General features: G+C 67.8%; 99 protein-coding genes and 2 pseudogenes (1 of these 101 only partly in view). 53 read left to right on the top strand and 48 right to left on the bottom strand.

All coding sequences use genetic code 11. The features are described from left to right. From moeB to merA, 8 genes and pseudogenes are all read left to right on the top strand, one after another. Nucleotides 1-301 carry the end of a molybdopterin-synthase adenylyltransferase MoeB gene (moeB, locus tag GBG68_RS14640; RefSeq protein ID WP_152146306.1) on the top strand. It extends 863 nt beyond the left edge of the window, so only the last 301 of its 1,164 coding nucleotides appear in the window; its start codon lies off the left edge, out of view; it ends in the stop codon at nt 299-301. A 302-nt stretch (nt 302-603) separates the two neighbouring features. After that, nucleotides 604-1,965, top strand: coding sequence for a bifunctional UDP-N-acetylglucosamine diphosphorylase/glucosamine-1-phosphate N-acetyltransferase GlmU (glmU, locus tag GBG68_RS07420; protein ID WP_152146305.1), 1,362 nt, complete (start codon nt 604-606; stop codon nt 1,963-1,965). 4 nt (nt 1,966-1,969) lie between these two features. Continuing rightward, complete coding sequence (gene glmS, locus GBG68_RS07415; RefSeq protein ID WP_152146304.1) at nt 1,970-3,805, top strand: glutamine--fructose-6-phosphate transaminase (isomerizing); 1,836 nt, start codon at nt 1,970-1,972, stop codon at nt 3,803-3,805. Between the two features lie 232 nt (nt 3,806-4,037). Continuing rightward, nucleotides 4,038-4,343 carry a DUF2282 domain-containing protein gene (locus GBG68_RS07410; RefSeq protein WP_152146303.1) on the top strand — a complete coding sequence of 102 codons (306 nt, stop codon included), beginning with the start codon at nt 4,038-4,040 and terminating at the stop codon, nt 4,341-4,343. A gap of 18 nt (nt 4,344-4,361) precedes the next feature. Continuing rightward, nucleotides 4,362-5,249, top strand: a complete 888-nt coding sequence (locus GBG68_RS07405; RefSeq protein WP_152146302.1) for a DUF692 domain-containing protein — start codon at nt 4,362-4,364, stop codon at nt 5,247-5,249. Further along, nucleotides 5,236-6,006 (top strand): DUF2063 domain-containing protein, encoded by a 771-nt coding sequence (locus tag GBG68_RS07400; RefSeq protein WP_152146301.1) that lies wholly within the window; start codon nt 5,236-5,238, stop codon nt 6,004-6,006. The genes GBG68_RS07405 and GBG68_RS07400 overlap by 14 nt, the downstream gene beginning before the upstream one ends. A gap of 62 nt (nt 6,007-6,068) precedes the next feature. After that, nucleotides 6,069-6,530 carry a DoxX family protein gene (locus GBG68_RS07395; RefSeq protein ID WP_152146300.1) on the top strand — a complete coding sequence of 154 codons (462 nt, stop codon included), beginning with the start codon at nt 6,069-6,071 and terminating at the stop codon, nt 6,528-6,530. Nucleotides 6,531-6,659: 129 nt separating this feature from the next. Next, nucleotides 6,660-8,303: pseudogene (gene merA / locus GBG68_RS07385) on the top strand (mercury(II) reductase). A 98-nt stretch (nt 8,304-8,401) separates the two neighbouring features. Here merA and GBG68_RS07380 read toward each other — a convergent pair. After that, nucleotides 8,402-9,523 (bottom strand): PepSY-associated TM helix domain-containing protein, encoded by a 1,122-nt coding sequence (locus GBG68_RS07380; protein WP_152146298.1) that lies wholly within the window; start codon nt 9,521-9,523, stop codon nt 8,402-8,404. Nucleotides 9,524-9,689: 166 nt separating this feature from the next. On the opposite strand from GBG68_RS07380, the gene GBG68_RS07375 reads away from it, so the two are divergent. Next, nucleotides 9,690-11,801 carry a TonB-dependent receptor gene (locus GBG68_RS07375; protein WP_152146297.1) on the top strand — a complete coding sequence of 704 codons (2,112 nt, stop codon included), beginning with the start codon at nt 9,690-9,692 and terminating at the stop codon, nt 11,799-11,801. A 75-nt stretch (nt 11,802-11,876) separates the two neighbouring features. Here GBG68_RS07375 and GBG68_RS07370 read toward each other — a convergent pair whose 3' ends face one another. From GBG68_RS07370 to GBG68_RS07350, 5 genes are all read right to left on the bottom strand, one after another. Further along, nucleotides 11,877-12,413 (bottom strand): plastocyanin/azurin family copper-binding protein, encoded by a 537-nt coding sequence (locus GBG68_RS07370; protein WP_152146296.1) that lies wholly within the window; start codon nt 12,411-12,413, stop codon nt 11,877-11,879. 5 nt (nt 12,414-12,418) lie between these two features. Beyond that, complete coding sequence (locus GBG68_RS07365) at nt 12,419-12,853, bottom strand: hypothetical protein (RefSeq protein WP_152146295.1); 435 nt, start codon at nt 12,851-12,853, stop codon at nt 12,419-12,421. Between the two features lie 34 nt (nt 12,854-12,887). After that, nucleotides 12,888-13,589, bottom strand: coding sequence for an RNA polymerase sigma factor (locus GBG68_RS07360; RefSeq protein ID WP_152146294.1), 702 nt, complete (start codon nt 13,587-13,589; stop codon nt 12,888-12,890). Between the two features lie 188 nt (nt 13,590-13,777). Beyond that, entirely contained in the window at nt 13,778-14,323 is a 546-nt protein-coding gene (locus GBG68_RS07355) for a hypothetical protein (RefSeq protein WP_152146293.1), read from the bottom strand. A gap of 204 nt (nt 14,324-14,527) precedes the next feature. Beyond that, nucleotides 14,528-15,526 (bottom strand): response regulator, encoded by a 999-nt coding sequence (locus GBG68_RS07350; protein ID WP_152146292.1) that lies wholly within the window; start codon nt 15,524-15,526, stop codon nt 14,528-14,530. 360 nt (nt 15,527-15,886) lie between these two features. Here GBG68_RS07350 and GBG68_RS07345 point away from each other — a divergent pair, with 360 nt between their 5' ends. Together GBG68_RS07345 and uvrD are read left to right on the top strand one after the other, a co-directional pair. Beyond that, a complete protein-coding gene (locus tag GBG68_RS07345; protein WP_152146291.1) occupies nt 15,887-16,792 on the top strand; it encodes a LysR substrate-binding domain-containing protein in 906 nt (301 codons plus the stop codon). A gap of 40 nt (nt 16,793-16,832) precedes the next feature. Beyond that, entirely contained in the window at nt 16,833-18,995 is a 2,163-nt protein-coding gene (gene uvrD, locus GBG68_RS07340; RefSeq protein WP_152146290.1) for a DNA helicase II, read from the top strand. Nucleotides 18,996-19,138: 143 nt separating this feature from the next. Here the strand turns inward: uvrD and GBG68_RS07335 are convergent, their stop codons facing one another. The 4 genes from GBG68_RS07335 to GBG68_RS07320 form a co-directional block, all read right to left on the bottom strand. Further along, nucleotides 19,139-20,251, bottom strand: a complete 1,113-nt coding sequence (locus GBG68_RS07335; protein ID WP_152146289.1) for a TRAP transporter substrate-binding protein — start codon at nt 20,249-20,251, stop codon at nt 19,139-19,141. A gap of 66 nt (nt 20,252-20,317) precedes the next feature. Then, nucleotides 20,318-21,649 carry a TRAP transporter large permease gene (locus tag GBG68_RS07330; RefSeq protein WP_152146288.1) on the bottom strand — a complete coding sequence of 444 codons (1,332 nt, stop codon included), beginning with the start codon at nt 21,647-21,649 and terminating at the stop codon, nt 20,318-20,320. Beyond that, nucleotides 21,646-22,215: a TRAP transporter small permease subunit gene (locus GBG68_RS07325; RefSeq protein ID WP_152146287.1), complete on the bottom strand. Its 570-nt coding sequence runs from the start codon at nt 22,213-22,215 to the stop codon at nt 21,646-21,648. Before GBG68_RS07325 ends, GBG68_RS07330 begins: the two co-directional genes overlap by 4 nt. Before the next feature lie 179 nt (nt 22,216-22,394). Beyond that, nucleotides 22,395-23,114 carry a TIGR00730 family Rossman fold protein gene (locus tag GBG68_RS07320; RefSeq protein ID WP_152146286.1) on the bottom strand — a complete coding sequence of 240 codons (720 nt, stop codon included), beginning with the start codon at nt 23,112-23,114 and terminating at the stop codon, nt 22,395-22,397. A 139-nt stretch (nt 23,115-23,253) separates the two neighbouring features. Here GBG68_RS07320 and GBG68_RS07315 point away from each other — a divergent pair, with 139 nt between their 5' ends. Next, a complete protein-coding gene (locus tag GBG68_RS07315) occupies nt 23,254-23,604 on the top strand; it encodes a hypothetical protein (RefSeq protein WP_152146285.1) in 351 nt (116 codons plus the stop codon). Here the strand turns inward: GBG68_RS07315 and GBG68_RS07310 are convergent. From GBG68_RS07310 to GBG68_RS07245, 14 genes are all read right to left on the bottom strand, one after another. Further along, complete coding sequence (locus GBG68_RS07310) at nt 23,577-24,407, bottom strand: alpha/beta fold hydrolase (protein ID WP_152146284.1); 831 nt, start codon at nt 24,405-24,407, stop codon at nt 23,577-23,579. The two genes, GBG68_RS07315 and GBG68_RS07310, sit on opposite strands and share 28 nt — an antisense overlap. Nucleotides 24,408-24,551: 144 nt before the next feature. Then, nucleotides 24,552-25,223, bottom strand: coding sequence for a YdcF family protein (locus tag GBG68_RS07305; protein WP_152146283.1), 672 nt, complete (start codon nt 25,221-25,223; stop codon nt 24,552-24,554). After that, complete coding sequence (locus GBG68_RS07300; protein WP_152146282.1) at nt 25,207-25,974, bottom strand: glycosyltransferase family 2 protein; 768 nt, start codon at nt 25,972-25,974, stop codon at nt 25,207-25,209. Before GBG68_RS07300 ends, GBG68_RS07305 begins: the two co-directional genes overlap by 17 nt. An 11-nt stretch (nt 25,975-25,985) precedes the next feature. Beyond that, nucleotides 25,986-26,705 carry a 3-oxoacyl-ACP reductase FabG gene (gene fabG / locus GBG68_RS07295; protein WP_152146281.1) on the bottom strand — a complete coding sequence of 240 codons (720 nt, stop codon included), beginning with the start codon at nt 26,703-26,705 and terminating at the stop codon, nt 25,986-25,988. After that, nucleotides 26,702-27,148 (bottom strand): hypothetical protein, encoded by a 447-nt coding sequence (locus tag GBG68_RS07290; protein ID WP_226801696.1) that lies wholly within the window; start codon nt 27,146-27,148, stop codon nt 26,702-26,704. The genes fabG and GBG68_RS07290 overlap by 4 nt, the downstream gene beginning before the upstream one ends. Then, a complete protein-coding gene (locus GBG68_RS07285) occupies nt 27,138-27,914 on the bottom strand; it encodes a beta-ketoacyl synthase chain length factor (protein WP_152146280.1) in 777 nt (258 codons plus the stop codon). Before GBG68_RS07285 ends, GBG68_RS07290 begins: the two co-directional genes overlap by 11 nt. Beyond that, nucleotides 27,914-29,092 (bottom strand): beta-ketoacyl-[acyl-carrier-protein] synthase family protein, encoded by a 1,179-nt coding sequence (locus GBG68_RS07280; protein ID WP_152146279.1) that lies wholly within the window; start codon nt 29,090-29,092, stop codon nt 27,914-27,916. Before GBG68_RS07280 ends, GBG68_RS07285 begins: the two co-directional genes overlap by 1 nt. Nucleotides 29,093-29,254: 162 nt before the next feature. Further along, nucleotides 29,255-31,519, bottom strand: a complete 2,265-nt coding sequence (locus GBG68_RS07275; protein WP_152146278.1) for an MMPL family transporter — start codon at nt 31,517-31,519, stop codon at nt 29,255-29,257. 5 nt (nt 31,520-31,524) lie between these two features. Next, complete coding sequence (locus tag GBG68_RS07270; RefSeq protein ID WP_152146277.1) at nt 31,525-32,121, bottom strand: LolA-related protein; 597 nt, start codon at nt 32,119-32,121, stop codon at nt 31,525-31,527. Continuing rightward, a complete protein-coding gene (locus GBG68_RS07265; RefSeq protein ID WP_152146276.1) occupies nt 32,102-33,016 on the bottom strand; it encodes a lipid A biosynthesis acyltransferase in 915 nt (304 codons plus the stop codon). The genes GBG68_RS07270 and GBG68_RS07265 overlap by 20 nt, the downstream gene beginning before the upstream one ends. 19 nt (nt 33,017-33,035) lie before the next feature. Further along, nucleotides 33,036-33,332, bottom strand: coding sequence for a hydroxymyristoyl-ACP dehydratase (locus GBG68_RS07260; RefSeq protein WP_152146275.1), 297 nt, complete (start codon nt 33,330-33,332; stop codon nt 33,036-33,038). Further along, on the bottom strand, nt 33,329-34,624 hold the full coding sequence (locus GBG68_RS07255; RefSeq protein WP_152146274.1) for a class I adenylate-forming enzyme family protein: 1,296 nt from the start codon (nt 34,622-34,624) through the stop codon (nt 33,329-33,331). Before GBG68_RS07255 ends, GBG68_RS07260 begins: the two co-directional genes overlap by 4 nt. Before the next feature lie 3 nt (nt 34,625-34,627). After that, a complete protein-coding gene (locus GBG68_RS07250; protein ID WP_152146273.1) occupies nt 34,628-35,227 on the bottom strand; it encodes a ketosynthase in 600 nt (199 codons plus the stop codon). 13 nt (nt 35,228-35,240) lie between these two features. After that, nucleotides 35,241-35,510: a phosphopantetheine-binding protein gene (locus GBG68_RS07245; protein ID WP_152146272.1), complete on the bottom strand. Its 270-nt coding sequence runs from the start codon at nt 35,508-35,510 to the stop codon at nt 35,241-35,243. A 234-nt stretch (nt 35,511-35,744) separates the two neighbouring features. Here GBG68_RS07245 and GBG68_RS07240 point away from each other — a divergent pair, with 234 nt between their 5' ends. Genes GBG68_RS07240 through GBG68_RS07215 form a run of 6 tightly spaced genes read left to right on the top strand, consistent with a single transcriptional unit; the run spans nt 35,745 to nt 41,524 of the window. Continuing rightward, nucleotides 35,745-37,028 (top strand): NAD(P)/FAD-dependent oxidoreductase, encoded by a 1,284-nt coding sequence (locus GBG68_RS07240; RefSeq protein WP_152146336.1) that lies wholly within the window; start codon nt 35,745-35,747, stop codon nt 37,026-37,028. A gap of 22 nt (nt 37,029-37,050) precedes the next feature. Continuing rightward, a complete protein-coding gene (locus GBG68_RS07235; protein WP_152146271.1) occupies nt 37,051-38,004 on the top strand; it encodes an ABC transporter ATP-binding protein in 954 nt (317 codons plus the stop codon). Between the two features lie 2 nt (nt 38,005-38,006). Further along, the gene (locus tag GBG68_RS07230) at nt 38,007-39,251 is read left to right on the top strand and encodes an ABC transporter permease (protein ID WP_152146270.1); all 1,245 of its coding nucleotides are present in this window, start codon (nt 38,007-38,009) and stop codon (nt 39,249-39,251) included. Nucleotides 39,252-39,260: 9 nt separating this feature from the next. Further along, nucleotides 39,261-39,527: a phosphopantetheine-binding protein gene (locus GBG68_RS07225; protein WP_152146269.1), complete on the top strand. Its 267-nt coding sequence runs from the start codon at nt 39,261-39,263 to the stop codon at nt 39,525-39,527. Nucleotides 39,528-39,530: 3 nt separating this feature from the next. Beyond that, nucleotides 39,531-40,673 (top strand): beta-ketoacyl synthase N-terminal-like domain-containing protein, encoded by a 1,143-nt coding sequence (locus GBG68_RS07220; protein ID WP_152146268.1) that lies wholly within the window; start codon nt 39,531-39,533, stop codon nt 40,671-40,673. Next, a complete protein-coding gene (locus GBG68_RS07215; RefSeq protein ID WP_152146267.1) occupies nt 40,670-41,524 on the top strand; it encodes a hypothetical protein in 855 nt (284 codons plus the stop codon). Before GBG68_RS07220 ends, GBG68_RS07215 begins: the two co-directional genes overlap by 4 nt. A gap of 52 nt (nt 41,525-41,576) precedes the next feature. Here GBG68_RS07215 and GBG68_RS07210 read toward each other — a convergent pair whose 3' ends face one another. The 8 genes from GBG68_RS07210 to GBG68_RS07175 form a co-directional block, all read right to left on the bottom strand. Next, entirely contained in the window at nt 41,577-50,018 is an 8,442-nt protein-coding gene (locus GBG68_RS07210; RefSeq protein WP_152146266.1) for a hemagglutinin repeat-containing protein, read from the bottom strand. 10 nt (nt 50,019-50,028) lie between these two features. Continuing rightward, a complete protein-coding gene (locus GBG68_RS07205; RefSeq protein ID WP_152146265.1) occupies nt 50,029-51,801 on the bottom strand; it encodes a ShlB/FhaC/HecB family hemolysin secretion/activation protein in 1,773 nt (590 codons plus the stop codon). Between the two features lie 82 nt (nt 51,802-51,883). Continuing rightward, nucleotides 51,884-52,570: a response regulator transcription factor gene (locus GBG68_RS07200; protein ID WP_152146264.1), complete on the bottom strand. Its 687-nt coding sequence runs from the start codon at nt 52,568-52,570 to the stop codon at nt 51,884-51,886. Continuing rightward, on the bottom strand, nt 52,546-54,414 hold the full coding sequence (locus GBG68_RS07195; RefSeq protein WP_152146263.1) for a sensor histidine kinase: 1,869 nt from the start codon (nt 54,412-54,414) through the stop codon (nt 52,546-52,548). Before GBG68_RS07195 ends, GBG68_RS07200 begins: the two co-directional genes overlap by 25 nt. Before the next feature lie 37 nt (nt 54,415-54,451). Further along, nucleotides 54,452-55,444 (bottom strand): BtrH N-terminal domain-containing protein, encoded by a 993-nt coding sequence (locus GBG68_RS07190; protein WP_152146262.1) that lies wholly within the window; start codon nt 55,442-55,444, stop codon nt 54,452-54,454. Next, nucleotides 55,444-55,854 carry a hypothetical protein gene (locus GBG68_RS07185; RefSeq protein WP_152146261.1) on the bottom strand — a complete coding sequence of 137 codons (411 nt, stop codon included), beginning with the start codon at nt 55,852-55,854 and terminating at the stop codon, nt 55,444-55,446. Before GBG68_RS07185 ends, GBG68_RS07190 begins: the two co-directional genes overlap by 1 nt. Beyond that, the gene (locus tag GBG68_RS07180; RefSeq protein ID WP_152146260.1) at nt 55,851-56,996 is read right to left on the bottom strand and encodes a beta-ketoacyl-ACP synthase III; all 1,146 of its coding nucleotides are present in this window, start codon (nt 56,994-56,996) and stop codon (nt 55,851-55,853) included. The genes GBG68_RS07185 and GBG68_RS07180 overlap by 4 nt, the downstream gene beginning before the upstream one ends. Then, nucleotides 56,993-57,940 (bottom strand): dialkylrecorsinol condensing enzyme, encoded by a 948-nt coding sequence (locus tag GBG68_RS07175; RefSeq protein WP_152146259.1) that lies wholly within the window; start codon nt 57,938-57,940, stop codon nt 56,993-56,995. The genes GBG68_RS07180 and GBG68_RS07175 overlap by 4 nt, the downstream gene beginning before the upstream one ends. Nucleotides 57,941-58,164: 224 nt before the next feature. On the opposite strand from GBG68_RS07175, the gene GBG68_RS07170 reads away from it, so the two are divergent. The 3 genes from GBG68_RS07170 (at nt 58,165) to polA (ending at nt 62,319) form a co-directional block, all read left to right on the top strand. Further along, nucleotides 58,165-59,085, top strand: coding sequence for an NAD synthetase (locus GBG68_RS07170; RefSeq protein WP_152146258.1), 921 nt, complete (start codon nt 58,165-58,167; stop codon nt 59,083-59,085). Then, nucleotides 59,082-59,513, top strand: coding sequence for a hypothetical protein (locus GBG68_RS07165; RefSeq protein ID WP_152146257.1), 432 nt, complete (start codon nt 59,082-59,084; stop codon nt 59,511-59,513). The genes GBG68_RS07170 and GBG68_RS07165 overlap by 4 nt, the downstream gene beginning before the upstream one ends. A gap of 100 nt (nt 59,514-59,613) precedes the next feature. Next, nucleotides 59,614-62,319 carry a DNA polymerase I gene (gene polA / locus GBG68_RS07160; protein WP_152146256.1) on the top strand — a complete coding sequence of 902 codons (2,706 nt, stop codon included), beginning with the start codon at nt 59,614-59,616 and terminating at the stop codon, nt 62,317-62,319. A gap of 60 nt (nt 62,320-62,379) precedes the next feature. Here polA and GBG68_RS07155 read toward each other — a convergent pair whose 3' ends face one another. The 4 genes from GBG68_RS07155 to GBG68_RS07140 form a co-directional block, all read right to left on the bottom strand. After that, nucleotides 62,380-62,937 carry an ankyrin repeat domain-containing protein gene (locus tag GBG68_RS07155; protein WP_152146255.1) on the bottom strand — a complete coding sequence of 186 codons (558 nt, stop codon included), beginning with the start codon at nt 62,935-62,937 and terminating at the stop codon, nt 62,380-62,382. After that, nucleotides 62,934-63,326: a hypothetical protein gene (locus tag GBG68_RS07150; protein WP_152146254.1), complete on the bottom strand. Its 393-nt coding sequence runs from the start codon at nt 63,324-63,326 to the stop codon at nt 62,934-62,936. Before GBG68_RS07150 ends, GBG68_RS07155 begins: the two co-directional genes overlap by 4 nt. Before the next feature lie 108 nt (nt 63,327-63,434). Continuing rightward, on the bottom strand, nt 63,435-66,521 hold the full coding sequence (locus GBG68_RS07145) for a DUF3427 domain-containing protein (protein ID WP_152765584.1): 3,087 nt from the start codon (nt 66,519-66,521) through the stop codon (nt 63,435-63,437). An 18-nt stretch (nt 66,522-66,539) separates the two neighbouring features. Next, the gene (locus tag GBG68_RS07140; RefSeq protein WP_193222255.1) at nt 66,540-67,892 is read right to left on the bottom strand and encodes a hypothetical protein; all 1,353 of its coding nucleotides are present in this window, start codon (nt 67,890-67,892) and stop codon (nt 66,540-66,542) included. 163 nt (nt 67,893-68,055) lie between these two features. Between GBG68_RS07140 and GBG68_RS07135 the strand changes: the two genes are divergently transcribed. The 6 genes and pseudogenes from GBG68_RS07135 to GBG68_RS07105 all read left to right on the top strand — a co-directional run bounded on the left by GBG68_RS07135 (nt 68,056) and on the right by GBG68_RS07105 (nt 75,129). Then, nucleotides 68,056-69,210: a nuclease-related domain-containing protein gene (locus tag GBG68_RS07135; RefSeq protein ID WP_193222254.1), complete on the top strand. Its 1,155-nt coding sequence runs from the start codon at nt 68,056-68,058 to the stop codon at nt 69,208-69,210. 137 nt (nt 69,211-69,347) lie between these two features. Then, a pseudogene (gene tnpC / locus GBG68_RS14365) lies at nt 69,348-70,026 on the top strand (IS66 family transposase); the annotation flags it as partial. A 171-nt stretch (nt 70,027-70,197) separates the two neighbouring features. Further along, a complete protein-coding gene (locus GBG68_RS07120; RefSeq protein ID WP_152146248.1) occupies nt 70,198-72,876 on the top strand; it encodes a DUF2339 domain-containing protein in 2,679 nt (892 codons plus the stop codon). Further along, complete coding sequence (locus tag GBG68_RS07115) at nt 72,873-74,225, top strand: DUF3999 domain-containing protein (protein WP_152146247.1); 1,353 nt, start codon at nt 72,873-72,875, stop codon at nt 74,223-74,225. The genes GBG68_RS07120 and GBG68_RS07115 overlap by 4 nt, the downstream gene beginning before the upstream one ends. 22 nt (nt 74,226-74,247) lie before the next feature. Further along, on the top strand, nt 74,248-74,469 hold the full coding sequence (locus tag GBG68_RS07110; RefSeq protein WP_152146246.1) for a hypothetical protein: 222 nt from the start codon (nt 74,248-74,250) through the stop codon (nt 74,467-74,469). A gap of 372 nt (nt 74,470-74,841) precedes the next feature. After that, the gene (locus GBG68_RS07105; RefSeq protein ID WP_152146245.1) at nt 74,842-75,129 is read left to right on the top strand and encodes an HNH endonuclease signature motif containing protein; all 288 of its coding nucleotides are present in this window, start codon (nt 74,842-74,844) and stop codon (nt 75,127-75,129) included. Nucleotides 75,130-75,632: 503 nt separating this feature from the next. Here GBG68_RS07105 and GBG68_RS07100 read toward each other — a convergent pair. Next, complete coding sequence (locus tag GBG68_RS07100; RefSeq protein WP_152146243.1) at nt 75,633-75,842, bottom strand: hypothetical protein; 210 nt, start codon at nt 75,840-75,842, stop codon at nt 75,633-75,635. Continuing rightward, a complete protein-coding gene (locus GBG68_RS14550) occupies nt 75,839-75,964 on the bottom strand; it encodes a hypothetical protein (RefSeq protein WP_264297982.1) in 126 nt (41 codons plus the stop codon). Before GBG68_RS14550 ends, GBG68_RS07100 begins: the two co-directional genes overlap by 4 nt. A gap of 183 nt (nt 75,965-76,147) precedes the next feature. Here GBG68_RS14550 and GBG68_RS07090 point away from each other — a divergent pair, with 183 nt between their 5' ends. From GBG68_RS07090 to GBG68_RS07070, 5 genes are all read left to right on the top strand, one after another. Continuing rightward, nucleotides 76,148-76,405, top strand: a complete 258-nt coding sequence (locus GBG68_RS07090; RefSeq protein WP_152146242.1) for a HigA family addiction module antitoxin — start codon at nt 76,148-76,150, stop codon at nt 76,403-76,405. A 58-nt stretch (nt 76,406-76,463) separates the two neighbouring features. After that, nucleotides 76,464-77,144: an SOS response-associated peptidase gene (locus tag GBG68_RS07085; protein ID WP_152146241.1), complete on the top strand. Its 681-nt coding sequence runs from the start codon at nt 76,464-76,466 to the stop codon at nt 77,142-77,144. Nucleotides 77,145-77,384: 240 nt separating this feature from the next. Then, nucleotides 77,385-77,609, top strand: a complete 225-nt coding sequence (locus GBG68_RS14715) for a type VI secretion system tube protein Hcp (RefSeq protein ID WP_152146240.1) — start codon at nt 77,385-77,387, stop codon at nt 77,607-77,609. Between the two features lie 159 nt (nt 77,610-77,768). Continuing rightward, nucleotides 77,769-78,203, top strand: a complete 435-nt coding sequence (locus GBG68_RS07075; protein WP_152146239.1) for a hypothetical protein — start codon at nt 77,769-77,771, stop codon at nt 78,201-78,203. 42 nt (nt 78,204-78,245) lie between these two features. After that, nucleotides 78,246-78,581 carry a hypothetical protein gene (locus GBG68_RS07070; protein WP_152146238.1) on the top strand — a complete coding sequence of 112 codons (336 nt, stop codon included), beginning with the start codon at nt 78,246-78,248 and terminating at the stop codon, nt 78,579-78,581. A gap of 67 nt (nt 78,582-78,648) precedes the next feature. Here the strand turns inward: GBG68_RS07070 and GBG68_RS07065 are convergent, their stop codons facing one another. After that, nucleotides 78,649-79,104 (bottom strand): YchJ family protein, encoded by a 456-nt coding sequence (locus GBG68_RS07065; RefSeq protein WP_152146237.1) that lies wholly within the window; start codon nt 79,102-79,104, stop codon nt 78,649-78,651. Nucleotides 79,105-79,277: 173 nt separating this feature from the next. Between GBG68_RS07065 and GBG68_RS07060 the strand changes: the two genes are divergently transcribed. Genes GBG68_RS07060 through GBG68_RS14635 form a run of 4 tightly spaced genes read left to right on the top strand, consistent with a single transcriptional unit; the run spans nt 79,278 to nt 85,027 of the window. Then, complete coding sequence (locus tag GBG68_RS07060) at nt 79,278-80,663, top strand: cytochrome ubiquinol oxidase subunit I (RefSeq protein ID WP_152146236.1); 1,386 nt, start codon at nt 79,278-79,280, stop codon at nt 80,661-80,663. Between the two features lie 13 nt (nt 80,664-80,676). Next, nucleotides 80,677-81,681, top strand: coding sequence for a cytochrome d ubiquinol oxidase subunit II (gene cydB / locus GBG68_RS07055; RefSeq protein ID WP_152146235.1), 1,005 nt, complete (start codon nt 80,677-80,679; stop codon nt 81,679-81,681). Between the two features lie 9 nt (nt 81,682-81,690). Continuing rightward, nucleotides 81,691-83,406, top strand: coding sequence for a thiol reductant ABC exporter subunit CydD (gene cydD / locus GBG68_RS07050; protein WP_152146234.1), 1,716 nt, complete (start codon nt 81,691-81,693; stop codon nt 83,404-83,406). Continuing rightward, a complete protein-coding gene (locus GBG68_RS14635) occupies nt 83,396-85,027 on the top strand; it encodes an ATP-binding cassette domain-containing protein (protein WP_152146233.1) in 1,632 nt (543 codons plus the stop codon). The genes cydD and GBG68_RS14635 overlap by 11 nt, the downstream gene beginning before the upstream one ends. 39 nt (nt 85,028-85,066) lie before the next feature. On the opposite strand, the gene GBG68_RS07040 is transcribed toward GBG68_RS14635, so the two are convergent. Next, nucleotides 85,067-87,586, bottom strand: coding sequence for a PAS domain S-box protein (locus GBG68_RS07040; protein WP_152146232.1), 2,520 nt, complete (start codon nt 87,584-87,586; stop codon nt 85,067-85,069). A gap of 92 nt (nt 87,587-87,678) precedes the next feature. Between GBG68_RS07040 and GBG68_RS07035 the strand changes: the two genes are divergently transcribed. Continuing rightward, nucleotides 87,679-88,116: a response regulator gene (locus GBG68_RS07035; RefSeq protein WP_152146231.1), complete on the top strand. Its 438-nt coding sequence runs from the start codon at nt 87,679-87,681 to the stop codon at nt 88,114-88,116. Continuing rightward, nucleotides 88,113-89,435 carry a diguanylate cyclase domain-containing protein gene (locus GBG68_RS07030; RefSeq protein WP_152146230.1) on the top strand — a complete coding sequence of 441 codons (1,323 nt, stop codon included), beginning with the start codon at nt 88,113-88,115 and terminating at the stop codon, nt 89,433-89,435. The genes GBG68_RS07035 and GBG68_RS07030 overlap by 4 nt, the downstream gene beginning before the upstream one ends. 38 nt (nt 89,436-89,473) lie before the next feature. On the opposite strand, the gene GBG68_RS07025 is transcribed toward GBG68_RS07030, so the two are convergent. The 3 genes from GBG68_RS07025 to GBG68_RS07015 form a co-directional block, all read right to left on the bottom strand. Then, nucleotides 89,474-90,604 (bottom strand): hypothetical protein, encoded by a 1,131-nt coding sequence (locus GBG68_RS07025; protein WP_152146229.1) that lies wholly within the window; start codon nt 90,602-90,604, stop codon nt 89,474-89,476. 34 nt (nt 90,605-90,638) lie between these two features. Next, nucleotides 90,639-91,247: a hypothetical protein gene (locus GBG68_RS07020; protein WP_152146228.1), complete on the bottom strand. Its 609-nt coding sequence runs from the start codon at nt 91,245-91,247 to the stop codon at nt 90,639-90,641. Nucleotides 91,248-91,380: 133 nt separating this feature from the next. Beyond that, entirely contained in the window at nt 91,381-91,851 is a 471-nt protein-coding gene (locus GBG68_RS07015; protein WP_152146227.1) for a hypothetical protein, read from the bottom strand. Between the two features lie 211 nt (nt 91,852-92,062). Here GBG68_RS07015 and GBG68_RS07010 point away from each other — a divergent pair, with 211 nt between their 5' ends. From GBG68_RS07010 to GBG68_RS06985, 7 genes are all read left to right on the top strand, one after another. Further along, on the top strand, nt 92,063-93,187 hold the full coding sequence (locus GBG68_RS07010; RefSeq protein WP_152146226.1) for a hypothetical protein: 1,125 nt from the start codon (nt 92,063-92,065) through the stop codon (nt 93,185-93,187). A gap of 10 nt (nt 93,188-93,197) precedes the next feature. Further along, entirely contained in the window at nt 93,198-93,551 is a 354-nt protein-coding gene (locus tag GBG68_RS07005; RefSeq protein WP_152146225.1) for an STAS-like domain-containing protein, read from the top strand. After that, nucleotides 93,551-94,075, top strand: a complete 525-nt coding sequence (locus tag GBG68_RS07000; protein WP_152146224.1) for a hypothetical protein — start codon at nt 93,551-93,553, stop codon at nt 94,073-94,075. The genes GBG68_RS07005 and GBG68_RS07000 overlap by 1 nt, the downstream gene beginning before the upstream one ends. Before the next feature lie 2 nt (nt 94,076-94,077). Beyond that, nucleotides 94,078-95,895 carry an ABC transporter ATP-binding protein gene (locus GBG68_RS06995; RefSeq protein WP_226801694.1) on the top strand — a complete coding sequence of 606 codons (1,818 nt, stop codon included), beginning with the start codon at nt 94,078-94,080 and terminating at the stop codon, nt 95,893-95,895. Nucleotides 95,896-96,292: 397 nt separating this feature from the next. Then, complete coding sequence (locus GBG68_RS06990; RefSeq protein ID WP_193222253.1) at nt 96,293-97,945, top strand: sodium:solute symporter family protein; 1,653 nt, start codon at nt 96,293-96,295, stop codon at nt 97,943-97,945. 24 nt (nt 97,946-97,969) lie between these two features. Beyond that, nucleotides 97,970-98,098, top strand: a complete 129-nt coding sequence (locus GBG68_RS14355) for a putative transporter small subunit (RefSeq protein WP_226801692.1) — start codon at nt 97,970-97,972, stop codon at nt 98,096-98,098. A gap of 311 nt (nt 98,099-98,409) precedes the next feature. Further along, nucleotides 98,410-100,059, top strand: a complete 1,650-nt coding sequence (locus GBG68_RS06985; RefSeq protein WP_152146222.1) for a S8 family peptidase — start codon at nt 98,410-98,412, stop codon at nt 100,057-100,059. A 95-nt stretch (nt 100,060-100,154) separates the two neighbouring features. Here GBG68_RS06985 and GBG68_RS06980 read toward each other — a convergent pair whose 3' ends face one another. Together GBG68_RS06980 and GBG68_RS06975 are read right to left on the bottom strand one after the other, a co-directional pair. Beyond that, complete coding sequence (locus GBG68_RS06980; protein ID WP_152146221.1) at nt 100,155-100,664, bottom strand: DUF421 domain-containing protein; 510 nt, start codon at nt 100,662-100,664, stop codon at nt 100,155-100,157. A 24-nt stretch (nt 100,665-100,688) separates the two neighbouring features. Beyond that, nucleotides 100,689-101,966: a DUF2254 domain-containing protein gene (locus tag GBG68_RS06975; protein WP_152146220.1), complete on the bottom strand. Its 1,278-nt coding sequence runs from the start codon at nt 101,964-101,966 to the stop codon at nt 100,689-100,691. A gap of 271 nt (nt 101,967-102,237) precedes the next feature. Between GBG68_RS06975 and GBG68_RS06970 the strand changes: the two genes are divergently transcribed. Further along, nucleotides 102,238-103,104, top strand: a complete 867-nt coding sequence (locus tag GBG68_RS06970; RefSeq protein ID WP_152146219.1) for a YihY/virulence factor BrkB family protein — start codon at nt 102,238-102,240, stop codon at nt 103,102-103,104. An 85-nt stretch (nt 103,105-103,189) separates the two neighbouring features. Here the strand turns inward: GBG68_RS06970 and GBG68_RS06965 are convergent, their stop codons facing one another. Continuing rightward, nucleotides 103,190-103,483, bottom strand: coding sequence for a winged helix-turn-helix domain-containing protein (locus GBG68_RS06965; RefSeq protein ID WP_152146218.1), 294 nt, complete (start codon nt 103,481-103,483; stop codon nt 103,190-103,192). An 89-nt stretch (nt 103,484-103,572) separates the two neighbouring features. On the opposite strand from GBG68_RS06965, the gene GBG68_RS06960 reads away from it, so the two are divergent. Both GBG68_RS06960 and GBG68_RS06955 read left to right on the top strand, forming a co-directional pair. Next, complete coding sequence (locus GBG68_RS06960) at nt 103,573-104,856, top strand: DEAD/DEAH box helicase (RefSeq protein WP_152146217.1); 1,284 nt, start codon at nt 103,573-103,575, stop codon at nt 104,854-104,856. A 155-nt stretch (nt 104,857-105,011) separates the two neighbouring features. Beyond that, nucleotides 105,012-105,911: a lipid kinase gene (locus GBG68_RS06955; protein ID WP_193222252.1), complete on the top strand. Its 900-nt coding sequence runs from the start codon at nt 105,012-105,014 to the stop codon at nt 105,909-105,911. A 29-nt stretch (nt 105,912-105,940) separates the two neighbouring features. Here the strand turns inward: GBG68_RS06955 and GBG68_RS06950 are convergent, their stop codons facing one another. After that, nucleotides 105,941-106,924 (bottom strand): ribose-phosphate diphosphokinase, encoded by a 984-nt coding sequence (locus tag GBG68_RS06950; protein ID WP_152146215.1) that lies wholly within the window; start codon nt 106,922-106,924, stop codon nt 105,941-105,943. 112 nt (nt 106,925-107,036) lie between these two features. Between GBG68_RS06950 and GBG68_RS06945 the strand changes: the two genes are divergently transcribed. The 5 genes from GBG68_RS06945 (at nt 107,037) to GBG68_RS06925 (ending at nt 112,840) form a co-directional block, all read left to right on the top strand. Continuing rightward, on the top strand, nt 107,037-107,786 hold the full coding sequence (locus tag GBG68_RS06945; RefSeq protein WP_152146214.1) for an RNA methyltransferase: 750 nt from the start codon (nt 107,037-107,039) through the stop codon (nt 107,784-107,786). Nucleotides 107,787-107,971: 185 nt separating this feature from the next. Then, nucleotides 107,972-109,516, top strand: coding sequence for a COG3014 family protein (locus GBG68_RS06940; protein WP_152146213.1), 1,545 nt, complete (start codon nt 107,972-107,974; stop codon nt 109,514-109,516). Nucleotides 109,517-109,530: 14 nt separating this feature from the next. Continuing rightward, nucleotides 109,531-110,142 carry a penicillin-binding protein activator LpoB gene (gene lpoB, locus GBG68_RS06935; RefSeq protein WP_152146212.1) on the top strand — a complete coding sequence of 204 codons (612 nt, stop codon included), beginning with the start codon at nt 109,531-109,533 and terminating at the stop codon, nt 110,140-110,142. Nucleotides 110,143-110,170: 28 nt separating this feature from the next. Then, on the top strand, nt 110,171-111,562 hold the full coding sequence (locus GBG68_RS06930; RefSeq protein ID WP_152146211.1) for a DUF6844 domain-containing protein: 1,392 nt from the start codon (nt 110,171-110,173) through the stop codon (nt 111,560-111,562). A gap of 9 nt (nt 111,563-111,571) precedes the next feature. Then, nucleotides 111,572-112,840: a CsgG/HfaB family protein gene (locus GBG68_RS06925; protein WP_152146210.1), complete on the top strand. Its 1,269-nt coding sequence runs from the start codon at nt 111,572-111,574 to the stop codon at nt 112,838-112,840. 69 nt (nt 112,841-112,909) lie between these two features. Here the strand turns inward: GBG68_RS06925 and GBG68_RS06920 are convergent, their stop codons facing one another. Further along, nucleotides 112,910-113,272 carry a DUF5362 family protein gene (locus GBG68_RS06920; RefSeq protein WP_152146209.1) on the bottom strand — a complete coding sequence of 121 codons (363 nt, stop codon included), beginning with the start codon at nt 113,270-113,272 and terminating at the stop codon, nt 112,910-112,912. Nucleotides 113,273-113,331: the final 59 nt, after the last annotated feature.

Below are 113,331 nucleotides of genomic sequence, written 5' to 3'. Positions count from 1 at the left end.
CGCGGAGCGGGTGCGGGCCGAGCAAGACGCCGGTGCGCCCCTGCTGCTGGATGTGCGCGAGCCCCATGAGCGGGCCATTTGCCATATCGCCGGCAGTCTGCACATCCCCATGGGCGAGGTGGCCGGGCGGCTGGAGGACTTGCCGGCGGATCGCACGGTGGTGGTGTACTGCCACCAGGGCGGGCGCAGCCAACGCATTGCCCTGCTGTTGCGCGAGCAGGGCCGCGAGCGGGTGGTCAACCTCGCCGGCGGCATCGACGCCTGGGCGGCCCGCATCGAGCCGGACATGCCGCGTTATTGAGCCGCTCCTCCTGGCTTGGTTTGTATACCGTGGGCAGCTTGCCTCAGCCTCCCGCCACCCGCGGCAGCGACTGCGGCCGGTCCCCGTTGGCCAGTGCCGGCTTGCGTGTCGCGGAGATGGCTGGTCGGAAGCGCGTGGGCGGGTGGTCGGATGTCATGGTTGATTTCCGCCGCAACCCCGCCATGCGGTAACATCATCCCATTTTTCCGGACCTTGTCGTTCGCCCGCGCGGACGCATATCGGACAGCAAACTCCAAGCGCCCGCTGGCCCGGCCAGCGGGCAGTGGTTTTCAGGGGACTCCATGAAGCTCAGCGTCGTCATCCTAGCCGCCGGCCGCGGCACCCGCATGCGCTCTGATCTGCCCAAGGTGGCGCATCGCCTGGCCGGCCGGCCGATGCTCGCGCATGTGGTGGAAACCGCCGAACGCCTCAAGCCCGCCGCCATCCATGTGGTCTACGGTCACGGCGGCGAGCGGGTGCGTGCCGCTCTGCGAGGCGCGCCGGTAAGCTGGGTGGAGCAGGCCAGGCAGCTAGGCACCGGTCATGCGGTGAATCAGGCCCTGCCCGCCATTCCCGACGATCACCGGGTGCTGGTGCTCTATGGCGATGTGCCCCTGGTGAGCGCCGAGACCCTCGCCCGGCTGGTGGAGCCCAACCCCCAAGGGGTGAACCTGCTCACCGTCACGCTGGACGACCCCCACGGCTATGGCCGCATCGTCCGCGACGACCGGGGCGTGCAGCGCATCGTCGAGCAGAAGGACGCCAGCCCCCGGGAGTTGGCGATCAAGGAGTGCAACACCGGGCTGTTGGTGGCCCCCGCCGAGCCCCTGCGCCGCTGGCTGGGCAGTCTTTCCAACGACAATGCCCAGGGTGAGTACTACCTGACCGACATCATAGAGCGCGCGGTGGGTGAGGGGCTCTGCGTGGAGGCGGTGAGCGCGGCGGATGCGGACGAGGTTCAGGGCTGCAACGACCGGGTGCAGCTCGCCCGCCTCGAGCGCGCCTACCAGCGCCGCGCCGCCCAGCGGCTGATGCGCGAGGGCGTGGCCCTGGCGGACCCCGCCCGTTTCGACCTGCGCGGCACGCTCAGCACCGGCCGCGACTGCTACCTGGACGTGGGCTGTGTCTTCGAAGGCACGGTGCGCCTGGGCCACAATGTGGAGATCGGTCCCCATTGCGTGATCCGTAACGCGGACATCGGCGATGGCTGCCGGATAGAGTCCCATAGTGTCATCGACGGCGCGCGGCTCGCCGCCGAGTGTCGCATCGGCCCCTACGCGCGCCTGCGCCCGGGCAGCGAGCTGGCGCGCGGCGCCAAGGTGGGCAACTTCGTCGAGACCAAACAGACGCGCCTTGGCGAGGGCGCCAAGGTCAATCACCTGAGCTACATTGGCGACGCCGAGGTGGGTGCGGGCACCAACATCGGCGCCGGCACCATTACCTGCAATTATGACGGCGCCAACAAGCACCGCACCGAGATCGGCGCCGGCGCCTTCATCGGCTCCGGCACCCAGCTGGTCGCGCCGGTGCGCATTGGCGAGGGGGCGACCATCGGCGCCGGCTCCACCATCGGCAAGAACGCCCCGGCCGATGCCCTGACCCTGACACGCGCCCCGCAAAAGAGCCTGCGCGGCTGGCGCCGTCCGCGAAAGAACGAGGATTGAAACCATGTGTGGCATCGTAGGTGCGCTGAGCGAGCGCGAAGTCAGCCGGATACTGCTGGAAGGGTTGCGGCGGCTGGAGTACCGCGGCTACGACTCCGCCGGCGTGGCGCTGATCGACGATCAGCGCAGACTGCAGCGGGTGCGTACCACCGGCAAGGTGGAGCAGCTCGCGCGTCGGCTGGAAGAGGAACCGGTGGCGGGGCATCTGGGCATTGCCCACACCCGCTGGGCCACCCACGGCGCGCCCAGCGATGCCAACGCCCATCCCCACACCTACAACGACCAGCTCGCGGTGGTGCACAACGGCATCATCGAGAACTACGAAAGCCTGCGCCGCGAGCAGCGCGCGGCCGGCTTCGATTTCCGCTCCGAGACCGACACCGAGGTGGTGGTGCACCAGATCCAGCGTCACCTGGATGCCGGCGAGGACCTGTTGGGTGCGGTGCGCGCCGCCATTCCCGAGCTGGAAGGCGCCTACGCCCTGGGCGTAATCCACACCGCCGAGCCCCAGCGCCTGGTGGCCGCTCGCCTGGGCAGCCCGCTGGTGATCGGCGTGGGCTTCGAAGAGCACTTCATCGCCTCGGACGTGTTCGCCCTGCTGCCGGTCACCCAGCGTTTCATCTTCCTCGAAGAGGGCGATGTGGCCGACATCCGCCGCGATTCGGTGACCATCTACGACCAAAACGGCAATGAAGTCGAGCGCCTCGTGCGCCAGTCCGAGGTCAGCGCCGAGGCTGCCGACCGGGGTCGCTACCGGCACTTCATGTTGAAGGAAATCCACGAGCAGCCCCGCGCCGTGGCCGAGACCCTGGAGGGGCGGGTATCGGATCACAAGGTGCTCACCGGCGCCTTCGGCCCGGAGGCCGCGGCCATCTTCGCTGGCGTGCGCAATGTGCAGATCGTTGCCTGCGGTACCAGCTGGCATGCCGGCCAGGTGGCCCGCTACTGGTTCGAGGGGGTCGCGGGCCTGCCCTGCCAGGTGGAGGTGGCCAGCGAGTTCCGCTACCGCCGCCACGTGGTGCCGCCGGACAGCCTCTTCGTCACCATCTCCCAGTCCGGCGAGACCGCCGATACCCTCGCCGCCCTGCGCGAGGCCCGCAAGCTGGGCTACACCGCGAGCCTGGCCATCTGCAACGTGCCGGAAAGCTCCCTGGTGCGGGAATCGGATCTGACCCTCATGACCCGGGCCGGCCCCGAGATCGGTGTCGCCTCCACCAAGGCCTTCACCACACAGCTGGTGGCCCTGCTGCTGCTGGTGGGCGCGCTGGGGCGCGAGGCCGGCACCCTGGACGAGGCCGGAGAGCGGCGCCTGGTGCAGGCCTTGCGCGAGCTGCCCGGCGCCCTGGAACAGGCCCTGGGGTTGGAGAGCGAGGTGGAGGCGCTGGCCGAGCGCTTCGTCGACAAGCACCACGCCCTGTTCCTCGGTCGCGGCGCCCAGTATCCGGTGGCCATGGAGGGGGCGCTCAAGCTCAAGGAAATCTCCTACATCCATGCCGAGGCCTATCCGGCGGGCGAGCTCAAGCACGGGCCGCTGGCGCTGGTGGACAGCGAAATGCCGGTGGTGGCCGTGGCCCCCAATGACGAGCTGGTGGACAAGCTCAAGTCCAACCTGCAGGAAGTGCGCGCGCGGGGCGGCATGCTCTACGTATTCGCCGACCCGCGGGTGGCCATCGAGCCGGGCGAGGGTTACACCATCGTGCCCGTGGCCAGCGCGGACGAGTTGATCGCGCCCATCGTCTACACCGTGCCGCTGCAGCTGCTCAGCTACCACGTCGCGGTACTGATCGGCACCGATGTGGATCAGCCGCGGAACCTGGCCAAGTCGGTGACGGTGGAGTAGAGAGTGGCTCGGGCCGTGCGGCACCGCGCCGCGCGGCCGAGTCGGCCCAAGGGCCTCCTGTCCTGCCTTACGCCCCAGCCATAGGGGCTTTTACTTACGAATTACTACGAATACTCAAGCTGGTGCCGGCGGCGCACACTGCCCCTCAGCACGCCGGTTGTGGCGCGCACGCCTTCGGGGGCGGCGCAGGCCCCCGCCCAAGGATCCAACTCTTGATCGGAGGAATCCAGCTATGAGCACCAGCACCCGAATCGCCGCCACCACGCTCGCCGGCGCCTTCGCGCTGGCACTGGCCGGTGCGTCCGGCACCGTCATGGCGCAAGACAAGGAAATGGAGAAGTGCTACGGCGTCGCCAAGGCCGGCCAGAACGACTGCCAGGCGGGACCTGGCACTAGCTGCGCCGGCACCTCCACGGTGGACTATCAGGGTAATGCCTGGAAGCTGGTGCCGGCCGGCACTTGCGCGTCCATCGAACTGCCCGGTGAGCGCATAGGCAGCCTGGACGCGCTGGAGCGCGATGTGCCGAACCAGGGCTGAGCGCAGGAGCTTGCCGCCATGCCAGCCGGCGTACCAGGGAACGCTGCCGCGGTGACGTCGATGCCGGCCAAGGCCGGCGTCGGCCTCAAGCCGCCGCACTATCGGCAGATCCTCGAACAGCGGCCGCCCGTCGGCTGGTTCGAGGTGCACGCCGAGAATTACCTGGGCGCCGGCGGCCCACCACATGCGGCCCTGACCGCCATACGCGAACATTACCCGCTGTCGATCCACGGCGTGGGCTTGTCGATAGGGGGCGCGCAGCCTCCGGACCGCACCCATTTGCGCCGCTTGCGCGCCTTGCTCGATCGGTATCAGCCGGCGCTGTTCTCCGAGCACCTGGCCTGGTCCAGCCACGGTGGCCGGTTCCTCAACGATTTGCTGCCCTTGCCCTACACCGAAAAGACCCTCGCCCATGTGGCCGCCCAGGTCTCGGGGGTGCAGGAGGCGCTGGGCCGGCCCATCCTCATCGAGAACCCCTCGACCTATGTGCGCTTCCATGACGAGACCCTGAGCGAGCCCGTCTTTCTCGCTGAGCTGGCCGCTCGCAGCGGGTGTGGCCTGCTGCTGGATCTCAACAACGTCTATGTGTCGGCGGCCAACCATGACTTCGACCCGGTGGCCTATCTGGCGGCCTTCCCGCTGGAGGCGGCGGAAGAGGTGCATCTGGCCGGCCATGCGACAAGCGCGGACGACCTGGGGCGGCCGCTGCTCATCGACGCGCATGACCGCGAAGTCGCCGCACCGGTCTGGGCTCTCTTCCGAGCGCTGCTCGCCCGTGCCGGACCCTTGCCCACACTCATCGAATGGGACTCCCGGGTGCCGACATGGGAATGCCTGCAAGCCGAGGCGGCGCGTGCCCAGGCCCTCCTGGACGTGGCCGGAGACCGTCGTCATGGCGGGCACTGAGCTGCAGCGCCAGTTCGTCGCCGCGCTGCGTGATCCGGCGCGCCCGCCGCCGGCGCCGCTTCGCGGCCGCGGTGCGGAATGCCCGGCGAAACGCTTCGCCGTCTATCGCAATAACGTTCACGTAAGCCTGGTGGAGGCTATCCGCGCCACCTATGGCGTGGTCGAGCGGTTGGTGGGGGAGGCATTCTTTCATGCCCTGGCGCGGGCCTACGTGGCCGATGAGCTGCCACGCTCGCCGGTGCTGCTGGAGTACGGCGGCGGCTTTCCCGCCTTCATCGCCTCCTTCGAGCCGGCCGCCTCAGTGCCGTATCTGGCCGATGTGGCCCGGCTCGAGTGGGCCTGGCAGGAGGCCTATCACGCCGCCGACGCGGAGCCGCTGGGGATGGAGGCACTGGCCGGGCTGGATCCGGAGAGACTGGGCGAGCTGGTCGTGCAGCTACATCCGACGCTGCGGTTACTGCGCTCGCGGTGGCCGGTGTTCAGCATCTGGCGGAGCAACCGCTTTGATTCGGAGCTTGATCCCCAGTGTGCGGATGCTGGCCCAGAGGACGTCGCGGTGCTACGGCCACGGCTGGAGGTGAACGCCGCACCGCTGGCGCCCGGCTTCCACCCCATGCTTGCGGAGCTGGCGCGAGGGGAAACACTCGGCCAGGCGGTCGCGGTGGCCCAGCGGCAATGCACGGGGTTCGACCTGGTCGCCGCGCTGCGATGGTTGTGTACCAGTGGCGCCATTGTCGGCGTCAGCCCCTTTAAGTGAATCCGGAGGAACCAACGATGAAACACGCGGCGATTAAATCCTCCCCCCAGGCACGCGGTGGGATGAGGCCGGTGGAACGGGTACAGCGCCTGGTCGGCTGGGCGGCGGCCATTCCCATGAGCCTCCCGCAACTGCTGTTGCGCGTCACCGTCGCCATTCCGTTCTGGAAGTCGAGCCTGACCAAATTCGACGGCTTTCTGGAGCTCTCGCCGGGGGCGGTTTATCTGTTCGCCAACGAATTCAAGCTGCACCTGTTCGGCGCCACTTACCCGTACCCCTTTCCCGGCGTGATGGCCTTCGTGTCGGGCCTGGCCGAGTTCGGCTTGTCGCTGCTGCTGGTGCTGGGCCTGGGCACCCGCTTTGCCGCCTTCGGGCTGTTGATCATGACGGGGGTCATTCAGCTGACCGTACCCGGTGGCTGGCAGACTTTCCATCTGCCCTGGGCGGCGATGCTGCTCGCCGTACTGGCCTACGGCCCGGGTCGGGTGTCCGTGGATTACTGGATCGCGCGGCATTTCCGCTGAGCCGACGGTGCTGGCGAACGGCATCGGTACGTGGCTGGCGCCAGACGCTCAGAGGCCCCTGGGCATTGCTCGGTGCCTCCTTGATGCAGGGCGGCGCTCCGCGAACTCGTGACGCTGTCGGTGCCGGGCATGACCTGCGCGGCCTGCCCGATGACGCGCTCAGCAGGGTGGAGGGCGTCGCGCGGGTCGACGTGAGCTATCCGGATCGTGCGGCGCGGGTTACCTTCGATGACACCCGGACATCCGTGAAGGCATTGATCGAGGCCAGCCCCAATGCCGGCTATCCCGCCACCCCGGCGTCCTCGAGATCGTATCGGGAGTGGCCTTGAAAAACCCAGGAGCCTGCTGCGCGTGAGCATGAACGCCACCACTGATGACAGGAACCGGCATATCGCCGTGATCGGCAGCGGCGGTGCGGCCATGGCGGCCGCCCTGAAGGCCGCCGAGCGCGGCGCCCGCATCACCCTGATCGAACGTGGGACCCTAGGCGGCACCTGCGTCAATACCGGCTGCGTGCCCTCGAAGATCCTGATTCGCGCCGCGCATATTGCGCATCGGCGCAATGGGAGCCCCTTCGATGAAGGGGTGAGTGCCCAGGCGCCGGTGGTGGATCGGGCGAAGCTGCTGGCGCAACAACAGGCACGTGTCGAGGAATTGCGTGACGCCAAGTACGAGGGGATCCTGCGCGAGCATCCCGCCATCACGGTCCTGAGGGGGGAGGCCCGGTTCGTCGATGCCCGGCAGCTGAAGGTCCAACTGAGCGGGGGCGGCGAGCGGGCTGTCCGCTTCGATCGCGCGTTCATCGGCACCGGTGCCCGACCGGCGGTACCAGCGATCTCGGGCCTGAGCGATACGCCATACCTGACGTCTGCCAGCGCGCTGGCACTGGACACGCTTCCCGAGCGGCTGATCGTCATCGGCGCCTCGGTGGTGGCCGTGGAGCTGGCCCAGGCCTATGCGCGGCTGGGCAGCCGGGTCACGGTGCTGGCCCGCAGCCGCCTGCTGTCTCGGGAAGACCCGGCGGTGGGGGATGCGGTGGAGGCGGCGTTTCGCCGCGAGGGCATCGAGGTGCTCAAGCAGACCCAAGCCAGCGGCGTGGCCCATGACGGCCAGCTGTTCACCCTGCAGACCAACGCCGGCACCTTGCGGGCCGAGCAACTGCTGGTGGCCACCGGGCGGGCACCCAATACCGAGGCCCTGAACCTGGCGAGCCTCGGCGTGGAAACCGCGCGTGGGGCGATTCTGGTGGATGAACAGCTGCAAACCACGGTACCGGGCATCTACGCCGCCGGTGACTGTACCGATCAACCGAAGTTCGTCTATGTGGCCGCCGCCGGGGGCAGCCGGGCCGCCGTCAACATGACCGGCGGCGACGTTAGCCTGGACCTCAGCGCCATGCCGGCGGTGATCTTCACCGATCCTCAGGTGGCCACCGTCGGCTTGACGGAGGCCGAGGCGCTCGCGCAGGGGGTCAGCGTGGAGACCCGGAGGCTCGACCTGGAGAACGTGCCGCGCGCCTTGGTGAACTTCGACACCGAGGGCTTCATCAAGATGGTGGCCGAACGCGAGTCGGGGCGCTTGCTGGGGGTACAGGCGGTGGCGGGGGAGGCTGGGGAGTTGATCCAGGCGGCGGTGATGGCGCTACGAGCTGGCATGACGGTGCAGGCCATCGGCGAGGAATTGTTCCCCTACCTGACGATGGTGGAAGGTCTCAAGCTCTGCGCCCAGACCTTCACCAAGGACGTGAAGCAGCTGTCCTGCTGTGCCGGGTGAGTGACGGCGTAGCCTGCACGGCGGCGCTTCGTGCAAGCGTACCATGGTGGTGCGGTCAATAAGCGGGTTCCGAGCTGGCGCGTATCGCCATGAGGGTTCTACCCCGTTTGCTCGGCATGCTGACGCGTCCGCCCGCGCCGGCGCCCCTGGCGCTTGCGCCACCACATGTAGAACCCGGTCCCGAACAGTAACGCCGGCATCAGCCCGCTGGCGAACACCAGCCAGCGCCCGGCCAGCCCCAGGGCATCGCCATTGTGTAGCGGGAACTGCCAGTTCATGAACTGGCTGCCGCCGCTCACGCGGGTCGCGTCCCGGCTACCCAGCACCTCGCCACTGTACTGGTCCACCCACACATAGCTTGCCCCATGAGCCGACCAGGGCTCGCCGGGCAGCCTGTAGGAGAGCCTGTAGGTGTCCTCGGGTCTGCGCGGCAGGTAGATGCGCTTCAGGTTTCCCGCGGGGAAAACCGCTTCCGCAACCGCTACGGCTCGGTCGGCGTCGAGGCGCTCCGGGCTCGGTACCGGCGTCGAACTCGGGCTGGGGAAGGGCTCCGGGGCCGATAGGGGGGCCACCAGCGACATCATCGGCCGCGGAAAAACCAGGCTCACCCCCGAGAAGGCCACCACGCCCAGCACCGGCAGCAGATAGATACCACTGATCTTGTGGAGGTCGTAATTGAGCCTGAAGGCGCCACTGCGCCATTTCACCGTGAGCGCGCGCCACCACCGCCCCGGCCGGGGCCACCAGAGGTAGGCCCCGCTGAGGCAGAAGAACAGCAGCAGGATGCCGCCCACCCCCACCAGGTACTTGCCCGTTTGCCCCGCGAGCAAGGTGTAGTGCAGGCGGTACAGCCAGCTCATGGGGTACTCACCCCAGCCTCGCACCGCCAGCACCTGCGCGCTGACCGGGTCCACCGTGATCTCCAACGGCCCCACCGCGCCCTCGGGGGTGGGAAAGCGCACCACGTGCGCGCTGCCGGGCCGGCGCGCCAGATGGAGGCGGGTGGGCGGTGGGTGGCCTGGCGCTGCATTGCGCGCCGCGTCCAGCACGGCCTGCAGCGGCGCGGGCGCGCCCTCGGCCTGGGCGAGGGTGTGGGGGGCCAGGCGTTCATCCAGGGCGTGGTCGAACACCAGCAGGCTGCCGGTCAGCCCGGTCAGAGCCAGCAGCAGGCCGGCGATGAGCCCCAGGTAGGTATGCAGGAGGGTCAGCAGTCGGCGCATAAGTCACAATCCGAAATCAGGGTGATAGTGATTCGTGTTTGCGATCCTATCGCGAGAGGCGTAGATTCCGCCACTGGGGGAGCGGATGCGAATCATTCTCAACACCTGTTGGTGAGCGTGTCCGCCGCTGTTTTCGTGTTCCCACCCGTCCGAAGAGGAGTTCGCCGTGTACCGAAAGGTTCAACCCTGTCTGGCCCTGTGTCTGGCCGCCGCGCTGGCGCCGCCCACTGCCCTGGCGCAGCGTGATGACGCTGTCGCGATGGACACCATTGCCGTGAGCGCCACCCGCGCCGGCTCCACCGCCGGCGAGACGCCGCAGAAGATCACCGTGATCACCCGCGAGGAAATCGAGGCGCAGACCGCGTTGAGCGAAGACCCCTCCCAGGTGTTGAGCAAGCTGATTCCCTCCTTCTCGCCGGCGCGGCAGAAGCTCACCAACTCCGGTGAGACCTTCCGCGGTCGCGATCCGCTGTTCATGATCGACGGCGTGCCCCAGTCCAACCCGCTGCGCAACGGCTCGCGCGCCGGCTACACCATCGATCTGAGCATGGTGGAGCGCATCGAGGTGATCCACGGCGCCAGTGCCGAGCACGGTCTGGGCGCGACCGGCGGCATCATCAACTTCGTCACCCGCCGCCCGGACCCGGGCAGCGTCAACCAGCATGTGGGCGTGAGCGTGACCGCGCCCACCGATTACGAGTCCGAAGGCCTGGGCTACAAGCTGGACTACCGGGTCTCCGGCGCCGAGGGCGATTGGGACTATCTGCTCGGCGGCAGCTATCAGGGTCGCGGCATGTACTACGACACCGACGGCGATCTGATCGGGGTGGACGACACCCAGGGCGACGTCATGGACTCGGAGAGCATCGATCTGCTCGCCAAGCTCGGCTACTGGATCGATGACGATCAGAACCTGGAGCTGATGCTCAACCGCTTCGAACTGGAAGGCAATGGCGATTACGTCAATGTGCCCGGCGACCGCAGCGCGGGCACCCCCGCTACCTCGGTCAAGGGGAACCCGCAAGGCGAGCCGCCGAGCAACAAGGTCACCACCGCGAGCCTGGCCTACAAGCACGGTGATCTCTTCGGTACGGAGGTTTCCGCCAAGCTCTACAGCCAGCGATTCCGCGGGCAGTATGGTGGTGGTGACTATGGCACCTTCCAGGATCCGGCCATCGACCCCAGCGGCAAGCTCTGGGACCAGTCCCGGAACGAATCCGACAAGCTGGGCGCCAAGTTCACCGTCACCCGGCGCGGCCTGCTGGATGATCGCCTGGATCTGACCGGTGGCCTGGATCTGCTGCGGGACAAGACCCGGCAGATGCTCACCGAGACCGGCCGGGAATGGGTGCCGGAAACCGAGTTCCGCAACTACGCGCCTTTCCTCCAGGCCACCGTGCGCCCGCTGGCGCGTGTCAGCGTACAGGCCGGGGTGCGCCACGAGTATGCCGAGCTGAAGGTGGACGACTTCCGCACGCTAGCCTCCTACAACGGTGGTCAGGACGTTGCCGGGGGGAATCCCGATTTCGAGGAAACCCTGTACAACATCGGCGTCACCGTGGAGGTCACCGACGGGTCGCAGATCTTCGCCAATTACTCGGAAGGCTTCGGCATGCCCGATGTGGGCCGTGTGCTGCGCGGCATCGACCAGCCGAATCAAGACGTGGACAGCTTCCTGAACCTGGCACCCATCGTCACCGACAACCGGGAAATCGGTTTCCGCATGAACCGCGGCGCGCTGGATCTGGCGGTGAGCTATTTCGAGTCCGACTCCGACTTCGGCTCACGCCTGGCGCGGGTGAATGGGGTCTACGAGGTGCGGCGCGAGAAGACCGAGATCCATGGGGTGGAGATCTCCGCCGGCTGGCAGGTCAACGCGGCTCACCGCCTGGAGGCCGACTACGCCTACAGCAAGGGTCGCTACGACAGTGATGACGATGGCGACGTGGACACCGATCTGCTGGGCCGTAACATCGCGCCCAACAAGCTGCTGCTGCGCTGGAACGCTGCCTGGACGGGCAAGTTGAGCACCATGCTGCAGGCTGTCCACCATTTCGAGCGAGACTTCGACACGCCGGGCTACGACTTCGATGGCTACACCCTGGTCGATGCCAGTGTCGGCTATCGCCTGCCGGTGGGTCGCCTGAGTGTGGGCCTGGAGAACCTGCTGAACGAGGAGTACATCAGCTACTACTCCCAGGCGGCGGATAACCGGGACGCCAGCTACTACGCGGGCCGAGGCCGCACCATCACGGTGGGCTACAAGCTTGCCTTCTGAACAGGCGTGCTTGGCACCCGCAAAGGGCCGGCGAGACCTGTGGGCGAAACTCGCCGGCCCACCCTCAATGGGCTGCTAGATCGAATACCGGCCCTCGCGGAGGATGCGCCGGGCATCGGGGAACCGGGCCCGGGCGGCCGCCGGCACCGTGCGCCAATCCGCCGCCCCCGGATCGCCCCGGAAGTAGTCGAAGGGCCGGCTTCCGGGGCCGCTGATCTCGCCCACCACCAAACGTCCCACCATGCCCGCCGCCTCGTGGGGGGCGCAGTAATAATCGTAGACCCCGGGCACCTCGAAGCGGCGCTCGAACACCTTGCCCGGCTCGATCAGATAGCCCGAATCCCAGGGTTCGGCCGCCCGGGGGATGCGCAGCGGGTGTCGGTCGTTGTCTGGATGATAGGCGGTGACCGTGTGCACATTGGCCCGATTCACCCAGCGCACGGTCTGCCCCGGCTGCAGGAACAGCCCGATCGGGTCGAAGTTCACGTGACCCCCGGCCGGGTCGCTGAGCAGCTCGATCTCCAGTACATCGGCGGCCAGCAACCAGCGGGGCTGGAGCAGGGCGCCGGCGAGGAGTCCCCCGCCGGCTTTCAACAGCTCACGCCTTCGCATGGCCCTTACTTCAGCTTCGCTTCGGCGGGCGGCACATGCCAGAGCACAATGTGGTAGTGCGGCTCGGCCACGCCCGGGTGGCCGGCGTTGTAGGCCAGCTCGGTGCGCACCACCTTGCGCTCCGCGGTCGCCAGTTCGGGGAAGTTTTTCCGCGCGTTGAGATCATCCAGCGGAATCATGTAAATGGTGGATACCAGTCGATCGTCCCGATCGTAGGCCAGGAAGGGGCCGGCGGGCAGGGTGGCGGGTTGCACGTACAGGGTGCCCAGGCCGGGGATGAACGCCGGCAGCGGCACCAGCTCGCTCACCTGGGCGTACTCGCCACCCGGGGGCGCGGTGTCGAGTGGGCCGTGATGTGCGTGTTGGCCGTGCATGCCCGCACAGGCGGTGAGCCCGAGCACAGCCAGGGCGGGGATGAAGCGTTTCAGGTAGTGATTCATCGCGGTTCTCCTTGGGGTCGTCGGGGGTAAGCTCTCAGCCGGCGGCGTTGAGCCGCTGGAATACCCGTGCCACCAGGCGGTCGCAGCGAGCGCCATCGAAGTCGAAGGTGCCTGGCAGGGCGGCGCAGAGTTCGGCGCTGAGGTTCTTCTGCAGCAGCTGGCGGGCGCGGTGAACGCGGGTTTTCACCGTGGTCTGCTCCACGCCCAGACAGGCGGCGGTCTCCGCCACGGTCATCTGTTCCACCTCCCGCAGCACGAAGGTGGCGCGATAGGCATCGGGCAGGGCGTCGACGGCGGCGGCCAGCAAGCGCTTGAGCTGCTCTTCGTGCAGCGCGGCTTCGGGGTTGACGGCCGGCGAGCGAGGGTCTGCCATGGCGGCTTCCTGATTGGTGGCCATATCGAGTTCGCTGATCGGCGCCAGGCGCAGGCGCACCTGCCGGCGGAGCCGCATCAGGGCTTCATTGCTGACGATGCGACACAGCCAACCGCCGAAGCCCTCGGGGCCGCGGAACTGGTCGAGCTTGCGATAGGCGCGGATGTAGCCTTCCTGCACCGCGTCCTCGGCCTCGGCGTCACTGCCGAGGATGCCGCGGGCGATGCGGTACAGGCGCTGGTTGTAGCGGCGCATGATCAGCTCGAACAGGCCGTGCTCACCGGCGGCCACACGGGCGGCGAGCTGGTGATCTGGCAGTTGCTCCAGGGCGTGGCGTTGCGCGGACTCGATCTGGCCTGGCATGGCGGAGTGCTCCCGAGAGTTTGCAGGGCGGTTCATCCGGATGATGCGGCTCATCGGAAAAAGGTTCCCGCTTGGTGCAGGGATGCGGCCGGTCGTTGCGCAAGGGAAGTATAGATGGGTGGGCTGGCTGCGGATTCCCCCGCCGGCCGGAGGCGGCATGGCATGCCGCCCCCGCCGTGTGTGTCGCCCTAGAACTGCCAGCTCAATCGGCGCGGCGCACCGCGCCGACGGTCGCCAGCCGCCCGCCAGTTATAGTGCTCGCCGTTCCCGGCCGCTGGCCAGTCGGCGGCCCAGGGACGGTCCGCCGCCACCAGCGTGCTGGCGACGGCGAGGATCGCGCGTTCGCGACATTGCAGATAGCGGGGATAGCCGTTGAGGTACTGCAGGCCGGGCTGAAGCAGCGCCTGGCGCGGCACCAGGCAATCATTCAGCACGTCTTCCACTGCCTGGCGGCACTGTCTGCCACCATCGTACAAGCGGCTGTGGCGTTGTCGGATCTCATCGACCAGGCGTGCGAGCTCGGGCTGGTGCCGGGCCTGGCTGTCGCAAAACAGATGCTCATGGGAGCGACGATACGCGCCAAGCCGCCTGTTCAGTTGTTCCAGCAGCTCGCCCAGCAGCGGGTAGTCGGCGCGGCACCCCTCGCGGATCGCGTTCAGCTGCCGTTTCAGTGCGGACAGCAGGTAGCTGCTGCGCTCTCGTTCCTGTTCCAGTCGACGAAGCAAGTTGTTCATGACGCACCATCCTGTTCCCTGGGTGTGCCCATGGTTGGCGGGCCACACCGTCCAAGCGATACGCGGCGGGTAGATTGCGCCGCGCGGTACAACGCCGTCCACTGGTGTTGTTGAGATTGGCCGGTAGGGATGATGATACCGAGTCGGCGGGTATAAGCCAGGAACTGGAGCCGACCGCAATTCGGTGCGGCAGGAGGGTGCGCGTCAGCCCGGCGCCCGGTGGCGCCACTCCACCATGTGCACGCGCCCGGTCAGCTGCGCCTCGCCCAGGTGGCGGGAGACGAAGTCGATGATCTCGCCGGGCTCCGGTCGCTCGCTTTCCTCGGTCGCCCCCAGCCCGCAGATGGACACCGCGGCGCCGATGCTCAGAAAACCCGCCGAGGTCTTGTAGGCGCGCAGGTTCAGCGCCTGGTGGATGCGGCGGAAGGCGTTCGGGTGACACTGCTCCAGGTCTTCCTGGTTCATCAGCACGCCGAAACAGGCCTGATCGATGCGAGTGACCACGTCCAGCGGCCGGGTGGACTGCTGCAGGCGGTTGGCGGCGGCCTCCAGCACCTCGCGGCCCACGGCCTCGCCGTAGCGCGCCACCAGCTTGGGAAAATCGTTGATGCGGATGGCGGCCACACAGGCCGCGCCCCCCCGCGCTTCCACGTGGCGCAGCAGATTGTCCAGCTGACGCTCCAGATAGGCGCGGTTGCCCAGCCCGGTGATCGTGTCGAAGCTGTGGCGCTCCTCGTGCAGGCGGTTCAGCTCGGTGAGCCGCTGGTTGGCCTTGAGCAGGGCATTCTGCAGGCTGGAGATACGCCCGGCGGCGTTGATGCGGGCCAGCAGTTCCTTGTTGTCCGGCGACTTGTTGATGAAGTCGTCCACCCCATGGGTGAAGGCCTCGGTCAAGGATTCCACGCCTTCCTTGGCGGTGAGCAGCACCACGTAGGTGTAGTGGTTGGTCTCCTCGTCGAACTGGCGCACCTGCCGGGTCAGATCCAGGCCGTCCACCTCGGGCATCAGCCAGTCGGCGAGCAGGATGTTGGCCTTGCGCTCGCGCATCATCTCCAGCGCCTGGTGGGCGCTGTTGGCGACGCGGATGTCGTGATAGCCCGCGCCCTTGAGCATGCGGCGGATCATCTCGCAGGTGAAACGAGCGTCATCCACCACGATGACGGAAACGCTGTCTATATCCAGGGGAGTGCGTGCCAGGCCCATAGATTCAATCCGGTTCGGTTAGGGGTAAATGCTAGCTGCTGCGGCCGAGCGAGGTTCGGCGGCACCAGACGGGCGGAGCTTGGGGGGCGATGAGCTGCGTGCATGGAACGCGCACGCCGGGCGCGGCAGCGGTGCCGGCGGGCACCGGGTGAGTCGTAGGCATGATCTTCCCCCTGCGATACGGCCCGCCTCCCTGCGGTGGATTATTGTTTTATCGCCACGATGCGGCATGGCGTCAAGGTCCCAAGGTCAGTAACCATTGTCGCCCTGAACCCTAGTATATTCGACCCGTCGGCGAAAAGCCCGGCGGTGGCGACGGTTTGGTAGCATGATGCCCACAACCCTCATCGCGAGACGACCATGAACCTGCGTGACCTGCGCTATCTGGTGGCGGTGGCTGACCACCGTCACTTCGGCCGTGCCGCCGAAGCCTGCTTCGTCAGCCAGCCCACCCTCAGCACCCAGATCAAGAAACTGGAAGGCTTTCTGGGCGTGCAGCTCGTGGAGCGCAACCACAAGCAGGTCATGCTCACCCCGGTGGGCTCGGCCATCGCCGAGCGCGCTCGCCAGATCATCAACCAGGCCGATGACCTGGTGCAGTACGCCAAGGCCGCGGCCGACCCGCTGGGCGGCGATCTGCGCCTGGGCTTCATTCCCACCTCCGGTCCCTACCTGCTGCCGCACCTGATGCCGGCGCTCGGCACGCAGCTGCCACGCCTGCGCCCGCTGCTCTATGAGGACCAGACCGCGCGCCTGATCGAGCGCCTGCAGCGCGGCCAGCTGGACGCGGGCCTGATGGCGGTGCCGGTGGACGTGGCCGGTTTCGATCACGTGGAGGTATTCGCCGAGCCCTTCGTGGTCGCCCTGCCGCCGGGGCATCCCCTGGCGGTACAGGAGCGCATCGCGCTGCAGGACCTGGCCCGGGAGAAGGTGCTGCTGCTCGAGGAAGGCCACTGCCTGCGCGACCAGGCGCTGGATATCTGTAACCGCGTCGGCGTGCGGGAGGACGAGGAGTTCCGCGCCACCAGCATGGAGACCCTGCGCCAGATGGTCAGCGCAGGGGTGGGCATCACGCTGCTGCCGGCGCTGGCCGCCGAGGTCTATCGCGCCTTCGACGCCCAGGGCCGGCTGGAACTGCGCCCCTTCTCCGACGAGCCGCCGGTACGCCGCATGGCGCTGTACTGGCGCCGGAGTGCCGCGCGGGAGCAGACCCTGCGGGCGGTGGCCGAGGTGATCGCGGGTTTGTCGGCGGTGAAACCCGCCTGAGCCGCGCAGCCGACGGCCGGCTTCGTTACACTGCCCAGCCATGGATATCTCCGACCTCATCGACGACCTCAACGAGGCCCAGCGCGCCGCCGTGGCGGCACCGCTCGGCCGCGCCCTGGTGCTCGCCGGCGCCGGCTCCGGCAAGACCCGGGTGCTCACCCGGCGCATCGCCTGGCTGATCCGGGTGGAGGGCGCCTCGCCGTACGCCATCATGGCGGTCACCTTCACCAACAAGGCCGCCGCCGAGATGCGCGGGCGCATCGAGCGGGACATGGGCATCGCCGCCGGCGGCATGTGGGTGGGCACCTTTCATGGCCTTGCGCACCGGCTGCTGCGCATGCACTTCGAGGAAGCCGGCCTGCCCAAGAGCTTCCAGATCCTCGACTCCGACGACCAGCTGCGCATGATCAAGCGGGTCATGCGCGCCGAGGAGGTGGACGAGAGCCGCTGGCCCCCGAAGCAGGTGCAGGGCTTCATCAACGCCCGCAAGGACGAGGGCGAGCGCCCGGCCCACATCGACGCCCAGGGCGAGTACCAGCGCATGATGGTGCGCCTGTACGCCGCCTACGAGGAGGCCTGCCGACGCGGCGGGCAGCTGGATTTCGCCGAACTGCTGCTGCGCGCCCACGAGTTGCTGCGCGACAACCCCCGCCTGCTTGGCCACTACCAGCGCCGCTTCCGCCACCTGCTGGTGGACGAGTTCCAGGACACCAACACCATCCAGTACGCCTGGCTGCGCCTGTTGGCGGGCGATGAAACCGACGTGTTCGTGGTGGGCGATGACGATCAGTCGGTCTACGGCTGGCGAGGCGCCAAGGTCGAGAACCTGCGCCGCTACACCACCGATTTCGGCACCGTGCAGGTCCACCGCCTGGAGCAGAACTACCGCTCCACCGCCACCATCCTCAAGGCCGCCAACGCGCTCATCGACCACAACGCCGGGCGCATGGGCAAGACCCTCTGGACCGATGACCGGGAAGGCGAGCCCATCAGCCTGTACGTGGGCTTCAACGAGCAGGACGAGGCGCGCTTCGTCATCGACCGCATCCTCCAGCAGCTGGACCAGGGGCGCGCCCGCTCGGAGCTGGCCATTCTCTACCGCTCCAACGCCCAGTCCCGCAACTTCGAGGAAGCCCTGCTCGCCCGGCGCATTCCCTACCGGGTCTACGGGGGCTTGCGCTTTTTCGAGCGCGCCGAGGTGAAGGACGCGCTGGCCTACCTGCGCCTGGTGCAGAACCGCCACGATGACGCGGCGCTGGAGCGGGTCATCAACACCCCCACCCGGGGTATCGGCAACCGCACCGTGGACCAGATCCGCACCGTCGCCCGGGACCAGGCCATGAGCCTGTGGCAGGCCGCGCGGGCGCTGGTCACCCAGCAGGCGCTGCCCGCCCGGGCGCGCAATGCGGTGGATGCCTTCACCGCGCTGATCGAGGAGCTGGACCAGGCGCTCAAGGGGCTGGCGCTCAGCCAGCAGATTGAGGACGCCATCGAGCAAAGCGGGCTCAAGGCCCACTACGAGAAGGATCGCACCGACAAGGGCCAGGCCCGGCGCGAGAACCTGGACGAGCTGATCAGCGCCGCCCGGGGCTTCGAGCAGGACTACCAGCCGGAAGAATCCGACATGGAGCTGCTCACCGCCTTTCTCTCCCACGCGGCACTGGAGGCCGGCGAGGGGCAGGCGGACGAGTGGGAGGACTGCGTGCAGCTGATGACCCTGCACTCGGCCAAGGGCCTGGAGTTCCCGGTGGTGTTCCTGGTGGGCCTGGAAGAGGGCCTGTTCCCGCACCGGATGTCGCTGGAGGAGCCGGGGCGGCTGGAAGAAGAGCGACGCCTGGCCTACGTGGGCATCACCCGCGCCCGGGAGAAGCTGGTGCTCTCCTACGCCGAGGCCCGTCGCCTGCACGGGGTGAGCAATTACTGCACCCCCTCGCGCTTTCTCGCCGAGCTGCCCGCGGAGCTGATCGAGGAGGTGCGCAGCTCGCGCATGACGGTCACCCCCACGGGGCTGGGCCAGGGCCTGCCGCCGGTGAGCAACGACGGCGCCTTCCAGCTGGGGCAGGCGGTGCGCCATGCGAAATTCGGCGAAGGCGTGGTGTTGCAGTACGAAGGCGCGGGGCCCAGCGCGCGGGTGCAGGTGAACTTCGCCGAGGCCGGTTCCAAGTGGCTGGTGGCGCAGTACGCCAATCTGGAAGTGGTGTAGCCCGGGTGGAGCCGAAGGCGGGAACCCGGGATCTTCAGGGGAGACCCTCGATTCCGCCTGCGGCTTCATCGCGGCTACGGTGTCGGAAAGAAAAAAGGCCACCCATCGGGGTGGCCTTTTCTTCAGGCGGGTAGCTCCGCCTCTCAGATATCGCCGATCTTCGACAGATCCACCTGGCGCAGTGCGTAATCCTGGTACACCTGCTCGTTGGCGTTGAACCAGGCGTACTGGCTGTCGCGGAACTTCTTCCAGGGGCGGTAGACCGCCGCCCAGGTCTTGTTCTCGCTGGCCAGATCCTCGTACATCTCGAAGGCGATCTTCTCGGCGGCGGCCATGATCTCTTCGGAGAAGCGGCGCAGCTTCACGCCCTTGGCCAGCAGCTCCTTCACCGCAATGGGGTTCATATGGTCGTACTGGGCGATCATGCGCACATTGGAGTCGGTGCAGGCGATGCGGATCGCCTCCTTGTACTCCGGCGGCAGCTTGTCGTATTCCTTCTTGTTCACGTAGATCGAGAACATGGCGGAGGGTTCCCACCAGGAAGGGGCGTAGTAGTTCTTCGCCACTTCGTGGAAGCCGAGGCGGATGTCATCGGCGGGGCCAACGAACTCGGTGGCGTCGATCACGCCGCGTTCCAGCGCCGAATAGATCTCGCCCGCCGCCAGGGTCTGCACGTTCACGCCCAGCTGGCTCATCACCTCGCCGCCGAAGCCGGGGATGCGCATCTTCAGGCCCTTCAGGTCATCCAGGCCGTTCACTTCCTTGCGGAACCAGCCGCCCATCTGGGTGTTGGTATTGCCGCCCGGGAAGGACACCACGCCAAAGTTGGAGAAGACCTCCTGGTTGAGCAGGTCTTGGCCGCCGCCGTGGTACATCCAGGCGTTCTGCATGCGCGCGGTCATGCCAAAGGGCAGCGCCGTATCGATGGCGAGGGTCTTCTCCTTGCCCGCGTAGTAGTAGGACGCGGTGTGGCCCATCTGCACGCTGCCATCCTGCACGGCGTCCAGCACCTGCAGGCCGCCGGCCAGCTCCCCGGCCGGGTAGGCGCGCACGGTGAAGCGCCCGCCGGTGAGCAGGCTCAGGCGCTCGCAAAAGTCCTCGGCGCCCCCGAACAGGGTTACCAGTGCCGCGGGCCAGCTGGTGGTCATGCGCCAGCGCAGGCGCGGCGAATCGGCCGTGGCGTAGGGGGCGGCGAAGGTGGCGGCACCCGCCACCGCGCCGGCACCGGCGCCCTTGATGAAGTCACGACGTTTCATGGTACTCCTCCTCGTTCTCTTTACTTTCCGGAATACAGGGCGCGGTGCTTCGCGCGATTCGGCGTATCAGCCCTTGCCTCCCAGCCAGGTCACCATCGGCGGATACCAGATGACCAGGGCGAGGATCAGCAGCTGAATGAGGATGAACGGGATCACTCCCTTGTAGATCTGGGTCGTTCTGATGTGGGATGGGGTCGCGCCGCGCAGATAGAACAGCGAGAAGCCGAAAGGTGGCGTCAGGAACGAGGTCTGCAGGTTGATGGCGATCATCACCCCGAACCAGGTCAGGTCGATCCCCAGCAGCCGCGCCGCCGGCACCAGCAGCGGCAGCACAATGAAGGCGATCTCGAAGAAGTCGATGAAAAAGCCCAGTACGAACACCGCCAGATTCGCCAGCAGCAGGAAGCCCGCCGCGCCGCCCGGCAGACCGGTGAGCAGGTCCTCCACCCACATATCGCCGTAGAAGCCACGGAACACCAGCGCAAAAGCCCGGGAGCCCACCAGGATGAACATGATCATGGCGGTAAGCTTGGCCGTGCCGTCCATGGTCTGCAGCAGGGTCTTGAGCTTGAGCCGGCCGTTCACCGCCGCCAGTACGATCGCGCCCACCGCGCCGAAGGCACCGGCCTCGGTGGGGGTGGCCACGCCGGCGAAGATGGAACCGAGCACCAGCAGGATCAGCAGCAGCGGCGGGATCAGCACCAACACCACCCGCAGCAGCAGCTTGCCCATGTCCGCCGGGCGCTCCTCCGGCGGCAGGGCGGGGGCGGTGCTCGGGTTGAGCCAGGCGACACTGAGGGCGTAGATCCCGTAGGCCGAGGCCAGCAGCAGCCCCGGGATCAGCGAGCCGCGGAACAGGCTGCCCACGGACACGCCCATCTGGTCGGCGAGCACGATCAACACCACGCTGGGCGGGATCACCTGCCCCAGGGTGCCCGAGGCGGCGATCACCCCGGTGGAGAAGCTCTGGGAGTAGCCAAAGCGCAGCATCACCGGCAGCGAGATCAGCGCCATGGATACCACGGTGGCGCCCACCACGCCGGTGGCGGCGGCGAGCAGGGTGCCCACCAGGATCACCGCCACCGCGAGGCCGCCGCGCATGGGGCCGAACAGCTGGCCGATGGTCTTCAGCAGGTCCTCGGCGAGCCCCGAGCGCTCGAGCATATTGCCCATGAAGATGAAATAGGGCACGGCGAGCAGGGTGTAGTTGCCCATGATGTTGAACACACCGTTGGGCAAGATGCCGAGCAGGGAGAAGTCGAAGAACCCCAGCCAGATGCCCACCGGGATGAACAGCAGCGAGGCGCCGGCCAGCGCGAAGGCCACCGGGTAGCCGCTGAAGATCAGCAGCAGCACGGTGGCGAACATCAGCGGCGGGATGATGTCGTCGATGCTCATACGGTTTCCGCTTCGGCGCGCTCGGCCGGGGCATCGAACAGCCGCTCGCGGTGGCCGCGCAGCACCGCCAGGGCCTTGATCACCTGGCTCAGCCCCTGCAGCGCCAGCAGGGCGAAGGCGAAGGGCAGCACCGTCTTGATGGGGTAGCGGATCAGCCCGCCGGGGTTGTTGGAGGTCTCGTTGATGGCCCAGGAGCGCCCCACCCAGTCCAGCGAGAGGTAGAAGAGCAACAGGCAGAAGGGCAGCAGGAACACCAGGCTGCCCAGCAGTTCCACCCAGGCCTTGCCCTTCTCGCCCAGGCGCCCGTAGACCACATCCACCCGCACATGCACGTTGTGGCGCAGCGCGTAGCCGCCGCCGAGCATGAACATGGCGCCGAACAGATACCACTGGGCTTCGAGGTAGGCGTTGGAGCTGAGGTTTTCGCCGATGAAGGCGCCGAGATAGCGGACGGTGGCGTTGTACACGCCGATCAGGATCATGAGCAGGCCGAACCACTGGATGATTCGGCCGATCTGCTCGTTAAGCCAGTCTATGCCCGCGGCCAGCTTGAGCGCACGTTTCATGGTGCCTTGTCATCCCCTGTGGCAGGGGGCATCCCGCTTGGGGTGGTCCGCCCCGCCCTGTGGTCGCGTGGTGCAATAAGGTTGATGCGCCCGCTGGCCGCTGCCCGGCTCTTGTATCGGGCGGTTTTCGCTCAAACTAGCGGCGGTGCGGGGCAGCGTCAAGCCGCAGCGCCGCAAGGCTACAAATCCAGCAGGATCTCGCGCTCTTCCCGGGACGGCTCGAAGCCGCGGTGCTCGTAGTGCTCGAAGATCGCGTCCACCACTTCCCGGGGCGTGTCCAGCAGCTTGAACAGCTCCAGATCCTGGAGGTTGATGGTGCCCTCCGCCACCAGCGCGTCCTTGAACCAGTCGATCAGACCGCGCCAAAAGCGGCTTTCCACCAGGATGATGGGAATGCGCCGGGTCTTGCCGGTCTGCACCAGGGTGAGGATCTCGGCCAGTTCGTCCAATGTGCCGAAGCCCCCGGGCAGCACCACGTAGGCCGCGGCGTACTTGACGAACATCACCTTGCGCGAGAAAAAGTGCCGGAAATTCAGGTTGATGTCCTGGTACGGGTTGCCCGATTGCTCGTGGGGCAGCTGGATGTTCAGGCCAATGGAGGGGCTCTTGCCGGCGTAGGCCCCCTTGTTGAAGGCCTCCATCATCCCCGGGCCGCCGCCGCTGACCACCGAGAAGCCCGAATCCGACAAGGCCCGGGCGATGTCTTCGCCGAGCTTGTACCAGGGGTGGTCCGGGGGCGTGCGCGCCGAGCCGAACATGCTCACCGAGGGTTTGATTTGCGCCAGCCGCTCGAAGCCCTCCACGAACTCCGCCATGATCTGGAAGATCTTCCAGGATTCCCGGGTCATCAGGGTGTCGTTGACCGGGGAGCGGCCGAGGAACTTGTCCGTCTTGTCCATGCTGTTGTTCACCGTCCTGTCAGAACGCCTCTTCTTTTAACACAAAGCGGTTATCGCTGTGTGAAGCAGCACCCAGGTTGGCGCGGAGCGATCCGCTAGCATGCCTCCACTGAAACGCGGTCTTTAGCGGGGGATGAACATGCGCCTGCCACACCACGCCGGGCCGTGCCTGGCCTTGCTGCTGTGTCTGCCGCTACCCGGGAGGGCCGAGCTGCCGGCGCCTCAGCTGGGCACGGAGCCCCGGTATCACGGGCAGCTGCGGCTGGATCTTCCCCGCAGTCGCTGGCACGCCGGTATGGAGGCCAGCGCCCTGAATCTGGGCGATAGCCAGTTGCGCGATGTGCGCGCCCATGTAGGCTACCGCGTCGGTGACCGGCTGGAGCTGCGCGCCGGCTGGCGCCGCCAGCGGGTCACGCTGCAGGGCATGGACGATGTGGACGCCGAGCAGAGCCTGGGCGGCCCTTACGTGGGGCTGTCCTTCGCCTTCTGAGCCGGTTCCGGGGTGCCGGGGCGGCCGAGCCGAGCCGGCGGTCGCTGGCGCGCCTGGGGCAGAAAATCCGGCCGGGCCAGCACCGCCTCCCACAGGCGTATCCAGGTGGGCCAGCGGTGTTTGCCCGGCCGGCGGATGATCTGCCGCGCCGGCAGCAACTCGCCAAGCAGCCGGTGTCCCAGGGCATAGCGGTCTTCGGTCCCGTAGGCGAGGATCAGCCGCGGCTGGCGGGGCGCCCCCCGGGCGTAGCCCTGCAGCCAGCGCCACAGGCCCGGTTCGAAGCCGTAGCCCAGTTGCTCGCCCGGCGAGCCCCGGCCATCCGCTGCCTCCAGCCAGTCCTCGCGGCCAAGAAATGGGGCCAGCGCGACGATACCGTCCACCTGCTCCGGGTGCTCCCGGGCGTAGAGCAACGAACCCAGCCCGCCCATGGAGATACCCACCAGCCAGATATGCCGGTACCCCGCTGCTCGTGCCGGGCCGATCACGTCCTGCTCCAGCCGGCGCACCAGGGTGCGCTCGGTGTAGTAGGCCAGATGCGCATCCGCCATCACCACATCGGCCCGCAGGCCGAAGCGCCCGGCGAGCAACAGAAAGCCGTGGCGGTCGAAGTCCTCCGCCCGATCATCCACCCCGGGCAGGAAGACGATCAGGGCGCGGGGGTGCGGCGCGGGCTCATCCAGCAGCAGGCTGCGGGTGGCGATGGGCAGTCGCGCGGCGCTCTCGCGGTTGCTGCAAGCGGTGGTCAGCAGCGCGCACAGCAGCAATAACAGGCAAGCTCGGGCGAGGGTGAGGCCGGGGCGCATGAGCGATTCTCCGGAGCAGGGATAGTCCCGGACATGGAGCGCAAAGGCCCGACAGACAATGCAGGCGCGGCGCTTGAGCGCGATTCCTGGTTTACACAGGCCTTCGCGGCCAGGCGCCGCGCCCGCGGGGCGGGGGCAGGCGGCTCAGGTGATGCGGTCCAGCATGCGGCGGTTATTGGTGAGCAGCGACCAGCGCCGGCCGGTGTAGTACCAGTGCAGCAGCATGGCTTCGAGCAGCATCGCCGGCACGCTGCCCGCGCCCAGGCGTTCATCGGCGGCGCAGGGGTGCGCGCCGAGGTTCAAGCCCTCGGTCAGGGCCAGGGCGCGCGCCAGGTGGAAGCGGCTGGTGATCAGCACCCGCTCGTCCTCGGCCCGGGCCAGCAGCGAGCGGGCGTTGACCAGATTCTGCAGGGTGTCGCCGGATTGCTCCTCCAGCAGCAGCCGTTCTTCGGCAATGCCGTGTTCGGCCAGATAACGCCGCCCTGCCTCCGCCTCGCTGATCCGCCCCCCGGTGAGCCCGCCCAGCAGCAGGGCGCGGGCCCCGGGGTGTGCCTGCAGCAGCGCCCGGGCACGGGCCAGGCGCTGGCGGTAGAGCCGGCTCAGCTGGTCCCCGGCTGTAAGCCGGTGACCCAGCACCAGGATCAGTTCGGCGCGCGGCACCGCGGTGGGCGCGCGCCGGGCCCGGGACCAGACCTGGTAGAGGCGCCACAGATACAGCAGCCCACCGCTCAGCAGGATCAGCAGCTGCGCGAGCACCAGGGTGAACAGCGCATCCCGGTCCTCGCGCAGGCGGCGCAGGCTAGTGCGTGCGCTCATGGTCTGCGGCTTCCGGGCGGGCCGGGCGCGGTGGGCGCAGGGAGCGCCACAGCCCCTGCGGGTACATGCCGCGGGCGAGCAGCTTGCCGCCCACCATGCGCACGATGCGCCAGGTATCCAGCCCGCCCCGGTAGTAGCTGGCCCGCGCGGTGGGACGGTAGATGGCGGTGATGGGCACGGGCTCGGTGGGGTAGCCCAGGCGCGCGGCCTCGATCAGGATCTCGCTCTCGAACACGAAGCTGCGCTCCCGGGCCACGGCGGGTTTCAGGCGGCCCAGCAGCTCCGTGGGGTAGACCCGGTAGCCCGTCTGGCTGTCCGCCACCGGGTGCCCGGCGGCCCAGGAGATCCAGAAATTGGCCATGCGATTGCCGAACAGGCGCAGCGGCGGCGTGGCGTGGCGCTCGCGCAGCCGCGCGCCCAGAATCACCCGTTGGGGGAAGGTGATATGGGCGCCCTGCAGCCGGGGCAGCTCCGCCGGGTCGTGCTGGGCGTCGGCATCCATGGTGATCACCGCGTCCGCCCCCTCGTTCATGGCCTGTACCATGCCCCGCCACAGGCTTGCCGCCTTGCCGGCGTTCTCGGCGTTGACCAGTACTGTCGCCCCCGCGGCGCGAGCCCGCTCGGCGGTGTCGTCGCTGGAGCCGTCGTCCACCACCAGCACCGGGGCGTATTCCACCGCGCCGGCCACCACTTCACTGATGGTGGCGGCCTCGTTATAGGCGGGAATGACGATGCAGAAACGCTTGTTCATGAGCTACGACACTAACCCATCGCGCCGTTGATGCCGATGACCTGGCCGGAAATATAGCCCGCCTGCTCGGAGGCGAGAAAATTCACCAGCGCGGCGACCTCCTCGGGCGTGCCGGCGCGGCGCATGGGTACGATGCGCTTGATGGTCTCGGCGTCGAAGACCTCGCTGGTCATTTCGCCGGCGATCACCCCGGGGGAAACCACGTTCACGGTGATGTTGCGCGAGGCCATCTCCAGGGCCAGCGAACGGCTGGCGCCGTGCAACCCGGCCTTGGCGGCGGCGTAATTGCTCTGGCCGCGGTTGCCCAACTGGGCGGCCACCGAGGAGAGGCTGATGATCCGCCCCCAGCGGGTGCGGGCCATGGGCAGCAGCAGGGGCTGAGTGACGTTGTAGAAGCCGTTGAGATTGACCTCCACCACCCGGCGCCACTGCTCGGCGGGCATGCCGGCGAGCGGCGCATCGTCGTGCAGCCCGGCGTTGTTCACCAGCACCTGGATGGGGCCGCTCTCCAGCAGGCCTTCCAGCGCCGCGCGACAGGCGGGCTCGTCGGTGAGATCGAAGGCCAGCGCCTCGGCGCTGTGGCCCGCGGCCCGCAGCGCCTCCGCCAGTGCCCGGGCGCGTTCCAGACGGCTGTTGGCGTGGACGATGACATGCAGGCCGCTCTCGGCCAGCGCGCGGCAGACCGCCGCGCCGATATCGCCGCTGCCGCCGGTGACCAGGGCGCGCTTCATGGGGTGTCCTCCGCCGCTTCCACCACGGTGGCCCGGCCTTCCAGCAGCAGGCGCTCGTCGTGGTGCAGACTGAATTCGTACATCAGGTTGCCGCCGCTGCTGAACAGGTGCCGGGCGCGCACTTCCAGTTCCCCGGGCAGATCGTCCAGCCGCTGGCAGTGCAGGGTCAGCGGTCGGGCCGCCGCCAGATAGCCGCCGCCCAGTCCTGCGCCCCCGGCGGCGCGGGCGCGCAGGGCGCCGTGGATGGCCATGGCCTGGGCACCGTATTCCAGGCCGTGCACCGCGTGCAGCCGCCCGTCCCGGCGCAAGGGGTTGCTGTCGGCGCGATGGCTGCTGGTGCGGCAGACGATCTCGTCCTCGTCCCAGCGGCTCACCGATTCCAGCAGGCACATGCGCCCGGCGTGGGGGATCATGGCCTCGATCTCGAGCCGCTCAATGCTCACGGCGCAGCTCCACCCGCAGGCCCAGCTCGCCCAGATAGGGCAGGGTCGCGATGTGACCGGCGCCGGCCAGGCATTGCAGCAGGGGCAGGGCGCGGGCGATGGGGTTGGCCTGGCGCAGGCCCTCCAGGCCGGCATCGGCGCAGGTATCGGCCTCGGCGACGGCCGGGGGATCCAGATCCAGCCGCCAGGGGCCGGGCTCGGGGCTGAGCAAAAGCGCCAGGCCGAAGCTCTGATGAATGCCGCTGCGTTCGGCGAGCCGCCGGGGGCCGGCCCAGTCGTAGGCCAGCAGCAGCACCGGTGCGCGCTCGGCGAGCACCGTGGTGGCGGCCTCCAGCAGGCCGGCGGCGAAGCTCGCATCCCCCGCGGCAACACTGCTGCTGGGGGCGCGGGAGCCGCTGGCGAGGGCCTGGTAACCCGCCGGGGCATTGTGCACCGAGTTGTGGAACTGGGTGGGGGAGACCGGGCGTCCGGGTTGGGCCAGCGCGTCGCACAGGCTGTCGGTGATGTCCGCATCGCCGGCGGCGGAGGCGAACACCAGCGCGGTGGGCGCGCGGGCGGCCTCGGCCAGGGCCTGTTCGGCCAGCAGCACGGCGAACTTGATGGTGTTGGTGGTGCGCCGTCGGGTGCCGGCCTTCAGGCTCTGGGGCACGGGCTTGTCCAGGGCCTGCTCGGCCCAGGCTCGCTCGCCGGCGAGGATCGGGCGCGCCGCCTCCCAGCCGTTCAGGCCCGGCGCCAGCAGGGCAATGCGCTGCAAGCCGATCCGCATCAAGTGCTCCTTCCGAATACCAGGGTGGCGTTGCTGCCGCCAAAGCCCAGGGAATTGGTCATGGCCACGCGCAGGGGCTGGGGGGTGGTCTCGCGCACGATCCGTGCCCGTAGCGCCGGGTCCGGTTGCTCACTGTGGATGGTGGGGGGCAGGAAGCCTTCCTCCAGCGCCAGCACACAGAACAGTGCCTCGGTGATGCCGGCAGCACCCAGGGTGTGGCCGGTGGCCCCCTTGGTGGAGCTACAGGCGGTCCGCTCGCCCAGCACACTGATTACGGCCGCGTCCTCGGCGGCATCGTTGGCCGGTGTGGCGGTGCCGTGCAGGTTCATATAGTCCACCGAGTCGCCCGCCAGGCCCGCCCGGCTCAGGGCCTGGCGCATGGCCTCGGCGGCGCCCGCCCCTTCCGGGTGGGGCGAGGACATGTGGTGGGCATCGCTGCTCTCGCCGTAGCCGAGCAGGCTCACCCGCGAATCGGCCTGGGGCTCCAGCAGCGCGTAGCCCCCCGCCTCGCCGATGGAGATGCCCTTGCGCCGGGCATCCCAGGGGCGGCAGGGCTCGCTGGAAACCAGCTCCAGGGAGCCGAAACCGTAGAGCGTGGTCAGGCACAGGCTGTCGACACCGCCCACCACGGCGGCATCGATCAGGCCGGCGTCGATATGGCGCCGGGCCACGGCGAAGACCTTGGCGCTGGAGGAGCAGGCGGTGCTCACGGTGAGCGCCGGGCCCCGCAGGCCAAGATACCGGCGGCTGAAATCGGTGAGGGAGTACAGATCGTGGCTGGCGTGGTAGTCGAAGCGCTCGGGCAGATGCTCCGGGTCGCTGGCCTCGGTGTAGGCGCGTTCGGTTTCGGCGATGCCGGCGGTGCTGGTGCCCATGAACAGGCCGATGCGCTCGGCGCCGTAACGGGCGATGGCCTCGCGCACGGTGTCCGCGAAGTTATCGGCCTCCAGGGTGAGCTGGGCGAGGCGGTTATTGCGGCAATCGTAGCGGGCGAGTTCCGCGGGCAGGCGCACGGCGTCCAGGCCTTCCACCGCGCCCACCCAGGTATCCACCGGCGCCTGGCCCGCGGGCAGGGGGCGCAGGCCGCTGCGGGCTTCGCGCAGGCCTTGCAGGCTGGCGGCGCGGCCGGTGCCCAGGGCATTGCTCAGGGTGTAGGCGGTGACGGGCAAGGGCTTCATGACGTGCTTACGGCCGAGTGGTTGGGAGGTGAACGCGGGATCATTGTTTTGGCGGGCATTATGCCAGCGGGGGGAAGGCGCGGAAACCGACGGTTTCATGGCAGCGGCTCATGGCCGCGATCGCAGGGGGCGATTGCAAGCCATGGCGGCCATGAGCCGCGCTTACAGGCGTCGGCGGCCGTGCAACAGCCACGCGAACAGGAAGCTCAACACCACCCCCACGGCCACGGTGCGGCCTATGAACTGCAGCACGGGTATCTCGGTGGTGCCCAGCAGCCCGAAGGCGAGCGTGGACGAGGCGACACAGGTGAGCAGCCCGTGCAGGGTGCGTCGTTGCTGCTCCGGGTCGGCCTCGGGGCGGCGGAAGAACAGGGCGTAATCCAGGCCAATCCCGGCGACCACCAGCAGGGAGACCAGATGGAACAGGGTCAGGCCCGGGGCGCTCGCCAGCATCAGCGCGGCGGTGGCCAGCAGGGCGACGGCCACCGGCGCCGCCGTCTCGGCCACGGCCCGCACGCCGCGCAGCCCGATGAGCAGGCACAGCAGGATTGTCGCCCCGCCCAGGCCCAGCCGCCCCCAGGTGGCCTCGCGCAGCTGCGCGAGCACGGTGCTGCCCTGGGCGCGCAGGTTCAGGTAGCGCAGTTCCGGCGTGGCCGCGAAGGCCCGGTGGATGGCCGCCGGTGCGGTCACCCCCTGCAGGGGCAGCAGGGCGAGCCAGCGGCCGTGCTCTTCCAGCAGCAGATTATCGAGCCGCGCGGCCAGCGGCGTGCCCTGCAGTTGCGCCACTTGCAGGGGCGGCAGTTGGCGGCTGGCGGCGACCTGTTCCAGAAACGGCGTGAAGTCCATGGCCTCGAAGGGGGTACCGGCGCTGGCCGTGGCCAGGGACTGGCGCAGCGTATCCATGCCCGGCAGGGCTTGTTGGCGTCGGCGCTGGGTGCGGGCGCTGGGCAGGTAGCGGCTGGGGGACTCGTAGTCGCCCAGCGCCCCCTCATCGCGCAGTGCCTCCAGGGTGTCCGCGCCCCGCTCGGCGGCCTGCAGCGCGGCTTCGGCGCTGTCGGCCTCGGCGATGAGCAGATGGCTCAACTCCGGCACGCCCAGGGCCTCACGCAGGCGCTGATCCTCGCGTACGCTCTCGGGCGGCGCCGGGTTCAGCGCACCCAGGTCATCGTTCCAGGGCGTGGGGTGCAGCCACAGCCACAGGCCGGCCAGCAGGGCCACCGTGCCCAGCAATGCACCGGCCAGCGCCGGGGCGGGGCCGCCGCCCGGCAGGCGCCGGGGCGGGGCGACGGTCAGTCCGGCGCTCAGCGCCGGCAGCAGGAACCGGGTGAGGGCGGCGGCGGTGAGCAGCCCCGCCACGGCGAAGACCCCGAGCTGGGCAAGCCCGGCGAAGTCGGTCAGCGCCAGCGCCGAGTAGCCGAGCACCGTGGTGAGCAGTGACAGCCCCAGGGTGGGCCAGATGCCGGCGGTGTGGCGACGCCCCGCGTCCAGATGGCTGAACAGGTGCAGCGGGTAATCCAGCGCCACCCCCAGCAGGGTGATGCCGAAGGCGAGCGTGATGCCGTGGATCTGCCCGAACAGCAGGCTCACCGTGGCGGCGGCGACCAGGATGCCGCTCGCCAGCGGCAGGGTGCTCAGCAGCATCAGCCGCGGGGAGCGGTAGGCCAGGGCCAGCAGCAGGATCAAGCCCGCCGTGGCCCACAGGCTGAGGCTTTGCACCTCGGCGCGGATGAGGCTGGCGCTGCGGGCGCCGATCACCGGCGCACCGGCGCTGATCAGGTGCAGCGCCGCCGTTCGCGGGCGGCTGGCGTGGAAGTGCTCGCGCAGCACGGTGTCCAGTTCGCCGGCCAGCAGGGGTTCGCCGGCGGGGGCGAGGCGCGCGGTGAGCAGCGCAAGCTTGCCATCGCGGCTCAGCCACTGGCCGCGCACCGTGTGCGGGCCCTGGGCCGGGCGCAGGTCTTCAAGAAAACCGACCAGCGCCAGGCTGGGGTCTTCACGCAGTCGCTCGGGCGGGTAGAGCTCCAGCCCGGCGCTCAGTTCCAGCAGGCGCTGCCCCAGGGCCTCGTTCAGAGCCTCGGCGGAAAGCTCGCCCGGCGGGCGCAGCAGGTAGCGATAGCGCTGCAGCGGGCCGTCCATGGGCAGGGTGGCGAGGTCCAGGCCGTTGCGCACCTCGGTGAAGCGGGGGTCGGCGTGCAGGGCCTCGGCCAGCGCGCGGCTCGCCTGCAGCCGCTGGTCGCGCTCGCCGCCGCCGATGCCCAGCAGCAGCACGCGGCTGCCGGGCCCTTCGCTGGCGCGGCGCAGGGCGGGGTCGGCGTACTCGGCGCCGAGCAGGGCGTTGAGCTCGGTGCTGATGTGCAGATCGCGCAGCGCCAGGCCCGACAGGGCCAGCAACAGCACGAACAGCGCCAGGCGCACGGTGAGTGCAGGCATGGGGCTTAGTCGGAGCTTTGCCGGCCGGTCTCGGGCGGCCCCAGCTCCAGCAGGGTCCAGTTGTCGCCGGTTTCGTCGATGCGCACGCGGCGCACCCGCGCCTGTGAGCCGTGCATGCGGAGCTGCTCGATGCGCCCGCTGCGGGTGCCGGCCCGGGGGGTGAGCGTGAGGGTCCAGTCGTCCTGGTCACCGCGCAGGTCGGCCTCGTAGCGGGCCCGCAGGGCGTCGGCGTCGCCGGCGAGGGTGGCGCGCAGGGCGCCGATCAGCGCGGCGAGCTGGGGCTGGCTGCTCAGCGCGATGGCGCGGGTTTCTCGGCCTTCGCGCAGGATGCGCGCCTCGTCGGCCTCGATCTCCAGCACCAGGGGCTGGGGGCGGCGCTGTTCCTTGCGCAGATAGTCCGGGGCGCGAAAGATCAGCTGCCCGCTGTTCTCCAGCTCGCCGCCGAGCATCTCCATGTGGCGGGTCTCGCGATAGTCCAGCCGCAGCTCCGCCTGCTCCGCGAAACGCGCGAGCAGGCGCTCCAGGTTCAGCTCGGCGGCGGCCAGCGGCAGACTGCACAGCGCCAGGGAAAGGGCCAGGAGGCTAGCGCGGAGCCTGACCATTCTCGGTTTCATGCCAGTAATCATAGAAGTTGAACCAGTTGTAGGGATAGCGCCGGGCGTAATGCTCCAGGCGCGCCGCGTACCGGGCCATGGTCTGCTGCATCCAGGCCTCGCGTTCGGCGCGGGGGCCGCGGTAGGCGGGGGCCAGCAGCTCGAAGTGTATATCGTAACGCCGCCCGCCCCGGTAAATGCCGAAAAAGCACAGCACCGGGGCGTGGGTGGCGGCGGCCAGCCACACGGGCCCGGCGGGAAAGGCGGTGGGTTCGCCGAAGAAGGGGCAGTGCAGCTGCTTGTCGTTGGCGGCGATGCGATCGGCCAGTATCCCCAGCAGCCCGCCCTCCTGCACGAACTCCGCCGCCCGCAACAGGGCGTTGGTCTCGCCCAGCGGGATCACCGTGTCGGCCACCTGTGGGTTGAGGCTGTCCAGCAGCTGGGTGATGGTCTGGTTGTGGTCGCGGTACATGAGCACCTTCAGCGGCACGTGCCGGTCGCGCACGGCCAGGGTGCGCAGCACCTCGAAGCTGCCCAGGTGCGCGCCCAGCAGCACGCCGCCCTCGCCCCGGGCGAGAGTCTCGTCCAGTTGCTCCAGGCCGTGAAAGCGCACCTTGAAGCCGCGCCAGCGATCGGCCAGGAAGAACACCCGGTCGAGCACATTGGCGGCGAAGTGGTGGATGTGGCGGAACACGTCCCGCAGGCTCGGCTCCCGGCCCAGCGCGCGGCGCAGAAAGCTTCGGGAGGCGGCGCGGGTGCGCGGCGCGGTGAGCAGGAAGTACAGGCTGATGGGGTAGAGCAGCAGCCGCGCGGGCGGGCGCCCCAGCCGCAGGGCGATCCAGAGGATCAACCGCAGCGCGCCCCGTGTGCCGCGCTCGCCGTGCTCCTGCCAGCTGCGTGCCATGTCAGCAGTACAGCGGCATTCAGACCGCCGTATCCAGGGTGCCGGTGGCGGCGAGCTGTTCGCCGAGCAGGCAGCGAAAGCGCAGCTGGCCCGGTTTGCCGGTCTCCAGCTCCAGCGTGAAGTCCTGCTCCGGGCGCAGGGGCTGGAGGAACTTCACCTGCCGAAAGCCGCGCACCGGGGTGTCGGGCTGCCACTGCGCCAGGGTCTCCACCAGCAGATCCAGCAGCAGCACGCCGGGAATGACCGGGTTGCCGGGGAAGTGGCCGGCGAGGCAGGGGTGGTCGGCGGCGACGCGCAGTTCGCGGCGATAGCTCATGTCAGGCTCCCCAGTAGTTCCAGCAGCGCCTTGCGGGGCAACTTGCCGGTGTCGTTGCGGGGCAGCTTGGGCACCCGGTAGAGGGGGCGGGGGCGGAATACCGGGTCCATCAGCTCGGCCAGTGCCCGGTTCAGCGCGGCCTCGTCCAGGTCCGGGGCCACCAGCAGGGCGCACAGCCGCTGCCGGCCGCGGGGGTTGTCCTCGGGGGGCAGCAGGGCGGCATCCTCCACACCCGGGATGGCGAGCAGCTTCTGGGTGAGCTCGGCCAGCGAGGCGCGCTTGCCGGCGATGTTGAGCATGTCCGCGGCGCGGCCCAGCAGCGTGAAGCGGCCATCGGCGTGGATCTCGATGCGGTCGTTCAGCCGCACGGCGCCCTCGAGCTGCGGGCCATGGGCGATGCTGTGATCGGCCCGCGGTTCCAGGCGCACCTCGTCCAGCGGCTGCCAGCGGGTATCCGCCGCGGGGCGGCGGGTGGCCAGGGCCCCGGTCTCGGTGGAACCGTAGATCTCCAGCACCGGGGCGTGGAAGGCCTGCTCGGCGCGGGTGGCGAGCTGGGGCGACAGCGGCGCGGTGGACGAGAGAATGAAGGCCGGGCGCGGCCAGTCCAGGCCCGCGTCCAGGCAGGCGCGCAGATGCAGCGGGGTGGTCATCAGCATCGCGCCCGGCCCGGCCGCGGCCAGATGGCTCTGGATGTCCTGGGGGAAGAAGGGTCGGGCGGCATCCACCGCCACCCCGGCGGTCAGCGGCAGCAGGATGGAGGTCTCCAGGCCGAACATGTGCTGGGGCGGCACGGTGGCGACGATGCGTCCGCCCTGGGCGGGGATCGGCAGGCGTCGGCCCAGCAGTCGGCTGCCGGCGTAGAGTCGGTCCCAGCGCTTGTGCTGGGCCTGGGGCGCGCCGGTGCTGCCCGAGGTGTAGAGGATGGCGGCCTGAGTGTCCCCGGCGATGCTCGGGATTTCGTCCCAGCGCGTGCTGTCGGTGGCTTCGCGGGCCTGTTGCACCCGGGCGTCGTCCAGCAGTGCGGCACCCGCATGGCGGACCTGCAGCTCGGCGATGCTGGTGGCGGCTCGGTTGGGCGGCAGCAGGGTGGTCTCGCCGCGCAGCAGGGCGGCGAGTACACCGAGCAGGAAATGCGCACGCTGCTCGCACAGGTTGATGCGTGCCCGGCGCGTCTTGCCCAGCTGCTCGGCCAGCACTCGGGCCTGACCGAGCAGCGCCCCCGCGCTTACCGCGCGCTGGCCGTCCCATACCAGAGTGGCCTGAGCGGACATGTTCATCAGCGGCGGCTTCATGGCTCAGACCTCACGCATGTCCACCCGGGCCAGCGCCCGGATGAAGCCGGATAGGCCCAGCCGGCGTTGGTCTTCAAAGTGCCGACGGCGCACCAGGAATTCGCCGAGGAAGAAGCCGGCGATCAGCAGGTAGTTGATCAGATTGGTGAACAGTGACCAGATCCGGGGCGGCGCGAACAGGCCGAGCAGCACGGCCTCCAGGCCGAGCGCGGCGAAGAACAGCGTCCAGGCCTGGGTGGCGCGGCGGGTGTACCAGCGGCGTCGGGGGGTGAGATCGTCGTGCATCAGCTCGGCAATGCGGGTGAGCAGAGCGGTGCGGCCGGGCAGCAGGCTGCGGCCGAAGAAGATCACCGCGGCCAAGGGATAGAGCACCGGCGGACCGTAGAGCAGCAGCTGTCCGCGATCGAGCTGCAGCAGGGCGCCGGCGGCGAGCAGCCAAGCGGCGAGCGACAGCCAGGCGGCCCAACTCGGTTTGCGCAACAGCGGGCGCAGGCCGACGATCAGCAGAAGGCTGAGCACCCCCAGGGCGATGCCCGGGCGCTCCAGCGCCACCGACAGGTGGACGCTCAGCGAATATGCCGCCAGCACGATCAGCAGCCGCATGGGGGGCTCCCGATCAGTTGGCGCGCCTGGCCTCGATGAGCTGGCAGAGCGCGCGCAGGGAGCCGAAGGCCTGCTGGGTGTCGGCATCGTCCGCCCGCAGCTGGAAGCCGTACTGGCGGGAAATGGCCAGCGCCAGCTCCAGCGCGTCGATGGAATCCAGCCCCAGGCCGTCGCCGAACAGCGGCTCTTCCGGGTCCACCTCGGCGGCTTCCACGTCCTCGAGGTTGAGGGTGTCTACGATCAGCTGGGCGACTTCCAGCTCCAGCGCGGAGAGAGTGCTCATCGGCCCCCCTGGGGATGTGAGATTTCGGTTATCGCGCCCGGTGGTGGGGTGCGGGCGTCGGTTTCGGCGGAGTATAACAGGTGCGAAAGAGCGCCAAAATGGGCTGCCGCCCCCCTGTTCGGGCTATCGGTGGGCGGGCGGCGCTGTGTTACTCTTCCGGCGATAATTTCAATGCGGTGTCCGGGGAGAGCCTTCGCCGTGAATCAAGAAAGCAAAGAGTTCATCGACTGTGATGTGCTGGTCATCGGTGGCGGCCCGGCCGGGTCCACCGTGGCGGCGGTGCTGGCCGAGCGCGGTCGTCACGTGATTCTGATCGACAAGGATCGCCACCCGCGCTTCCACATCGGTGAATCCCTGCTGCCCATGAACCTGCCCATCTTCGAGCGCCTGGGCGTGCTCGACAAGGTGCGGGAACTGGGTGTGCACAAGCCCGGCGCGGAGTTCGGTTTCACCGCCGACCCGAATGATCGGCAAACCTTCTCCTTCGCCAAGGCCAAGGGGGATTCGCCCCTGGCGGCCTTCCAGGTGCGCCGCTCGGACTTCGATATGATGCTCATGGAGAACGCGGCGGAGAAGGGCGCCACCGTGCTGCATGAGACCCGGGCCACCGAGATCGACCCGGTGGTGGACGACAAGCGCGTGGTGTACGCCAAGGGCCCGGAGGGCGAGGCGCTGACCTACCGCGCCAGCTACGTCATCGACGCTTCCGGCCGGGATACCTTCATGGCCCGCAAGCGCGGCTGGAAGAAGAAGAACCCGCAGCACAATACCGCTGCCATCTTCGGCCATTTCGATAATGCCGATCTGCTGCCGGGCGATGGTGCCGGCAATATCGGCATCTACTGGTTCAAGCACGGCTGGGTGTGGATGATCCCGCTGGTGGACGGCACCATGAGCGCCGGCGCGGTGTGCTTCCCTGAATATCTGAAGACCCGCAAGGGCAGCCCCGATGAATTCCTCTGGGAGACCCTGAACAGCTGCGCCCCCGCCGAGCGGCGCCTGCGCAATGCGACCCTGAAAAGCCGCACCTACGCCGCCGGCAATTATTCGTACTTCTCCCGCCAGGCCCGTGAGGATCGCTGCCTGCTGGTGGGCGATGCCTACGCCTTCCTCGACCCGGTGTTCTCCAGCGGCGTGTACCTGGCGATGGCCGGCGGCGAGCGCATCGGGCAGATCACCGACACCTTGCTGGACCAGCCGCAGCTGGAGAAGCAATTGATGCGCGAGCACGAGCGCTACATGCTGCGGGGCATGAAGATCATGGGCTGGTTCATCTACCGCTTCATGAGCCCGCAGCTGCGGGCGCTGTTCATGAAGCCGCGCAACGTCTGGCAGATCGAGGAGGCGATCATCTCGGTGCTGGCCGGCGACGTCTTCGGCCAAACGCCCATTCGCGGTCAGCTGATGGCCTTCAAGACCGTGTATTACATCCATCTCGTCATGCAGCTGCCCGGCGCGCTGCGCGCCTGGCTGCGGCGCAAGCGCAACTGGCGCGTGAGCGTGGAAGCCTCGGACTGATCGAGCCGGCGTGGAGACCGCCATGCAGCCAACGGCCGCCCAGCCGCTGATCCGCATCCAGGGCTTGAGCAAGCACTACCCCGGTGCGGCCCAGCCCTCCCTGCGGGAGGTGAGCCTGAGCGTGCCGGAAGGCAGCATCTTCGGGCTGCTCGGCCCCAACGGCGCGGGCAAGACCACGCTGCTCTCCGTCCTCACCGGGCTGGTGCGCAAGGATGCGGGGCTGGTGGAAGTGGCCGGGCTGGACCTGGACCACGCGGTGCGCGAGATCCGCGAGCTGTGCGGCGTGGTGCCCCAGGAACTCGCCTTCTACCCCATGCTCAGCGTCGCCGAGAACCTGCGCATCTACGCCGATGTGCTGGGACTGGGCGGCGCCCGGCGCCGAGCGCGCATCGAGCGGGTGGTGGAAATCGGCGGGCTTGCCGGGCACATGGACAAGCGCGCCGAGGCGCTCTCCGGCGGGCTCAAGCGGCGGTTGAATTTGGCCATCGGCCTGCTCAACGAACCGAAGCTGATCCTGCTCGATGAGCCCACCGTGGGCATAGACCCCCAGTCCCGCGCCTTCATCCTCGATTCCATCCGCGCCCTGCGCGAGGCCGGCGCCACCGTGATCTACACCTCCCATTACATGGAGGAGGTGCAGCGCCTGTGCGACCAGTTGGCGATCATCGACGAGGGGCGCATCCTGCTGCAGGGCGAGCTGGAGGCGCTGCTGAGCAGCCAGAGCGATCGCCTCACGCTGAGTTTCGATCGACCGCTCAGCGACCGGGCGCTGGCCGGGCTCATGCTCAACGGGCTCACGCCCCGGCGCCATGAGCACGGCCTGGAGCTGGAGGGGCTGGCCGCCGCCCAGCTGGACCTGGCCGCGTTGCTCGCCGCCCTGCAGGCCCAGGGCGTTACCGTGCGCAGCGTACGCTACGGGGTGCGGGACCTGGAGGAGCTCTTCCTCAACGTCAGCGGCCGCAGGCTGAGGGACTGACCATGCGCCGACTCAAGCCCTTGGGCGCGTTGATGCGCAAGGAATGGTGGGTGCTGCTGCGCGATTGGCAGGGCCTGGTGGTGCTGTTCCTGATGCCCGCCGCCTTCATCCTGATCATGTCGCTGGCCACCCAGGATTCCTTCCAGCAGCGCAAGGCCACCGCCACCGTGGTGCTGGTGGCGGATGGCGACAGGCAAAGCCCGGCCTCCCGCCGGGTGATCCGCGAACTGGACAACGCGCCGAGCTTCGAGGTGCGCCTGCTGGAGCCGCCGCCGGACCGGGCCGCGCTCAAACAGCGCATCCTCGACAACGAGGCGGTGATTGCCCTGTACTTGCCCGCCGGGCTGGAGCGGACCCTGCGGGCTCTGGAGCCCGGCGAGGCCGTCGCGAAGCTGGATGTGTACCTGGCCCCCTCGGTGCTGCCCCACATCCGCGGCGCGCTGCTCTCGGGGCTGGAGAGCATGCTGCGGGGGCTGCGCGGCGAGTACATGTACCGCGATCATCTGCTGATGGAGATCGAGGCGCAGCTGGGCGTGAGCCTGGAGCAAATGGTCCCCCGCCAGGCCGAGCACAACCCGGTGCCGCTGGTGGAGCACTACGCCTACCGGGAAGCCGCGCCCCGGGACGTGCCCACCTCGGTGCAGCAGAGCGTGCCCGCCTGGCTGGTGTTCGCCATGTTCTTCGTGGTGATTCCGCTCTCCACCGCGCTGATCATCGAGCGCGAGCAGGGCAGCCTGCGCCGGCTGCGGTTGCTGAATATCTCCTCGCTCACCCTGCTCAGCGCCAGAATCCTGCCCTATTACCTGATCAACCTGGTGCAGATGGTCATCATGCTGGCGGTGGGGGCGTATCTGGTGCCGCTGCTGGGCGGGGACAGGCTGCTGATCGGTGACCAATGGTTCGGGCTGTGGCTGATCGGCTCGGCCACCAGCCTCGCCGCCATCGGCTTCGCCCTGCTCATCGCCACCCTCGCCCGCACCCATATGCAGGCCACCACCGTGGGTGGGGTGGCGAACGTGGTACTGGGCGCCGTGGGCGGTATCATGGTGCCCAAGGTGGTCATGTCGCCGGCCATGCGGGAATTCGCCCGGATCTCGCCCATGTCCTGGTCCCTGGAGGGCTTCTGGGATGTGCTGCTGCGCCGCGGCGACTGGCTCGACGTGCTGCCCGAGTGCGCGGCCCTGCTGGCCTTCGGCGGCCTGTGCCTGCTGGCCGGCGCCTGGCTGTTCCATCGCCAAACCGGATAGAGAGATTGCATGAAAGGTTCCCGGGACGACGCCCTGAAACGGCGACTGAAGGAGATGATCATCGCCGAGTGCGACAAGGACGTGACACCCGACGAAATCCCCGACGATGCCCCCCTGTTCGGTGAGGATGCCGTGCTGGAGCTGGATTCCCTGGACGGGTTGCAGATCTCCATGGCGGTACAGAAGGAATACGGCTATCGCATTTCCGACCCCAAGGAAATGCGCCGCATCCTCGCATCCGTCAACAGCCTCGCCGATTTCCTCCAGCCGGAATAAGCCATGAACGATAGCGCCAGCCTCCAGCGCAGCGTGCGGGTGGCCGGGCGCGGCGTGGTCAGCGCGCTGGGCCGGGGAGTGGCCGCCCAGGTGGAGGGTCTGCGCGCCGCCCGTCCCGCACCGCTGGCCCTGCCCGACAGCCACAGCCTGTATCACCCCGCCGCCCCCCTGGAACAGCCCGAGCGACTCTGGCGCCTGCTCGATGCCGCCGTGGCGGATGCCCTGGCCGAGGCCGGCGTGACCGACGCGGATCAGGCCGATCTGGCGCTGTTTCTGGGCACCTCCTCGCTGGACATCCCTGACGCCGAGGCCCGCTACGCCGAGGCGTGTGCCCGGGATGCCGACACCGCGCTGGCGCTGGACAAGCCCGGCTATGGCAACCTGGCCGAACATCTGGCGACCCGCTTCGGTTTCGCCGGCCCTCGTTACACCTACTGCACCGCCTGCTCATCGGCCGCCAACGCCCTGCTGCAGGCCGCCCAACGCATCGCCGCCGGCGAGCTGGAGCGTGCCCTGGTGGTGGGGGTGGAGGCCTACAACAAGCTCTCCGCCCGGGGCTTCGAGGCACTGATGCTGGCCTCCGCCGACGGCGCGCGCCCCTTCGACCGGGACCGGAACGGACTGGTGCTGGGGGAAGGCGTGGGGGCGGTGCTGCTGGAGGCCGGCGAAGCGCGAGCCGGGGATCTGCTGCTCTCGGGCGGGGCCAATCTGTGCGATACCTCCAGCTCCACCAATTCCGAGCCCGGGGCCATCGCCGAGGTGATCCGCCGGGCGCTGGCCAGCGCCGATTGCGAGCCCGCCGCCATTGCCGCCATCAAGGCCCACGGCACCAGCACCCCCAGCAATGACCGCGCCGAGGGCCTGGCCCTGCGCCAGGTCTTCGGCGACGACCCACCGCCGTTCAGCTCCTTCAAGCCCTGCCTGGGCCACACCCTGGGCGCCTGCGGCACACTCGAATTGATCGCCCTGCATGGCTGCCTGCAGGCGGGCGTGCTGCCCCCGGCGGCGGGCTTCCAGCACATCGACCCGGAACTGGGGCTCGCGCCGCTCACCAAGGAACAGCCCGTGGGCGCGGGGGCGTATTTGCTGGATTACTTCGGTTTCGGCGGCAACAACACCGCGCTGGTGGTGAGGTATCTGGCATGAGCCTGGGGATTCGCAGCTTCGCCGCCCTGGAATGGCCGCTGGACGACACCCCCCGGGATACCCGTGCCGCCCTGCGCGAGGCTGGCCTGAAAGCACCCCGGCGCAGCTCCCGCTTCAGTCAGCTGGCGCTGCTGGGGGCCAGCGCCCTTGCGGTGCGCCCCGAGCCCGACTGCGGCGTGTACCTGGGCACGGCGCTGGGCAGCAGCGCCGACACCGTGACCATGCTGGAAGCGGTGCAGCGGGGCGAGGCGCCCATGCCCTTTCCCTTCATCAATGTCTCCGGCTCCCTGGCCGGTTTCGGCATTGCCCAGAGCCTGGGCCTGCTGGGGCCGAATCTGACCATCTCGCGGCGGGACTTTCCCGTGGAGGTGGCGCTGGAGACCGCCTTGAAGGATCACGGACGACCGCCCCAGGCGCTGGTGGGCGCGGTGGAAGAGGGCGTGTGGCCGCTGGCTGCGCAGCGTCGGCGTCTGCGGGTCCCGCCCGAGGCGGCGCTGGGCGAGTGCAGCCACTGGTTCCTGCTGGACGACACCCTCACCGAGGGGCCGCGGTTGGAGTGGGTGGCATATTTCGCGCACCCCGAGAAAGCGCGCGCGGCCTTGGCCGGGCTGCGAATGGCGGGCGCGGTGCGGCTGGTGCTGGCCTCGGAAGCCGCCCGTGATGCGGCCGCCGGCTGGCGCGAGGCCGTGCCGGGGGCCGTGGAATGGGCCTTGCCGGCGCGCCCGCACTGCCCCACCGCGGTGGCCGGGAATCTGACCGACTACCTGGCGGATGAGGCCGCCGAGCCCTGGCTGGTGCAGGTGAACCAGGCCGCCGGCGGCGGCGTTTACCTGACGGTGCTGAGCGCTTAGCCGGGCCTGCTCGTGTAGCGGGCGGGGGCACGGGGCCCCCGCCCCTGGGGCCTCAGCTTTCGCCCTTCGGTGCGGCCTTCGGTGCGGCCTTCGGCTTGGGTGCCGCGGTCGATTTCGGCTTCGGACTCTTCTTGTTCAACTCCTTCTGGCTGCCCAGCAGATCCTGCTTGATCTTGTCCTTGTCCGACTGACTCAGCGGCTTGTCGCCCGGCTTGCTGGCGGCCACGTCATCGGTGGTCTTGGAGCGCGGCCGCTCGCTGTCGCTGCTGGACGGCTTGCTGCTGGGGATGTCATCCGTGGTCTTGGAGCCGCTCTTGGGCTTCTCCGGTTTCTTGGACTCGCTCTCGCCAGAGGCGCTGGCCTCGATGCCCACGGAGATATCCCGGTCACGGGTTTTCTTCTCGATCACCCTGCCGCTGATCTTCTCGCCTTCCTCGCCCTTGATCTTGGCTTCCTGATCGACCACGGTCTTGCCGCTGATCGTCACCGTGCCCCCCGACTGGATATCGGTGGTGGTGGACTCGATCTTGTCGCTGTGGTTGACGCTGCCGCCGACGCTGGCGCTCTTCTTGCTGCCCTCATCGCCTGACTCGGTGCCCAGACTGGCTTCCACCGAGAAGCCGGTGCTGGTCTCCCTGTCCTCCGCAGCCCGCAGCTGAACGTCGCCACCGGCCGAGATCGCAGTGTCGCCATCGGATTTCAGCTTGGTGCCCTCGAAGTCCGCATCGCCGCCGGCCGAGATCGAAATGCCACCGGCTCCGGCCTTGATGCTGCCCACCCGGGCCTTGCTGCTCTCGCTGTTCTCCTGGCCGTAGCCGCCTTCCAGGCTGGCGCCCTTGTCGCCGCCTTGCTCGGCGCTCAGCGAGAGTTCCGCGTTGGCGTTGCTGGAGCTGGAGGACTGGGTGTCACGGGCCGCCTTGAACTCCACATCACCGCCGGCATCGATGCTGGCCTGGTTGCCGGCCTCGAGCTGCGTGCCCTCGAAGCTGGCATCGTCGTCGGTCTTGATGTTGAGATTGCCGCCGGCCTTGATGCCACCGGCGCGGGCGGTGCTGCTGCGCTCGCCCTCGCTGCCCATTTCGTAGCTGCCTTCCAGGCTGCCGCCCGGCGAGCCCACCACGTCCACCTTCAGTTCGCCCGAGACGTCATGGGAGGTGGAGCCGCTGTAGCTGGTGTCCTCGGCGGCCTTGAATTCCAGCGAGCCGGCGTTCAGGTTGACGTCGCCGTCCGCCTCCATCTGGGTACCGACCAGGGTGGTCTTCTCCTCGGAGGTGGAGTTGATGTTGCCACCGGCCTTGTAGCGGGTGGTGACGGCGGTGCTGCTGCCTGCGCTCTCGTCGGAGAAGCTGCCCTCGTAGCTCGCACGGAAGCCCGCGCCCGCGCCGGCATCGGCTTTCGCCTCGCCGCCGGTGTTGCCGCCGGCTTCCGCCGAGGCGCTGGCGCCCATGCCGAGGCGGGCATCATGGCTGGAGGAGCTGGCGCTGGAGAAGGTCCGGTCATGAACCGCTTCCTCGCGGATCTCCCGCGCCGACTGGGTGATGTTGCCACCGGCCTCGATCTGGGTGCCCTGATCGGTGATGGTGTCCTCGGCGGTGCGGGTGAAGTTGCCACCGGCCTTGAACGTGGAGACCTGGTTGGTAACCGAGCCCTGGACGCTGGATTCCGCCTCCCGGTTGTAGCGCAGTCCGGCGCTGACATTGCCCTCCGCCGAGCTCGAGGCTTCGCCGGCGTTGTGCTCGCCCAGGCGCATCTTGCCCGCCTCGGCGTTGGCACCGGCCTCGGCCGAGGCATCGGCGCCCAGGTACACACCCATGGTCTGAGTGGTGCTGGAGGAGGTTTCCAGCGTTACATCCTGGGCCGCGCGGTTGATGATGTTCTCGGCGCTGATGTCCATATTGCCGCCGGATTCCACGTTCGCGCCCTCGAACTCCGCCGTATTCTCGGCCTTGATCGACATATTGCCGCCCGATTTCAGGCTGGAGCCGGTATGGGTGAGGCTGTAGGAGGAGCTGTTCTCCTGCTCGGTGCGGGCACCGATGGTGGTCACGTGGTCGGCTTCGGCGGAGGCGTTGGCATTGGCATCGGCGTTGGTGCCGACCGTGCCGGCATTGGCATTGGCCTGGGCGCCGGAGGAGGCCTCGGCGCTGCTGTCATTGTAAATGCCCACCGAAGTGCGGGTAGTCTCGGTGGTGCTCCATTCCTCGTTGCGCCCGGCGAGTACCTGCACGTCCTTGGCGTCCAGGGCCATGTCGCCGCCGGTCTCCACGTTGGAGCCCTGCACTTTCAGCGTACCCTCGGTGGTGGCGTTGAGGTTGCCGCCGATGTTCAGGTTGGAGGCAACACTGGTGTTGGAGCCCGATTCCGTGGTGCTGACGGTCTTCTCCCAGACCTTGAAGTCACCGGAGGCCTCGGCCTCGGCATTGGAACCGGCCGAAGCGTTGGCCTGGGCGTAACCCTGGCCGCTGGCGGATTCGCTGGCGCTCTGCGAGCCGGAGTCGCTGTCACTGCTGCCGCCCACCTTGCCGAAGGTGGTGGTTTCGGTGCGGGTGGTGGTGCGACGCTCGTCCAGGCCGTCGAGGATGTTGATGCCTTCCTTCGCGTCGATATCCGCATTGCCCGCCACGCTCATGTCCGAGCCCTGCAGGGTCATGCTGCCCTCGGAGTCGATGGTGGCGTTGCCGCCGACATTCAGGGTGGAGCCGACGTTGGTCCCCTTGAAATCGTCGGTGGTCTTGGTCTGGGTGCCGTACATGCCGCCACCCACGCCGACACCGGAGGTCTTCTCTTCGGTGTGGGTGGTGACCTTGTCCTGGCGGGCGATGACCTTGAAGTCGCCGCCGGTCTTGACGTCCAGATCGCCGCCCACCTCGGCGCTGCTGCCGGCGAGGGTGGTGTCGCCGCCGCTGTCCAGGCTCAGGTTGCCCCCGACATTCAGGTTGGAGCCGATATTGGTCTCGGTGGTCTTGGTGGTGGTGGACCAGCCGCCGCCCATGACCCGCTTGCTGTCCTTGCTGGTGGTGGTGGTGGTCTTGTCGACGATGGTGTCGAAGCTGATGTCGCCATCGGCCTTGAGTGTGGCATCGCCGCCCGCCTGCACATCCGCGCCCACCACCTTGATGTCTTTGCCGGCATCCAGCGTCAGATCACCGCTGGCCTCGATGCCCGCGGTCTTGCCGATGTCGGTGACATAGGAGTGGCCATCGCCCGAGCCGTCCACGACGGTCTCGTTGATGATGCTGCCTTCTTCCGATGTCAGGCTGACATCGCCGCCCTTGAGGGTGCCGCTGGTGTTGGTGATATCACCGGTGGTGGCGACGGTGAGGGAGTCGCTGCCCTCGATGGTGCCGCCGGTATTGTTCAGCCCCTCACCGCTGATGTTGACCTCGTTGGCGGCGATGGTGGCGCCGGTGGAGATCATGTCGCGGGTGGCCGCGGCCAGGTAGACCCGCGGGGCGAGCACCCGCTGGCCGTTCACTTCCACCTCTTCCATCCAGACGATGTCTTCCGTCAGGCCGGCGATCTGCGCGGGATTGAGCGCTTTGCCGAACTCGAGCCCGAGCGCCTGGCCCTGCTCGTAGGCCTGGTCCATCAGTCGCTGCATCTGCTTCGCTTCATCGCCGTAGCCGCGAAGCACGTTGGAGCCGGTCTGTTGAATCAGCTGCTGACGAATCAGATAGGCCTCGTAGTTGGCATCGCCCAGGCGCTTCTGCACGTCGTCGGGGTTGTAGCCGTAGCGCCGCGACAGGTAATCGGAACCGACGAAGTTCTCGCCCACCAGGAAGCGCGGGTTGGCCTCGACCAGGTAATTGGCATTGGGGTCGCGGGCCGTGACGAAGTAGCCATTGGGGTTGGTGGGCAGGGTCAGGTTCACCCCCGCGAAGGACAGCACGCCCGCCGAGGCGACCGGGATCGCGCTACCCGCCGAGACGCTGCCGGTGCCGCCGGGGGAGACGCCGCCGCTGCTGCCGGGCGTGACACTGCCGCCGCTGCCGGGCGCACTGCCGCTGGCGCTGGTGGCATTGCTGCTGCCGCCCTGGGCGCCGCCGGCGATGGCGTGGCTCGCGCTATTGGGATAGGGCGAGCTGACGTTGTTCAGGGTGCCGCCGCTGAAATTCAGGGTGGTGGCGTAGATGCCGGCACCGAAGCGCTTGATCGTGTTGGTGCCGATCTTTTTGGCGCCGGCCACGGCATCGTCCTTGGCATCCGATCGCAGCCAGCCGGGGAAGCTGTCACCGCCCCATTTGCCGCCGACCCGCGACCAGCCCCAGCCCGGGTCCCAGTTCTCCGAGTTGTTGCTGTCATCATCCGGGTCGCCGCTCCAGCTGTTACGGTCCGGGTCGGTGCGGGCCCAGGCGACGTAATGGTCGTCGCCGCTCTTCTCGTCGATGATCTCGATCCAGCGGCGGCGGTATTCGTACTCCAGCAGCGCCAGATCCTCGTTGGTGAAGGTGCCGCTGCCGCTGATGTTGACCGTGGGTGCGGACAGCACCGCGATTTTGTTCAGGCCGGAGGCGCCGTAGTTGATCGTCAGGCGGCTGCCGGCGCCGGTGGCGATGATCTGGGCCTTGGGCAGGGCGCTCAGCTGCGCCTCGGTCATGCCCACCAGCTGCTCTTCACGCCAATAGTCCTGCTCATGCACCCAGGCGTGCATGCCCTTGTCGAGAGAGCCTTCCTCGGCGATTCGCGAGTTATTGTGGTTGTGGGTGCGGGAGACGCCCTTGAGGGATTTGCTGACCCCGGCGGCGGTTTCGTTGACGAAGCTGTTGCTGGTGCTGATGCTGATGTCGCCGTTGGCCACCACGGCATTGTTATTGGTGAAATTGGCGCTGCTGGTGGTGATGCTGCCGCCGCTGTCCATGGTGCCGGTGCCGGCGCGGTTGGTGATGGCATCGCCGGAGGCGGTGAGGCTGAGCGCATTACCGGCGTAGAGCGCGCCGTAGTTGTCGATGTCGCCGGCACCCAGGGCTTTCAGCGCCAGGATGGTCAGCGAGGAGAGGCCGCCGGTGTTGCGGTTGGTGATGCCGGTGGCGTCCAGATCCAGCCGGCCGCCGGCATGGATGGCGCCGTGGTTGTCCAGCGCGCCGTTGAACTGGAGATGGCTGTGGCCGGCGCCGCTGACGATGACGGCATCGCTGTTGCCGACCTGGCCGTTGGCCAGGCTGGCCGCCTGCAGCTGGGTGGCGCCGCCGGACACGATCTGCCCCTGGTTGTTCAAGGCGTTGCCGACGTTGAGGTTCAGCGCATTGCCGGCGTGGAACATGTCCGTGTTGCTCATGGCGCCGGCGATGGTCACGGTGCTGTTGCCGGCGGCGAGCAGCTTGCCGTGGTTGTCCAGGTTGCCGCCGCTGCTCAGGCCGAGCTGGCCGCCGGCGTCGATGGCGCCGTAGTTGGTGAGCGCACCGCCCAGGCTAAGGGTGCTGCTACCGCCGGCGGTCGCACCCTTGATCAGGGCGCCGGCGTTGCCGACGGCGCCGTTGATCAGGCTGGCCGCCTGCAACAGGGCATTGCCCACCGAGCCGATCTGGCCCTGGTTGTTCAGGCCGTTGTTAATGTCCAGATCCAGCGCATTGCCGGCGTGTACGGTGCCGGTGTTGCTCATGGCCGCGCCGACGGTGACGGTGCTGTTGCCGGCGGCAAGCAGTTTGCCGCGGTTATCCAGCGCGCCGGCGCTGCTCAGCGTGAGCTGCCCGCCGGAATCGAGCGTGCCGTAGTTGTCTGTCGTGCCGCTGATGGTCACGGTGCTGCTGCCGCCGGCGGTCGCACCCTTGATCAGGGCGTCGGCGTTGCCGACGGCGCCGTTGACCAGGCTGGCCGCCTGCAGCAGGGCATTGCCCACCGAGCCGATCTGGCCCTGGTTGTTCAGGCCGTTGCTGACGTCCAGATCCAGTTGGCCCCCGGCGTGTACGGTGCCGGTGTTGCTCATGGCCGTGCCGACGGTGACGGTGCTGTTGGCGGCGGAAAGCAGCTGGCCGTGGTTGTTCAGCGCGCCGCCGGCGCTCAGGCCCAGCTCGGCGCCGGAATCGATGGCCCCGTGGTTGTTCAGCGCGCCACTGACCGTGATGTGGCTGTTGCCGCTGTCGGTGGCGCCCTGGATCAGCGCGGCGGCATTGCCGACGCTGCCGTTATCCAGGCTGGCCACCTGAAGGGTACTGGTCTGGGCCGCGCCGATCTGGCCCTGGTTGTTCAGGTGGCCGCCGGTGATGGTGAGGGCAGCGCCGGCATAGGTCACGCCGCTGATCTGGTTGTTCAGCGCCACCAGCTTGCCGGCGCCCCCCAGGATCAGCGTGCTGCCCGCCTGCAGGCGACCGGCGTTGTTCAGGGTGAACAGCGGCCGCTCGCTGGTAATGGAGACGCTGTCCTGGCCGATGATGCCGGCGCCGGCGGTGTTGTTCAGCGTGCCGCCGGTGCTGATGCCGAGCGCGCCCGCGCTGGTGATCTGCCGGCTGTTGCTGAAGCTGGTGCCGCTGGTGGCAGTGGCGGTGAGCGTGGTGCTGCCGCCGCTGTCGATGAAGCCGCTGTTGTCGATGCGGGCCGCGCTCAGGGTGAGGCTGTCGGTACTGCCCGCGGCCTTGATGGTGCCGCTGTTGTCGAGATTGGCACTGCTGGTAACGCTCAGGCTGCCCGCCGATTCCATGGCGCCCTGGTTGTCGACCACGCCACTGACGGTAAGGGCCCCGTCATGGCCGTTCTCGGTGGCGGTGATGAAGCGTGCGCCGGCGCCGGTGTTGCGGAAGCTGTCGGCCTGCACGGTGGTGCCCCGGCTGGCCTGCACGTCGCCGGCGTTGCTCAGATCGCGGGCGGTGATGGCCAGGCTGTCGGCGACGATGACGCCGCCGCCGGCGTTGGCGATATCCAGCCGCTGGCCGGCGAGGCCCAGATTCATCGCCTGCGCGGCCTCGATCCGACCACTGTTGGCGAGGCTCGCCAGCCCATCGCTGGCGGTCAGGTTCAGCTCGGCGCCCCCGATCAGATCGGCGGCGTTGTTCACCGCGTCGGCGGCGCTGAGGTTCAAGGTGTCGCCGGCCTGCACCCGGCCGGCGGCGCCGGTGGTGATGCTGCCCTGGGCGGCCTGGATGTCCAATGTGCCCACGGCGGTTACCTGGGCGTTGGCCAGGTCGATGCTGCCGCTGGTAGCAATCAGCGCCATGGAGCGGTCGATGGCATCGGCGTCGCTGCCGCTGTAGACGGTGGCGCCGGCGCCGCCCACCGACAGATCGCCGGTGTCCATGCGCAGCCGTCCGCCAGCGCCCCAGCTGCTGCCGTCCAGACTGGCGGCGTCGCTGACGCTGAGCTGCAGGTTTTCGCCGGCGAAGCGGGTGTTGCCGGCGCTGGCGCTGTCGCTGAGGCTGCCGGTGTCGATGCCGAGATTCCGCCCGGCGTTGAGCTTGGCCTCGCTCAGGGTGGTGCCGGCGCCGTTGGCGGTGCTCAGGTCGATATCACGCTTGGCGCTCACAGACGCGCCGCCGCCGATCAGGGCGAGCGCGTCGGCGCCGCCGCTGGCGGGGCCGGTGTAGCGCACCGCCAGATCCCGCTCGGCGCTGATGCTGCTGCGCAGGGTGATCTTGCCGGCGGCGCTGAGGGTGAAATCGTCGGCGCTGGCCGCGGCCTCGCCCAGCATGCGCACGCCCACGCCCTGTTCAGTGGCGATCAGGCGGATGCGGTTGGCGTACATGCCGCCCAGGGCGGTGGAGTCGATGGCGTAGCTGGGCGCCGCGCCCGAGGGGGCACGGGCCGTGGCGTCCCGGGTGGTGTAGCCGTAGTCGTTGCTGCCGGTGATGATCCGCACATCCTGGCCGTTGAGCTGGCCGTCCAGCTTCACCGAGCGGGCCACCAGGTCGAGGATGTTCTGGTCGCGCCCGTCCAGGCCCGCGCCCTCCAGCAGAATGTCGCCCTGGTTGACGCGCAGGCCCTGCAGGCTGCCGTCGGCGCCCATCTGGGGCACGCCGGTGCTCAGCGTCACCCGATCGGTGTTGATGAAGCCGCAACCCGAGCAGGTGATGCCCCAGGGGTTGGCCACCACCACGTCGGCGGTGCGGCCCAGCACTTCGGTATAGCCCTCCAGTCGGGAGCGATTGGCCGCCACCACCTCGTTGAGGATGAGGTTCGCTTCGCGGGACAGATTGATGTTCGGCACCACCTGGCCGGCGAGCTGCGATTGCAACGGCCCCGCTTGGGTCTGGGGGGCATTGTTGTTCAGCACCAGGCCGCGCTGATCCACGTTGTAGTGGGTGTAGCGGTTGTGGGAGACACCGGCCCCGTTGGTGGTGGCGATATCCACCACCTGCACCCCGTTGGGCGCGTCGAAGACCCGGGTATTGCCGCTGTGCACGCGGATGTCGGCCGCCGCGCCCAGTCCGCTCCAGCCCACCGTGCCGCCAAGCAGAACCGTCAACGCGGTGTGGCGCAGGCCCCGGGTGCGGCTGCGGGCGTACTCCGGTACCGGAACCAGTTCCTGGGTGCGGGTGGAGCGCTTGAGACGATAGATACGGTTCATAATGACTCTCCTAGAGCGTCGCACTCAGGCGAAACCAGGTCTCTCCGCTTTCCCGTTCCATGTAGCCGGGGTGGGAGACGGGACGGGCATGAAAAACATCCAGGGTGACCGGGCCCAGGCCGATGCCCAGGCCGACCGCGGCGCCGGTGAGGCTGCCTTCCGGCACGCCGTCGACCCGGTTGCGGACCTGGCCGGTGTCCAGTGCCAGATAAGGCCGCAGATAACCGGCCGGGCCATTGGGGATGGCGTAGGGCCGGGTATGGGACAACTCGTTGCGCAGATAGAAGCCGTCATCGCCGGACAGGCTGTTGGCGGTGAAGCCACGCACCGAATAGATGCCGCCGATGGAGATCTGCTCCGAGCCGTAGAGCACGTCATCGGACTTCTGGCCGACCAGCGAGGAGCTCCAGCTGAAGTTCTGGCCGCCCAGGCTGAAGGGCCGTGTGTAGGCGAAGCCGTATCGGAACTTGCTGAACTGCGCCCTTGGCGCCCAGTCGGGCAGATTCTCGGCGTCCTTCAGCGGGCTGAAGCTGCTCAGGCCGTGGGAGAACCCCAGTTGCAGCGAGAACAGCCCACCGGCGACGGGGCGGCTGAAGTCCGCGTCCAGGTCCAGGATGCTCAAGCGGCGGCTGCTGACCTCCAGCAGGATGTCTTCCAGATAGTTCTTCGATTCCTTCACCGTGAGGCCGGCGCGCAGGCGCAGCAGGTTGCGCCCGTCCCGATAGACCACCCGGTCCGAACCCAGGGTGACGGCGCCGGAGTTGCCGTGGCTGTGCAGCGGCACGCCGCTGGGGGCGAGGAAGGTGGAGGCGTACTCGGAGTGGCTGAGGCTCAGGTTGTAGGTGGAATAACCGTAGGGCAGCACATAGGAGAGGCTGGTGGAGTGCGAGGCGGTCTCGCCCGATTCATAGGGGGCGGCCCGGCGGTGGGTCAGGCTGATGAAATCATTGAAGCCCAGCGGGTTGTCCACCATTACGGTGAGGCCCGCCTGCTTGCGCCCGGTGCTCTCGGAGCCGTGATTGTCATAGCTCGCCAGCACGCGCCAGGCCCGGCTCGGGGCATTGTTCAGCACCACCACGCTGTCCCCCGGCGCCTCGCCGGGGCGGATGTCGAAGCTGGCGTTATTGGAGGCCAGACGGTTGATCTGGTCCAGGGTCTGTTCCAGGTCGCGCAGGTTCAGCGGCTCACCCACCATGCCCGGCGCGACATTGCCCAGGGATATGGAGCCCTGCTCGCCGTCCTCCACCTGCAGGCCCTGCACCCGCCCTTCGATCACCTGCACCCGCAGTACGCCGGTGGACAGATCCTGTTGCGGCAGATAGACCCGGGCGCCCACGTAGCCCTGCTCGATATAGGCCAGGGTGAACTCGGAGAGCAGTTTCTCGATCTCGGTCACGCCCAGGCAGCGCCCGGCGTAGCGCGCGGTGATCTGTGCCACGGTGGGCGCTTCCAGCAGGGTGACGCCCTCCACCTGCAAGGAGGCAATGTCCCGACAGGGCCCCTCTCGCGGGGTGACCGGCTCCGGTTCAGGGGCCTTCAGCCGGGTGGGTGGCTGGGCGGATTGCAGGTCCTGTCGGCGTTGCTCCTGTTGCCGGATGCGCAGATCCCGTTGTGCCGCCTCGGCCTCTCGGGCGGCGGCGTCCAGGTCCGCCTGGCTGGGCGTTTGCGCGGCAGCGCCGGCCCAGGGCAAGGCCAGCAGCAGCGTGAGCGCCAGCGCCTTGCGCCGGGTGCGGGTGGCGGAGAATCTTGGGGCCCCGTTGTCGGGGGAGCCGGTCGTGTACATGGCGGAATTCTTCTAATGTGAACTACTTCACAAGGAGACTAGCCATGTCCGACGGCGCAAGGTTTCCAATTATTGCAGCGGCTCAATCGAGCTGAATCTCGAACAGCAGCCGATAGCCGACCCCCCGCTCGGCGCGCAGGAAGGGGGCCGGCAGGCCGTGGGCTTCCAGGCGGGCGCGCAGGCGGGTGACCAGCACGGCCAGCTGGCGCCGGCCGTACTCGTCCAGCGGCTTGCCCAGAGCCTCCAATAGTTGCCAGGTTTCCAGCAGCCCCTCGGGGGCGAGCGCCAGCGCCCGCAGCAGGGTCGTCTCCGCCTTGCGCAGGCTGAGGGGGCCTTCGGTGGTATGCAGCACGGCCGCCGGCACATCCAGCCGGGGGGTGTCGGGGTGGGTCCGCGCGGCGACGAGGCGTCGCGCCAGGGCGCGCAGGGCGGCCAGCAGCTCCTCGGGCGTGATGGGCTTGGGCAGGTAGAGGTCGGCACCGCTGTCGTAGCCCGCCAGGCGATCGCTGACCGCGTTGCGTACCGTCAGGATGATGATGCCGATGCCGGGTTGGATGCGGCGCAACCGAGCGGCCAGGGAGAGGCCGTCCTCGCCGGGCAGGTTCAAGTCCAGGATGGCGATGTCGGTGCGCTGTGGCTGAGACTCGCTCAATTCCTCGGCGCTGGCGATAGCGGCCACCGCAAAGCCCTGTTCGCTCAGCACTTCGCTCAGGGTCTCACGCAGCGCGTCGTTGTCTTCGACGATCAGGATGCGGCATAGGGCAGCCATAGCTCGAATACCACCTCCGTTTGTTCGGGCTGATACACCAGGCTGCCGCGCAGTTGCTCGGCCAGTGCCTGGGCGATGGCGAGCCCCAGCCCCGAGCCGCTCTTGCCCTGGGCGCCGGGTGCCCGATAGTAGCGCTTAAAGATGCGGTCGGGGTCGGGGCGGCCGCGCAGGGGAGTCGGGTTGGCAATGCTCAGCGCCAGGCCCTCGCGTCCGTCCTCGCTGCGGGCCGTGTACCGGATGCTCAGCCGCGCCTGGGGCGGGGCGTACTTGCAGGCGTTGTCGATCAGGTTGCCCAGCAGCACGCCCACCATGGCCTGGTCCGATTCCACCGTGGTCGACAGGCCCGGAGGCAGCCACACATCGGTGCGCGCCTGGGCGCCCCGGTGCGCCAGGCTGGCGGCGGTGATGGCGGCCAGATCGCAGGGTGCGAGCCGCTGTTGAGTGGCCTGATTATCCAGCCGGTTGGCGTAGTCGCAGCGCTCGACGATGTCGTTGATGGCCTGGGCGGCGCGCAGGGCGTGTTGCTGCATCCGTTCCGAGGCCGAGCGGACACCCAGCCGCAGTTGGATCACCGACAGGGGGGATTTGATCTCGTGGGACAGCATGTCGATCAGTGAGCTCTGGCGTTGCCGGGCGCGGTACTCGGTTTCCAGTTCCATGCGCGTCCGCTGGCCCTGCTCCTCCGCCTGGTCCCGCTCTTCCTGCAGACGGCGCAGGCGTTCGAACAGGCTGAAGTTGAAGGCGCCCAGGGCGGCGAGGCCGCCGATCTGCAGGCCGTAGAGCTGCCACGGGCCGTTGGGCAACAGGCCCTGTACCGACAGCAGCGGGATCAGGTAGGAGGTCAGGGTGGTGATGTAGGCCAGGGTGAGAAAGCCACTGCCGGCACGGCGCCATCGCAGTGCGCTGCGGACGATGCCGATCAGGGGGAAGCTCAGGGTGATCAAGGTCAGGACGCGGGCCGCTTCCGTGAAATAGCCCGCCGGCCAGGCCAGCAGGCAGAGTACGGCAAAGCCTATGATGCCGATGAAGTAGGCATTGAGCAGCGGTGTCGAGCGATCGACGCCCAGCATGCGGCGGTGAAAATGCGCCGCCACGGCGATGATGATCATGAGCATGGCGCTGACCATGTGATCGCCCACCGCCGGGTGCCGAGGGGCCAGGTACTGTGCCACCAGGCCGTTGAGCGAGACCATGAAAAGCAGGGTCGCCAGCAGGTAGTACAGGAAGGCCCGGTGGTCCGGGTCGTGCCGCCAGTGGCCGTGCCAGAGGTTGAACAGCAGCATCACCAGCAGCGCGCCGTAGTACAGGCCCAGCAGCAGGTACTCGGTGCTGATCTGCGCGGCATAGGCATCCGGCACGAAGGCCCGGGGGAAGGCCAGCGAGGTGCTGGTGGTCTGTACGCGCAGGTAAACGGTCTGTGGCGCGGCCTTTGCGAAGTGGACGCGGAAGGTGTAGGCCCGATGGGGGATCGCCCGCTGGGCGTAGGGGTAGTGATCGCCGGTCTGGTGCCGGGTGTAGCCACCGACTCCGTCGGGGATGTAGAGGCGCAGATCGTCGAGGTAGGGAGGTTGGATTTCCAGCAGAAGCTCCCCGCCCGGCGGCGGCGCGAGACGAATCCGCAGCCAGTGCACGCGTCGGGTGTAGCCCGCGGAGAGGCCGGCGGGCGAGGGCTGGAAATCGCCGGCCCGTGCCGGGTCGCTGACGCTGTGAATGGTTTCAGTACCCTCCTTGTCGACCAGCACGGCGGTGCTGTCCAGAAACCAGGAGTCGCCCGTGGCGGTGCCGGCCAGGGCCGCCGGATTGCCCAGCAGCAAAAAAAGGATGAACAACCAGCGTTGGGGCATGGTGATACCGTTTCGCCTCGATGCCGCCGCCGGCCGGTCAGCCGTGCTTCAGCCGTGGATAGACCTTGCCTTCCTGGGCCGCGGCGCGCTCCATGCACTCTGCCAGCTGGCTCAGCGCCGGTGCGCGCTTCTGGCGCACATAGCGCGCGCCCAGCAGGGCGAACTCGCGCCAGACATCGCCGGCTTCGGTCATCTCGTCGGCGGCCTTGGCCAGATTCTCCCGCTGCAGCAGCTCGGCGGCTTCCTGCAGGAAGGCGGCGTACATGAAGCGAAACCCCCCGCCCCCGGTGCCGATCTCTTCCTGCATGCGGATGATGCTGCCCACCAGCTGGCGGCTGTATTCGGCCTTCTCGGGCTGGCCCTCCAGCTTGCGCAGGGTCCGCGCCAGCCGGTGGATGGTGCCCAGCCCCACCCAGGGCAGGGGGGTGCGGTTCATCACGTTGTAGGTGCGCTTCAAGGCCTTGGGGATGGCCTTGGCCGGGTCCCAGCGCGCGGGCACCTCGGTGGGGTAGTAGATCAGCCCCTTGGGCGCGAAGGGGCCCAGGGAAAAGCGCGCCTTCTCCAGGCCCTCCGGGTCGCAGCGCTGGATGTCCTCGAACACCGGGTCGCTGACCAGGTAGTCATCGCCGTCACGGCCGATGGCGACGATGTTGTGGGCATTGAAGTGAAAGCGCATGTCCGGCGGGAAGTAGGGCAGCCAGTAGACATTGGTGCGCAGGGCCACCGGGCGGCCGGCGGCGAGATGCGCATCCAGCGCGGCTTTCGCCGCGGCCCGGTCCTTGAAGCGCTCCTCGGCGATCTTCACCCCGGTCTGCTTCGCCACGCCCTTGATCACCGCGCCGGGGAACATGCGATAGGCGGTCATGGGAATGCCGCCCCAGCGCATGAAGGGAAAGTGCGCGAACACCAGCGCGGAGGACAGGCCCAGCGCCATGGGTTCGCTGAGGTGCAGGCCCTGGTGGCTGAGCAGATTGGCGGTCACGCCGCTCTCGCAGTGGCCGGCGTGGCGGTGGGGGAAATCGATCTGCATCAGGCGAGGGGCTCCTGGGGGATGGTTTTCAGCGCCGAGATGCTCAGGTCCAGGGCCTGGGCGTAGCGGGCGAGTTTCTTGGCGTTGAGCCGCTGGAAGGGCCCGGGTTTGAGGTGCCGGCGCACCTGCCAGCCGAACAGCCCCGTGCTCTGGGCGAGCACGGTGGCGTCCATGCGGCGGTTGTACATGTGGAACGCCAGCGGCGAGGCCTTGCCTTCCAGCACCCGCTGGCGGGCCGCCTCGGCCTGCTGGCGGAACAGGTCCACCGCCATGGTGGTGACCGTCTCCTCCACCGCCCAGCCCCGGCTTGGCACGGTGGTGAACCGACCGGACTCGTCCTGGGCGTAGACTGCCTTGCGCACGCCTCCCAGGGTGGCATTGCCTTCCTGGGGGACGTCCTCGCGCTTCATCGCACCACCGCCGTGAGCTTCATGAACACGCTGGTAAAGCGCCCGCTCTCGGGCACGTAGCAGAGGATGCCGTCGCCATCGCGGATGCGCCCGCTGTGGAAGAGCTCGTCGAGCATCATGTACATGGACGCCGCGCCCACATTGCCCACCCGCTCCAGGTTGGTGAACCAGCGCGCCTCGGGGATCTCGAAGTCGATGGCCACCAGGGCGTCGTAGACCTTCTGGCGGAAGTAGTGCGAGGAGTAGTGGGGCAGGAACCAGTCCACCTCATCCACGCGCAGCGGGTGTTTCTTGAGCATGTCCGCCAGGCCCCGGGAGACGGTCACCGGCATGACATTGGGGTTGAGCAGGCGCACGTCCTGCTTCACCGCGAAGATGGATTCATCCAGCCAGGCCTGGGGCGCGAGTTCGCGCCAGCCGGTGAGCCGGCCGTCTTCTTCCTTGCGGGCACCGGCGTACATGCAGGCGTCCAGCTCGTTGGCGTAGGAGAGCTGCTCGATCCAGTCGATGCGCAGGGAAAGCCCCTGGGCGTTGGGTTCCGGGCGCAGTTCCGCCGCACCGGCCCCGTCGGAGAGCATCCAGCGCAGGAAGTCCTTCTCGAAGGCGATCTCGGGGTGGCGCTCCATCGCGGCGAGACGCTTGTCGGACTCGGCCTGGAAGTTCTTGCCCTGCATGAAGGTGGAGACCACCTCGGAGCCGGCGGCCACGGCCTGTTGGCTGAAGCCGCCGCTCACCGCCATGTGGGCGTATTTCAAGGCGAGCGCGCTGGAGGCGCACACGCCCGAGGGGCTGACCACCTCGCAGGGCGGGTTGCCCAGCGCGCCGTGCACCATCACGCCGTGGCTGGGCAGGATCTGGTCCGGGGTGCTGGTGCCGGCGGCGAGCAGGTCCACGCCATTCAGGTCCGCGCCCTGCTCGGCGAGCTTGCGCACCGCCTCGGCGGTGAGCTCGGCATTGCTGTAGCGCGGCTTGCCCGTGGCCGGGTCGATCACGTAATGGCGGGTCTGGATGCCGTTGCTGCGCAGCACCACCTTGCGTGCTCGGGAGGGTTTGCCGCCCACCAGCCCCAGCACCGATTCCATGGTGTCGTTGTCGATGGGCTCGCCGGGCAGGAAGGCGCTGATGCGGGTGATGTAGCTCATCGGTACTCGTCCATTCGGGCGGTGTCGGCGCCCGAGGGTTGCTCGAAATAGGCCCGCGCCGCCGCGATGCGTTCGCGCTGGAAGGGGCGCAGCAGGGTGCGGATGGTCACGGTGATGGGCACCACTGTAAGCACGATGGCGAACATGAAGGCGATGTAGGCGCGCAGAATGGGGCGTCGGCGCGGGTCGTCGGGCGCGCCGCGGCGGCGCACCCACCGCCCCCAGGTCATGTAGCTGCGCAGGATGATGCGCTCGCCGTCGATCAGCCGCTCATCCACGGGGGCGGCCTTCAGGCCCGTGAGCACCGGCGCCTCGCCGGTGAGCCGGTTCGCGCGCAGGGCATCGCGCAGCGCATGGCCGAAGCGGGCGGCGGCGGTGATGTCTTCCTCGGCGATACCGGCTTTCGGGAAGATGCCCCAGAAGGCATTGCGCCGCCCGGTCCACAGCCAGCGGGGCGTGGTCACCAAGGTCTGCAGGCTGTTGCCACGGTCCACCAGGGCGATGTGGTCGCTGTGCTTCGCGCCCACCTCATTCAAGCGCGCCTTGACCTTCTCCTGGGCCTGCAGCCACATGTTGCGACAGGCGGTGAGCGTCACCACGGGCGTGTCCTTCATCACCCGCGCGGCTTCTTCGGATTGCAGGAAGCCGGTGATGGGCAGGGAGGGGGAGAGGAACCACACCGAGTAGGCGATGATGATCAGATCATAGCGGGTGGCCGGGTCGAAGCCGAAGGGCCGCATCGCCGGCGGGTCCTGGTAGACGCACTCGGGGAAGACGTTGACGAAGTCGTACATGCCCCAGGGGAAGGGGTAGTCCTTCACCGGGCGCAGGTCCTCGTAATGGACCTCGATGTCTTCCGCGGCTTCCAGCGGCCCGGTCACCGAGCGCATGACGCTGTCCAGCTGCCCGGTCTGGGAATAATGAACGACGAGAATTTTCTTCATGTTTGGTGTTGCCAGCCACCGAAGTGGCTAATCCCCCACAGATAATGAGCCCATTGTAACGGGGAGGGTACAGCGGGGGAACGGGCGTGGCGCACGGAAGTGTGACCATGAGCCGCTCCTACAGGGGGGCAGGCCCCTCGCCGCTGGCTTGTGGCGCCCACCGGCGCTACGTAAACTGGGCCGGCACATCGTTAAAGGAATAACAACGGCATAAGGAGATGCCCATGAGTGCGACCGCACACGATCTTATCCCTTCCCTTCGGCCCAAAGATGCCATCTTGCGTGATGCCGCGCTGGCACGTTTTGATGTGGCGCGTGTGTACGCCGCGATCGATGCCGATCCCGCCTTGGTGGGCGCCGGTGTCGTCTACCTCGATGAGCGGCTGAACGCCATTGAACTTCGGCCTTTCCGCCCCTTGTGTCGGTCCGCCCCGATCAAGATAGTTTTGCGGGCGGTGCCGGAGCAGCGCAGCCTAGAGAACTTCGCGCGACAACTCCAAGTGGACCAGAGTGATTCCCGCCTGGTTGGCGAGGCGGTCGCCGCCGGGGTCAGTTGCGCCGGTGCCATACTTGGCTGGATCGGGGTGGTAGGTGCTGCAACGGTAATCCCACTGACCGGTGGCGCGAGTACTGCTGCAATAGTTCTTACGGTAGGCGCGGCAGTCGCCACCACAGCTCAATGCGTGAACGGAGTTGTCCGCACTACAATGGAGTATCAGGAGCTGCCGTATCTCCGATACCTAGACAGTCAGTCTTGGTATGTCACCACGTCAGCCGCGTTGGACATCGTTTCTTTGGCGGGGGTGGCGTCGACTGCTTCGTCGACCATCCGTGCTGTTTTGACATTGCGCCGTACGACCGGCAAAAACATCCCCGAGATACTACGAGGCCTGAACCGGCAAGAACGAGCCCGTTTGACACGAGAACTGCAGAGCCTGAAGAACCCCAGGGTTTCAGAGAAAGTTCTGAAGGACATGCGCAGTGCGGGCATTTTGCCCAAGCGATACACCAATACCGAGATCCGTAAGGCGACGTGGCATCAACTACGGGATGTGTTGGGAGCGTCGCTCGGTTTCAGTGGGAGCGCGCATTCAGGCTTAATAAACGGCATTGCTGTGGGTCTCTATGAGGGGGCTGCTCGATGACCCCCTTGCAGTTTTGGCGCCGCTGGATGCTGCGCTACTTTCCCATCTTCATTTTTGCCTTTTTCTCGGTGCTGCTTGCCCTGGTTGGTGCCTCGTTCACCGTAGCTTTCGTCTATTTTCCCGGTGCCTCTTACCAGCAGACGGCCGCGCCGCTGGTATTCACCTGCCTGGGTGGCTCCGTGGTCCTCTCGCTGGTGGCGGTCGCCGTGTGTCGTGGCTATGAGTGCGCCCGTCAGGCCATGATGGTTTTCGCTGCGTGCTGTCTGGTGCTGGCCTTGCCCTCACTGGGATTGGAGGGTCCGCGGTCGTTGAAACTACACGCAATAGGCGCGCCTGTGCTGGCGCTCTGGGCGCTCAGCTCGCGGCGCTACCGGGATATGCTCGATTACTTCCGGTTCGTGCGGGAGACATTCCCGCTGCGGCGTTGATTCCTCCCCGCCCCACCTATAAGAGCGGCTCCTACAGGTGGGGCGGTCGGCATGGCAGAATGAGCGCTTCGCACACCGACACAGCGCAGACACGCCACCCATGACGAACAAAGCCCCCCTGATCCTGGTCGACGGCAGCTCGTATCTCTACCGCGCCTTCCACGCCATGCCGCCCCTGTCCAACTCCCGCAACGAGCCCACCGGGGCGATCTACGGCGTGCTCAACATGCTGCGCAAGCTGCTCGCCGAGTACCGGCCCAGCCACATCGGCGTGGTCTTCGACGCCCCGGGCAAGACCTTCCGCGATGAGCTGTTCGACCAGTACAAGGCCCACCGCCCGCCCATGCCCGACGACCTGCGCGCCCAGATCGAGCCGCTGAAAGAACTGGTGGCCGCGCTCGGCATGCCCCTGCTGGTGGTCCCCGGCGTGGAGGCCGACGATGTCATCGGCACGCTCGCCTGCCAGGCGCGGGATGCGGGCATGGACGTGGTGATCTCCACCGGCGACAAGGACATGGCCCAGCTGGTGGACGAGCGCATCACCCTGCTCAACACCATGAGCAACACCAAGCTCGACATCCCCGGCGTGCGCGAGAAATTCGGTGTGGGCCCCGAGTGCATCATTGACTACCTGGCACTGGTCGGCGACAGCTCCGACAACATCCCGGGCGTCCCCAAGGTCGGCCCCAAAACGGCCGCCAAGTGGCTCAACGAATACGGCAGCCTGGATGCGATCATCGAGCAGGCCGAGGCCATCAAGGGCAAGGTGGGCGAGAGCCTGCGCGAGAACCTGGAGCAGCTCGCACTCTCCCGCAAGCTCGCCACCATCCAGCTCGACTGCGAGCTGGAGCTGACCCACGCCGATCTCACCCTGAAAGAGCGGGACAATGCGCGCCTGGCCGAGCTCTACCAGCGCTGCGAATTCCTCACCTGGCTGCGCCAGTTGAAAGAGCAGCAGGACGAGGCCGGCGAGCCCGAGCCCGCCATCGACGAGGTGGGCGAGACGGACTACAGCACCATCACCACCGAGGACGCGTTCGAGGCCTGGGTGGCGCGCCTGGCTGAGGCCGAGCTCTTCGCCTTCGACACCGAGACCGACAGCCTGGACTACATGCAGGCCAACCTGGTGGGTGTGTCCTTTGCCATCGAGCCGGGCGAGGCCGCCTACGTGCCCTTCGGGCACCGTTACATGGGCGCGCCGGATCAGCTCGCGCAGGATTACGTGCTGGGCAAGCTCAAGCCCATCCTGGAAGACCCCAAGCGCGGGAAAGTCGGGCAGAACCTCAAATACGACATGAGCGTGCTCGCCCGCCACGGCATCGCACTTCGCGGCGTGCGCCACGACACCATGCTCGAATCCTATGTGCTGGATTCCACCGCTACCCGCCACGACATGGATTCGCTGGCGCTCAAATACCTGGGCGCCAAGACCACCAAGTTCGAAGACATCGCCGGCAAGGGCGCCAAGCAGGTGAGCTTCGACCAGGTGGGGCTGGACGAGGCCGGGCCGTACGCCGCCGAGGACGCCGACATCACCCTGCGCCTGCACCGCACCCTGCACCCGCGCCTGGAGGCCATCGCCCCCCTGCAGCGGGTCTATGACGAGATCGAAATACCGCTGATCGCCGTGCTCTCGCGCATGGAGCGCAACGGCGTGCGCATCGACGGCAAGCTGCTGCAGGTGCAGAGCAAGGAGCTGGCCGAGAAGATGGCCGAGATCGAGAAGCAGGCCCATGAAGAGGCCGGCGGCCCCTTCAACCTTGCCTCACCCAAGCAGATCCAGGAGATCCTGTTCGAGAAACAGGGTCTGCCCGTGGTCGCCAAGACCCCCAAGGGCCAGCCCAGCACCGCCGAGAACGTGCTCGCGGAGCTGGCCGAAACCTACCCGCTGCCCCGGCTGATCCTGGAGCACCGGGCCATGAGCAAGCTCAAATCCACCTACACCGACAAGCTGCCGCAGCTGCGCGACGAGCAGGGGCGGGTGCACACCAGCTACCAGCAGGCCGTGGCCGCCACCGGGCGCTTGAGCTCCACCGAGCCCAATCTGCAGAACATCCCCGTGCGCACCCCGGAAGGCCGGCGCATCCGCAAGGCCTTCATACCGGCGGAGGGCTGCAAACTGCTGGCCGCGGACTATTCGCAAGTGGAGCTGCGGATCATGGCGCATCTGTCCGAGGACCCAGGGCTGCTGGCGGCCTTTCAGGAAGACCAGGACATCCATCGGGCCACCGCGGGGGAGGTCTTCGGCAAGAAGCCGGAGGAGGTGAGCGACAACGAGCGTCGGCATGCCAAGGCGATCAACTTCGGGCTGATCTACGGGATGAGTGCCTTTGGGTTGGCGAAGCAGTTGGGGGTGGAGCGGGGCACCGCGCAGCAGTACATCGACCGCTACTTCGAGCGCTACCCCGGGGTGCGGGAGTTCATGGATCGCACGCGCAAGCAGGCCCATGAAGATGAGTACGTGGAGACGGTGTTCGGGCGGCGGCTGTATCTGCCGGAGATCAATTCACGCAATGGCCAGCGGCGACAGTATGCAGAGCGCACCGCGATCAACGCGCCCATGCAGGGGACGGCGGCGGACATCATCAAGCGGGCGATGATTCGGCTGCATGATTGGCTGGAGGCGGAGCATGCGGATGTGCGGATGGTGATGCAGGTGCATGATGAACTTGTACTGGAAGTCCCCGAGGGGAAGGTCGAAGTCATCACCGGGAAGGTGAAGGAGTTTATGGCGGGAGCGGCGGAGTTGAAGGTGCCGTTGGTCGTCGACGTGGGGGTGGGGGAGAATTGGGAGGAGGCGCATTAGGCGAGCGTACCCTGCTCGAACACTTCATCCGCTGCGCCGTGGGCTCCAGTTTGGAGCGGTCTACTTGGCGGGGGAGCTTAATCTGCTCGCCATCGCCTCCTGGCCCATGCGTATGGCGAAATCCACGGGGCGATCGCCGTCGCGTGTTTCGGCGTTCCTGTCCGCGCCGGCGGCCAGTAACCGCTCGGCCAGGGTCAGGCAGTCGGTAACGGCGACCATGTGCAGCGGTGTGAGGCCGGAAACCGACGAGCGATAGTTCACATCGGCACCCTTCGCGAGCAGGACGCCCACTCGCGCCTGGTCGCAATACGCCACGGCATCGAACAGCGCCGTGGTGTCATCCGTGCCGGGAAAATCCGGGTCGGCGTGCTGTACGATCAGCTCAAAGAAGCGGGGGTCGGAGGCCAGCAGACTGAGAACGAGATAGGGGATGCGTCCGCCATCTTCCCGGCGCAATTCGTTCTTGTTCGCCGCCGCGAGATACAGCGGCTCGAAGCGCGCATAGTCTTCCTCGAACAAGGCCTCGCGAAGCGCCGCCTTCTCGGGGGCGGATGCGCAGCCCAACGCGAATAACGCCACGGTCGCGGTCAGCAGTATCTTTCTTGGTAGCGCGTTCATTTCCCTGTCCGTCCCCGCTGCCGCAACTTGTAGACGATGATCATTTGGTGTGCTCGGGCCGGGTTGCGCCCCAAATCAACGCGAAGAGTAGTCATTTCATCAAAATCTACTGCCGCCGTTTCATACAGTTTGTCGATCTCGATTCGCAGCTTCATCAGCGCGATGCCTTTCCACACATTGGGGTCCAGCACATTAAATCCGGCACCGAGAAAATAGTTTCCCAAGGGCAGGGCCCGCCCGGCATCGTGAGCGATGACGCGGAGCACTATGTCAGGCGACCACTTGGCGATTTCCTTGGCGAGGGATTCCGGGTCAGCGCTGGCAGCCTTCATCGAGTTGTAGGCTGCAATGGCATCGCCGGTCAGAGAGACAGCACGGGCGGGGTTCATCAAGACACTCCTTTGTCTTGTTTTTATACTGGCCACAGAAATTAGAAGAAGATGAGCAGTGCGTCAACTTTCATGCGCACTTGGCCAAAGCGAGCGATCAGTGTCTCCTCAAGCCACCAGCCGGAGCCACTTCCGAAGCAACTTCGCTGGCAGTAGCTCCTCAAGCTCCCAAACGATGCTCATCGGCCGACTTCCTTCGTGCCGGGCATAGCGCACCGGTCCGGCGTAGGTATAAGGCTGCGCAAGCCCATTGCGCTTCTTGTCTTCCCGTACGAACAGTAAAATCCGGTGGCCGTCGGCATTCTCGATGTAGCGCCGCCCGGTAGGTGACGTGTCGCTGGTTGTGCTCTGCGATTGCCAGTGGAACAGCCGGTTGCTGATGGCGTAGTCCTCGTAGAGGGTACTCGGTGAGTAGTCGCGTTCACTTTTGTTGAGGGTGACGAACAGCAGGTCTGCGTTTAAGTGCGGGCAATAACGCACGCCTTCGCGGAGCTCGGCACGCCGCTCCCAGGTCGATTCGCCAACCGCGGCTAGTACCTCGTCGCGGGTGTAGCTGGCATGGAGGACGAGCGGCAGATCCTGCGTCCGCTCCGGCTGCCGGACACGCCGGTTCTCTGGAATGGCTACCCGCCAGGAAAGCAGCTCCTTCAGTTCGCTTTCGAGCGCCGGGTTGTGCTGTAGCCATTCCCGTACCTCCGCTGACGTTTCCGCTTTCAGCGTGTTGCCGGTGAGTGCGGTGCACAGGCCGAAAACCAACGCGGCATGTTCTGAATCGTCGCCGGTGGTCAGCCACTGCTGCCAAGCATCCAGCCGTAAACGGTCGTCCACATGCAGGATGCGCCGCAGCCCTTTGGTTAAAGCTTTCTCGTCGGGTGCGGTGAAGTCTTCTCTCACCCCAGCGTGGACGCACAAGCGTGCCCAGGAGTCCCGCCGGTAGACGTCGTCCGCCTCCAACCCCTGTACCCGAAGGAATTCCGGCAAGGACGGCGACCGACCAGTGTCCGCGCGGAACCGGGCGATGTCCTGCACCAAGTGGCTACGGTTGCGCAGCACCGATTGGCGAACGTTCGCCAGCACGCGCTCTTTAGCGACACGCTCCAACTCGATGCTGCAACCCGCGGGCAGGTGGGGAAAGCCCGCTTCGATTTCCTTCTCCACACTCTGCTGCGGGTTGCTGAGCAGCGCCCGGAAGCGCCGGTCAAAACGGAAGTTTCGGTGCACTTGGCCGACGAAGTCCAGCACGGTCAGGTAGTCCTTATCCTCGGTTAGGCGCAGGCCGCGACCGAGCTGTTGAAGGAATACGGTCAGGCTCTCGGTGGGGCGCAGGAACAGAACGGCGTCGACCTCGGGGATATCCACGCCCTCGTTGTAGAGGTCGACGGTGAAAATGAAGTTGATCTCGCGGCGCTGGAGACGTTGTCGCGCGCCATTGCGTTCCTCGGCGGGCGAGTCTGCGGATAGTGCCATGGACGGAAGCCCGGCCTTGTTGAAGCAACGGGCCATGAAACGGGCATGAGCGACACTGACGCAAAAGCCCAAGCCTCGGGCCTGGTGCGGGTTCATCAGCCGCTGGTGCACCTGTTTGATGACCAGTGCGGCGCGCACTTCATTGCCGGTGAGCAGGTTATCGAGCTCTTTGGTGCGGTAGCCGCCTCGCTCCCAGGTCAGTTGGCTGTAGTCCTCCGAGTCGCTGACGCCGAAATAGTGGAAGGGCACCAGAAGTCGGCGTGTGATGGCATCGGGTAAACGAATCTCGGCACTGGTGCGGTTGTCGAAGTAACGCAGAATATCCTCGCCATCGCCGCGTTCGGGTGTGGCGGTGAGACCCAGCAGGATCTGCGGTCGCAGCGTGTCGAGCAGGCCCTGATAGCTCTCCGCGGCCGAGCGGTGGGTTTCGTCGATCACCACGTAGTCGAAGGCATCCGCTGCCCAAGCTTCCCACGGCCGCCGACGATGCAGCGTCTGAATCGAGGCAAACAGGTGCTCCGCTTGCGCGGGTTCGTTCTGCCCGTCGAACAGATCGCCGAAATTCTGGTCGCGCAACACGGCCCGGAAACTCGCTAAGGCCTGCTGCAGGATCTCACGTCGATGGGCGACGAACAGCAGCCGCGGGTATTGGCCGCCGTTGGCGCTCACCTGTCGGCGGTAATCGAAGGCGGCAATCAGGGTCTTGCCGGTGCCCGTTGCGGCGACCACCAGTTGGCGATGCGGACCCGGCTCGGCGCGCTCGGCGGCGAGTTGGTCCAGGATTTCTTCCTGGAAGGGGTAGGGCCGCAGATCGAAGGCCGGTTGCCAGTGAGTGTCGTTTGGTCGTGAGCTGCCTTGCTCGCGGCGCAGCGCCTGGATCAGGCGCTGGTGTTCGGTCTCGTCGTAGTGCTCGAACTCGGGGTCGTTCCAGTAGGTCTGAAAGGTGGCGGCCACCTTGCGCCACATGGCGGGGCTGGCGTACTCGCTGACCTTTACCGTCCACTCCAGCCCTTCGGTGAGTGCCGGGCGCGAGAGGTTGGCTGAGCCGATGTAGGCCGAGCCAAAGCCGGTGTCGCGCTCGAACAGGTAGGCCTTGGCGTGTAGGCGTGTGCGCTGTACGTCGTAGGAGACCCGCACTTCGGCGCCGGGTAGCTCGGCGAGCAGCTTTACGGCCGGGGCGTCAGTGGCGCCCATGTAGCTGGTGGTGATGACGCGCAGTTGGGTGTCTGGTCGACGGCAGAAGGTCTGCAGCTCTTCGAGCAGTAGCTGGATGCCGCTCCATTTTACGAAGGAGCAGAGGATGTCGATGCGATCGGCGGCGAGGATCTCCTTTTTGAGTTGGGAGAGGAGGCTGGGGTCCAGCCGGGTGCCGGTGAGGAGGCCGGATTCGGTTAGGGGAATGTCCGGGCGTTTGAAACCGGGCGCCTCTTCTCCGACTGACATGAGCTGGCGCACGGGCTCAGCCAATTGGGACTTTTCTACTTCAAAGCCCGGATCGGCATCTGCCAAAAGCGCTATGAGCTGGTTGCAAAGCGCCAGCTGATCATTCAGGCGGCTTTTGCTTGGTTGTCTGGCGAGGACGGCCTCGATAAGGCGCGTGAGGTGCGCCGCGAGTATCTGGTGGCTTTCCGCCGGGTCGAGATCACGCTCACTGGCTTGGGCGGACAACTCCTCCAGCGCGCGGCGCAATTCGGCGTCGACGACTTGTTCGTAGAGTCCCGCTTTCAAGATGTTTCTTTTGCGCCCTTAAGCGTCCGTCGCTGCGCCGATTTCAGCCATCTCTGCTTCTTCCGCGGCATCCTTGTGGCGTTGGATTCTGGGGGGCGGAGGCGCCCAAGCCTGGAGGTGTTGGCCGACCTGTTCATAAAAATGCGGTACGGCCTGCTCAAGTTGTTCGATGAAAACCTTGTTGCCGGCGAACCTGCCGGCCAGATCGACGAGATAGAAAATCTCGAAGCCTGTCGCCACGACCGCGGAGTTCGGGGAGTCCAGTGCTGCGCCGTTCTCCAGCACCTCGGCCAACGGTGCTTGAGTATCACCCGCGCGTCCGGGTCGCGTGGCTTTCACGTACAGGCTTTGGGGGTTGGCCTTGGAGAGCTGCCGAGCCAGCCAATTTGCCCGTGCCTTGGTGCTCTTCCTGTCGCCAGGGGCGGCGAGCTTCATCGAGCAGGTTATGGTCCGCTTGGTCAGGTCTGCTACCACCTCCAAATCCGCCGCTGCGTTGGGCACATCCAGGGCGAATTCGAGCACCTTGTCCTTCGCAAGCTTCCCGGCATCGTCCTTAATCCGCAGCAATGGATCGCTGCGGTGAACACGGCTGAGTTTTAACGTGGCATTCTCGCCGATTTGGCGCGATATCAGCAGGCACACGTCCCGTTGCTCCTGGTGCCAGCAGCTAACGGTGTTCTGCACTTCGTCCGTGGTTTTGGCGAGAGGGGCGCCGCTTTGGACCTTGCTCACCACGTCTTTCCATTCCCGGTTCATCCGGTCGAACTTGCTGACGCCGGCGGAATCGTGCTCGAAGTAGCGGAGGATTTCACGAAGGATGAACACTTGGTCTTCGTCAGCCACGGCATCCCGATCCAGCAGGAGTGTGGCCTGGGTGACGATGGACATCCATGACCAGTGATACAACTCGACGCCCTTGGTGGCGTTCTTTGGGAGCGACACTGGGTGATGGCTTGGCAGCGCCGAGAATTGGTTGCTTATGGTGATGACGGCATCGATGTTGTGTTGCTTCGCTTGCTGTACGTAACGAGCGATTTGCTCAGCATCCAATTCGGCGTTGCCGATTTTTGCTTCAATGAGCGCCCGCCACACTTTCTTGCCGGTGTGCAGCACCAGCAGCCCATCTGGCCTGTCGTTTTTCTTCGGCTTGTCGCCTTTTGCGAAAGTCACTTCGGTCCAGGTCTCGAGGCGCGCACGGCTGCCAACGCGGACGCCGATGGAACGCAGCAGCGCTTGCCGCAGCTCGAACACCGAGCGCATGCCTGCCAGCAAGACGGAGGCGGAGCGCTGTTCGCGGCTGGTGTCGGCCACTACAGGGATTAGACGCGCGGGTTCGCCAGTGGCGAGATATTCGGGGAGATTGTTTTTCATTAGTTGGTACTGCACTTCATGCCCCCAGGGGGGGGGCGACTGTCTGACGGTATACCTGGCCTGGGTAGAGGATCAAGGATGCGTGAGGGCATGTATGCGCTCTGCTTGGCAGGGGTGCGCACGCGTGGTTACATGTGGCGCGATTCGGCATCAAGAAAGAACAATGATCCTAAAAGAAAAAAACCACATGCCCGTGGCACTAAATCAGCTGCAAGATTTGTTGGATTCTCCTGGTCTGGCGGACGGAACCCGCAAGGCCATACAGCGTGAAATGTATGCCATACGCCGCGGCGCGAAGGGGGAGCGCCAGTGCGCGTTCTATCTCGACGGTGCCATCAAGGATCACCCTAATCGGGTCCTGATTCATGACCTGCGCATCGAGCATGAGGGTCAAGTGGCCCAGATCGACCATCTCTTGATAAACCGTTTCATGGAGTTCTGGATTCTGGAGTCGAAGTCGTACCTCAACGGCTTCAGGATCTCGCCGCGCGGCGAGTTCGAGTATTGGTCCCAGAATCGCTATCACGCGATGCCATCTCCCATCGAGCAAGCCAAACGGCAGGCGCGCATCCTCGAGAAATTGATCCTGGATGAGGGGTTGGCGCCGCGAAGACTGGGTGTGGTTATGAAGCCCACGATCAAGACGGCGGTCTTGGTGGACCCGAAAACTCGTGTGATTCGGCCAGACCCGCAGTTGTTCGACACCGACTTGGTCATCAAGGCGGATGCGTTTCTTAGCGAGTACGAAAAGCAAAATGAACAGGCGAGCACGGTCGAGATTTTGGGCTCGCTGCCAAGGTGGGTGAAGAAAGACACGATTGTCGACATTGGCCGGAAGCTGCTTGCTTTCCACGTGCCGCTGGAAATCGACTATCGAGCCAAATTTGGTGTGGCGAAGCAGGAAGAGAGGCCGCCTGAGCCGAGTAACGACGTTGTCTCAACGAAAGTGGAGGCGCCTGCTGATACACCGGAGAGCGCGCCCCTATGTCCGTGTTGTGGCAAGCCGATGGTCTTGCGCACATCAAAACGCGGGCAAAACCAAGGGGGCCAGTTCTGGGGCTGCCCCGGCTACCCCAAGTGCCGAGGCATTGTCGCGATTGAAGTGGCTGCGCCTACCCAAGAAACTGTTCCAATCGCTACTGCGCAGGGCGGTGTGGCAGAACCCCAGCCTGTTGAAAGCGCCGTGGGGGCACCAGCTTGTCCTAAATGTGGTGTAACGATGGTGCTGCGGACTTCCACACGAGGAAGCCAGAAGGGGAGTCGGTTCTGGGGCTGTCCGGGGTTCCCTAAGTGCCGCGGAGTGGTGGCGATCCAGTGAAGACGGGCAAGGCAGCACAAGCCAGTAAAGGAGCACGGCAGGGCCTTGGATATTGAACCGAATCTAGATGCGCTGGAGCGGCTTGGCAGCCGCCGGCCGCGTTCAGTGTGGCCGGCTTGGCAATGGGTTCTCATCATTCCGAGCTGTCCCGGGTCGAGATTATCCACGAACTGCCTGAGCACGAGCGCCGCCGCACCGAGGACGGCCTCGAGCTTGCCGTGATCGGCCAGGACGTCAGCGAGCAGCTTGACGTCATTCCGGCCAAGATCCAGGTCATCCGCCATGTGCGGCTGAAATATGCCTGCAAGCAATGCGAAGAAGGCGTGGTGCAGGCGCCGATGCCGCCCCAGCCCCTGCCCAAGAGCAATGCGAGCCCCGCCCTGCTGGCCACCGTCGCCACGGCCAAGTACGCCGACGGTCTGCCGCTGTACCGCTAGGAGAAGATCTTTCTCCGCATGGGCGTGGCGCTCTCGCGCAACACGCTTGCGCGCTGGATGCTGGGAGCCGGCGAGCTGATCGAGCCGCTGATTGAGCAGTTCAGGGCGCAGTTGCGCGAGGCGCCCCTGATCCACATGGACGAGACCACCGTGCAGGTGAACACCGAGCCGGGGCGCCGCGCCTCGAGCCGTGCCGGGGCCGTGCCCCGGCGTCTGCTCGAAGGCTTTGGCGGTGTGCTGCTCACCGACGGCTATGAAGGCTACGCCCAGTCGGTGCGCGCGTACGATCTGACGCATGCTGGCTGCTGGGCCTATGCCCGACGCAAGTTTGTCGAGGCGCAGAAGCTCCCGCCCCAAGGGCAAAACCGGCGGCGAAGACCGAGGCTGACCTTGACCTTCACGCCTTGCTGCTCTGGCGTCAGGAGGAGAGTCTAGCGGTGCGATTCGCCGATCTGTAGATGGGGTTGCTGGAGCGTTTATGCGGATCACGCGCTCCACTCACTTATGCCACAATCCGGATTAGGACAAGCAAAACAATAAAGAGGCAAGGATGGGCGAGATCATCGTCTTGGTGGTCGGTCTGGTGGCCGTAATCGGCGCTGCCGGGGGCGTGTGCGGTTACTGGCTGGCCAAACGCGGGGAGTTGCACCGGCGCCTGAGCGCGCTGGAACGGGAGATGGCCTCACTGCGCCAGGCCCCGCCCGCCGCACCCCGTCCCCAGCCCCGCGAAACTCCGCGGACCCGGGCGTCCTTCGAGCCCGAGCCCGCACCGACTCCGGCGCCGACGGCGGGCCCCGAACCCGACCCCGCCCCACAGCCGGCGCCCCTACGCAGTGAACCGGTCCGGCCCGCGGCCCGCACCACGCCTGCTCCGCAACCGCCAGCCGCGCCGGATATCGTCCTGCGCGCCTGGAACTGGCTGCGGGGCGGCAATACCCTGGCCCGAGTCGGCGCCGTGGTGCTGTTCTTCGGCGTAGCCTTCTTGCTCAAGTACGCCGCCGAAGAAGGCATGATGCCCATCGAACTGCGCCTGATGGGAGCCGCCGCCGGCGGCCTGGCGCTACTGATCATCGGTTTTCGGCTGCGGCATAAGCGCCGGGACTATGCCCTGGTGATGCAGGGCGCGGGCATCGGCATCGTCTACCTCACCAGCTTCGCCGCCCTGCAGCTTTACCATCTGATCCCGGCCGCCGCGGCATTTTTGTTGCTGGCGGGCCTGACCGCCGGCGCGGTGGCCCTGGCCGTGCTGCAAAACGCGCCCTGGCTGGCCATGCTGGGGGTGGCGGGCGGCTTTCTGGCGCCGGTGCTCACCAGCACCGGCGACGGCAACCACGTGTTGTTGTTCAGCTATTACCTGATCCTCAACACCGCCATCCTCGCCATCGCCTGGTTCAAGGCTTGGCGGTCGCTGAATCTGCTGGGCTTTGCCTTCACCTTCGGCATCGGCACCGCGTGGGGCCTGAGCGCTTACCAGCAGACGGACTTTGCCACCGCGGAGTTCTTCTTGATCGCCCACGTACTGCTCTACACTGCCATCGCCCTGCTTTATGCCCATCGCCAGCCACCCCGGCTGACCGGGCTGGTGGACGGCACCCTGATATTCGGTACGCCGGTGCTAGGCTTCAGCCTGCAGGCGGGCATGGTGCAGCATCACCAATACGGCCTGGCGATCAGCGCCGCGGTCGCCGGGCTGTTTTACCTGTGCCTGGCCACGCTCCTGTGGCGGCGCCTGGCGCCCACGGCGCGTTCCCTGGTGGAGGCCTTCTTGGCCCTGGGAGTGGCCTTCGCCACCCTGGCGATACCGCTGGCGGTGGAAGGCCGTTGGACCGCCGCCGCCTGGGCCCTGGAGGGTGCCGGCATCGCCTGGGTGTCGATCCGCCAGCGCCGCCGCCTGGCGCTGGCCTTCGCCCTGTTGCTGCAGCTGGTCGCCGCGCCCTTCTTCGCCGTGGATGTGGCTTACGGCCAGACCAGCCTGCCGCTGCTCAACCCGGTGTATCTGGGGTGTTTGCTGCTGTCCCTGGCGGCGCTGTTCAGCGGCTGGTACCTGCACCGCCACCGGCGCAACTACCCGCACAACTGGTACTGGCTGCCCCCGGTGCTGCTGGGCTGGGGGCTGCTGTGGTGGATAGCGGGCGCCGGCGCGGAAATCCAGGAATTCGTCGCCCAGCCCTACCGGCAGAATGCCTTGCTGGCCGTGCTGGCGGTTACCGCGCTGCTGACCAGCAGCCTGCGACGGCCGCTGCACTGGTCGGCACTGCGCTGGCCGGCCGTCGGTCTACTGCCGGTCATGGGGGCACTGACGCTGACGGCGCTGGCCCCGGTCCTGGACTACGGCGCCCTATACCGGCAGCACCCGCTGGGGGCGCTGGGCTATCTGGCCTGGCCGCTGGCCTTCGCTATTCACTACGCGGTGCTCCAACAGCGCCGCGACGACCTGCCGCCCACGCTGCTGGCGCCGCTGCATGCCGCCGGTCTGTGGCTGGGTGTGTTGTGGCTGAGCTGGGAGGTCAGCTGGTGGCTGCACGGCGTGGCCGGCGGCGCTTGGCCGCTGGCCGCCTGGGGCGCGGTGCCGGCCGTGTCCCTGGCGCTGATCAACCGCATACTCGTCAGCCGGCCGACCGACGATACCGCCCAGGGCTACCGGCAGCTGGCCGCTTACCCCCTGGCCGGCTGGCTGCTGCTTTGGGGCCTAGGTGCCAACCTCACCAGCTCCGGCGCCCCGGGGCCGCTGCCTTACGTGCCTTTGCTCAACCCCCTGGATGCCGCCACCTTGCTGGCCGCACTGGCCGTCCTCCGCCAACTGCTGGCTGGACGCAACACCGCCTGGGGACGCGCCCTGCCCGAGTGGGCCGGCACCGGCGCACCGGCCCTGCTGGGTTTTGTCTGGTTCAGCGCCATGATCGCCCGCAGCGTGCATTACTGGGCCGACGTCGCCTACCGCTTACCGGCGCTGATGCAATCGGTGATCCTGCAGGCCAGTTGGTCCCTGTCCTGGAGCCTGCTGGCCTTCGCCGTCATGGGCTGGGCCCACCGCCGCGGCGCCCGCCGAACCTGGATGACCGGTGCCGGGCTCTGCGCCCTGGTGGTGGTCAAGCTGTTCCTGGTGGACCTGGCAGGTACCGGCACCCTGGCGCGCATCGTCTCGTTTACCGGAGTGGGTCTGCTGCTACTGGCCGTGGGCTACTTCGCGCCCCTGCCGCCGAACCGTGCACGGGAGGCAAGCCGATGAAGATGGCACTGACCTTGGCCTTGCTGGCGAGCGTCGCCCAGGGCATGACTCTGGCCGCCGACCGGCCCCTGACCCCCGAGGACTTCGCCTACGGCCGCACTCTGCAACTGCAGTCGCCCCAGGGCATGCATTCAGTGCAGCTGCCCATCGAGGCGTACCGGCAGACGGTGCACCCGGGACTGGCGGACCTGCGGGTATTCAATCGCCACGGGGAGGCCGTGCCTTACGCCCTGCGCCAGCCCGCCGCGGCACTCGATAGCCAAGACCACAGCCGGTCGCTGCCCTTCTTCCCCTTGCGCCGCGGCGCCGATGCCGACACGCGGACCGCTCTGCGGCTGCGAATCGAAACCGAAAGCGGCTCGGCGGCGGTGGACGTGGAGGACGGCGAAGGCGACGGCGATGCGCGGCTGTGGGCCTATCTCATCGAGCTGCCGCGGACAAACCGGCCGTTAGACGCCCTGACCCTGCAGTGGCAGCCGGGGAAGGACGTCATCGCCCACGCCCGCGTGGAGTTCAGCGACGATCTACGCCGCTGGCGCACGATAAGCGACGGCGCCCCCCTGGTAAGCTTGGACTACCAGGGCCATCGCCTGCGCCAGCAACGCATCGAACTGCCCACCGCCGTGGACGGCGGCTTCTTGCGTATCCACTGGCCGCCGGCCCTGCACGCGCGTGAACTGCAAGCCGTGACCGGCCACTACGCCCCGCGGGAGTTCGCCCGCGCCCTGCGCTGGACGCCGGCGCAGCCGCAGCCGCGCGCCGAGAACGGGGCCCTGATACTGGACACCGGCGGTCAGTTGCCCGTACGCGCCGTGCGGGTGGCGAATACCCCCGACAACACTCTGGCGCGGATTCGGTTGAGCTCCAGGGCACGCAGCGCACAGCACTGGCAACGACGGGGCGAAGGGGTCTATTACGACCTGCGCCTGGAAGGACGGCGGCTGGAACAGCGGCGCATCGAGCTGAACCGGGTGGTGGACGATCCGCTGTGGCGCATCGGCACCGACCCGGCGGGTGCATTGGGCGCCGACGCCAGCTTCGAATTCGGCTGGCAGCCCCACCAACTGACCTTCGTCGCCCAGGGCCAAGGCCCCTTCACCCTGGCCTGGGGCAGCCACCGTGCCCGCCAGGACCGCGAAAGCCGCCAGCTGATCGAGACCTTCAACGGCAGCGCTGCACAGGCACGCCTGGGCGAGCCTGTGCAGCTGGGCGGCAGTCAGCGCCTGCATCCGCCCCCGCCGCCGACCCCGTGGGCGCGCTACGCCCTGTGGACCCTGCTGATCCTGATCGTGCTGAGCACCGGCGCCATGGCCTGGCGGCTGCTCAAGGAGATGAACGACACGCCCTAAAAGACGGCGCCCGGCGTCAACGATGGCGCTCGACGAGATGCTCCGCGGCCATTTGCTCGAGCCGGAGCATCTGCGCAACGACGATTTCGAGGCCTTCTATCGGGCGCGCATGGCCGCGCTCACCGGGCTGGTGGCGGAGGCCAGGGGCAAGCCGGTTGTGGAAGTGCAGGGGGCCGAAGAAGCCGAGGTGGAGCTCGATATGGGTGAGTTGGACGAGGGTGAGGTGATTCGGGAATTGGCATGATGATGGGATGGCCCGCCGCCCGATAACACGTTGGCCGAGAAGGCAACTACTAAGGATTTCTTGGCAGTTCGCCAAGAGGGCAGCGTCCCGGCCGCCAGGGGTACCCACGGGAATAGATCAGGACCATGGATATTGAACCGAATTTAGATGCGCTGGAACGGGTTGGTCGCAGCCGGCCGCGTACAGCGCGGCCGGCTTGGCAATGGGTGCTCATCATTGCAGCGGGGGTGCTTTTGGCAAACGCGCTGACGGGGTTGGGGGCACGGCTTTACCTAGAGTGGGAAATGCGCCAGCTCGCCGCCGCCATGGAAGTTCGCGCGCAAGAAGCGTCCGAACGAACCGCGGCCGCCCGCCGGGAGCAGCAGGCGGCCAATGAGCAACGACGTGGGGGCGGCGCACATCGTGCCGTTCAGCGAGACGGGGAACGACAGCCCACGCAACGGGATTGCCCTTTCGCCGACCTTTCACCGGCTTATGGACCGCGGGATCATCGCCCCGGGGCCGGACTACCGGTGGCATGTGTCGAAGGTCATCGATCGCCGGATTCCGGACAACGGGCAGTTGCTGGAGCTGGAGGGGGCGGAGCTTTTGCTGCCGCGGGATCAGCGCTGGCATCCGTCGCCGGAGTATCTAGAGGCGAGGGTCGCGACGCTGCTGTAGCGGATGTCCTGGTTGCCAGGCCGGCCTGGATGGTTGCAAAACCCAGCATGATCGCGCCGCTCACTAGAGGCAGGTAATGCACTGGAGCGGCACCGAGCGGCAAGACAACATCGCTCAACGCCAAGGGCAGCGCCGAGCGCTCGTCGTCGGCCAAGCTCAGGCGCCCAGCCATGAGCCGGATGCCGATGAGGTGCACCACCAGCACGGTGGCCGAGGAGGCAACGCCCAGCCACCGCAGGGGTTTCATTCGATACCCGCATCGAGACCACCAGAAAAGCAACGCCGGGGCAATTACCATGAATCCGCCGGCCGTGGCCGCACGGTGGGCCATCAACTCGTCCAGGCTGCTCGCGCGCAAGTTCACGGCGGCTCGATCGGTTATGGCTTGAAGTATGGCCGGGTGGCCGAGCCAGCCTATGACACCGCAGAGGACGGCTGCCGCCACTAGTAACAGGATGGCCAGCCAGGTTCTATGGGCATTCATGGTGCGGTTGCTCCGGGCATCAACGCTTGGGCCTCATGACCTTTTGCACCGCGAAGGCGGCCGCCGAACCCACAACCGCAACGCCTGGTGCAGGCCAAATCGACCAGAAGTAGAGACCTGTGAGCAGCGCGCCGATCATCGCCACCGAGAACAGGATGTCACCGGTCAGATACGCCAGTATTCCTCGGGTGAGACCGCTCCGACGTCCTGTATCTTCGCTCGGGCTCATTTGCAGATCCCGTCCAGCTTCACGTTCTCCGGCCGGGCACAGAACTCGCGAATGGGGACCGGGCGTGAGCCTGCGCTGTTGAGGGCGTTCACCCCGACAACCAGCTGTTTGGCCTTGGGCATGAAGCTACTCCCTGCTTCTTGATTCTTTTTGTGCATCCCGCACCTCGGAAGCTAAATCAAGGTGACTCGTGCGTCAATTCTGGTGCCGGCGGCCGATGAACTCCGGATCGCTAATCGGCCTGAAGACCTCCGCGTGCCACCCGGCAATCGGTTGAAACCGCTCTAGGGCAGCCGCGTGGGCCGGTGCAGCATCCATATAAACGGCCAGTTCCGCGTCTGCTACCGCAGCGGATTGGCGAGATCGTCGCGGGGCGGCGCTCCATTACCGCCGATACCGATCTGCGCCTGTGCCGCTTCTTTGGGCTCTCCAACGGCTATTGGCTGCGGGCCCAGGCCGCCTACGACACCGAGGTGGCCCAGGAGGCGCTGTCCGAGACGCTGGCCAAGATCACGCCTTGGCGAGGAGAGCCGTCCCAGGCGGGCCGGGGGGATCATCGATAGAACCCGCACGGCGCGACGCGGGTTGAGAGCCCCCCATCCAACCCCGAGGATACCCACCATGTGCGGCCGTTACGCCCTACACACCGCCCCCAAAAAGCTCGCCCAGGCCCTGGGCCTGCCGCTGGATCTCGTCTGGCAGCCCCGCTACAATATCGCTCCCGGTGGCGAGGTGCCGATCATCCGCCCCGATTCCGACACCGGGGAACCCGTGGGTGCCAACGCCCACTGGGGCTACCACCCCCACTGGGCCGGCGCCTCGGCCCCCACCCCCATCAACGCCCGGGCCGAGCGTCTGCGCGAGAGCCGCTACTTCCTCGGCAGCTTCCGCCACCGCCGCTGCCTGGTGCCCGCCGATGGCTGGTTCGAGTGGACCGGCGAGCAGGGGCGCAAGCAGCCCTGGTACTTCCACCACCGGGACGGCACCCCGCTCGCCTTCGCCGGCCTGCTCGCCCGGGGCGCGGACGGCGAGGACACCCTGGCCATCATCACCGAGCCGGCCCGCGGCGAGGCGAAGGCCATCCATGACCGCATGCCGCTGGTGCTGACCCGTGAAAGTTTGCCGGCCTGGCTTTCACCCGCGCTGGAAGACCCGGACGCGATCCGCCGGGCGGTGCGTCATGAGCCCATGGAGTGCTTTGCCGTGCACCGGGTGAGTCCGGCGGTGAACCGGGCGGAGGTGGAAGGGGAGGAGTTGTTGGCGCCTGTGGAGGGGGATCGCGGAAGCGGGTCCTCGGTATGATCATGTTGTCAGCTTTTGCGCCGCTTCGGTGCTATGCAGGTTTCCATTGCTCCGTGGTTAGCGCGCACTGTGCGTGCTAATGTTTCCGAGGCTGCGAAGGAACATGGACGATGCGGCTGACCGAAGGGACTATGCGCAGGATGCGACCCGCCTCACACCAGGCTTGTTCAGTCTGCGCCAAGCACTCCTCCCTGGAGTCAACCCGCGTCTTGCCAAATATCAATACGCGCGGGAGACATCATGTCGATCTTCATGGATTACGAAGGCCTGAACGGCGAGAGCGCCGACATCAACCATAAGCGGTGGATAGACGTTGAGCACTTGCATTGGGGCGTATCTCGGAAGATTACGTCCAACACCTCCACGCGGAACGACAGAGAGTCCGCGAATGCGGAGCTTGCGAACCTTACTGTGACTCGGCGTATGGACTGCGCAACGCCCGGCCTGTTCCTGGAGTCGTGCTGAGGCAAGGGAAAGAGCGTTGTCATTCATTTGGCGAAGGCAGGCCGCGGTGGTGGTGCAGATACGTACACGGAGCTCAAGCTGAGGAATGCGTTGGTCACTCAGTACCGGGTCAAGGGAAGGGGACAGAGCAACATGCGCCCCCGAGAAATGGTTGTGATTATGGCGAAGAATGCCCGCTTCTTCTTTCGCGACTCGCCGAAGGAGGGAGTGGAAGGGATTCAGGTGTCGGACAGATTCGATACTGGGGCGGTAGGTCCGAATGGCGGCATGTCCTACCTTGTGACCAAGTGGATAACTCTGAATCCGGCGAGGCACAGGTGGCTGTTCGATCCGATGGACTTGGTCGGAAAATATGCGTCAGTTGTCGTAAAAGGGACCTCGCTCGGATACGAAGGCGCACTGATCGATCTCGACTTCTCGCTTGTGGACAGTGCCCACACGGTGCTGCACAGCCTCAGTATGAAGACGGTTCCGCTTGAGGATCCTTCTTATCAGATCGGTGGATTCTCAGTGAAAGGCAAAGTGCGGAGAGTACCGGACGCGTTCTTGGAAAATGTGCTTTCCGACCGGCTCAGAAATGGGGTGACCCAATAAAATAGGCGAAGTATCGGATGTGGTTCACAGCATGAGGGCGAGATGTCCGGCGTAAAGAAAATTTTCAATCTGTTCTTGCTGGTTTCCTGCGTTTGGTTTGCCTACATATTCTGGCTCTTCACCGCGGGTTACTTGCTGTTCGAGCAGGGTGATATATCGCATGGTCCAGTTTTCTACGAGCGACCCGATGCCTTGCTCGGGGCTTGGTTTTACAGGCTCTTCCTCAACCCCGTCGTTGGATGCGTCGTTGCGGTCTTTGCCGTGGCGCTAATTATCAAAGAGTTCCGAGTAAGGCCCGTTGGCCGCAGATTGAAATACAATGCTGTGGGGTTCGCTGGACTGGTTGCTCTGCATATCGTTGCAGCGTTCTCGTTGTAGGAAACGCTGTGGTCCCCGGATGTTGGCGTGGTGCTGAGTAACGCTCGGGGCCTTGAGGAATGCATAGTCAGTTCATGCCACAACACCGCTTGAACTTCCCCCCACTCCCACAGGGGCAAGGCGCATTGCGCCCAGGCGCCGGGTGGATCTCCCCACTCAGGTAATACCAGCGCCCCCCCTCGCGCACGAAGCGGCTGGTTTCGTGCAGCACACCCTTACGCCCGTTTTCCTCGAAGCGGGCGACGAACTCCACCTCGCCCGTATCGTCTTCCGCCGCCCCGGTCGCCGCGATTATCGTCAGCCCCCGCCAGTTCGGCCCCTCACCCGGCGCCAGCGCCGCCGGGCGGGTGGAGGGGTGCCAGCTCTCCCGCAGGTAGGCGGTGTTATCCAGCACGAAGGCGCTGTAGCGCGAGCGCATCAGCGCTTCCGCCGTGGGGGCGGGCGCTTCGCCGCCGAGAATCGGGCCGCAGCAGTGGGCGAGGGCGCCCCCGGAACCGCAGGGGCAATCTTGGGTAAGACTCATGGGTGGTTTTCCGCATTGCGCATCTTCGTGAGCGGACTTTGCCATACCCATATGCCAGAATGGGCATCTTGATCGATGCGCGCAGACAGACCCCGTCTGTTCAGCCTTGCTTGCGGCCCCATGGCTGCCTTGCGCCGGGTCGCCGGGATTACCACTGCCTGGAGCCCTCTGTCATGGAACTCGATCCGGTCCTGCTCTCCCGCATCCAGTTCGCCTTCGTGGTGAGCTTCCACGCCATCTTTCCCGTGTTCAGCATTGGTCTGGCGAGTTTCATCGCCTTCCTGGAAGCGCTGCTCTATCGCACCGGCAACCCGGTCTACGAAGCCCTGTCGGGCTTCTGGACCAAGGTCTTCGCCGTGGTCTTCGGCATGGGGGTGGTCTCGGGCATTGTCATGGCCTTCCAGTTCGGCACCAACTGGAGCGTGTTCTCCTACGCCGCGGCGAATTTCCTCGGCCCGATGCTCAGCTACGAGGTGGTCACCGCCTTCTTCCTGGAGGCGGTGTTCCTGGGGGTGCTGCTGTTCGGCCGCCACCGGGTGCCGGCGGGCATGCACCTGTTCGCGGCCTGCATGGTGGCGCTGGGCACGCTCATCTCCTCGTTCTGGATACTCTCGGCCAACAGCTGGATGCAGACGCCCGCCGGCGCGGAGCTGCGCGACGGCATCTTCCACCTCACCTCCTGGGGCGAGGCCATCTTCAACCCCTCCTTCGTCTGGCGCTTCCTGCATTTCGCCACCGCCGCCTTCCTCACCGCCGGTTTCGTGGTGCTGGGGGTGTCGGCCTGGTATCTGCGCCAGGGCCGCGCACAAGTGGCCAGCGGCCGGGCGCTGGCGATCACCGTGGTGCTGATGGCGGTGCTGGCCCCCGCGCAGCTGTTTCTGGGCGATATGCACGGCCTGAACACCTTCGAGCACCAGCCGCAGAAGGTCGCCGCCATGGAAGGGGTGTGGGAGACCGAGCGGGGCGCGCCCCTTTTGTTGTTCGCCCTGCCCAGCCAGTCCGGCGAGCGTAACCACTTGGAGATCGGCATTCCCAAGGGCGCCAGCCTGATCCTCACCCACGAGCTGGACGGCGAGATCCGCGGGCTCAAGGAGTGGGCGCCGGAGGACCGCCCCCATGTGGCGACGGTGTTCTGGAGCTTCCGGGTGATGGTGGGGCTGGGGCTGCTGATGATCCTCGCCGCGCTCACGGGGCTGGTGCAGTTGCTGCGCGGGCGGCTGCAGGTGTCGTGGCGCCTGCTGCGGCTCTATACCTGGATGATCCCCGCGCCCTTTCTCGCGGTGCTGGCCGGCTGGTTCGTCACCGAGACCGGTCGCCAGCCCTGGCTGGTGCACGGCCTGATGCGGGTGGAGGACGGCGTCACGCCCTCGCTCACCGGCGGCATGGCGCTGTTCACCCTGATCGGCTACATCCTGGTCTACGCCGTGATCTTCATCGCCGGTCTGTATTACCTGCTGCGGGTGATGGAGGCCGGCCCCGAGGCGGCCACCCCCGAGGAAGCGCTGCACGGCCGGGCCAAGCGGCCCCTGTCCGCCGTGGACACCCCGTTCGAACACTAAGGAGCGACGTACCATGGAACTGATCGATCTGACCATGATCTGGGTGATCATCCTGGGCTTCGCGGTGCTGATGTACGTGCTCATGGACGGCTTCGACCTGGGGGTGGGCATCCTCTTCCCCTTCGCCCCCAGCGACCAGGCCCGTGACGACATGATGAACTCCGTGGGCCCGGTGTGGGACGGCAACGAGACCTGGCTGGTGTTGGGCGGGGCGGGCCTGCTGGCCGCCTTTCCCATGGTTTATGCGGTGTTCCTGCCCGCGCTCTATATCGGTGTGTTCCTGATGCTGGCCGGGCTGATCTTTCGCGGTGTGGCCTTCGAGTTCCGCTTCAAGGCGCGAACCTCCCGCTACCTCTGGGACCACGCCTTCAACATCGGCTCCACCGTGGCCGCCTTCGCCCAAGGCGCGGTGGTGGGCGCCTACATCCAGGGCTTTGAGGTGCAGGGTTTCCAGTACGCGGGCGGGGCGCTGGACTGGTTGACGCCGTTCACCGTGATGACCGGCCTGGGGGTGGTCACCGGCTACGCGCTGCTCGGCGCCACCTGGACCCTGCTCAAGACCGAGGGCGAAACCCAGGCCTGGGCCTGGCGGCTCACGCCCTGGCTGGTGGCCGGCATGCTGGTGTTCTTCGTGGTGGTCAGTGTCTGGACGCCGCTCGCCCACGAGCGGGTGTTCCAGCGCTGGATGAGCAACGCTCACGTGCTGTGGCTGTTCCCGGCGGCCACCCTGGGGGTCTGCGGGTGGTTGTGGCACGCCCTGCGCAAGCGCCAGGAGGGCACGCCCTTCGTCGCCACCATGGTGCTGTTCCTGCTGTTCTACATCGGCCTGCTGATCAGCATGTGGCCCTATGCCGTGCCGCCGCACTACACCTTCTGGGACGCGGCCTCCGCGCCCGGCTCGCAGCTCTTCCTGCTGCTCGGCTTCCTGTTCGTGATCCCCTTCGTGCTGGGCTACACCGCCTGGACCTACTGGGTATTCCGCGGCAAGGTCCGCCGTGACGGCGGCTACGGCCACTAGGCGGCGGCGGTGGATCAGCTCGCCGCCGTCCGCCGGGACCGGGCCGCCCGCGCGCAGCGCCGCGCCGCCGGGCGCTGGCTGAACGGGCAGACCGGCCGGCCCCTGTGGCTGCCCGCCTATGGGCTGCCGGTGCTCGACAGCCTGCTGCTGCTCGCCTTCTTCAGTCTGCTCGCCCATGCGCTGAACGCGCTGGCCTTCGGCCCGGACCTGCCGGGCGCCCCCCTGCTGGGGCTGCTCGCCATTGCCGTGGCGCGCGCGCTGCTCCAGGCCGGCACCGAGCACCTGGCCGCCCAGGCCGCCCGGCGGATCCTCGCCCGGCTGCGCACCGCGCTGCATGGCCTGGCCCTGGACCCGGCCGTGCGCCTGCGGCTGCGCCAGGGGCCGGCGGAGCTCTCCACCCTGCTCGGCGAGCAGCTGCAGACCCTGGGGCCCTGGTTTCGCGAATACCTGCCCGCCCGCACCCGGGCGCTGGTCCAGCCCCTGCTGATCCTGCTGCTGGTGTTCATGCTCGATTGGCTCGCCGGCCTGCTGTTGCTGCTGAGCGCGCCGCTCATTCCGCTGTTCAGCGCCCTGATCGGCCTGGGCACCAGCACCCTGGCCCGCGAGCAGCAGGACCGCCTGCAGCGCCTGGGGGCGCATTTCCTGGACCGGGTGCGGGCCCTGCCCACTCTGCGCCTGCTGCGCCGGGCGCAGACCGAGGCCGCGGGGGTGGGGGCGGCCGCGCAGGCCTATCGGCGCAGCAGCATGCAGGTGCTGCGGGTGGCTTTTCTGTCCTCGGCGGTGCTGGAGTTCTTCAGCGCCATCGCCATTGCGACCCTCGCCGTGTACATCGGCATGGCGCTGCTCGGGTTCATCACCTTCGGCCCGGCACCCGAGCTCGGCTTTCAGTCCGGCCTGCTGATCCTGTTGCTGGCCCCGGAGTTCTTCCAGCCCCTGCGCCGCCTGGCGGCGGGTTACCACGAACGCGCCGCCGCCCTGGCCGCCGCCCCCGAGCTGCAGGCCCTGCTGGCGCAGGCGCCGGCGGAAGAACAGGTAAAGCCGCACTCAATAACCCTGCGGGCGGCGCCGGCGCTCTTGGTGCAAGGGCTTGCCCTGCGCTGGCCCGACAGCGAACAGGCTGTGATCGAAGGGCTGAACCTGGAGGTGGCGGCCGGTGAGTGGCTGAGCATTCGCGGCGAGTCGGGCAGCGGCAAGAGCAGCCTGGCCGCAGCCTTGCTCGGCTGGCTCGCTCCCCAGGCGGGGCGCATTCTGCTGGCCGGCCGGCTCTTGGCCGATTGGCCCGCGCCGGATCTGCGCGGGGCCTGCGGCTGGCTGGGTCAGCAACCGCATCTGCTGCCGGCGAGCCTGCGGCGCAACCTGGACCCGGGCGGGCGGCATGCTGACGCGGCGCTGCGGGAGATGCTGGCGCGGGTGGATCTGGGCCGGGCGCTGGCCCTGCTGCCCGCGGGCCTGGATACCCGCCTGGCCGAGCGGGGCGGGGGGCTTTCCGGCGGGGAGGCCCAGCGCCTGTGCCTTGCCCGCGCGCTGTTGCCGCAACCGCGGCTGCTGATCCTCGACGAGCCCACCGCCAGCCTGGACCCGGCCGCGGAGCAGCGGCTGCTGCGGGTGCTGCGCGGCCTGGCCGGCGGGATCACCATCATCCAGTTCAGCCACAGCCCTGCGGCGGGCGCGGCCAGCGATCGGCAACTGGAGCTGCGGCAGGGGAGGTTGCACCGTGTGGCGTGAGTGGCGGGCGTTGCGGGCCCTGCATGCCGGCCCGGGTCGCTGGTTGCTGGCCGCCACGGCTCTGGCCGTGCTGGCCGCCGCCTCCGCCGTGGGGCTGGTGGCCAGCGCCGGCTGGCTGATCACCGCCAGCGGTTTGGCCGGCGCTGCCGCCGCCCTGGGCGCGGCCATTACCCTGGAGATCTTCGCCCCCGGTGCCCTGATCCGGCTGTTCGCCCTGAGCCGCACCGCCGGGCGTTATCTGGAGCGGCTGCTGGTCCACGAGACGGTGTTCCGCATTCTCGCGCGGCTGCGCGAGCGGCTGTTCCGGCGCCTGGCCGCCCGGCCCTTCGCCCGGCTGCTGCGCCTGCGCGACGGCCCGGCGCTGGTGCGGCTGATGGACGACGTGGGCCGCCTGGAGCAGGTGCACGCCACGGTGCTGATCCCGCTGCTCGCCGCCCTGCTGGCGGGTGGTGTCTTCGCGCTGCTGGCCGGCTTGCTGGCCGGTGCGGCGCCGGCGCTGGCGGTGCTCGGCGCGCTGCTCTTCGCCCTGTTGGTGCTGGCCGGGCTGCTGTGGCGCCGGCAGGGCCCGGAGGCGCGGCTCGCCCTGGGCAGCAACCGCCACCGGGTGCGCCTGACCGATCTGCTGAGCGCCCACCGAGAGCTGCAGCTCGCCGACCCCACCCAGCGCCAACGTCAGGCCCTGGCGGCGGATGCCGAGCGGCTCGATGGGGCCGAGGCCGAAGGTTTGCGCGCCGCGGCCGGGGCCGATGCGCTGATTCAGCTCGGCTTCGCCCTGGCCCTGATCGGCCTGCTGGCCTGGGCTCGCCAGGCCGCGCTGGCGCCCGCCTGGCTGGCCATGTCGGCGCTGGGTCTGGTGGCCGCCGCGGGGCTTTGGACTGGCTTGGGTCCAGCCGTGCGCCGCTGGGGCGGCATTCGGGTGGCCCTGCGCGCCCTGCGCCCCGACGAGACCCCGGCCGCGCCCGACGCCGCCGCGCAGCCCCTGCCGAAGCCCTGCTGGCAGGGGCGGGGGCTGGTGCTGCGCCGGGGGCTGGACGAGCCGCCGGTGCTGGATGGGCTGGATCTGCATATCCGCCCCGGCGAGTGGTGGTGCATCTGTGGGCCCAGCGGGGTGGGCAAGACCCGCCTTGGCCGCCTGTTGCTGGGCCTGGAAGTGCCCGACGCCGGTGAACTGCGGCTCGACGGTCGGGCGTTGCGCCACCACAGCGAGACCACGCGGTTCGCCACCGCCGCGCTGCTGGAGCAGCGCAGCGTGATTCTGGCGGCGAGCCTGCGGCACAACCTGGCCCTGGGACGTGAGGATATTGCGCTTGAGACCCTGCAGCAGGCGCTGGATGCCACGGGCCTGAGCGACAACCGTCTTACGCTTCAGACCCTGCTGGGCGAGCACAGCCGGCCGCTGTCCGGGGGCGAGGCGCGGCGGGTGGCGTTGATTCGCACCGTGCTGGCCGGCACCCCGGCGGTAATCCTGGACGAACCCTTCCGGGGCCTGGACCCCGGCAGCCGCCAGCGGGTCAGTGCCTGGCTGGCGCGGGCGTTGGCCGGGCGCACCGTGATCCTGCTGGACCATGAGCCGCCTGCGGAGTTGGCCTGGGACGGTGTGCTGGCGCTGAGTCAGCGCTGAGGGCCGCCTGTCCGGCAGCGCACCCGCCCGCGGTAGGGTTCATGCCGCGGGCGGTTGCGTTGCCGGCAGGTGAATGATAAACGTCGCGCCTTCATTGGGCCGGCCCTCGGCCTGGATGCTGCCGCCGTGGCGCTCGACGATCTTGCGACAGATGGCCAGGCCCACGCCGGTGCCCTCGAATTCGTCGCGGCCGTGCAGGCGTTGGAAGACGCCGAAGATCCGGTCCGCGTACTGGGGCTCGAAGCCGATGCCGTTGTCGCGGATGCGCAGCGTCCAGCCGGTATCGCTCTGGTCGGCGGTGATGCGTACGCGCAGCGGCACGCCCTCGCGGCGGAATTTGAGGGCGTTGCCCAAAAAGTTCTGCAGCAGTTGCCGCATCTGGGTGGCGTCGGCCTCCAGGGTGGGCAGGGGGTCGCTCTCCACGCTGGCGCCGGCGGTATCCAGCGCCACTTCCAGATCGTCCAGCACCTCGTCCAGCACCTTGCCCAGCGCCACCGGCGCGAAGGCCCGGGCCTTGGTCTGCACCCGCGAGAAGCTCAGCAGGTCCTGCACCAGCTGCTGCATGCGGGCGGCGGCGCGGCGCATGCGCCGCAGGTAGTCCTGGCCTTGTTCGCCGAGGGCGTCGCCATAGCGGTCCTGCAGCCGGTCGCCGAAGGCGCGGATCTTGCGCAGCGGCTCCTGCAGGTCATGGGAGGCGATATAGGCGAATTCCTCCAGCTCCTTGTTGCTGCGCTCGAGCTCGGTGGCGTAGCACTCCAGGCGCAGCTGCGCCTCGTGTCGCTCGCTGATATCGCGCATGAAACAGAAGTGGCCCGGTTCGCCCTGGTCGGCGCGCACCATCACCACCTGTTTGTAGAAGATGCTGCCGTCCTTGCGGATGCCGCGCCCCTCGGCGCTCACCCGCCCCTCGGCCAGCATGCGGGTGTAGGCCTCGGTCAGCGCCGGTCGGTCGTCCGGGTGCACGGTCACGACCCAGGGCTCCCCCAGGAGGTCGTCCACCTCACGGCCGCAGGCGTGGGCATAGGCGCTGTTCAGGAAGATGTAGCGCCCCTCGGCGTCGAGTCGGGCAATGCCCTCCACGGCGTTTTCCATGGCCCCCATCAGTTCCTGGATATAGGCCTCGGCCCGGTGCTCGGCGGTGATGTCCTGCACCTGGGCGATGCAGTAGCGGCTGCCGTCCCCCGGCCCCTGCACCAGGGAGATGCTGGAGGACACCCACAGCAGCTGCCCGTCGCGGTGGCGGTAGCGCTTCTTCAGGCGGGTATGAGGCTGGTGGCCTTGGCGCAGGGCGCGCAGGGCGGTCTCGGTCACGTCCCGATCGGCGGGGTCGGTGAAGGCGGTAATGGATTGCCCCGCCAGCTCCTCGGGCTGGTAGCCGAGCATGTCCGCGAAGGCGGCGTTCACTTCCAGCAGGTTCTGCGTGTCCGGGTCGAACAGCACCACGCCGGTGGGCGCATCGCTGAAGGCGGTGCGGAAACGCTCCTCGGAGGCGCGCAGCTCCCGGGTGCGTTGCTGCACCTGCTCGCGCACCGCCGCGCCCTGCTGCTGCTGGGCGCGCAGGTAGCGCCCCAGCAGCAGCGAGAGCAGCCCGCCGAAGGCCAGCACGCTCAGCGCCGCCGCGCTTTGGCGCTGCCCCAGGTAGGCCGGCGCCGGGCGCACCAGCAGCAACCAGCGGCGGCCGCCCACGTCGATCAGTCGGCGCTGCGCGTCGGCGGCTTGCAGGGTCGCCGGGGTGAGGGTGTTCTCGAACACGGAGCGGGTCCGGTCGACCTCGGCGCCGCTGTAGAGCAGCTGCGGGGCGTCGCCGGTCACATCGAACAGGTACGGCTCCCCGTAGGCGCGGCCCTGGGCGTCGTCCAGCAATGCGCTCAGCGAGTCGGCCAGGTTGAGCACCACCGAGGCCAGCCCCGCCAGTTGCTCGCCGCGGAAGACCGGGCTATAGGTGGTCACGCTGGGTGCGCCGTCGCGGGTGGCCAGCACCAGGCGGCCGCTGAGCACCGGCTGGCGGGTTGCCAGGCTGCGACTGATGGCCTCCCAGCGCGTTTCGTTGAGTGGCGTGGGGCTGAAGCCGATGCCGCTGCGCTTCTCCGGCAGGGGGGCGGCGAGGGTAATGAGGAGGTTGTCGCCGGCGCGGGGCTGGGCCACCACCGGGCCTTGGCCGGGGATGATGTGCTTGAGCTGAAAATCCGGGTAGGGGCCGGCGCGCTGGGCGGCGATGAACGCCGGCAGCTGGGCGCCTTCCACACGCTCGTGCCAGGCCACGGCGTCCAGGGCCGGTTGGGCGCTCAGCGTGACGCGCGCCCAGCGCGCGAACTCCGCCGGGGTGACCTGCTCGGAGGCGGCGATATAGGCCCCGGTATAGGCGGTGAGGTTGAGCGCTTCGCGCAGCTTCAGTTCGAGCAGCTGGGCCCATTGGCCGGCGCTGCGGTCCACCCGGGCCAGCCAGGCGCGCTCCTCGGCGCGCCATAGCTGCGCCGCCACGGTGGCGGTGAGCGCCAGGCCGGCCAGCAGGGCGATGAGCGGCGCATGGCGCCCCCGGGGGAATCGGATTCTTGTCATGGTTATACCTTCAGCGCCCAGCGCTCGGTGTCTGCCTTGTAGCCGACGGCACGGCGCAATATCCTGCGGGTAACACGGAGACCAACTGCGCCATGCCCATTTTTACCATACTCTGCGCCGACGACGACGAGGACGACCGCCTCATGACCCGGGAGGCCTTCGAGGAATCCCGCATCGCCAACGATCTGCGCTTCGTCCACGACGGTGTGGAGCTGTTGCAGTATCTGCGTCGCGAGGGGCCTTACGCGGACCCGAGCCAGTCGCCGCGCCCCGGCCTGGTGCTGCTGGACCTGAACATGCCCCGGCTGGACGGCCGCGAGGCCTTGGCGCAGATCAAGGCCGACCCGGCGCTGCGCGAGATCCCGGTGGTGGTGATGACCACCTCCGACGCGGAGGTCGATGTGGATTACGTCTACCGCATCGGCGGCAACTCGTACATCACCAAGCCGGTGTCCTTCGAGGGCATGGTTCAGGCGGTCAGGCGCCTGGACGAGTACTGGTTGCAGCTGGTCAGGCTGCCGGGGCAATGAGCGCGCGCGATTGGCCGGGCATCGAGCGCATCCTGCTGCTGGAGGACGACGAGGACGACTACACCCTGGTGCGGGATCTGCTGGCCGAAACACCGCTGGCGGCGGCGGGCCTGGACTGGGCGGCGGACATGCCCGCCGCGCTGGGGGCCATCGCCGAGCAGCGTTATGACGTCATTCTCGCCGACTACCGCCTGGGGGCCCGCACCGGGGTGGATTTCATCGAGCAGTGCCGGGCGCTGAAACTGCACACGCCGATCGTCCTGCTCACCGGCCAGGACAGCCCCGAGACCGATGAGGCGGCGCTGGCCGCCGGCGCGGTGGATTATCTCATCAAGGCGGATCTGGACGCGGCGCGCCTGGAACGTGCCCTGCGCTACGCCACCCGCCAGGCGCAGCTGGCCCGGGCGCTGCACGAGAGCCGTGAGCGGTACTCCCTGGCCATGCGCGGTGCCAACGACGGGCTCTGGGATTGGGAGCGGCTGTGTGACCGGGCGTATTTCTCGCCTCGCTGGCAAGCCATGCTGGGTTTGCCCGAGGAGAGCGTCGAGGCGGATTTGACCCATTGGCTGGAACGCGTGCACCCGGAGGATGCACCGCGCTTGCAGGAAGCGCTGCAAGCCCATCTGGACGGCGAAACGCCCTTGCTGGCCTGCGAGCACCGCCTGCGCGGCGCCGACGGCAACTGGCTGTGGGTGCTGGTGCGCGGCATGGCGGTCTTCGATGCCGCGGGGCAGGCCACCCGGGTGGCCGGCTCGCTCACCGATATCTCCGCCAACAAGGCCCACCTGGCCGAGCTGCTGCACGCCGCCCGCCACGACGGGCTCACGGAGCTGGCCAACCGCACCCTGTTCAACGAGCAGCTGGAGTTGGCCCTGGAGCGGCTTCGGCGCTACCCCGCACGGTGGTTCGCGGTGCTGTTCATCGACCTGGACGGCTTCAAGGGCGTCAACGACCGGCTGGGTCACCAGGCCGGGGACGCGGTGCTGGTGGAGGTGGCGCGCCGCTTGCGGGAGGTGGTGCGGGGCCATGATCTCATCGCCCGGCTGGGGGGGGACGAGTTCACCGTGCTCGCCGACGAGGTGGGGTGCATGGACGCCGCGACCCGTCTTGCCGAGCGCATCATTGCGCGGCTGGCCGAAGCCTTTTGCCTGGACGTGGGGGAAGCACGCATCGGCGCCAGTGTGGGCATTGCCTGGGTGCGGGGGGAGGCGTCCGCCACCCAGGTGCTGCGCGAGGCCGATGCCGCCATGTACCAGGCCAAGCAGGCGGGCAAGGGGCGCTTCGTGCACTGTTCCTTGGGTGAACCACCCGCCGGCTGAGTGGCGGACATCGCCGGCGGCGCGGTGAGCCTGCGCTCCTACGGGCAGTTGGCGGCCTCGAACCCACAATCGAAGCCGCTGGCGTTGAGCAGCTCGACGTCGCCATCGGAACCCATGGAGCCGGTCAGGGTGAGCTGGTAGACCCGGCCGTCGGACTGGCGGGTGAGCTGGAAGCTTCGGGTGGCGTTGCCGTAGTGCCCCGAGCCCAGGCTGGGCAACAGCTCGGTGCGCGGCAAGTCGGGGCTGCTCCAGCCGTGGCCTGTGACGAAGCGCAGCCCCGAGCCGCTGCCGGGGATGAACACGCCGTACAGACCGGCGGCCACCCCGGGCGGAAGGGGCGGCGGGTCGGCGGGGCTGTTGACGCTGCGGGTCTGCCAGGTGTTTCCGCCGGAGGGCGCCAGGCCGATGGAGCCGAACACGAACAGCTGCGGCACGCCGGTGACGTTCAGCGCGACCGGCTGGAACGCGGGTGGCCCCTCATCGGCAGGCGGTTCGGCCCCGGCTTCCGGATTGCGAGCACGGGCGATCGCCTCGCTCAGTTCGCGAAAGTCGAAAGGGTTGGTGCCGTTGCGCTGGAGTTGTGTGACGCGAATAAGCCGCACGCTCGTTTGGGGGTCGACGGCCGCGGTGGGCTCGCCGTCGTAGCGCAACGCCGAGGTGGTCAAGAGCGGTGCGTGGTCTGGGGCGTAGCGTAGCGCCGAGGTGGTCAATAGCGGCGCGCGGCCTGGGGCGTAGCGTAGCGCCGAGGTGGTCAATAGCGGCGCGCGGCCTGGGGCGTAGCGCAACGCCGAGGTCGTCAATATCGGCGCGGCGGATCGCCCGAAGCGCAGCGGGGCGGTGGTGATGAGCGGGCGTTCGGTCGGCGCTCGCCCATGGCGCAGCGCGCCGGTGGTCACGAGCGGCGCCTGGCGGCTCGCGCCGCTAAAGCGCAGCGCCGGTGTCGCCACCAGGGGGGCGGTGTGGGCTGCCGGGGCGAAGCGCATCGGCCCCGTTGTCAGCACCGGTGCCCGGGTGGCGGCTTGCCCAAAGTTCAGGGCGGTCGTGCCGATCAGCGGCGCCGCGGCATCCGCCTCGGCCGCCAGCGCCGCGGATGCGGTCGTGGCGGCGAGCACCGCGCCAAGGAGGCGCCGGCGCAGCCGACCCGCTGGGGGCGTGCGACTCTTGCTCATACCAAAGCCTCTTGTCAGCCTGTGCTCGTGGCGATCAGAGCGCGGGCAGCGGGCCGCTGGCATGGTACTGATTGCTCTGCCCCTGGGGCAGATCCGGCGCGGTGACCCAGTTGCCCTCGGTGGTCCGCAAGGACATGGCGCAGTCGTAGGAATTGATCTCGGCGCGGCGCTGCGGTTTGGCCACGTGTACGCCGAGCAGCACCGTGCCCTGGTATTGGCCGCTCTCCACCGTGAAGTCCTCCTTCGCGCTGCCCAGCACGGGGTGGTTCGGGTTGGTGGCCGCCGCCATGGCTTGTCCCAGTGCGGCCACGCTGGCGGACAGCGGGTCGCTGGACTCGGAGGCGCTGCTCTGTTGGGCCAGTCTGCCGGCGATGTCGACACCGATTTGGCAGAATACGCGGCCCTGCTGATAGCCGTCGGCCTGCATGATGTTCACGGGGACCTGCAGCACCACATCGGAGTTCGCCCGCAGGTTTTCCATGGCCGCGGCTTTGGCCGCCGCCTGCAGGGCTTTCTGTGTTTGTGTCGCGGGTTGTATCGGCTTCACCGATGGCGCGGCGAGGCGCTGTTGCGCGGCGGCGCCGCCGCTGGCCAGGCAGGCTGCCAGCAGCAGCGCGGTATAGGGGTTACAAGGTGCCTTCATGCTTCGCTCCTCGGCCTGCGGCCGTCAATGGGCATGGGGTGCGCGCCACGATGTGTGGGGCCCACCGGGATTCCAGGGGGGGTGCGTCGCCGGGGTCCCGCCATGGTTCGTAACGGTCTGTCGCACGACGGGTTCATCGGTTCGGCTCGCGGATTTCGATGATGAACTCCAGCGTGCCCGGCAGGCGGTGGAAACCGGTGACGGGCAGTGTGAATTCGAGTTGGGTGCGGGCGACGGCGGCGACGCGGCTCACGCGCACCGGGCCGCTCTCGCCGGGTTCCAGGAACTGCTGCAGGGTGCGCGTGTTGCGCAGCGACAGCAGCCGCAGCTCGGCGCCGAAGGGCACATCGGTGATCAGCGTGTCGAGCAGGCGGCTCGCGCGGGGGTAGTCCGGGTGCAGGATCGGGTCTAGCGCGCGACCGTTCCAGGCGGCGATGATGGCGCGCACCGCCCGCTCGACCAGCCCGCGCTGCAGCGGCGCCATCGGTGACAGCCGCTCGGCCCCCGCGGGCAGGGCCTCGGGCGTGGCAATGGGCTGTATGGCGCGGAAGCTGCGCGCCTGCACGCTGCCCGCGAGAGCCAGGGCGAGTCCCGTCGCTATCACTAACCCCGTGGTTTTCGCCACCGACATCGCTGTCTCCGCTCCGCTGCTCGTAAAGCACCCAGCCTCGACTGCGCGCAAGCCTACAGTAGCCGCGGTGTGGGTATCCGCCAACCGCCCAAACGGGGGGCGTGGGGCCGGCCCTCGCCCAACGGCACCGGGGGGCGATCGGCGCTGTCATAATGGTGTCTCTGCCTGGATTGAGGAGTTGCAGGTGAAGAAGTACAGCCCGCGGCGGCGGGCGCGCGATATTCAGCGTACCGTGCGACAGCGCCGGCGCTCGGGCGCCAGGACGCGGCCCGTCGGGAATCTTCCGGCCTTGCTGGCGCGCTGCGCGGAACTCCAGGCGCAGCTCGACGAGCTGTTGGCCCGAGGCCTGAAGGCCGAGCTGGCAAGCGGTGGGCGAGTGTATCTGGAGCTGCCGGCGGTCATGGAGCTGGGTGAGTCCCACGACGAGACCATGCTGTATTTGAGCGCCATACGGCGGCTGGTCAGGGGCCCGCGGCTGCGGCAATGCTACTGGCTGGCGGGCCTGCGTTTCGGCGAGCTCAAGCATATCTCGCTGGCCGCCGCGCTGATGCTCACCGCCGAGCTGCGGGGCTGGAACCGGGGCGTTGCCGACAAGCTGGCCCCGCCCACCGATGAGTGGGACCCGGAGGTGTTCCGTCGGCTCGCCTCCCTCGGCTTCTTCGAGGCACTGGGGATGCGCCGCGCGCCGCCGCCGCCCGCAAAAGCGCCCTCGGCGGTGCAGTTCGTGCGCCACATCCGGGGCGACCGCAAGCGCAAGGACTACCGGGCGCTGAAGGATCAGCTGACGGCCGCGGTGGGCAAGCGGATAGAGAAATGGACCTTCCTGCACGGCGGCCTGGACGAAGCCATCACCAACGTCGGTCACCATGCTTATCCGCCGGGCAGCCGCACCTGGCCGAAGGACCGGGTCTGGTATCTGGGCGGGGCCTGTGACCGGGACGCGCGGCTGTTGCAGGTGGCGTTCTATGACCAGGGCGTGGGTGTCCCCGAGTCGCTGCCGACGTCCCGGATCTGGGAGCGGGTGCTGGAATCGTTGTCCGCCGTGCCCTTGGCCAACAAGAAAAGGCATTCCGTGCTGTTAAAATCGGCCATGGAGCCGGATCGGACCAGTACGGCGAAGACCGATCGCGGCAAGGGGCTGCCTGACATGAAGGAGTTCATCAGGCAGCGGGGGGCCGGAAGCCTGGTGCTGAGGAGCGGGCACGGCTTGTATCGCTTCACGGTCGATGCCGCCGGCGAGAGTTACACGACCGAGACCTTGGGGCTTCCCGTGGAGGGGACACTCATTCTCTGGGAGGCCCGGCTTTGAGGACGCTGTCATGAAGATCATCAATGTGGGCCGGGACTTCTCGGAACACCCCATTGGCCGCTACCGCAGTGACGGACCCGAGAGCGGCGAGGCCTTTCGCGAGGATGTGCTGATCCCGGCCCTGCAGGAGCTGGGACCCGACGAGCGCATCACGGTCATTCTGGACGATGGGGTCGACGGTTACGGCTCGTCGTTTCTGGTGGAAGCCTTTGCCGGCGTGGTGAAGGTAGGCGTCATGGAGGCGGAGGCCCTGTTGGATCGATTGGATTTTCAGTACACGGATGCGGATTTCGAGTTCTTCGCCGACAAGATCAGGCAGTACCTGCAGGAGGCGGACTTCGGCTGTGAACGGGGTGATGCCTAGTGGATGCGGAGTTGTTGCAGCTGATCGCCGCCCAGGGCGAAGCCATACAGGCCTTGCTGGCGTCCGCGCAGCACCAGAACGAGCTGCGGCTCTGGCGCTTCGGCCTGCTCAGCCTGCTCTCGACCACCTTCGGCGCGGTGCTGGCCTATTCCATCGGCAGCCTGACCCGGCGAAAGGCCGCCCGCGCCGCATCGGCCAAGGCCTTCTTGAAGATGCTGGCCAAATTCGAGGCGCAATGCCTGGAATACTGGAGCAAGGAGTATGAAAAAGGCGTGAGCCTGGCCGAGGAGGCCAAGATCAAGGCCGGCCACAAACAGATCCGCCAGTACGCGCAGCACGGCAAGCTGGGGCTCTCGCACGAGGAGAAGGAGGCGCTGTTCCGCCTGGTGTCCGAACTGTTCGACGAGGCCACCGGCGGTGATTTCGAATCCAGCAAGCGCAAGCCCTCTCGGCTGCGGATGCAGCGGGTGGCGAATATCTCGGCGAAAATGGCGCCGATCCTGATCGCTCGGAGTTTTCACTAATCGTGTCCGCGCCGCGGCCCCGCAGCTTCCTCGGTGTTTTCCGCTACAGTCGCCGGGCGCTGTCCCTGGTCTGGCAGACTTCCCCGGCGCTCACGGTGGGCCTGGCGGCCTGCACCCTGGTGGCCGGGGTGTTGCCGGCGGTGGCGGCCTGGATCGGCCAGTTGATCGTCGATGCCGTGGTGGCGGCCATGGCGGAGCACGACGCCCGGGGCCAGGTCGCCTGGTGGCCGGTGCTGCGCTATGTGCTCGCCGAAGCGGGCGTGATTGCCGCCATCGCGCTCGCCCAGCGCGGCCTGTCGGCCCAGCAGTCGCTGCTGCGCGCGCTGCTTGGCCAGAAGGTCAACGTGATGATCCTGGAGAAGGCCGGCACCCTGAGCCTCGCCCAGTTCGAGGATTCGGAGTTCTACGACAAGCTCACCCGGGCCCGCCGCGAGGCGTCCACCCGCCCCCTGGGCCTGGTGAACAAGACCTTCTCCCTGCTGCAGAACGCCATCTCCCTGGCCAGCTTCGCCGTGCTGCTGGTGCAGTTCTCGCCCTGGGCGCTGCTGGTGCTCACCCTGGGTGCGCTGCCGGCGTTCCTGTCGGAGGCCAGGTTCTCCGGCGAGGCCTTTCGTCTGTTCCGCTGGCGCTCACCCCAGACCCGCATGCAGATGTACCTGGAGACGGTGCTTGCCCGGGAGGACAGCATCAAGGAGGTGAAGCTCTTCGGCCTGGGGCCGTTGCTGCTCGGCCGCTACCGGGCGATCTTCGACAGCCTCTATGACGAGGATCGGCGCCTGACCCTCCGTCGCGAGAGCTGGGGCTTCATCCTCGGCTTGCTGGGTACGCTCGCCTTCTACGGCGCCTATGCCTGGGTGGTGGTGGAGACCATCACCGGCCGGCTGACCCTGGGGCAGATGACCATGTACCTGATGGTCTTCAAGCAGGGCCAGGCCGCGCTCTCGGCGAGCCTCACCGCCATTGGCGGCATGTACGAGGACAACCTCTATCTGTCCAACCTCTACGAGTACCTGGAGCAGCCGGTGGCCGCCGAGCAGGGCACGCTGACCGCCGGCGCGCGGCCAGGGGACGGCATTCGCTTCGAGCAGGTGAGCTTCACCTACCCCGGCGCCGACAAGCCCGCGCTGGAGGATATCTCGCTGCATCTGCGCCCCGGCGAGAGCCTGGCGCTGGTGGGCGCCAATGGTTCGGGGAAGACCACCCTGATCAAGTTGCTCACCCGGCTTTATGCGCCCAGCACCGGGCGGATCCTGCTCGATGGCAGCGACTTGCGCGACTGGGACATCGTTGCGCTGCGTCGGCGCATCGGCGTGATCTTCCAGGACTTCATCCGTTATCAGCTGAAGGTGGGCGAGAACCTGGGCGCGGGTGACGTGGCCGCCTTCGAGGACGAGGCCCGCTGGCAGGCCGCCGCCCGGCGGGGCCTGGCCGATGAGTTCATCCGCGAGATGCCCGGCGGTTATCACACCCAGCTCGGGCGCTGGTTCCAGGACGGCCAGGAGCTCTCCGGCGGGCAGTGGCAGAAGATCGCGCTCTCCCGGGCCTACATGCGCGAGGGCGCCGACATCCTGGTGCTGGACGAGCCCACCGCCGCCATGGATGCCGCCGCCGAAGCCGCTGTCTATGCCGATTTTCGCGCGCATCGCCGCGACAAGATGACCTTGCTCATCTCGCACCGCTTCTCCACGGTGCGGGCCGCGGACCTGATTCTGGTGATCGACCGGGGGCGGATCATCGAGCGCGGGGATCATGCCAGCCTGCTCGCCGCCAACGGGCGCTATGCGCGGTTGTTTCGGCTGCAGGCGCAGGGGTATCAATAGGCTACGGGCGCCTCGGATGGCGCCGCCCCGATCACCCTCCGCCGGGGGTGTTATACTGGCTCTCTGCTTTCCACGGCCTCGCGGCTCGCCGCCGAGGCCACAGCCGGAACCGAAACCCATGTCGCTTCATTTCGCCGACAAGGGCCGCTGCATGCCGCGCCGCCCGCCGCCGGAGCCGTCCTGACACGGCTGACGCCGCCTGACAGGCGCGGCTTGCGCTAGCCCGTTCACCCTTGACGAGGGGTCATATTTGGCCCGGGCCTTCCCGATCGTTTCGGGCCAGGCCGACGCACGCGCCGGCACTCTGCCCCCGCGTCGCCACCCCTGCGCCCCGCCCGGCCGACTTTCGTCCGCCCCGCGTGGGGCGCGATCTTTTCACCCCATCGAGAGGTTGCCCTTGAACAGCGTATCCCTGCATCAATTCTCGACCCTCACCGTGCTCCTGCTGATGTTCAGCTTCTACGGCGGCACCTATCTGCTCACCCTCGGCATCCGCAAGAAGAAGGAAAACGCCGACGCCTTCATGGTGTCCAACCACCGCATCGGTTTCGGTATGGGCGCCGCGAGCATGACCGCCACCTGGATCTGGGCCGCGTCCTTCTACGCCGCCGCCACGTCCGGCTATACCTACGGCGTCTCAGGGCCCATCCACTATGGCCTGTGGGGCGCGCTGATGATCCTGTTCATCTACCCCTTTGGCCGGCGCTTTCGCAAGCTGGCGCCCAATGCCGCCACCCTGGGCGAACTGATCCACGCCCGCCACGGCTCCTCCAGCCAGCTGATCCTCGCCGGCTCCAACGTGGTGGGGAGCGTGATCAGCCTGATGGTGAACTTCACCGCCGCCGGCGCGCTGGTCTCCGTGCTCTCGCCGCTGTCCTTCCAGGCGGGGGTGATGATCGCCGGCGCGGGGGTGCTGTGCTACACCCTGTGGTCGGGTTTTCGTGCCTCGGTGATGACCGATTTCGCCCAGCTGGTGGCGATGATGCTCATCGCCGTGGTGATCATTCCCGCCGTCTTCTTCGCCATGGGCGGGTCGGAGGCGCTGGTGGCGGGGCTGGATAAGCTGAGCCCCGAGCAGGCCGACTTCTTCTCCATGGAGGCCATCCTCAACCAGGGCGCGCCCTTCTTCGTTGCTGTGCTGGCCTATGCCATCGGCAACCAGACCATCTCCCAGCGTCTGTTCGCGGTGAACGAGGACCACATCAAGCCCACTTTCATCACTGCCACCGTAGGCTACGGCGCCATCGTCATCGGCCTGGGTATGATCGGGCTGATGGCGCTGACCCTGGGGCTGGAGCCGCTGGATGGCAACATGAACAACCTGATCCCGCAGATGGTGTCCAGCTATCTGCCGCCGGTGTTCATCGCGCTGTTCTTTGTCCTGGTGATTGGCTCCCTGTCCTCCACCGCCGACTCCGATCTGTCGGCGCTGTCGGCGATCATGATGGCTGACGTCTACGGCAAGAACATCGCCCGGGGCAAGGCCAACCCCCGGCGCATGCTGCTGGTGGGGCGGCTGACCATGGTGGTCGCCACCGTGGCGGGCATCGTCTTCGCCAGCTTTTCGCTGGATATCCTGGTGATGCTGGTGTTCGTCGGCGCGCTGTGGGGGGCGATCGTGTTCCCGGTCATCGCCAGCTGTTTCTGGGACCGGGTGACCAACCGCGCCTTCACCACCTCGGTGCTGCTGGCCATGGTGATGTTCTGCCTGGCGCGCTTCGAGTGGGTGCCGCTGAGCGGTGCCATCGGGCTGTTGTTCGAGATCCTGGCCAGCATCGGTGGCGGCATCATCATCGGCCTGATGGCCTTCGGCTTTTTCGGCCGGACCGTCGGCGCCCTGGCCGGCAGCCTCGCGCTGCTTGCCATGATGGTGTTCGCCACCGGTTTCCTGCGCGACTACACGGTGCTGTTGGCCTCCCTGACCGCCTACGGCACCAGCACGCTGGTGTGCGTGGTGATGAGCCTGGCAAGCCGTCAGGAGCGCTTCGATTTCAACCTTATCCGCGAGCGGGTGCACAGCTATAGCGACGCCGCCACCACCCCGCGCTGAACCCACTACTTTCAGGAGGCTCCCATGCAGAAGCTGTTTGCTCTCTACGTTCTGATCTGGCCGTTGATCTCCCTGGCTGTGCTGGTGGTGATCTGCCGCGCGGTGCTGCGCGATCGTCGCGCCGCCCGGCGCGAGCGCCGGGCGATGGTGTGATCGCCCAGACACCGACGCGCCGAAGCCCGGCCACCCCCGGCGTCCCGTTCAGGCCCCGCGGCTGCAGCCTCATGGCAAGGCGGCCGGTCGGCCGCGGCTTCGCCTGACGACAGGGCCCCCCTGGGTATTCCCCAGGGGGATCAAGGGCTTCCTGCGGTCGGCCCGTCTGTTGTGAATTGTGAATCACCTCACGGTTCGACTATACTCCTCCCCTTGCCGGCCAGCGCCGGCGACATCCGCAAGGGAACTGCTACGGCGCTTCGCCACGTTCTCCGGATGCCAATAACGATAATCACACCGAGGAGGCACGGATGCGCCTGCTACACGCTATCGCCACGCGCTGCGCCCGCAGCATTGTCTGGGTTTCGCTACTCGCCCTGGGGGCTCCCCTGCTGGCTCAGGCGGCCTCGCCGCTGACCGCCTACAAGCAGACCAATCAGCTGATCGTCAAATACCGCAACGGCCAAGCCTCGCCCTTCGGCCTGAGCCAATCCGAACTGATGCGCCGGGCCCAGGAACAGGCCGAACGCCTGGGGGTGTCCCTGACCCACGTGCGGGCCCTGGGCGGCTACGGCCAGGTGCTGCGCCTGCCGTCCATGCGCGGCCTGGAGGACATCCAGCGACTGGCGCAACGCATGAGCCTTAACCCGCTGGTGGCCTACGCCGAGCCGGATTATCTGATGCAGGCGCAACAGATGCCCAACGACCCGCGCTACAACGAGCAGTGGCACTACTACGAGCCCACCGGCGGCCTGAACCTGCCCGGCGCCTGGGATCTGAGCCTGGGGGATGGCGCGGTGGTGGCGGTGGTGGACACCGGCGTGCTGCCCCATGCCGATCTGGCCGGCCAGCTGCTGCCCGGTTATGACTTCATCTCCGACGCCGACATGGCCAACGACGGCGACGGCCGCGACGCCGACGCCAGCGATGCCGGCGACTGGCTGGCCGCCCATGAATGCGGCTGGTACAGCCCGTCCTCGGACCGGCCCAGCAGCTGGCACGGCACCCACGTGGCCGGCACCATCGCCGCCGCCAGCAACAACGGCCTGGGCGTGGCCGGCGTGGCGTGGAACGCCCGCATCCTGCCGGTGCGCGTGCTGGGCAAGTGCGGCGGCTATACCTCGGACATCGTCGACGGCATGCGCTGGGCCGCGGGCCTGGCGGTGAGCGATGTGCCGGCCAACCCCCACCCGGCCCAGGTGATCAACCTGTCCCTGGGCGGCAAGGCGGCCTGCGGCCAAAGCTACAAGGACGCCATTGGCGACATCCGCGCCGTGGGCACCACGGTGGTGGTGGCCGCCGGCAACTCCAACGACGATGCCGCCGACTACAGCCCGGCCAACTGCCCGGGCGTGGTGACCGTGGCCGCCACCAACCGCGACGGCGGCCGCGCCTCCTACTCCAACTACGGCAGTGCCGTGGACGTGGCCGCCCCCGGCGGCCAGTACGCTGGCGGTTCGGTCAGCGGCGCCATCCTGTCCACGCTGAACGCCGGCGAGCGGGACCCGGCCGGCGACAGCTACGCCTTCTACCAGGGCACCAGCATGGCCACGCCCCATGTGGCCGGTGTGCTGGCGCTGATGTACGCGGTGCGTCCGGACCTCACGCCGGAGCTGGCCGCCCAGGTGCTGACCAACACCGCCCGCGCCTTCCCCGCCACCGGCGGCGCGGACAGCTGCGATACCGCCACCTGCGGCGCCGGCCTGGTGGACGCGGCCGCGGCCGTGGCCGCCGCCCCCACGGCGGTGGAAGAGGACGACGGCAACCAGCCCGGCTTTGCCTGCACCGAGCACACCGCCAGCACCCGCTCCCACGTCAATGAGGGCCGGGCCGAGATCTGCTGGAGCTGGTATGCCTGCGCGGCGGGTTCCGGCAACTACCTGGGCTTTCTCAGCAGCTACGGCGCGGTGACCGTGGCCGAGACGGCGCCGGATCACTACGAAAGAGGCTACTGCAACTAGCCCTTTCCCGCGCCCCGCCGTCGGTGACGGCGGGGCCGGTCCTTCCCGTCCCCGCGACAGCGCCGCGCTTCCGCACACCTTGACGTGTCGCCGGGCTAGCCGCGATGCACATCGGCCAGCGCCGAGGCCTCGCCCCGCGTCGGCGGCCCCAGCACGCTCAGGCTGCCGTCGGTTTCGAGGACCACGGCCGCCACCGCCGCCATGGACGCCTGGCCCTGGCCGCGCACCGCTTGGCGTACTTCGTCTTCGGTCACCCGTTCGCGCTTCATCGCCGCGGCGATGAAGCAGCCATCGTGATAGAGCAGGGCAGGCTCCGCCTTGACGCTGCGTCTTACCCGCTCGGAGCGCACCGATAGCCAGCTGATCACCAGCTGCAGGAAGATCAGCAGCGCCAGCGCCAGCACGCCCTCGGCGAGGGCCACCTGCTTCGACAGCAGCACGGTGGAGAGGGTGGAGCCGATCGCCACGGTGACGACCAGATCGAAGGCGTTCATCTTCGACAGGGTGCGCTTGCCCGAGGCGACCAGCAGAAACACCAGCATGAAGTAGGCGGGAATGCCCACCGCCAGTACCCGACCGAGACCGCTCCAGTTATCGAAGAACACCGCCTTACTCCGCGTCTGTGGTGGTCATGATCCCTTGCCGTGGGTCGCCCCCGCGGCGGCGTGCGCGCCGGACTCCCGGCGCAGCGCATGCTGCTGTGCGATCAGCGGCGGCTGTCGCGCCTCGGGCAGCAGCGCCATGAGGGTAGACAGCGTGGCGTGCAGGCGGGCCGCCACCATGGGGTCGGCGGCGCCGTAATGGCGGATGCCATCGAAGGCGAGGGCCACGGCCCGGCTGAAGCTGAGGTGGCGGGCGATGAAGTGCACCTTGCCCTGGCGGGTGCGTGTGTCCCGGGGCGGCGTGCGGCCACCGATCTCCAGCAGGATCTGCCCCAGATGATCGATGCAGTGCATCGCGGTGGTGGGGTCGTTGATGCCGGGGGAGAGCGCCTTCAGGGCGATGTCCGAGATCTCGATGATGCCCAGCCCCAGATCCTGCTCCGGTGTGCGCTCCGGGCCGCAGACGAAAGCGTCGCGAATGGCCACGGCGGTTTCCTCGTCCAGCTCGCCTTTCTCGCCGACCACGGTGGCCAGCGGCTGCCCCGGCAACAGAAAATCGCCCAGATCGCAGTCCGCGCGTATCGTCAGGCGATGGTCCTCCCCCAGCTGGAATAGCGTTCGGCCGTCCACGGCCTGCAGATAACCCGCCGTGGCGGCGGCAACGGCGTGGGCCTCGCCGTCCGGCAAGGGCGGCGGGGCGCTGTCGGCGTCCTCGGCCGTGCCCAGGTCGGCCGGGAAGCGCCTGGCCACCTGGCGCAGGGTCTGCGTGGTGAGTCGCTGCAGAATGCTGGAGACGCGGATGGCGTTGGCGACATGATGGATGAAGTAGATCAGCGAGCCGATGCTGACCAGCACCAGGATGATGGCGACGCTCACGGCCAGCCGCGGCACGAAGGCTTCAGCCTCGGCGGCCTCGGCGCGCACCGTCCGCAGTACCAGCAGCGCGTAGGTGAAGGTGGCGATGAACACGCCGAGCACGGTCTGGTTGGTGCGGTCGGCGCTGAAATCGCGCAACAGGCGCGGCGTGAACTGGCTGCTGGCCAATTGCAGGGCGACGATGGTGATCGAGAACACCACGCCGGTGACGGTTATGAGACTGCCGGCGATGGCCGCCAACACGGCGCGGGCCCCCTGGGGCGCGCCGCCGAACAGCCAGGGTGTGCCGCTGTCCACCGGCGGCCACTGGTGCTGGTCCGCCTGCACCAGGCCCACCGCCAGCGCGGCGGCGGTGAGGGTGAGGCTTGCCGGGATGAACCACAGACTGTCCCGTGTCCGCACCCAGATCATGAGCATTCTGGCCCACATGCCCCCCTTCCTCCCCGACGCGGCAATGCCATTTATGTCTAAATGGATCCGGGGGAGACACTGATCAATTCCCACGCATGGAGCGCGCCCGATGGCCGACCAGATCAGTAAGGCAGGAGAACCTGCTCGAGGGCCTGGGGTTCCGGGTCCGGCGCGCCGGGCTCGTCGCCATCGCCGTAGTGTGCGTGCCGATCGCCCGCGACCGTGTGCTCGCCCTGTTCGCCTTCGGCCGGGGGTCGCGGCGCTGGTTTATCACGGCGTGGCGTAATCGATGAGTGACGGGCCGAGCAACACGCCGCCACCCGAGCTGCTCGCCCGGCGCTTGCTGCGTTTTGCCCGTCGGGTGCTGCGGCATTTCCTGCGCAATCGCGGCCTGCTGCTGGCGAGCGGCGTGGGCTACAACGTGCTGCTCTCGGCGGTGCCCCTGTTCGCGCTGCTCGGGGTGCTGCTCACCCGTGTCGTGGACGAGGCGCAGCTGCTGCAGGCGATGGCCGTTCAGGCCCAGCATTTCGCGCCGGCCCACGCGGGGCTGCTGCTGGATGCGGTGCGCACCTTCATGGAGTCCGGCGGCATCATCGGCATCATCGGCATTCCCGCCCTGTTGTTCTTCAGCTCCTTCGCCTTTCGCATGCTGGAAGACTCCATCGCCATCATCTTCCACCAGCCGGATAACCCGCGGCGCCGCTTCTGGGTATCCGCCGCGCTGCCCTATGCCTTCATACTGGTGCTGGGGCTCGGCCTGCTGGCCCTGACCCTGGTATTCGCCGTGGTCAATGCGGTGTACCAGGAGCCGGGCGCCATCCTTTATCTGCTCAGCTTCATCGGCGTGTTCCTGCTGTTCAGCGCCATCTACAAGGTGCTGCCCATCGTGCGCATCGCCCTGCCGCGGGCCGTGATCGGCGGCTTCGTCGCCGCGGTGCTCTGGGAGGCGACCCGCCTGCTGCTGATGTACTACTTCCTGAATGTTTCCTTCGTGAACGCGATCTACGGCTCGCTGGCTACCATCGTGGTGCTGCTCATCAGTCTGGAGGTGGGCGCGGCCATTCTGCTGTTCGGCGCCCAGGTGATCGCCGAGCTGGAGCGCAGCGCCCGGGCGGGGCTGCCGTGGTACGTGGCGCCGGAGGATGGGCCCTGGTGACCCCCGGGGGTCGGTCCGCAGGGCGATCTTCGCGCGGACCTGGCACGCCGCGCCCGAGGGCCAAGGCGACCAGGCGCGTCGATTTTCACGGGTAGCCCAGCACCGCCTTGATCCGCGCCAGGTTGGCGCCGACCCAGCGCGGATCGATCGCGCCCCAGTCCTCGATGCGGTAGCTGCCGCTGCGGTTGCGGGCACCCGCCTGCTGCTCGAAAACGCAGGCGATATCGAGCTCCGCCAGGGCGCTGATGGTGTCCTGGGCGGTGCGTCGCGGCATGCCGGTGGCGGCCATGATCTGGGGCACGCTGGCGATGCCCGTGTCGATCAGATGCGCGACGTACAGGCGGCGATAGAAACTGGTGCGGGTCTTGCTGCTGCTCATGGGGGCTTTCTTCCGGTGCGCGGGCCTGGCTTCCACTATACTGGGCCTCGCCGATTCAACCCTCCCTTTCTGCCCGCGCGGTCCCCCTTATGAGCTTCGACGCCCTTGGCCTGATCAACCCCCTGTTGCAGGCCCTGAAAGGCCTGGACCACGTGACCCCCACGGCGGTGCAGGCCGAGACCATTCCCGCGGTGCTCGCCGGGCGCGATGTGCTGGCGGCCGCCCGGACCGGTACGGGCAAGACAGCCGGCTTCGCGCTGCCCCTGCTGCAGCGGCTGAGCGAGGCCGGCCCCCGGGGGGCGAGCAACGCGGCCCGGGCGCTGGTGCTGGTGCCCACCCGGGAGCTGGCCGAACAGGTGCATCTGAGCTTTCGCGGCTATGGCCGGCACCTGCCGCTGCGCACGGTGGCCGCCTACGGGGGGGTGAGCATCAACCCGCAGATGATGCGCTTGCGCGGCGGGGTGGACGTGCTGGTGGCCACTCCGGGGCGGCTGCTGGATCTGCACGGCAAGAACGCGGTGAAATTCCACGCACTGCAGACGCTGGTGCTGGATGAAGCCGACCGCATGCTCGACCTGGGTTTCGCCCGGGAGCTGGAGGCCATCTTCGCGCTGCTGCCCCGGCGCCGCCAGACGCTGCTGTTCTCCGCGACCTTCTCCGATGCCATCCGCGCGATGGCCGCCGATCTGCTCCACGAGCCGCTGAGCCTGGAAGTCAGCCCCCGCAACGCCATCGCCGAGAACATCAGCCAGCGGGTGGTGGTGGCCGACAAGAAGCGCAAGCCGCCGCTGCTCATCCACCTGCTGAAGAAAGCGCGCTGGCCCCAGGCCCTGGTCTTCGTCAAGACCCGCCGGGGCGCGGAACAGTTGGTCGCGCAGATGCTCCACCAGGGCCTGAAGGCCGACGCCATTCACGGTGACAAGCCCCAGCCCGCCCGCCTGAAGGCGCTGGGGCGCTTCAAGCGCGGCGAGGTGAAGGTGCTGGTGGCCACCGATGTGGCCGCCCGCGGCCTGGATATTCCCGCCATGCCCGTGGTGTACAACCTGGACCTGCCCATCGTCGCGCAGGATTACGTGCACCGCATTGGCCGCACGGGGCGCGCCGGGGCCTCGGGCGAGGCGATTTCGCTGGTCTCGGCGGATGAGGCGAAGCAGCTCGCCGCCATCGAGGCGCTGGTCGGCCAGACCCTGCCGCGGGACGCCGTCACCGGGTACGAGCCCGAGCACCGCGTGCCCGTTACCGGCCCCGCCGCGGCGCGCGCGAAGAAACCCAGGAAACCGAAAAAGCCCAAGAAGAGCAGCGCCGAGAAGAAGGCCCGGAAGCGCAAACAGGCAAGGCGCGCGGGCGGGAAGCCCGTTCACCGAACGCCCTGAAGGGGGTGTGAACAACCGCCGCCTTCGCCAGCTCTCGATGGTGGTGCGGCCCTGCGTTAGGGCATGTTGCCTCCCTCGTGCCCTGTCGTCATGTCATGGACTATGGCCATTTCGATGTGACTGGCTGGCAGCTTCCATGCAAGGGGCCATTTCCCATGAATCTCTCCAGCGCGGCGATCCTGCTGCTGTGCAATCCCCACAGCCGACGCGGCGATCAGGCGGCGCGCACGGTGCGCGCGGTCTTCGAGGAGCACGGCCGCGAGGTCATCGAGGCGCAGCCCGAGGGGCGTGAGGACATGGCCCGCCTGATCGAGCGCCACCGCGAACGGGTCGGCACGGTGGCCATTGCCGGGGGCGACGGCACCCTGAACGCCGCCGCCGAGGCCCTCGCCCGCACGGGGCTGACGCTGGGCATCATTCCCGGGGGCACGGCCAACGATCTGGCCCGCACCTTGGGGCTGCCGCTCACGCCCGCCGCGGCGGCGCGGGTGATCGTCAGCGGGCGCGCGCGGCGGGTGGATCTGGGCTGTGTGAACGGCCATGCCTTCTTCAATGCCGCCCACGTGGGCCTGGGGGTGGAGGTTGCCAAGCGCCTCAACGGCCAGGCGAAGGGGCGCTGGGGGGCGCTCGCTTACGCCAAGGGGCTGTGGCAGGCGCTGCGCGCCAGCCAGCCGTTCACGGTGGAGCTGCGCTACCAGGGGCGTCGGCAGCGACGGCGCGCCATCGAGGTGGGCGTGGGCAACGGCTGTTTCTACGGCGGCGGGGTGCGCATTGCCGCCGACGCGGCCATCGATGACGGGGGGCTGGATGTCTACAGCCTGGGGCCGCGGGGCTTCTGGCGGCTGCTCGCCCTGGTGCCGGTGCTCCACCAGGGCGAGCAGCGCCGGGCCGGTATCTGGGCGCTGCGCACGCCGGCGCTGGAACTGCGCACCCGCCGGCCCCGGCCGGTGGTGGCGGATGGCGAATTCCTCACCCGCACGCCCGCGCACTTTACGGTGCGCCCCGGGGCGGTCTCCATTTGGGTGCCCGACGATGGCGCTGGGCCGCGGCCCTGACCGCGCTGGCTGGCGGCTTGCCGGGGAGCTCAAGGGGGCGTTGTGTGCAGATGCCGGATCGCGCGGGCGAAGAAATCGGCGGTGTCCAGGCGGCTGAGCATCTTCTTCAGGGCGAAGGCCAGGCTCGGGGGCAGCGGCAGGCTGTCGGTGACCACGAGGCGCGTGATGGCCGAGGCCGCCAGGGTCTGCGAGGCATCGGCGCTGAACACGCCGTGGCTGGCGGCCGCCCAGACCCGGGCTGCGCCCTGTTCGGCGCAAGCCCGCGCCGCCCGCGCCAGGGTGTTGCCGCCGCTGATCAGGTCATCGAGCAGAATCACCTCCCGCTCGGCCGTCTCGCCCACCAGTCGCTCCCCACTCAGCACCCCGGCGCTGCGGTGCTTCTCCATGAAGGCGCCCTCCACCGGCCGCTCCAGACGCTGCTCCAGCGCCTCGCGGAAGCGTTCGGCGCGCTTGATGCCGCCCACATCCGGCGACACCACCGTCACCGGCTCATCGCTGGGCAGCCGCCGGGCGAAATACTCGACGAACAGCGGCCGGGCCTCCAGGTGCACGGTGGGCAGGCGAAAGGCGTTCTGGTAGGCCGCCAGGTTGTGCACATCCAGCGTCACGACGCGCCCCACCCCCACCGCCTCGAACAGCGCTGCCAGGTATCGGGTGCTCACCGGGTCGCGGGCCTTGGTCTGGCGGTCCTTGCGGCTGTAGCACAGGTACGGCACCACCGCGGTGAGCCGCGCCGGGTCGGCGTCGCGCAGGGTGCCCAGGAAGAACAGCAGCCGGATCAGGCGGTCATTCACCGATTGGGCGGCATCGCCGTGCAGCGCCTGGATGACGTAGACATCGCGCCCGCGCACGCTCTCCAGCGGCCGGGTCTTGTGTTCGCCGTCCTCGAACTCGCGCTCCTCGTGGGCGCTGAGCACCGTGCCCAGGGCCGCCGCGACCCGGCTGGCGAACGCGCGCCCGGCATCCAGCGAGAATAGCGCCAGGGGCTGATGGTGGGCTGATGCAGGGCTCACGGGCCGGGCCTCCGAGTGTCTTCTTCAGCCACCTTGGGGGTGCCGGGCGCGCCGTCACAGGGGGCGCGCGTGGTATCTTTCGGGCCTTCACGCCGCAGCCCGAAGAGCCCCCATGCCCGATACCCACGCCGCCGACACCGCCCCCCGCGGGCAGGACAACATCCAGATCGTCCTGGTGGAGACCTACCAGCCCGGCAATATCGGCGCGGCGGCCCGGGCCATGAAGACCATGGGCCTGCACCGCCTGACCCTGGTCGCCCCCCGTTTCCCGGTGGATGAGACCGCCGCCGAGTTCGCCAGCGGTGCCGTGGATATCCTGGAGAACGCCCGGGTGGTGGAAACCCTGGCCGAGGCACTGGCCGATTGCCGTTATGCCTACGGCATGACCGCGCGGGTGCGCAAGGTGGGGGTGCCCCAGCAGCCCCTGGGCGAGGCCGCGCCGGAGATGCTGCGCCGGGCCCGGGCCGGTGAGGTGGCCATCGTCTTCGGCCGCGAGCGCTCGGGGCTGAGCAACGCGGAGCTGGATCTGTGCCAGGGGCGGGTGCACATCCGCGCCAACCCGGACTTCGGTTCGCTCAACCTGGCCGCCGCGGTGCAGGTGCTCGGCTACGCGCTGGCCGAGCAGCGGGAGGCGTACGCCACGCCCGTGCCGAGCACCGAGGCGCCGGCACGCCACGAGGACCTGGAGCACTATTTTTCCCACCTGGAGCGGGTGCTCACCGAGTTGGAGTTCCTCGGCAAGACCAACCCGGCGCTGGTCATGCGCCGGCTGCGCGGGCTTTATCAGCGCGCGCTGCCCGATGAGCGGGAGATCCAGATCCTGCGGGGCATCCTCACCGAGACGGAAAAGCGCCTGCGCTGAGGAGGCACTGATCCGTTCCCAGGGTGCTCTGCGGCAGGCCGGTGTTCCTCGACCAAGGCCGCTCCCTCAAGCTTGATTCTGCCGGCCTGGGTGTTGCGCCGCGAATACTGGGGCGGCGGGGCAGGCTAGCCCGGTTCGGCCTTGTTGGGGCAGTCCCCATGCGGGGCCGCTACGGGCGGAAAAGTGTGAACCTGTTCACGCTTGTCGGGATCTGTTTAAATGCCCGCCAAACAACAATCAAGAAATATTCCCCGGGGGTAATCTTGCAGATCCATACCGCTTTCCTTCGCGGCGTCGGCGTGTTGGTGTCGGCCGCCCTTCTCGCTGGCTGTGCCGCGCATCAGGCACGGCAGATTTCCGGCTTCGACGAGCACTTCGAGGCCAGCAATTACGTGGCGGCCAGCGAATACGCCATGGACAAGGCCGGGCCCGGCGACAAGGCCCCGGAAAATCTGCTCTGGACCCTGCAAGCGGCATCGGCGTTACGCGGCGCGGCCGACTATCGCACCAGTAATGCCTATTTCGATTTTGCCGAAGCGCTGATGACCCGTGAGGACGGTGAGAGCCTCATCCGCGACGGCGGCGAGAATGCCCTGGCCGTGCTGGTGAACGATAGCGTGATGGGCTATGAGCCGGCGATCTATGACGGCGTCATGGTAAATACCTTCAAGGCGCTGAATATGCTCGCCGAGGGTGATCTGGGGAATGCTCGCGTAGAGCTGAACCGCGCCGACGATCGCCAGCGCCGTGCGGTGGAGGCTTTCGCGAAGGAAATCGCCAAGCGGCAGGAGGAGCTGGAGGAGCGCCAAGCCGCGGAGACGGCGAAGCACCGGGGAGGGGCCAACCGCGTGGATACCAAGCGTAGTCTTGCGGTGGTGGAGCGCAAGGTGCTCTCGCATATTGAACTCGATCGCTGGGCCGCCTATCCGGACTTCGTCAACCCTTTTGCCACCTACGTCAATGGCCTTTTCTTCCTGTTGGCGGCGACCGACACCGGCGACGCCGGCGACCTGCGCAAGTCCCATGATGCGCTCAAGCGGGTCGCGTCCATGGTGCCTGACAATGACTACGTTCAGCAGGATCTTGCGCTGGTGGAGGGTTTGAGCAGCGGCGGCCTAGAGCAGCCGCTCGAACCCGTGGTCTGGGTGCTGTTCGAAAACGGCCTGGGGCCGGTCAAGCGTGAGCGGCGCTTCGATATCCCCCTGTTTCTGGTGAGCGATGATGTTTTGTACACCAGTATCGCCTTGCCCAAGCTGGAGCCGCGCCCGGCGGCGACCAAGAGCCTGCGCATCGCCGATGGCAATGAGCTGCAGCTCAAGACCGCTACCGTTGCCGATATGGATCGGGTAATTGGCACCGAGTTCAAGAAGGACTACAGCTACGTGCTTACACGTGCCGTGTTGGGCGCCATTCTGAAAACCTACGTCCAGTCCGAGATCACCCGGACCAGCGGTGCGGCCGCGGGTATTGTCGCTGCACTCATCCAGCGCGCCACCACCGAGGCCGACCAGCGCATGTGGACCGCCTTGCCCAAGGAGTTCCAGGTGGCGCGCTTTGCACGTCCGGCCACCGGCACGGTTACCATCGGTTCCCCGGACCTGGCGCCGGTGGAGGTCAGCCTTCCGGATGCGCCGTTCAGCATTGTTTACGTCAAGGCCGCGCGCGCCGGCACGACCCCCAGTCATGTTGTCATGAGCTTCCCGCCCGAACGGCTTGTCAGCCAGAACTGATCGGAGTCCCGTTAATGAACAAGTTCCCCCGCTTCCTGTCTGCCGCGTTCGCGCTTGCCCTGCTCGCCGGCTGCGCGAGCACCGTTGAGGTGGTCGACACCCGTGCCGATAACGGCCCGGGCACCATGGGCATCGATTACCGCGACTTCGACAATGCCGCCGCCACCGCGGTGCAGGAAATGCTCGATTCCGGCGCCGTGGATCATCCGCGGGGCGGGCGCTATGTGCTGGCGATCTCCCGCATGACCAACGACACCATGCAGCGTATCGACACGGACCAGTTGGTGAAGAAGATTCGCGTCGCCCTGCTGCGATCGGGCAAGGTGGTCACCACCACCGCGGTCGGCCTCAACGGCGCCGAGGACGAGATGGTCAACCGGGCGCGGGAGCTGCGCCAATCGCGGGAATTCAAGCAGGAGACCGTCGCCCGGGAAGGGCAGATGGTGGCACCGGATTACAGCCTGTCCGGCAAGATCATTCAGCGCAATCACAAGCTCTCGGACGGGCGTCAGCAGGTGGAATACTACTTCCAGCTCACGCTCACCGATATCAACAGTGGGCTCGCCTTCTGGGAAGGCGAAACACCCATCGTCAAGCGCGGCTCCAACAAGACCGTGTCCTGGTAAAGGCTTTCGAGGCAGAACAATGAAAAAGATGATCAACGCCCTTCTGGCCGCCACCTTGATCGCGGCGCCGGCCGCCTGGGCCGAGGGCGGACGGGCACAGCCCGCGGGCGCGGAGCCCGCCGTGATGGCGGACGTGAATCGCGCCGCCGAGCCGCCGGCCGAGCCGGTGGACCCCAACATGGAGCTGCAAAGCCTGATCAACGCGTGGGAGACGAACGGCGCGGGGGCGGCTTTTCTGCGCAGGGCCAGCCGCAACGAGCTGTTCTATACCACCGCCAGCGCCAGCGTCATGGCGAGGCCGGAACATCGTCAGTGGGCGGATTTCCGTGCCAGTGCCTATGATGAAGCACTGCTCAAGGCCAAGGCGAAATACATGGTCCAGCAGGGCGTGACCACCACCGCCGAGCAGGTGCGGGAGCTGTTCGACAACGGCAACCAGATGCCTGATTTCTCGCCCGAGGAACTGCGATCCAACAGCCGCTTGATGGCCGTGCTGAACAAGGCGGTGGGGGTGGCCAGCGGCAAGCTGGATGAGCAACTGCGTGAGCTTGGCATGGACCCGTCCGAATTCAAGGCCGCGCCGCCGGAGAAGCGAGCGACCCTGTTCCGTCGGGCGGTGACTTCCCGGGAAATCAGCCGCGCCCGCGCCACCCTCGATGGCGTGATCGTCGTGAAGACCTTCGAGGCGCACAACGCCAATGGCGATCATGCGGTGGCCGTCGCCATCGTCGCATCGCCGAAGTTCCGGGCCCGGATCGACAACCTGGTCAGCAGCCGAGGCGAAGTGAGCCCGAGCCCTGAGCGCGCCCGGGGCGAACCGCTCAAGGCCTATATGCAGGCCCATCGCAAAGGCCTGATGAACGAATTCGGCGTTCGGCACATGTATGACGATCAGGGCTACCCGGTGCTGATCTCCTATGGGCAGGCCGGCAACCCCTACCAGGGTGAGGACTTCCAGCGCCGAGCCGACCAGCGCGAAGTGGCGTTCGCCTCGGCGAAAAGCACCGCCCTGGCGAACTTCGCCTATCTGATCAACTCCAGCGGCACCAACCGCGAGAGCCAGAGCACCACCGCCAGCCGCGCCACCGAGGGCGTCGCGCGCCATGTGGATGGCGTGACCCAGGTTTCCGAGGAATCCTACGTGGAATACATCCGTCAGCTGGATAGCAGCACCACGGTGCGCGGGCGCATGAATGACCTGCCCGGCATCACCGAGCTGTATCGCTGGACGGAGAAACATCCGCTGTACGGTCACGAAATCAACGGTGTGGTCTACCTCTGGCATCCGCGCAGCGAGCAGCTGGCCCGGGATATCCGCGGCCAGAATGCGGGCAAGGCGAGCTCCAAACCGGCTCAGCGCACAAAAGGCTCGGCCGGCACCGTGCAAAGCATGGATTCGATGGACTCGTCCGACTTCTAGGGGGCCGGCATGGGGTTGAAGCACAGTCTTCGGGTACTGCTCGCCTTGCTGGTCGCGGCGCCTGCCGCGACCAGCCTGGCCGGCGAGATGAGCCTGCGGGTTCAAGCGCAAGCGGCGACGGAGGATGCCGCCATCGATGCGGCGTTGATGCGGGCCGTGGAACAGGTCTACGGGCTCAGCATCAGCTCCAGGAGTGAGCGCAGCGTCAGCGAGCAGCGGGCCTCGGGTTACGACAACGCCCGCGACTACAGCGCGGGCGAGGTCGCGGTCCGCCAGGATTCGGTGACCCGGAGCGCGGCACGCGGCCTGGTGAAAAGCTTCCGGGTGCTCGATTCGGAGCGCCTCGGCAGCGCTCACCGGGTGGAGCTGCAGGTGAAGTTGCCGACCTACCAGACGCCGGGCCTGCCCAGCGACAAGCGGCGGCGCATGGTCGTGGCCGATTTTGCCGCCCGTCAGGCGCACTACCGTCTGCCGGCAGGCGAACTGCCGGGGGCGCTGGCCGCCGAGCGCCTGCGCGAGGCCATCACCCGGGCGATCACCCAGAGCCGCCGCCTGGCGGTGCTGGACCGTGCCCATGACAGGGCGCTGGAAGACGAGTTCGCCCGGCTACGCTCGGGGCAGGTGCCTGTTGCCGAAAAGGCGCGGCTGGGGCAAGCGCTGGGCGCCGATTATCTGTTGGTCGGCAGCATCATCGAATTGGACGGGGCCCGTGAGCCGCGTGTGATCCGTGCCAGCGGCGAGCGCTACGAAAGCACCCGTATTGCCGCCCGGGTTCACTACGAAGTGATCGCCCTCGCCACGCGGCAGGTGAAGTGGGCGGACGAGGTCGTCGTGGCGCTGGACATTCGCGATGCCCCCGAACAGGGCGTCTTCGGCCTGGTAGGCAACAGGCTTGCCCGCACCATGCTCAACAACATCTACCCCTTGCGGGTGGTGTCCGCCGCCGGCGGTCAACTGGTGCTCAACCAGGGGGCGGACAGCATCGCCCAGGGCGAGCGCTTCGAGGTCTTCAACCTTGGAGAAACTCTGGTGGATCCGTACACCAAGGAGCCGCTGGGGAAGATCGAGCAGCGAGTGGGCTTGGTCGAGGTTGTTCGGGTGGCGCCGAAAATGGCCTACGCGGAACTGCTTGAAGGCGATGCCGCGGCTGTGCAGCAGCACGCCATCCTGCGGCCGTACCAGGCCCCGGCGGGCGATGCGCCGGATACGACTCGGCGGGAAAGCCAGGTGGAGACCAGCGCCGATGGAGGGGTGCGCCTGCCGTTCGATCGGCGTTGAGCCACACCTGCATGGCAGCTGCGTGGCTGCCGCGGAGGACGGCGGGCCTTCCGGCCCGCCGCGCAGAGCCTACATGCCGGCGGCCATCATGCCGATGCCGCCCATGAAAAAGCCCACCAGCCCCAGTACCAGGCCGATCAGGGTCAGCACGCCCATGATCGTGAAGTACACCTTCAGCTTGCTCATGGCGCGCAGCAGCACCGCCTGATCACCGCTGCTCTGCGCCTGCTGGGCGGCGCCGGCGGCCTGGAACAGGATCACACCCATCCAGATGGGCAGCCAGGCGATCAGCAGGCCGATGATGCTCAGCGCAGTGAGCACGCCGTAGATGATCAGCATCACCCCCACCAGCTTCAGCCAGAAGCTGCCTTCGGCCAGCGGGCGGCTGATGTCACGGATCAGGTTATCGGTTTCGGACAGTTGCGCATTCATCGGCGGCGTTCCTTATGGTTTTGCTTATGGTCACGGTGGGCGTGCGACAGCGCCGCGCC

It is taken from the genome of Alkalilimnicola sp. S0819, from assembly GCF_009295635.1.
GTDB lineage: Bacteria > Pseudomonadota > Gammaproteobacteria > Nitrococcales > WHIW01 > S0819.
This window is presented reverse-complemented; position numbering and strand designations above follow the sequence as displayed.

Coding starts and splice junctions, on each gene's coding strand:
- GBG68_RS07310 (WP_152146284.1), bottom strand. CDS start 24,407: ATGCGCCCCGGCCTCACCCTCGCCCGAGCTTGCCTGTTATTGCTGCTG.
- GBG68_RS14715 (WP_152146240.1), top strand. CDS start 77,385: ATGTCGATCTTCATGGATTACGAAGGCCTGAACGGCGAGAGCGCCGAC.
- GBG68_RS07210 (WP_152146266.1), bottom strand. CDS start 50,018: ATGAACCGTATCTATCGTCTCAAGCGCTCCACCCGCACCCAGGAACTG.
- GBG68_RS07400 (WP_152146301.1), top strand. CDS start 5,236: ATGGCGGGCACTGAGCTGCAGCGCCAGTTCGTCGCCGCGCTGCGTGAT.
- GBG68_RS07305 (WP_152146283.1), bottom strand. CDS start 25,223: ATGAGCGCACGCACTAGCCTGCGCCGCCTGCGCGAGGACCGGGATGCG.
- GBG68_RS06925 (WP_152146210.1), top strand. CDS start 111,572: ATGGGGTTGAAGCACAGTCTTCGGGTACTGCTCGCCTTGCTGGTCGCG.
- GBG68_RS07135 (WP_193222254.1), top strand. CDS start 68,056: ATGATCCTAAAAGAAAAAAACCACATGCCCGTGGCACTAAATCAGCTG.
- GBG68_RS07260 (WP_152146275.1), bottom strand. CDS start 33,332: ATGAGCTATCGCCGCGAACTGCGCGTCGCCGCCGACCACCCCTGCCTC.
- GBG68_RS07395 (WP_152146300.1), top strand. CDS start 6,069: ATGAGGCCGGTGGAACGGGTACAGCGCCTGGTCGGCTGGGCGGCGGCC.
- GBG68_RS07190 (WP_152146262.1), bottom strand. CDS start 55,444: ATGCAGATCGATTTCCCCCACCGCCACGCCGGCCACTGCGAGAGCGGC.
- GBG68_RS07215 (WP_152146267.1), top strand. CDS start 40,670: ATGAGCCTGGGGATTCGCAGCTTCGCCGCCCTGGAATGGCCGCTGGAC.
- GBG68_RS07250 (WP_152146273.1), bottom strand. CDS start 35,227: ATGCGGCTGCTGATCGTGCTGGCGGCATATTCGCTGAGCGTCCACCTG.
- GBG68_RS06960 (WP_152146217.1), top strand. CDS start 103,573: ATGAGCTTCGACGCCCTTGGCCTGATCAACCCCCTGTTGCAGGCCCTG.
- glmS (WP_152146304.1), top strand. CDS start 1,970: ATGTGTGGCATCGTAGGTGCGCTGAGCGAGCGCGAAGTCAGCCGGATA.
- polA (WP_152146256.1), top strand. CDS start 59,614: ATGACGAACAAAGCCCCCCTGATCCTGGTCGACGGCAGCTCGTATCTC.
- GBG68_RS14355 (WP_226801692.1), top strand. CDS start 97,970: ATGCAGAAGCTGTTTGCTCTCTACGTTCTGATCTGGCCGTTGATCTCC.
- GBG68_RS07110 (WP_152146246.1), top strand. CDS start 74,248: ATGGCGCTCGACGAGATGCTCCGCGGCCATTTGCTCGAGCCGGAGCAT.
- GBG68_RS07105 (WP_152146245.1), top strand. CDS start 74,842: ATGAGCAACGACGTGGGGGCGGCGCACATCGTGCCGTTCAGCGAGACG.
- GBG68_RS07155 (WP_152146255.1), bottom strand. CDS start 62,937: ATGAACGCGCTACCAAGAAAGATACTGCTGACCGCGACCGTGGCGTTA.
- GBG68_RS07270 (WP_152146277.1), bottom strand. CDS start 32,121: ATGGTCAGGCTCCGCGCTAGCCTCCTGGCCCTTTCCCTGGCGCTGTGC.
- GBG68_RS07365 (WP_152146295.1), bottom strand. CDS start 12,853: ATGAATCACTACCTGAAACGCTTCATCCCCGCCCTGGCTGTGCTCGGG.
- GBG68_RS07140 (WP_193222255.1), bottom strand. CDS start 67,892: ATGAAAAACAATCTCCCCGAATATCTCGCCACTGGCGAACCCGCGCGT.
- GBG68_RS06920 (WP_152146209.1), bottom strand. CDS start 113,272: ATGAATGCGCAACTGTCCGAAACCGATAACCTGATCCGTGACATCAGC.
- GBG68_RS07235 (WP_152146271.1), top strand. CDS start 37,051: ATGCAGCCAACGGCCGCCCAGCCGCTGATCCGCATCCAGGGCTTGAGC.
- GBG68_RS07040 (WP_152146232.1), bottom strand. CDS start 87,586: ATGACAAGAATCCGATTCCCCCGGGGGCGCCATGCGCCGCTCATCGCC.
- GBG68_RS07345 (WP_152146291.1), top strand. CDS start 15,887: ATGAACCTGCGTGACCTGCGCTATCTGGTGGCGGTGGCTGACCACCGT.
- GBG68_RS07195 (WP_152146263.1), bottom strand. CDS start 54,414: ATGCCCCAACGCTGGTTGTTCATCCTTTTTTTGCTGCTGGGCAATCCG.
- GBG68_RS07355 (WP_152146293.1), bottom strand. CDS start 14,323: ATGAACAACTTGCTTCGTCGACTGGAACAGGAACGAGAGCGCAGCAGC.
- GBG68_RS07085 (WP_152146241.1), top strand. CDS start 76,464: ATGTGCGGCCGTTACGCCCTACACACCGCCCCCAAAAAGCTCGCCCAG.
- GBG68_RS07220 (WP_152146268.1), top strand. CDS start 39,531: ATGAACGATAGCGCCAGCCTCCAGCGCAGCGTGCGGGTGGCCGGGCGC.
- GBG68_RS07075 (WP_152146239.1), top strand. CDS start 77,769: ATGGCGAAGAATGCCCGCTTCTTCTTTCGCGACTCGCCGAAGGAGGGA.
- GBG68_RS07335 (WP_152146289.1), bottom strand. CDS start 20,251: ATGAAACGTCGTGACTTCATCAAGGGCGCCGGTGCCGGCGCGGTGGCG.
- GBG68_RS06965 (WP_152146218.1), bottom strand. CDS start 103,483: ATGAGCAGCAGCAAGACCCGCACCAGTTTCTATCGCCGCCTGTACGTC.
- GBG68_RS07065 (WP_152146237.1), bottom strand. CDS start 79,104: ATGAGTCTTACCCAAGATTGCCCCTGCGGTTCCGGGGGCGCCCTCGCC.
- GBG68_RS07185 (WP_152146261.1), bottom strand. CDS start 55,854: ATGAAGCGCGAGGACGTCCCCCAGGAAGGCAATGCCACCCTGGGAGGC.
- GBG68_RS07035 (WP_152146231.1), top strand. CDS start 87,679: ATGCCCATTTTTACCATACTCTGCGCCGACGACGACGAGGACGACCGC.
- GBG68_RS07170 (WP_152146258.1), top strand. CDS start 58,165: ATGAGTGCGACCGCACACGATCTTATCCCTTCCCTTCGGCCCAAAGAT.
- GBG68_RS06985 (WP_152146222.1), top strand. CDS start 98,410: ATGCGCCTGCTACACGCTATCGCCACGCGCTGCGCCCGCAGCATTGTC.
- lpoB (WP_152146212.1), top strand. CDS start 109,531: ATGAACAAGTTCCCCCGCTTCCTGTCTGCCGCGTTCGCGCTTGCCCTG.
- GBG68_RS07315 (WP_152146285.1), top strand. CDS start 23,254: ATGCGCCTGCCACACCACGCCGGGCCGTGCCTGGCCTTGCTGCTGTGT.
- GBG68_RS06955 (WP_193222252.1), top strand. CDS start 105,012: ATGAATCTCTCCAGCGCGGCGATCCTGCTGCTGTGCAATCCCCACAGC.
- GBG68_RS07175 (WP_152146259.1), bottom strand. CDS start 57,940: ATGAAGAAAATTCTCGTCGTTCATTATTCCCAGACCGGGCAGCTGGAC.
- GBG68_RS07350 (WP_152146292.1), bottom strand. CDS start 15,526: ATGGGCCTGGCACGCACTCCCCTGGATATAGACAGCGTTTCCGTCATC.
- GBG68_RS07370 (WP_152146296.1), bottom strand. CDS start 12,413: ATGCGAAGGCGTGAGCTGTTGAAAGCCGGCGGGGGACTCCTCGCCGGC.
- fabG (WP_152146281.1), bottom strand. CDS start 26,705: ATGAAGCGCGCCCTGGTCACCGGCGGCAGCGGCGATATCGGCGCGGCG.
- GBG68_RS07285 (WP_152146280.1), bottom strand. CDS start 27,914: ATGCGGATCGGCTTGCAGCGCATTGCCCTGCTGGCGCCGGGCCTGAAC.
- GBG68_RS07245 (WP_152146272.1), bottom strand. CDS start 35,510: ATGAGCACTCTCTCCGCGCTGGAGCTGGAAGTCGCCCAGCTGATCGTA.
- GBG68_RS07205 (WP_152146265.1), bottom strand. CDS start 51,801: ATGTACACGACCGGCTCCCCCGACAACGGGGCCCCAAGATTCTCCGCC.
- GBG68_RS07030 (WP_152146230.1), top strand. CDS start 88,113: ATGAGCGCGCGCGATTGGCCGGGCATCGAGCGCATCCTGCTGCTGGAG.
- glmU (WP_152146305.1), top strand. CDS start 604: ATGAAGCTCAGCGTCGTCATCCTAGCCGCCGGCCGCGGCACCCGCATG.
- GBG68_RS07380 (WP_152146298.1), bottom strand. CDS start 9,523: ATGCGCCGACTGCTGACCCTCCTGCATACCTACCTGGGGCTCATCGCC.
- GBG68_RS07230 (WP_152146270.1), top strand. CDS start 38,007: ATGCGCCGACTCAAGCCCTTGGGCGCGTTGATGCGCAAGGAATGGTGG.
- GBG68_RS07115 (WP_152146247.1), top strand. CDS start 72,873: ATGAAGATGGCACTGACCTTGGCCTTGCTGGCGAGCGTCGCCCAGGGC.
- GBG68_RS07255 (WP_152146274.1), bottom strand. CDS start 34,624: ATGAAGCCGCCGCTGATGAACATGTCCGCTCAGGCCACTCTGGTATGG.
- GBG68_RS07060 (WP_152146236.1), top strand. CDS start 79,278: ATGGAACTCGATCCGGTCCTGCTCTCCCGCATCCAGTTCGCCTTCGTG.
- GBG68_RS07325 (WP_152146287.1), bottom strand. CDS start 22,215: ATGAAACGTGCGCTCAAGCTGGCCGCGGGCATAGACTGGCTTAACGAG.
- GBG68_RS07180 (WP_152146260.1), bottom strand. CDS start 56,996: ATGAGCTACATCACCCGCATCAGCGCCTTCCTGCCCGGCGAGCCCATC.
- GBG68_RS07410 (WP_152146303.1), top strand. CDS start 4,038: ATGAGCACCAGCACCCGAATCGCCGCCACCACGCTCGCCGGCGCCTTC.
- GBG68_RS07280 (WP_152146279.1), bottom strand. CDS start 29,092: ATGAAGCCCTTGCCCGTCACCGCCTACACCCTGAGCAATGCCCTGGGC.
- GBG68_RS06970 (WP_152146219.1), top strand. CDS start 102,238: ATGAGTGACGGGCCGAGCAACACGCCGCCACCCGAGCTGCTCGCCCGG.
- GBG68_RS07320 (WP_152146286.1), bottom strand. CDS start 23,114: ATGGACAAGACGGACAAGTTCCTCGGCCGCTCCCCGGTCAACGACACC.
- GBG68_RS14550 (WP_264297982.1), bottom strand. CDS start 75,964: ATGCCCAAGGCCAAACAGCTGGTTGTCGGGGTGAACGCCCTCAACAGC.
- GBG68_RS07070 (WP_152146238.1), top strand. CDS start 78,246: ATGTCCGGCGTAAAGAAAATTTTCAATCTGTTCTTGCTGGTTTCCTGC.
- GBG68_RS07200 (WP_152146264.1), bottom strand. CDS start 52,570: ATGGCTGCCCTATGCCGCATCCTGATCGTCGAAGACAACGACGCGCTG.
- cydB (WP_152146235.1), top strand. CDS start 80,677: ATGGAACTGATCGATCTGACCATGATCTGGGTGATCATCCTGGGCTTC.
- GBG68_RS07025 (WP_152146229.1), bottom strand. CDS start 90,604: ATGAGCAAGAGTCGCACGCCCCCAGCGGGTCGGCTGCGCCGGCGCCTC.
- GBG68_RS07330 (WP_152146288.1), bottom strand. CDS start 21,649: ATGAGCATCGACGACATCATCCCGCCGCTGATGTTCGCCACCGTGCTG.
- GBG68_RS07120 (WP_152146248.1), top strand. CDS start 70,198: ATGGGCGAGATCATCGTCTTGGTGGTCGGTCTGGTGGCCGTAATCGGC.
- GBG68_RS07405 (WP_152146302.1), top strand. CDS start 4,362: ATGCCAGCCGGCGTACCAGGGAACGCTGCCGCGGTGACGTCGATGCCG.
- GBG68_RS07360 (WP_152146294.1), bottom strand. CDS start 13,589: ATGCCAGGCCAGATCGAGTCCGCGCAACGCCACGCCCTGGAGCAACTG.
- GBG68_RS07005 (WP_152146225.1), top strand. CDS start 93,198: ATGAAGATCATCAATGTGGGCCGGGACTTCTCGGAACACCCCATTGGC.
- GBG68_RS06945 (WP_152146214.1), top strand. CDS start 107,037: ATGCCCGATACCCACGCCGCCGACACCGCCCCCCGCGGGCAGGACAAC.
- GBG68_RS07100 (WP_152146243.1), bottom strand. CDS start 75,842: ATGAGCCCGAGCGAAGATACAGGACGTCGGAGCGGTCTCACCCGAGGA.
- GBG68_RS07020 (WP_152146228.1), bottom strand. CDS start 91,247: ATGAAGGCACCTTGTAACCCCTATACCGCGCTGCTGCTGGCAGCCTGC.
- GBG68_RS07300 (WP_152146282.1), bottom strand. CDS start 25,974: ATGAACAAGCGTTTCTGCATCGTCATTCCCGCCTATAACGAGGCCGCC.
- GBG68_RS07275 (WP_152146278.1), bottom strand. CDS start 31,519: ATGCCTGCACTCACCGTGCGCCTGGCGCTGTTCGTGCTGTTGCTGGCC.
- GBG68_RS07265 (WP_152146276.1), bottom strand. CDS start 33,016: ATGGCACGCAGCTGGCAGGAGCACGGCGAGCGCGGCACACGGGGCGCG.
- GBG68_RS07150 (WP_152146254.1), bottom strand. CDS start 63,326: ATGAACCCCGCCCGTGCTGTCTCTCTGACCGGCGATGCCATTGCAGCC.
- uvrD (WP_152146290.1), top strand. CDS start 16,833: ATGGATATCTCCGACCTCATCGACGACCTCAACGAGGCCCAGCGCGCC.
- GBG68_RS07225 (WP_152146269.1), top strand. CDS start 39,261: ATGAAAGGTTCCCGGGACGACGCCCTGAAACGGCGACTGAAGGAGATG.
- GBG68_RS07165 (WP_152146257.1), top strand. CDS start 59,082: ATGACCCCCTTGCAGTTTTGGCGCCGCTGGATGCTGCGCTACTTTCCC.
- GBG68_RS06975 (WP_152146220.1), bottom strand. CDS start 101,966: ATGTGGGCCAGAATGCTCATGATCTGGGTGCGGACACGGGACAGTCTG.
- GBG68_RS06930 (WP_152146211.1), top strand. CDS start 110,171: ATGATCAACGCCCTTCTGGCCGCCACCTTGATCGCGGCGCCGGCCGCC.